The organism is Streptomyces sp. NPDC001634 (assembly GCF_040298185.1).
Lineage (GTDB): Bacteria > Actinomycetota > Actinomycetes > Streptomycetales > Streptomycetaceae > Streptomyces.
This window is the reverse complement of record NZ_JBEOZU010000031.1, coordinates 1-107,536: the sequence shown is the minus strand read 5'-3', so window position 1 is coordinate 107,536 and position 107,536 is coordinate 1. Positions and strand designations below refer to the sequence as shown.

The 107,536-nt window shown below is 70.9% G+C and carries 96 protein-coding genes and 1 pseudogene; 48 read left to right on the top strand and 49 right to left on the bottom strand.

Going from position 1 to position 107,536, the window contains the following annotated elements:
* Both ABT186_RS22190 and ABT186_RS22185 read right to left on the bottom strand, forming a co-directional pair.
* A partial coding sequence (locus ABT186_RS22190) for a phosphatase PAP2 family protein (protein WP_351926382.1) occupies positions 1–842 on the bottom strand: 842 nt, incomplete at its 3' end.
* Between the two features lie 239 nt (positions 843–1,081).
* Positions 1,082–2,257 (bottom strand): glycosyltransferase family 39 protein, encoded by a 1,176-nt coding sequence (locus ABT186_RS22185; protein WP_351237279.1) that lies wholly within the window; start codon positions 2,255–2,257, stop codon positions 1,082–1,084.
* A 260-nt stretch (positions 2,258–2,517) separates the two neighbouring features.
* Here ABT186_RS22185 and ABT186_RS22180 point away from each other — a divergent pair, with 260 nt between their 5' ends.
* The gene (locus ABT186_RS22180; RefSeq protein WP_351237277.1) at positions 2,518–4,143 is read left to right on the top strand and encodes an MFS transporter; all 1,626 of its coding nucleotides are present in this window, start codon (positions 2,518–2,520) and stop codon (positions 4,141–4,143) included.
* 137 nt (positions 4,144–4,280) lie between these two features.
* Positions 4,281–5,471, top strand: a complete 1,191-nt coding sequence (locus tag ABT186_RS22175; RefSeq protein WP_351926380.1) for an acyl-CoA dehydrogenase family protein — start codon at positions 4,281–4,283, stop codon at positions 5,469–5,471.
* Positions 5,472–5,513: 42 nt separating this feature from the next.
* On the opposite strand, the gene ABT186_RS22170 is transcribed toward ABT186_RS22175, so the two are convergent.
* Positions 5,514–5,951: a cell division protein SepF gene (locus ABT186_RS22170; protein ID WP_351237273.1), complete on the bottom strand. Its 438-nt coding sequence runs from the start codon at positions 5,949–5,951 to the stop codon at positions 5,514–5,516.
* Positions 5,952–6,239: 288 nt separating this feature from the next.
* Between ABT186_RS22170 and ABT186_RS22165 the strand changes: the two genes are divergently transcribed.
* The 7 genes from ABT186_RS22165 to ABT186_RS22135 all read left to right on the top strand — a co-directional run bounded on the left by ABT186_RS22165 (position 6,240) and on the right by ABT186_RS22135 (position 16,293).
* On the top strand, positions 6,240–7,403 hold the full coding sequence (locus ABT186_RS22165) for a DUF5685 family protein (protein ID WP_351926378.1): 1,164 nt from the start codon (positions 6,240–6,242) through the stop codon (positions 7,401–7,403).
* A gap of 202 nt (positions 7,404–7,605) precedes the next feature.
* Positions 7,606–9,480 carry a sensor histidine kinase gene (locus ABT186_RS22160; RefSeq protein ID WP_351230198.1) on the top strand — a complete coding sequence of 625 codons (1,875 nt, stop codon included), beginning with the start codon at positions 7,606–7,608 and terminating at the stop codon, positions 9,478–9,480.
* A 384-nt stretch (positions 9,481–9,864) separates the two neighbouring features.
* Entirely contained in the window at positions 9,865–11,703 is a 1,839-nt protein-coding gene (locus tag ABT186_RS22155; protein WP_351230196.1) for an FAD/NAD(P)-binding protein, read from the top strand.
* 113 nt (positions 11,704–11,816) lie between these two features.
* Positions 11,817–12,599: a DUF1684 domain-containing protein gene (locus tag ABT186_RS22150; protein ID WP_351230194.1), complete on the top strand. Its 783-nt coding sequence runs from the start codon at positions 11,817–11,819 to the stop codon at positions 12,597–12,599.
* Positions 12,600–12,809: 210 nt separating this feature from the next.
* Entirely contained in the window at positions 12,810–13,709 is a 900-nt protein-coding gene (locus ABT186_RS22145; RefSeq protein ID WP_351230192.1) for a S1 family peptidase, read from the top strand.
* 312 nt (positions 13,710–14,021) lie between these two features.
* Positions 14,022–14,936 (top strand): slipin family protein, encoded by a 915-nt coding sequence (locus ABT186_RS22140; protein ID WP_351926376.1) that lies wholly within the window; start codon positions 14,022–14,024, stop codon positions 14,934–14,936.
* Positions 14,937–15,213: 277 nt separating this feature from the next.
* Entirely contained in the window at positions 15,214–16,293 is a 1,080-nt protein-coding gene (locus tag ABT186_RS22135) for a S1 family peptidase (protein WP_502973285.1), read from the top strand.
* 114 nt (positions 16,294–16,407) lie between these two features.
* Here the strand turns inward: ABT186_RS22135 and ABT186_RS22130 are convergent, their stop codons facing one another.
* Positions 16,408–18,798 (bottom strand): ATP-binding cassette domain-containing protein, encoded by a 2,391-nt coding sequence (locus ABT186_RS22130; protein WP_351926374.1) that lies wholly within the window; start codon positions 18,796–18,798, stop codon positions 16,408–16,410.
* Between the two features lie 439 nt (positions 18,799–19,237).
* On the opposite strand from ABT186_RS22130, the gene ABT186_RS22125 reads away from it, so the two are divergent.
* The 4 genes and pseudogenes from ABT186_RS22125 (at position 19,238) to ABT186_RS22110 (ending at position 24,959) form a co-directional block, all read left to right on the top strand.
* Positions 19,238–22,690, top strand: coding sequence for a DNA polymerase III subunit alpha (locus tag ABT186_RS22125; protein ID WP_351230186.1), 3,453 nt, complete (start codon positions 19,238–19,240; stop codon positions 22,688–22,690).
* Entirely contained in the window at positions 22,687–23,685 is a 999-nt protein-coding gene (locus ABT186_RS22120; RefSeq protein ID WP_351230184.1) for a DNA polymerase Y family protein, read from the top strand. Before ABT186_RS22125 ends, ABT186_RS22120 begins: the two co-directional genes overlap by 4 nt.
* A 22-nt stretch (positions 23,686–23,707) precedes the next feature.
* A pseudogene (locus tag ABT186_RS22115) lies at positions 23,708–23,845 on the top strand (lactate 2-monooxygenase); the annotation flags it as partial.
* 352 nt (positions 23,846–24,197) lie between these two features.
* Positions 24,198–24,959, top strand: coding sequence for an SDR family oxidoreductase (locus tag ABT186_RS22110; protein ID WP_351230182.1), 762 nt, complete (start codon positions 24,198–24,200; stop codon positions 24,957–24,959).
* Between the two features lie 41 nt (positions 24,960–25,000).
* Here the strand turns inward: ABT186_RS22110 and ABT186_RS22105 are convergent, their stop codons facing one another.
* A complete protein-coding gene (locus ABT186_RS22105) occupies positions 25,001–25,552 on the bottom strand; it encodes a hypothetical protein (protein WP_351926372.1) in 552 nt (183 codons plus the stop codon).
* Positions 25,540–25,914 (bottom strand): cupin domain-containing protein, encoded by a 375-nt coding sequence (locus ABT186_RS22100; RefSeq protein WP_351230178.1) that lies wholly within the window; start codon positions 25,912–25,914, stop codon positions 25,540–25,542. Before ABT186_RS22100 ends, ABT186_RS22105 begins: the two co-directional genes overlap by 13 nt.
* A gap of 97 nt (positions 25,915–26,011) precedes the next feature.
* Here ABT186_RS22100 and ABT186_RS22095 point away from each other — a divergent pair, with 97 nt between their 5' ends.
* On the top strand, positions 26,012–26,458 hold the full coding sequence (locus tag ABT186_RS22095; RefSeq protein WP_351230176.1) for a MarR family winged helix-turn-helix transcriptional regulator: 447 nt from the start codon (positions 26,012–26,014) through the stop codon (positions 26,456–26,458).
* Between the two features lie 194 nt (positions 26,459–26,652).
* On the top strand, positions 26,653–27,510 hold the full coding sequence (locus ABT186_RS22090) for an esterase/lipase family protein (protein ID WP_351230174.1): 858 nt from the start codon (positions 26,653–26,655) through the stop codon (positions 27,508–27,510).
* 61 nt (positions 27,511–27,571) lie between these two features.
* Here the strand turns inward: ABT186_RS22090 and ABT186_RS22085 are convergent, their stop codons facing one another.
* A complete protein-coding gene (locus tag ABT186_RS22085) occupies positions 27,572–28,561 on the bottom strand; it encodes a lytic polysaccharide monooxygenase auxiliary activity family 9 protein (RefSeq protein WP_351230173.1) in 990 nt (329 codons plus the stop codon).
* Between the two features lie 176 nt (positions 28,562–28,737).
* On the opposite strand from ABT186_RS22085, the gene ABT186_RS22080 reads away from it, so the two are divergent.
* Positions 28,738–29,190, top strand: a complete 453-nt coding sequence (locus ABT186_RS22080) for a GNAT family N-acetyltransferase (RefSeq protein WP_351230203.1) — start codon at positions 28,738–28,740, stop codon at positions 29,188–29,190.
* A gap of 41 nt (positions 29,191–29,231) precedes the next feature.
* Here ABT186_RS22080 and ABT186_RS22075 read toward each other — a convergent pair whose 3' ends face one another.
* Entirely contained in the window at positions 29,232–29,366 is a 135-nt protein-coding gene (locus ABT186_RS22075) for a hypothetical protein (protein ID WP_351230172.1), read from the bottom strand.
* A gap of 160 nt (positions 29,367–29,526) precedes the next feature.
* On the opposite strand from ABT186_RS22075, the gene ABT186_RS22070 reads away from it, so the two are divergent.
* Positions 29,527–30,153, top strand: coding sequence for a class I SAM-dependent methyltransferase (locus ABT186_RS22070; RefSeq protein ID WP_351926386.1), 627 nt, complete (start codon positions 29,527–29,529; stop codon positions 30,151–30,153).
* 9 nt (positions 30,154–30,162) lie between these two features.
* On the opposite strand, the gene ABT186_RS22065 is transcribed toward ABT186_RS22070, so the two are convergent.
* Both ABT186_RS22065 and ABT186_RS22060 read right to left on the bottom strand, forming a co-directional pair.
* Positions 30,163–30,663: a ribonuclease FAU-1 family protein gene (locus tag ABT186_RS22065; RefSeq protein ID WP_351230171.1), complete on the bottom strand. Its 501-nt coding sequence runs from the start codon at positions 30,661–30,663 to the stop codon at positions 30,163–30,165.
* Positions 30,644–31,573, bottom strand: a complete 930-nt coding sequence (locus tag ABT186_RS22060; RefSeq protein ID WP_351230170.1) for a GNAT family N-acetyltransferase — start codon at positions 31,571–31,573, stop codon at positions 30,644–30,646. The genes ABT186_RS22065 and ABT186_RS22060 overlap by 20 nt, the downstream gene beginning before the upstream one ends.
* A 71-nt stretch (positions 31,574–31,644) precedes the next feature.
* Between ABT186_RS22060 and ABT186_RS22055 the strand changes: the two genes are divergently transcribed.
* Positions 31,645–32,013, top strand: coding sequence for a GntR family transcriptional regulator (locus ABT186_RS22055; protein WP_351230168.1), 369 nt, complete (start codon positions 31,645–31,647; stop codon positions 32,011–32,013).
* 27 nt (positions 32,014–32,040) lie between these two features.
* Here the strand turns inward: ABT186_RS22055 and ABT186_RS22050 are convergent, their stop codons facing one another.
* Positions 32,041–32,829, bottom strand: coding sequence for a DUF72 domain-containing protein (locus ABT186_RS22050; RefSeq protein WP_351230166.1), 789 nt, complete (start codon positions 32,827–32,829; stop codon positions 32,041–32,043).
* Between the two features lie 29 nt (positions 32,830–32,858).
* Positions 32,859–33,953: a DUF5925 domain-containing protein gene (locus ABT186_RS22045; RefSeq protein WP_351230164.1), complete on the bottom strand. Its 1,095-nt coding sequence runs from the start codon at positions 33,951–33,953 to the stop codon at positions 32,859–32,861.
* A gap of 166 nt (positions 33,954–34,119) precedes the next feature.
* Between ABT186_RS22045 and ABT186_RS22040 the strand changes: the two genes are divergently transcribed.
* Positions 34,120–35,541 carry a GH39 family glycosyl hydrolase gene (locus ABT186_RS22040; RefSeq protein ID WP_351230200.1) on the top strand — a complete coding sequence of 474 codons (1,422 nt, stop codon included), beginning with the start codon at positions 34,120–34,122 and terminating at the stop codon, positions 35,539–35,541.
* Between the two features lie 64 nt (positions 35,542–35,605).
* Here ABT186_RS22040 and ABT186_RS22035 read toward each other — a convergent pair whose 3' ends face one another.
* From ABT186_RS22035 to ABT186_RS22010, 6 genes are all read right to left on the bottom strand, one after another.
* On the bottom strand, positions 35,606–39,373 hold the full coding sequence (locus ABT186_RS22035) for a lipopolysaccharide biosynthesis protein (RefSeq protein ID WP_351926370.1): 3,768 nt from the start codon (positions 39,371–39,373) through the stop codon (positions 35,606–35,608).
* Positions 39,366–40,166, bottom strand: a complete 801-nt coding sequence (locus tag ABT186_RS22030) for a polysaccharide deacetylase family protein (RefSeq protein WP_351926368.1) — start codon at positions 40,164–40,166, stop codon at positions 39,366–39,368. Before ABT186_RS22030 ends, ABT186_RS22035 begins: the two co-directional genes overlap by 8 nt.
* Positions 40,163–41,167, bottom strand: a complete 1,005-nt coding sequence (locus ABT186_RS22025; RefSeq protein WP_351926366.1) for a glycosyltransferase family 2 protein — start codon at positions 41,165–41,167, stop codon at positions 40,163–40,165. Before ABT186_RS22025 ends, ABT186_RS22030 begins: the two co-directional genes overlap by 4 nt.
* Positions 41,164–41,982: a glycosyltransferase family 2 protein gene (locus tag ABT186_RS22020; protein WP_351926364.1), complete on the bottom strand. Its 819-nt coding sequence runs from the start codon at positions 41,980–41,982 to the stop codon at positions 41,164–41,166. Before ABT186_RS22020 ends, ABT186_RS22025 begins: the two co-directional genes overlap by 4 nt.
* 368 nt (positions 41,983–42,350) lie before the next feature.
* Complete coding sequence (locus ABT186_RS22015; RefSeq protein WP_351231748.1) at positions 42,351–43,445, bottom strand: GNAT family N-acetyltransferase; 1,095 nt, start codon at positions 43,443–43,445, stop codon at positions 42,351–42,353.
* 4 nt (positions 43,446–43,449) lie between these two features.
* Positions 43,450–43,872 (bottom strand): hypothetical protein, encoded by a 423-nt coding sequence (locus ABT186_RS22010; RefSeq protein WP_351231750.1) that lies wholly within the window; start codon positions 43,870–43,872, stop codon positions 43,450–43,452.
* 284 nt (positions 43,873–44,156) lie between these two features.
* Here ABT186_RS22010 and ABT186_RS22005 point away from each other — a divergent pair, with 284 nt between their 5' ends.
* On the top strand, positions 44,157–44,963 hold the full coding sequence (locus ABT186_RS22005) for an SGNH/GDSL hydrolase family protein (RefSeq protein ID WP_351231752.1): 807 nt from the start codon (positions 44,157–44,159) through the stop codon (positions 44,961–44,963).
* Between the two features lie 3 nt (positions 44,964–44,966).
* Here ABT186_RS22005 and ABT186_RS22000 read toward each other — a convergent pair whose 3' ends face one another.
* From ABT186_RS22000 to ABT186_RS21985, 4 genes are all read right to left on the bottom strand, one after another.
* Positions 44,967–46,592, bottom strand: a complete 1,626-nt coding sequence (locus tag ABT186_RS22000) for a serine/threonine-protein kinase (protein ID WP_351926362.1) — start codon at positions 46,590–46,592, stop codon at positions 44,967–44,969.
* Positions 46,593–46,762: 170 nt separating this feature from the next.
* Entirely contained in the window at positions 46,763–48,403 is a 1,641-nt protein-coding gene (locus ABT186_RS21995; protein ID WP_351231756.1) for a HoxN/HupN/NixA family nickel/cobalt transporter, read from the bottom strand.
* On the bottom strand, positions 48,400–50,361 hold the full coding sequence (locus ABT186_RS21990) for a tetratricopeptide repeat protein (RefSeq protein ID WP_351926360.1): 1,962 nt from the start codon (positions 50,359–50,361) through the stop codon (positions 48,400–48,402). Before ABT186_RS21990 ends, ABT186_RS21995 begins: the two co-directional genes overlap by 4 nt.
* Positions 50,362–50,493: 132 nt before the next feature.
* Positions 50,494–52,023 (bottom strand): DUF4331 domain-containing protein, encoded by a 1,530-nt coding sequence (locus ABT186_RS21985; protein WP_351926358.1) that lies wholly within the window; start codon positions 52,021–52,023, stop codon positions 50,494–50,496.
* Between the two features lie 181 nt (positions 52,024–52,204).
* Here ABT186_RS21985 and ABT186_RS21980 point away from each other — a divergent pair, with 181 nt between their 5' ends.
* The 3 genes from ABT186_RS21980 to ABT186_RS21970 all read left to right on the top strand — a co-directional run bounded on the left by ABT186_RS21980 (position 52,205) and on the right by ABT186_RS21970 (position 53,974).
* Positions 52,205–52,768, top strand: coding sequence for a sigma-70 family RNA polymerase sigma factor (locus ABT186_RS21980; protein ID WP_351231762.1), 564 nt, complete (start codon positions 52,205–52,207; stop codon positions 52,766–52,768).
* Positions 52,765–53,589: an anti-sigma factor gene (locus tag ABT186_RS21975; protein WP_351926356.1), complete on the top strand. Its 825-nt coding sequence runs from the start codon at positions 52,765–52,767 to the stop codon at positions 53,587–53,589. The genes ABT186_RS21980 and ABT186_RS21975 overlap by 4 nt, the downstream gene beginning before the upstream one ends.
* A gap of 115 nt (positions 53,590–53,704) precedes the next feature.
* Positions 53,705–53,974, top strand: a complete 270-nt coding sequence (locus ABT186_RS21970) for a hypothetical protein (protein WP_351231766.1) — start codon at positions 53,705–53,707, stop codon at positions 53,972–53,974.
* Between the two features lie 57 nt (positions 53,975–54,031).
* Here ABT186_RS21970 and ABT186_RS21965 read toward each other — a convergent pair whose 3' ends face one another.
* Genes ABT186_RS21965 through ABT186_RS21955 form a run of 3 tightly spaced genes read right to left on the bottom strand, consistent with a single transcriptional unit; the run spans position 54,032 to position 57,013 of the window.
* Positions 54,032–55,249 carry a CaiB/BaiF CoA transferase family protein gene (locus tag ABT186_RS21965; RefSeq protein ID WP_351926354.1) on the bottom strand — a complete coding sequence of 406 codons (1,218 nt, stop codon included), beginning with the start codon at positions 55,247–55,249 and terminating at the stop codon, positions 54,032–54,034.
* Positions 55,250–55,292: 43 nt separating this feature from the next.
* The gene (locus ABT186_RS21960; protein ID WP_351926352.1) at positions 55,293–56,072 is read right to left on the bottom strand and encodes an ABC transporter permease; all 780 of its coding nucleotides are present in this window, start codon (positions 56,070–56,072) and stop codon (positions 55,293–55,295) included.
* Positions 56,069–57,013 carry an ATP-binding cassette domain-containing protein gene (locus ABT186_RS21955; protein ID WP_351231772.1) on the bottom strand — a complete coding sequence of 315 codons (945 nt, stop codon included), beginning with the start codon at positions 57,011–57,013 and terminating at the stop codon, positions 56,069–56,071. Before ABT186_RS21955 ends, ABT186_RS21960 begins: the two co-directional genes overlap by 4 nt.
* Positions 57,014–57,076: 63 nt before the next feature.
* On the opposite strand from ABT186_RS21955, the gene ABT186_RS21950 reads away from it, so the two are divergent.
* Positions 57,077–57,790 (top strand): TetR/AcrR family transcriptional regulator C-terminal domain-containing protein, encoded by a 714-nt coding sequence (locus tag ABT186_RS21950; protein WP_351926350.1) that lies wholly within the window; start codon positions 57,077–57,079, stop codon positions 57,788–57,790.
* On the opposite strand, the gene ABT186_RS21945 is transcribed toward ABT186_RS21950, so the two are convergent.
* The 3 genes from ABT186_RS21945 to hmgA form a co-directional block, all read right to left on the bottom strand.
* Positions 57,787–58,962 (bottom strand): type ISP restriction/modification enzyme, encoded by a 1,176-nt coding sequence (locus tag ABT186_RS21945; RefSeq protein ID WP_351231776.1) that lies wholly within the window; start codon positions 58,960–58,962, stop codon positions 57,787–57,789. The two genes, ABT186_RS21950 and ABT186_RS21945, sit on opposite strands and share 4 nt — an antisense overlap.
* Positions 58,963–58,974: 12 nt before the next feature.
* Positions 58,975–59,724, bottom strand: coding sequence for a GntR family transcriptional regulator (locus ABT186_RS21940; RefSeq protein ID WP_351231778.1), 750 nt, complete (start codon positions 59,722–59,724; stop codon positions 58,975–58,977).
* An 82-nt stretch (positions 59,725–59,806) separates the two neighbouring features.
* Complete coding sequence (gene hmgA / locus ABT186_RS21935) at positions 59,807–61,129, bottom strand: homogentisate 1,2-dioxygenase (RefSeq protein ID WP_351926348.1); 1,323 nt, start codon at positions 61,127–61,129, stop codon at positions 59,807–59,809.
* Positions 61,130–61,318: 189 nt separating this feature from the next.
* On the opposite strand from hmgA, the gene ABT186_RS21930 reads away from it, so the two are divergent.
* From ABT186_RS21930 to ABT186_RS21895, 8 genes are all read left to right on the top strand, one after another.
* Positions 61,319–61,846 carry a hypothetical protein gene (locus ABT186_RS21930; protein WP_351231782.1) on the top strand — a complete coding sequence of 176 codons (528 nt, stop codon included), beginning with the start codon at positions 61,319–61,321 and terminating at the stop codon, positions 61,844–61,846.
* Between the two features lie 83 nt (positions 61,847–61,929).
* Positions 61,930–62,550 carry a TetR/AcrR family transcriptional regulator gene (locus ABT186_RS21925; RefSeq protein WP_351231784.1) on the top strand — a complete coding sequence of 207 codons (621 nt, stop codon included), beginning with the start codon at positions 61,930–61,932 and terminating at the stop codon, positions 62,548–62,550.
* A gap of 185 nt (positions 62,551–62,735) precedes the next feature.
* Positions 62,736–64,979, top strand: coding sequence for a molybdopterin oxidoreductase family protein (locus ABT186_RS21920; RefSeq protein WP_351231786.1), 2,244 nt, complete (start codon positions 62,736–62,738; stop codon positions 64,977–64,979).
* Positions 64,980–64,988: 9 nt separating this feature from the next.
* On the top strand, positions 64,989–65,117 hold the full coding sequence (locus ABT186_RS21915; protein ID WP_351231792.1) for a hypothetical protein: 129 nt from the start codon (positions 64,989–64,991) through the stop codon (positions 65,115–65,117).
* Between the two features lie 22 nt (positions 65,118–65,139).
* Positions 65,140–66,384: an MFS transporter gene (locus ABT186_RS21910; protein WP_351926384.1), complete on the top strand. Its 1,245-nt coding sequence runs from the start codon at positions 65,140–65,142 to the stop codon at positions 66,382–66,384.
* A 169-nt stretch (positions 66,385–66,553) separates the two neighbouring features.
* The gene (locus ABT186_RS21905; protein WP_351926346.1) at positions 66,554–67,897 is read left to right on the top strand and encodes an ABC transporter ATP-binding protein; all 1,344 of its coding nucleotides are present in this window, start codon (positions 66,554–66,556) and stop codon (positions 67,895–67,897) included.
* 109 nt (positions 67,898–68,006) lie between these two features.
* Positions 68,007–69,404: an aldehyde dehydrogenase family protein gene (locus tag ABT186_RS21900; RefSeq protein WP_351926344.1), complete on the top strand. Its 1,398-nt coding sequence runs from the start codon at positions 68,007–68,009 to the stop codon at positions 69,402–69,404.
* Between the two features lie 5 nt (positions 69,405–69,409).
* Positions 69,410–70,492 (top strand): Zn-dependent alcohol dehydrogenase, encoded by a 1,083-nt coding sequence (locus ABT186_RS21895; protein ID WP_351227904.1) that lies wholly within the window; start codon positions 69,410–69,412, stop codon positions 70,490–70,492.
* Here the strand turns inward: ABT186_RS21895 and ABT186_RS21890 are convergent.
* The 3 genes from ABT186_RS21890 to ABT186_RS21880 all read right to left on the bottom strand — a co-directional run bounded on the left by ABT186_RS21890 (position 70,489) and on the right by ABT186_RS21880 (position 72,961).
* Positions 70,489–71,439, bottom strand: coding sequence for a DMT family transporter (locus tag ABT186_RS21890; protein ID WP_502973286.1), 951 nt, complete (start codon positions 71,437–71,439; stop codon positions 70,489–70,491). The genes ABT186_RS21895 and ABT186_RS21890 overlap by 4 nt on opposite strands.
* A gap of 85 nt (positions 71,440–71,524) precedes the next feature.
* Entirely contained in the window at positions 71,525–72,274 is a 750-nt protein-coding gene (locus ABT186_RS21885; RefSeq protein ID WP_351926340.1) for an ArsR/SmtB family transcription factor, read from the bottom strand.
* A 45-nt stretch (positions 72,275–72,319) separates the two neighbouring features.
* Positions 72,320–72,961 carry a TetR/AcrR family transcriptional regulator gene (locus ABT186_RS21880; protein WP_351227896.1) on the bottom strand — a complete coding sequence of 214 codons (642 nt, stop codon included), beginning with the start codon at positions 72,959–72,961 and terminating at the stop codon, positions 72,320–72,322.
* A 107-nt stretch (positions 72,962–73,068) separates the two neighbouring features.
* Here ABT186_RS21880 and ABT186_RS21875 point away from each other — a divergent pair, with 107 nt between their 5' ends.
* From ABT186_RS21875 to ABT186_RS21865, 3 genes are all read left to right on the top strand, one after another.
* Positions 73,069–74,220, top strand: coding sequence for an acyl-CoA dehydrogenase family protein (locus ABT186_RS21875; protein ID WP_351227894.1), 1,152 nt, complete (start codon positions 73,069–73,071; stop codon positions 74,218–74,220).
* A 60-nt stretch (positions 74,221–74,280) separates the two neighbouring features.
* Positions 74,281–74,523 carry a YiaA/YiaB family inner membrane protein gene (locus tag ABT186_RS21870; protein ID WP_351227892.1) on the top strand — a complete coding sequence of 81 codons (243 nt, stop codon included), beginning with the start codon at positions 74,281–74,283 and terminating at the stop codon, positions 74,521–74,523.
* A 90-nt stretch (positions 74,524–74,613) separates the two neighbouring features.
* Positions 74,614–75,237 carry a TetR/AcrR family transcriptional regulator gene (locus tag ABT186_RS21865; protein ID WP_351227890.1) on the top strand — a complete coding sequence of 208 codons (624 nt, stop codon included), beginning with the start codon at positions 74,614–74,616 and terminating at the stop codon, positions 75,235–75,237.
* Between the two features lie 84 nt (positions 75,238–75,321).
* Here ABT186_RS21865 and ABT186_RS21860 read toward each other — a convergent pair whose 3' ends face one another.
* Positions 75,322–75,783, bottom strand: coding sequence for a MaoC family dehydratase (locus ABT186_RS21860; protein WP_351227888.1), 462 nt, complete (start codon positions 75,781–75,783; stop codon positions 75,322–75,324).
* A gap of 115 nt (positions 75,784–75,898) precedes the next feature.
* On the opposite strand from ABT186_RS21860, the gene soxR reads away from it, so the two are divergent.
* A complete protein-coding gene (gene soxR, locus ABT186_RS21855) occupies positions 75,899–76,366 on the top strand; it encodes a redox-sensitive transcriptional activator SoxR (RefSeq protein ID WP_351227886.1) in 468 nt (155 codons plus the stop codon).
* Positions 76,367–76,459: 93 nt separating this feature from the next.
* On the opposite strand, the gene ABT186_RS21850 is transcribed toward soxR, so the two are convergent.
* The 3 genes from ABT186_RS21850 to ABT186_RS21840 form a co-directional block, all read right to left on the bottom strand.
* Complete coding sequence (locus ABT186_RS21850; protein ID WP_351926338.1) at positions 76,460–77,527, bottom strand: RNA ligase (ATP); 1,068 nt, start codon at positions 77,525–77,527, stop codon at positions 76,460–76,462.
* Between the two features lie 120 nt (positions 77,528–77,647).
* Positions 77,648–78,373: a 3-keto-5-aminohexanoate cleavage protein gene (locus ABT186_RS21845; protein ID WP_351227882.1), complete on the bottom strand. Its 726-nt coding sequence runs from the start codon at positions 78,371–78,373 to the stop codon at positions 77,648–77,650.
* A 78-nt stretch (positions 78,374–78,451) separates the two neighbouring features.
* Entirely contained in the window at positions 78,452–79,054 is a 603-nt protein-coding gene (locus ABT186_RS21840) for a hypothetical protein (RefSeq protein WP_351227880.1), read from the bottom strand.
* Positions 79,055–79,339: 285 nt separating this feature from the next.
* Between ABT186_RS21840 and ABT186_RS21835 the strand changes: the two genes are divergently transcribed.
* The gene (locus ABT186_RS21835) at positions 79,340–82,120 is read left to right on the top strand and encodes a penicillin acylase family protein (protein WP_351227878.1); all 2,781 of its coding nucleotides are present in this window, start codon (positions 79,340–79,342) and stop codon (positions 82,118–82,120) included.
* 18 nt (positions 82,121–82,138) lie between these two features.
* On the opposite strand, the gene ABT186_RS21830 is transcribed toward ABT186_RS21835, so the two are convergent.
* Both ABT186_RS21830 and ABT186_RS21825 read right to left on the bottom strand, forming a co-directional pair.
* Positions 82,139–83,524, bottom strand: coding sequence for a serine-threonine protein kinase (locus tag ABT186_RS21830; RefSeq protein WP_351926336.1), 1,386 nt, complete (start codon positions 83,522–83,524; stop codon positions 82,139–82,141).
* Between the two features lie 82 nt (positions 83,525–83,606).
* The gene (locus ABT186_RS21825) at positions 83,607–84,842 is read right to left on the bottom strand and encodes an exo-beta-N-acetylmuramidase NamZ family protein (RefSeq protein ID WP_351227874.1); all 1,236 of its coding nucleotides are present in this window, start codon (positions 84,840–84,842) and stop codon (positions 83,607–83,609) included.
* Positions 84,843–84,990: 148 nt separating this feature from the next.
* Here ABT186_RS21825 and ABT186_RS21820 point away from each other — a divergent pair, with 148 nt between their 5' ends.
* Genes ABT186_RS21820 through ABT186_RS21810 form a run of 3 tightly spaced genes read left to right on the top strand, consistent with a single transcriptional unit; the run spans position 84,991 to position 88,031 of the window.
* Positions 84,991–85,755 carry an SDR family oxidoreductase gene (locus ABT186_RS21820; protein WP_351227872.1) on the top strand — a complete coding sequence of 255 codons (765 nt, stop codon included), beginning with the start codon at positions 84,991–84,993 and terminating at the stop codon, positions 85,753–85,755.
* On the top strand, positions 85,752–87,410 hold the full coding sequence (locus tag ABT186_RS21815) for a class I adenylate-forming enzyme family protein (protein WP_351227870.1): 1,659 nt from the start codon (positions 85,752–85,754) through the stop codon (positions 87,408–87,410). Before ABT186_RS21820 ends, ABT186_RS21815 begins: the two co-directional genes overlap by 4 nt.
* A gap of 27 nt (positions 87,411–87,437) precedes the next feature.
* Positions 87,438–88,031 carry a TetR/AcrR family transcriptional regulator gene (locus ABT186_RS21810; RefSeq protein ID WP_351227868.1) on the top strand — a complete coding sequence of 198 codons (594 nt, stop codon included), beginning with the start codon at positions 87,438–87,440 and terminating at the stop codon, positions 88,029–88,031.
* 62 nt (positions 88,032–88,093) lie between these two features.
* Here the strand turns inward: ABT186_RS21810 and ABT186_RS21805 are convergent, their stop codons facing one another.
* The 7 genes from ABT186_RS21805 to ABT186_RS21775 form a co-directional block, all read right to left on the bottom strand.
* Positions 88,094–89,308, bottom strand: coding sequence for an acyl-CoA dehydrogenase (locus ABT186_RS21805; RefSeq protein WP_351227866.1), 1,215 nt, complete (start codon positions 89,306–89,308; stop codon positions 88,094–88,096).
* A gap of 6 nt (positions 89,309–89,314) precedes the next feature.
* Positions 89,315–90,337, bottom strand: coding sequence for a phosphotransferase family protein (locus tag ABT186_RS21800; protein ID WP_351227864.1), 1,023 nt, complete (start codon positions 90,335–90,337; stop codon positions 89,315–89,317).
* A gap of 162 nt (positions 90,338–90,499) precedes the next feature.
* Positions 90,500–91,411, bottom strand: a complete 912-nt coding sequence (locus tag ABT186_RS21795; protein ID WP_351926334.1) for an MBL fold metallo-hydrolase — start codon at positions 91,409–91,411, stop codon at positions 90,500–90,502.
* A 137-nt stretch (positions 91,412–91,548) separates the two neighbouring features.
* The gene (locus tag ABT186_RS21790; RefSeq protein WP_351227860.1) at positions 91,549–91,872 is read right to left on the bottom strand and encodes a DUF202 domain-containing protein; all 324 of its coding nucleotides are present in this window, start codon (positions 91,870–91,872) and stop codon (positions 91,549–91,551) included.
* The gene (locus tag ABT186_RS21785) at positions 91,869–92,261 is read right to left on the bottom strand and encodes a YidH family protein (protein ID WP_351227858.1); all 393 of its coding nucleotides are present in this window, start codon (positions 92,259–92,261) and stop codon (positions 91,869–91,871) included. The genes ABT186_RS21790 and ABT186_RS21785 overlap by 4 nt, the downstream gene beginning before the upstream one ends.
* 66 nt (positions 92,262–92,327) lie before the next feature.
* A complete protein-coding gene (locus ABT186_RS21780) occupies positions 92,328–92,846 on the bottom strand; it encodes an NUDIX hydrolase (RefSeq protein WP_351926332.1) in 519 nt (172 codons plus the stop codon).
* Positions 92,847–93,146: 300 nt separating this feature from the next.
* Positions 93,147–94,040 carry a DMT family transporter gene (locus tag ABT186_RS21775; RefSeq protein ID WP_351227854.1) on the bottom strand — a complete coding sequence of 298 codons (894 nt, stop codon included), beginning with the start codon at positions 94,038–94,040 and terminating at the stop codon, positions 93,147–93,149.
* Positions 94,041–94,285: 245 nt separating this feature from the next.
* Between ABT186_RS21775 and ABT186_RS21770 the strand changes: the two genes are divergently transcribed.
* From ABT186_RS21770 to ABT186_RS21750, 5 genes are all read left to right on the top strand, one after another.
* On the top strand, positions 94,286–95,941 hold the full coding sequence (locus tag ABT186_RS21770; RefSeq protein WP_351926330.1) for an FAD-binding dehydrogenase: 1,656 nt from the start codon (positions 94,286–94,288) through the stop codon (positions 95,939–95,941).
* A gap of 429 nt (positions 95,942–96,370) precedes the next feature.
* Entirely contained in the window at positions 96,371–97,330 is a 960-nt protein-coding gene (locus ABT186_RS21765) for a tetratricopeptide repeat protein (RefSeq protein WP_351227850.1), read from the top strand.
* A 61-nt stretch (positions 97,331–97,391) separates the two neighbouring features.
* Entirely contained in the window at positions 97,392–98,939 is a 1,548-nt protein-coding gene (locus ABT186_RS21760; RefSeq protein ID WP_351227848.1) for an APC family permease, read from the top strand.
* A gap of 114 nt (positions 98,940–99,053) precedes the next feature.
* Positions 99,054–99,827: a molybdopterin-dependent oxidoreductase gene (locus tag ABT186_RS21755; RefSeq protein ID WP_351227846.1), complete on the top strand. Its 774-nt coding sequence runs from the start codon at positions 99,054–99,056 to the stop codon at positions 99,825–99,827.
* Entirely contained in the window at positions 99,811–100,443 is a 633-nt protein-coding gene (locus ABT186_RS21750; RefSeq protein WP_351227844.1) for a cytochrome b/b6 domain-containing protein, read from the top strand. The genes ABT186_RS21755 and ABT186_RS21750 overlap by 17 nt, the downstream gene beginning before the upstream one ends.
* Positions 100,444–100,784: 341 nt before the next feature.
* On the opposite strand, the gene ABT186_RS21745 is transcribed toward ABT186_RS21750, so the two are convergent.
* The 4 genes from ABT186_RS21745 to ABT186_RS21730 form a co-directional block, all read right to left on the bottom strand.
* Positions 100,785–101,846, bottom strand: coding sequence for an L-idonate 5-dehydrogenase (locus ABT186_RS21745; RefSeq protein ID WP_351926328.1), 1,062 nt, complete (start codon positions 101,844–101,846; stop codon positions 100,785–100,787).
* Between the two features lie 24 nt (positions 101,847–101,870).
* Positions 101,871–102,647: an SDR family oxidoreductase gene (locus ABT186_RS21740; protein WP_351227840.1), complete on the bottom strand. Its 777-nt coding sequence runs from the start codon at positions 102,645–102,647 to the stop codon at positions 101,871–101,873.
* Between the two features lie 10 nt (positions 102,648–102,657).
* Complete coding sequence (locus ABT186_RS21735) at positions 102,658–104,055, bottom strand: GntT/GntP/DsdX family permease (RefSeq protein ID WP_351227838.1); 1,398 nt, start codon at positions 104,053–104,055, stop codon at positions 102,658–102,660.
* 149 nt (positions 104,056–104,204) lie between these two features.
* The gene (locus tag ABT186_RS21730; protein WP_351227836.1) at positions 104,205–104,744 is read right to left on the bottom strand and encodes a gluconokinase; all 540 of its coding nucleotides are present in this window, start codon (positions 104,742–104,744) and stop codon (positions 104,205–104,207) included.
* A 130-nt stretch (positions 104,745–104,874) separates the two neighbouring features.
* On the opposite strand from ABT186_RS21730, the gene ABT186_RS21725 reads away from it, so the two are divergent.
* The gene (locus ABT186_RS21725) at positions 104,875–105,576 is read left to right on the top strand and encodes a FadR/GntR family transcriptional regulator (RefSeq protein ID WP_351227834.1); all 702 of its coding nucleotides are present in this window, start codon (positions 104,875–104,877) and stop codon (positions 105,574–105,576) included.
* Between the two features lie 51 nt (positions 105,577–105,627).
* On the opposite strand, the gene ABT186_RS21720 is transcribed toward ABT186_RS21725, so the two are convergent.
* Positions 105,628–106,047 carry a YchJ family protein gene (locus ABT186_RS21720; RefSeq protein WP_502973280.1) on the bottom strand — a complete coding sequence of 140 codons (420 nt, stop codon included), beginning with the start codon at positions 106,045–106,047 and terminating at the stop codon, positions 105,628–105,630.
* A 103-nt stretch (positions 106,048–106,150) separates the two neighbouring features.
* On the opposite strand from ABT186_RS21720, the gene ABT186_RS21715 reads away from it, so the two are divergent.
* Together ABT186_RS21715 and ABT186_RS21710 are read left to right on the top strand one after the other, a co-directional pair.
* Positions 106,151–106,462: a dsRBD fold-containing protein gene (locus tag ABT186_RS21715; RefSeq protein ID WP_351227830.1), complete on the top strand. Its 312-nt coding sequence runs from the start codon at positions 106,151–106,153 to the stop codon at positions 106,460–106,462.
* A 12-nt stretch (positions 106,463–106,474) separates the two neighbouring features.
* Positions 106,475–107,536, top strand: a 1,062-nt coding sequence (locus tag ABT186_RS21710; protein WP_351926324.1) for a phosphoribosyltransferase family protein, incomplete at its 3' end; no start/stop codon positions are given.

Sequence of the window (107,536 nt, the reverse complement as noted above, 5' to 3'; positions counted from 1 at the left end):
GGCGCCTGCCCGTCCACGACCGCGCGCGCCGCCGCGACGGCCGTGGACACGCCCACGGGGGCCGGAACGGGCACCGGGACGGCACGGCGGCTGCGCCGACGGTCCCGCACCGCGAGGATGGCCGTCTCGGCACGGGCGATCAGCGGCTCGAACCAGGGCAGCGCCAGCAGGATCAGCAGACCCGCGGCCCAGCCGAGGAGCACGTCGCTCAGCCAGTGCGTACCGAGGTAGACCGTGGTCAGGCCGACGCCCAGGGAGGTGACCGCGGAGAGCGCGGACAACCAGCGTCTGGCTCGCGGCGTCGAGGCCAGATAGGCCAGGATGCCCCAGGTCACCACGGCGTTCGCGGTGTGGCCCGAAGGGAATATATCGCCGCCGCGCCACATCTCGTTCGAGCCGATGACGGTCGCGTAGTGCGGTCCCAGACGCCCCATGCCGTACTTGGCGGCACCGACCGTGATGTTCAGCAGGAGCAGTGCCGCGCCCAGCGTGAGCAGCGGGCGCAGGGTGTGCTGTCGCCAGGAGCGCCAGCCGAGCCAGGCCGCGACCATCACCGCGGTGGGGCCGCGCTGACCCAGCACCACGTAGTAGTCGAGGAACGCATGGATCTGCGGCCACTGCTGGTAGGGCCGGAAGAACATGACCTGCCAGTCGAGCCGGACCAGCCAGGAGGAGACGACGACGGCCCAGATGATCGCCACGTAGAAGGCCAGGGTTCCCGAGAAGAGAACCACTCGGTGTCGACTCATCCTGGGCACGTCAATATAAGCCGGTCGTCCCGGCTCACGGTCCAACCGGGCGAAGACCCGGTCCAGACGGCTCAGCTTCCGTTCGGTACGCACTCAATCGACGTTACAGCGAGTGAGCTCCGGTCCCACCCGAATCACTGGGTTTGTGATGACGATGTGATGTGGGATTCCTCTCAACAGGACGTTTATTTCTGCGGATTCCGCAATCGCATCGCCGCTCGGCCGTCAATTCCATTGATCATCGGGCGTCTTGGTTTTATGGCCATTGTCTATTCGTTCACCGAATGCTGGGGCGGAATTCCCCGGTCGCTCACCGCCCGTGGCGGAGTGGATCATGGCGGACCGGAGCCGTTCAGCCAGAACGCTCCGTAGAGGGCCGATGCCGCTGCGACACCACCGAGGACCGCGGCCGACCTGGACGGACGAGCCCCCGCCAGCGCCCGGGCGAGGGGCAGCAGCAGGGGAAAGGCGGGCAGCAGAAGGCGCGGCTTCGAGCCGAAGTAGCTCGACGCGCACAGGGCGAGCGCGGTGACGACACCCGCGTACACGAGCAACGGCAGCGGCTGGCCCTGCCGTACGCACGCCACATACAGCCGGACGATCAGCGCGACCCCGACGATCAGAGCCGCACCGGCCAGGGCCGAGGGGAAGGACGTGAACTTGTCGGCGATGAATCGGGCGAAGGCGTAACCCCCGTCGAAGCCGTTGCGCCAGCCGGCCTGGACGTCGAGATAGCCGAGGGGCCCCTTGCCGGTGTGATGTCCGACCCACAGGACGTAACCGGCCGCGCCGACGGGGGCGAGGAGCATGCCGAGGGCCGGGCGGACGGGTGGCGCGCCGTCCGGCCCGGCTGTGCGCCGGTCCCGTACGTACGAGACGTACGAGGCGATGGCCGCCGCCCACACGGCCGCGACCACGGCCGCCCCCACCGGCCGGGTCAGACCCGCCAGTGAGGCGAGCATGCCCGCCGTCACCCAACGTCCCGTCAGGACCGCGTACAGCGACCAGGCGGCGAGCGCAGTGAACAGTGACTCGCTGTACGCCATCGACTGCACGATGCCGACCGGCAGCACCGCCCACAGCAGCACCGTGCGGACCCCGATCCGGTGCCCGTACACATGGTCCGCGACCGCGAAGATCCCCCAGGCCGCGGCGAGCGAGGCGAGCGTCGAGACGAGGAGACCCGCGTCGGCGTACGACAACGGGGTCAGCGCCGCTCCGAGCCGCTCCAGCCAGGGCAGCAGCGGGAAGAACGCGAGGTTCGAGTGCACGTCGCCGTTCGGGAGGCGGACCTCGTAGCCGTAGCCGAGCGCGGCGACGCGGGTGTACCAGAGCGAGTCCCAGCGGGCCGTCAGCAGGGTGTGCGGGCTCGTGCCGCGTGCCGAGCTCCACAGCCCGAGCGCCACGAGGCCCAGGGCACGGACGGCCGCGTAGCCCACCAGCGCGGGGGCGGCCCGGCGCACGGCGCCGGTGCGGGGTGGCGCCGGGCGCATTTCAAGATCGGTCACGCGCTCGATTATCGACGTCGTACGGAACCGGACGCCCTCTTCCGCCGTGGTGGACCGGGTGAGGAGTGGCGTATACCACACCCTCTCCCGTGAAAACGTGAGAGGTCCGCCACGTGATGGCCCCGGGAACTCGCGTACGCTGGCGGCTCGCTCGTTTCGTTGCGTGGGCCCCGGGAGTACCGCTCCTCCCGGCCGCCGTCGCGGGGAAGTCCCCACCCCGTGGATCCGCCGAAGCGAGGGAGCATCTGGGAGGTACGTACATGTCCGGGACGACCACGGCCGCCGTCGCGCTGCGCCGCCGGGCGGCCGGGGCCGGTGCCAACCGCTGGGTCGTCCTCGTCGTCCTCTGTGTGAGCCTGCTGCTGGTCGCGGTCGACGCCACCGTGCTGCACGTCGCGATGCCCGCGGTCAGCAAGGACCTCAAGCCCGGCGCGATAGAACTGCTCTGGATCGTCGACACCTATCCGCTCGTCTGCGCCTCGCTGTTGATCCTCTTCGGCACGCTGGGCGACCGGATCGGCCGCAGACGTGTCCTGCTGCTCGGATACGGGCTCTTCGGCGTCGCTTCCGGTGTCGCGGCCCTCGCCCAGGACGCGCAGGTGCTGATCGGGGCGCGAGCGCTGCTCGGCGTGGGCGGCGCGATGATCATGCCCGCGACGCTGTCCATCCTGCGTCAGGTCTTCCCCGACCGGCGCGAGCGGGCGCTGGCGATCGGCATCTGGAGTGCCGTGGCTGCGGTGGGCGCGGCCGTCGGGCCGCTGCTGGGCGGCTTCCTGCTGGAGCGCTTCTGGTGGGGTTCGGTCTTCCTGGTCAACATCCCGCTGATGCTGGTCAGCCTGCCGGTCGGACGGCTGCTGCTGCCGGAGTCGAAGGGCGAGCGCGACGGCCCCTGGGACGTGGTCGGGGCGCTCATGGCGGCGGTCGGCCTCTTCGGGGCGGTCCTGGGGGTGAAGCGGCTCGGCGGCGGGGAGCCGCCACTGAGCCCGTACACCGTGCTGCCGCTGCTCGTGGGCGCGGGCCTGCTCGTCGCCTTCGTACGCCGTCAGCGCCGCCGTGTGCACCCGCTGGTGGATCTGCGGATGTTCGCGCGCCCGGCGTTCAGCACGTCCGTCGGATGCATCGTGCTGGCGATGCTGGCGCTGGTCGGGCTCGAACTGATCGCGGCGCAGTACCTGCAGCTGGTGCTGCACCTCTCGCCACTGCAGACGGGGCTGCGGCTGCTGCCGCTGACGATCGCGGCGATGGCGGCGGGCCTGGTCGGCTCGAACATGCTGCACCGCTTCGGCCCGCGCCGGATGGTGGTGGCCGGCTTCTGCCTCACGGCCGTGTCGGTGCTCACGCTGACGGCGATGGGCGCTCACGACAACCCGGGGCTGCTGATGGCCGGTTTCGTCCTGCTGGGCTTCGGTCTGGAGACGACGCTCTTCGGGGCGTACGAGTCGATGCTGAGCGAGGCGCCGCAGGAGCAGGCCGGCGGGGCGGCGGCGATCGGCGAGACGTCCTACCAGCTGGGCGCGGGCATCGGGATCGCACTGCTGGGCAGCGTGATGAATGCGGCGTACGGGCCCCGCCTGTCGTCGGTGCCGGGGATTCCGGGGCCGGCGTCCAAGGCCGCCGGCCATTCGCTGGGAGAGGCGTACGAGGTGGCGGACCGCCTGGGTGGCGCGCGGGGCGAGGCCCTGCGGCGCGCGGCGCGCGACTCCTTCGTGCATGGACTGCATGTGACGCTGCTGGTCAGCGCGGGGCTGTTGCTGCTGGGCGCGGTGATGGCGGTGCGGTTGCCGCGTGTGATGCAGTGCGAGGCGCCTGCGGCGGGTCCGGCAGAGGCGGGTCCGGCACAGGTGCCTGCGCCCCGGGAGGTCGCGGAGTCCCGCGTCTCGGCGTGACCCGCGGCCGCCGACGGGTGAGCGGCCCTCGCGAGGCGAACCCGCACCTACTGGACGCACAGCGCAGCGCATCGTAGCGTCGGCCCCGTCCAGTCATGACTAGCACTGTTAGTTTTCAGTGTCACGGAGGCTGCCCCATGTCCGCGTCCCCGACCTTGCCGCCCTTCGATCCCGCCGACCCGCTCGGGATCGACGACCTGCTGGACGCCGAGGATCTCGCCGTCCGCGACACCGTGCGGACCTGGGCGGCGGACCGCGTGCTGCCGTACGTCGCCGAGTGGTACGAGAAGGGGGAGCTGCCCACGATCCGGGAGCTCGCCCGGGAGCTCGGCGGCATCGGCGCGCTCGGCATGTCGCTCAGCGGGTACGGGTGCGCCGGGGCCAGTGCCGTGCAGTACGGGCTCGCCTGCCTGGAGCTGGAGGCCGGCGACTCCGGAATCCGGTCCCTCGTCTCGGTACAGGGGTCCCTCGCCATGTACGCCATCCACCGCTTCGGAAGCGAGGAGCAGAAGCAGGAGTGGCTGCCCCGTATGGCCGCTGGTGAGGTCATCGGGTGCTTCGGGCTCACCGAGCCCGACCATGGCTCCGACCCCGCCTCGATGCGCACCTACGCCAAGCGTGACGGCGAGGACTGGGTTCTCAACGGCCGCAAGATGTGGATCACCAACGGGTCCGTCGCCGGTGTCGCCGTGGTGTGGGCGCGGACCGACGAGGGGATCCGAGGGTTCGTCGTTCCCGCCGGCAGCCCCGGCTTCTCCGCCCCCGAGATCAGGCACAAGTGGTCCCTGCGGGCCTCCGTCACCAGTGAACTCGTCCTCGACGACGTGCGGTTGCCCTCCGACGCCGTACTCCCGGGTGTCATCGGGCTCAAGGGGCCGCTCAGCTGTCTCTCCCACGCCCGGTACGGGATCGTGTGGGGAGCCATGGGTGCCGCCCGGTCGTGTTTCGAGGCCGCCGTCGAGTACGCGAAGACGCGGGAACAGTTCGGCAGGCCCATCGGCGGGTTCCAGCTCACCCAGGCCAAGCTCGCCGACATGGCGGTCGAACTGCACAAGGGGATTCTGCTCGCCCACCATCTGGGGCGGCGCATGGACGCGGGACGTCTGCGTCCCGAGCAGGTGAGCTTCGGCAAGCTCAACAACGTACGCGAGGCCATCGAGATCTGCCGCACCGCGCGCACGATCCTCGGCGCCAACGGGATCTCGCTCGAGTATCCCGTGATGCGGCACGCCACCAACCTGGAGTCGGTGCTCACCTACGAAGGCACCGTCGAGATGCACCAACTCGTACTGGGCAAGGCGTTCACCGGGCTCGACGCGTTCCGGTGACCCCGGTGCCCGAAGCGGGCAGGGCCGGTGAACGGCCCTGCCTCAGCTCTGGTTGAAGAAACCGTCCTGGTGCCGGCTCGCGGCGTCGCCGCTGACGATCTCCGTGTGCGCCGGGGTCAGCAGGAAGACCCGGTTGGAGACCCGGTCGATCGAGCCGCGCAGGCCGAAGATCAGACCGGCCGCGAAGTCCACCACGCGCTTGGCGTCGCCGGCCTCCATGTTCGTGAGGTTGATGATGACCGGGACGCCGTCCCGGAAGAGCTCGCCGATGACCCGGGCGTCCCGGAAGCTGTCCGGGGTGACCGTGCCGATCCGGCGGCCGGTCTCCTCCGCCGTGTCGGATGCGACCTGCACCCGCGGGTCGGTCACCCAGGCATCACCCTGCTCCTGACCCTCGGCGTAGTCGTCGTCGTAGTAGCGCTCGTCATCGTTGTCGTCGACGAGGCCCAACCAGGCACTCGCCTTGCGCACCGATCCCATGGACGCCTCCTCTCACAGCGGCCTTTCAAGTTTCCGCAACCCATGGTCGTCCATGATGCGGATGTAGCGCCAAGTGGATAGACGCCGCACGGGGGTTTCGTGACGGTACTGGTGCACAGCTAATACGTCGAGAGCCCGCGTCTCCCAAGGGTCTTACCGCACAGGGCTGCTGATTGAGAGTGAAATATGATTTGCGGCGGCGTACGGGTGACGGACGGTGCGTACGGGTGAACGGGGTGGCAGATACGATGCCGCAGCTCAACGACATACGAGGCACGGGGGAGTGTCGTGTTCGGAATAGTCCGGCCCTGCCGTCACCGGCTGAGCGAGGGCCTCAGAACCCAGTGGATGGCGCACCTGTGCGGGTTGTGTCTCGCACTGCGCGGAGACCACGGGCAGTTCGCCCGGATCGTCACGAACTATGACGGGCTGCTGATCTCCGTCCTGACGGAGGCTCAGGCGGAGCGGACCACCGGATGGCGGCGCACCGCCGGACCCTGTCCGCTGCGCGGTATGCGCACCGCCTCCGTCGCGCAGGGCGAGGGCTCGCGGCTCGCGGCCGCCGTCTCGCTGGTGCTGGCCTCCGCCAAGGTGCGCGACCACGTGGCCGACGGAGACGGGCTGTTGGCGCGCAGGCCGGTGGCGCTCGCGGCGCGCCGCGTCGCCGCGAGCTGGGGCCGGGCAGGTGCCCGTACCGGCTCCGTCGTCGGGTTCGACACCGCCGTGCTCGTGGACGCCGTGGACCGGCAGGTCGGCATCGAGGCACTCGCCGGACCGGGCACCCCGATCCTGACCGTCACCGAACCGACCGAGACCGCCACCGCCGCCGCGTTCGCGCACACGGCGGTCCTGGCCGGGCGCCCCGGCAACGCCGAGCCGCTCGCCGAGGCCGGCCGGCTCTACGGACGGCTCGCGCATCTGCTGGACGCCGTGGAGGACAGGGAGACCGACACCGCGTCGGGCGCCTGGAACCCGATCACGGCCACCGGGACCTCCCTGGAGGAGGCCCGCCGCCTCGCCGACGACGCGCTGCACGGGATACGGCTCGCGCTGCGCGAGGTCGAGTTCGAGGACGGCCGGCTCGCGCATGTCCTGCTCGCACACGAGCTGCGGCGCTCGGTGGACCGGGCCTTCGGCACGGAGTCCTGCGGGCATGCTCCCGAGGGCGCCTTCGGCCCACCGCCGCAGCTCGATGAGCCGCCGACCCCGCACAAGCGCGGCTTCCTGACGGGCTGCGCGGTCGCCGTCGGACTGTGCTGCACCTGCCAGGTGTGCTGCGCCGACGAGTTCGAAGGGCCCTGGTCGCGGAAGAAGCGCGAGGGGTGGTGCAACGACTGCGACTGCGATTGCGGCGACTGTGGCGACTGCGGCGATTGCTGTGACTGCTGCAACTGCTGCGGGAACTGTTGCTCCGGCTGCGACGGATGCGATTGCGACTGCGGCTGCAACTGAGGCACCGCGGACCGGCACCTGCACCTCGGTGAAAACCCGGTTTCCGCAACGTAAAACAAGAACATGATCTGGTGACCGGTGTGCCGTGGGGGTCGTTGGTCGAGGGCAGATGCATTTTCCGCCTCCTACCGACAACTCGTCCCCTTCATAAGGCACTTCAGTGGACGTCATTCCGACAACGCGACCCGGGCACAAGCCCGGTATGCGCGGCGGGACCGGACGCACGGCTCCCCGCACCATCCGCACCAGGCTGCTGAGGATCCTCGTCCTCGTCCTTGCGGTGCTGCTCGCCCTGCTCGGTGCGGTCGCCTCCGAGCAGATCTCGGCCTGCCGCAACGCGGCCGTCACCGCAGACCACGCCCGGCTCGAGATCACGCTCCAGAGGCTCGTCCACGAGCTGCAGAAGGAGCGCGGGCTGACCACCGGATACGTAGGCGGCGTACGGCAGTTCGGCGCCGGACTGCCCGCTCAGCGCAGGGCGACCGACACCGCCCGCGCGCGGCTCGACAGGGCGCTCAAGGGCTGCCACGACGTGGCCGCCGACTCGGTGCGCGAGTCCCTGGGACGGCTCGCCGGACTCACCGGGGTCCGCAGGCACGCCGACGACGGCACCGGCGTGGTCAAGGACACCTTCGACTACTTCACCACCACCATCACCACTCTCGGCCGGCTCGGTCTCGGCCTCGACGATGCGCACGACGGCCGCCTCCGCGCCGCATTCCAGGCGTTCCAGGTCCTCGGCAACGCCAAGGAGTTCACGGGCGAGGAGCGGGCCATCGTCCTCGGCTCGGTGCGCGCCGGACGGTTCCGCGGCGACGACTACAGCCGCTTCCTGCAGATCCGCGCGGGCCGTCTCGCCGCCCTGGAGAGCTTCCCGCGCGCGGCCACCGAAGCCCAGCAGCTGCGTCTGGACGCGGCGCTCACCACCCCCGACGCCGCACGCGCGCTCGCCTACGAGAGTGTCGTCGTGCACGGCGCAGGGCGGCTCACCTCGCGCGACGTCCCGCCCATGTCCTGGTGGGAGTCCATGACCTCCACCATCGACGGCCTGCGCGACGTACAGCTCTCGCTCGGCAAGGACGTCGAGACCCGTGCCACCGGGCTGGAGGGAGCCGCCCGGCGCGACCTGCTGCTGTTCATGCTGTTCGCGCTCGGCACCGTCGCCGCCCTCGGCCGCCTCGCCCTCGACTGCGTCCGTTCCGTCTACACGCCGCTCGCCGCGCTCGCCCAGCAGGCCCGGGAGGTGGCCGACAGGCGGCTGCCGCGGGCGGTCGCCGCGGTGCAGAGCGGCATTCCGGGCGAGCACCCGGGCCCGCCCGCATCGCTCTCCGTGCCCGACCGGGCCGGAGCGGAAGTCCTCGATGTCGCCGAGGCGTTCGACCGGGTTCAGCGTGCCGCCTTCGACCTCGCCACCGAACAGGCCGTGCTGCGCCGCAACCAGAACCTGGTCCGCCGGCAGATCGGCTTCACCGCCGAAAGGGAGCACGAGGACGCCGACCCGGCCACGCTCGCCGACGTCCTGCGCACCGCCCTCTCCGAGGTCCAGGAGTACCGGCGGGTCACCCTGCGGCGCATCGAGACGGCCCACATCACGGGCTCCGTCGTCGCCGAAGTCGCCCATCTGCTCGGCGAGCTGATCGAGAACGGGCTGAGCTTCTCGTCACCGGACTCGGAGGTGGAGATCGAGGGGCGGCACACCGGCGCCGGGTATCTGATGGCGATCGTCACCCACGGGCTCGGCATGGACGCCGAGGCGCTGGCAGAGGCGAACTTACGGCTGTCGGGGACCGCAGGCTTCATGGCCGGGCCCACCCGGTTCCTGGGTCACTTCGTGGTCGGCGTGCTCGCCCGCAGGTGCGGGATCGAGGTACGGCTCGGGGAGGCGCCCGGTGCCGCTGTGGTGGCGCGCGTGCTGATCCCGACGTCACTGCTCACGCAGACGCCCGCAGAGCGCAGGGTCCCGGAGCCCCCGGCGGAACCGGCTGCACCGAAGCCCGTGCTTCCGGCCCCGCGGACCGCCGTCGAGGACTGCGGTCTTCCAGGAGCAGAAGCGAATGAGCGCGAGATGACGAGATGAGGGGAGCGCGACGAGGGGAGACGAGCGCGTGTGAAGGCGTGGAACGCGTGTGAAGGCGTGGGAAACGTGAAAAGGGCCCCGCTGGATCAGGGCACGCAGGGGGTCGGCTCAACAGGAACAGGACCACACGCGACCGAAGTCGATGTGGGAGCGGGTGACCAGCCGCTGCTGTGGATGCATGCGCCAAGTGGAACAGGCATCCGCTTCCGCGTCAACCGACTTGAGACGCACGGCTCACAGTATGGACGGCCTTGACAGTGAGCGGAAACGGCCCCGTATCCTCGGGGGACGGCCCTGCTGAGGGGCTCGGCCGTACGGCGTTTTCGCGGCACCCCGTGTGAAGGCATCCATCGTGTTCGACTCGATGCATCACGGAGCCTTCGCATGTCCTCCGACACCCTCCCCCAACCGGCCGTGGCGGCCGAAGAAGCCGTAACCCCGCGCATCGTCCCCGGGCCGAGCACTTCACCACGCCCTTCGCTCGTGATCGTGGGGGCCGGGCCGAGGGGGACCGGGCTCCTGGAGCGGATCGCCGCCAACGCGCCCGAGTTGTATGCCGGTTCGGAGCTGGACGTCCACCTGGTGGACCCGTATCCCCCCGGCGGCGGACGCATCTGGCGCGAGGCGCAGTCACCGCTGCTGTGGATGAACTCGCACGCCGAGGACGTCACCATGTTCACCGACGAGACGGTGGTCATGGAGGGCCCGGTGCGTGAGGGCCCGACCCTGCACGAGTGGGCGGACATCGACGGCCGCGTCTTCGCCGGCCGGCAGCGGCAGGGCGCCTACATGCGCTGGGTGTACGAGCAGACGGTCGCGGCCCTGCCACCGGGCATCCGCGTCCACCACCATCCCCGCCTCGCCGTCCGGGTCGACGGCCCGCGCGACGGACGGCAGCGAGTCTGGCTGGAGGGACGGGCGGAGCCGCTCCTCGCCGATCTCGTCGTCCTCACGCTCGGCCACCTCGACGCCGAACTCGACGACGAACAGCGCGCGTTGGCGTCGTACGCACGCACCCACGGCCTGGTCCACCTGCCGCCCGACTTCACGGCCGACAGCGACCTGTCCACGCTGAAGCCGGGCGAGCCGGTTCTCGTCCGCGGTTTCGGACTCGCCTTCGTCGACCTCATGGTGCTGCTGACCGAGGGCCGCGGCGGGCGCTACGAGGGCGACACATACGTCCCTTCCGGACGCGAGCCCGTCCTGTACGTCGGCTCCCGGCGCGGGGTCCCGTACCACTCCAAGATCGGCTACGACTGGACGGGCGACCGGCCGCCGCTGCCCCGGTTCTTCGGACCGGCCGAGGTCGACGCCCTGCTCGCCCGCGAGAAAGGCTTCGACTTCCGGCGGGACGCCTGGCCGTTGATCGAGAAGGAGCTGGGCTTCGCCCACTACCACCGGTTGTTCACCGCCCATCCCGAGCGCACCGCCATGACCTGGACGGACTTCGAGGAGAAGTACGCCCTGGGCGACGCGGCGTCGCTGTCGGGGCTGGTGGCCGCCGCCGTCCCCGACCCCGCCGACCGGCTCGACCTCACCACGCTCGACCATCCGCTGGACGGGGTGCGCCATCCGTCGTTCGACCAACTCCAGGACGGCCTGCGCGCGTACATCGAGGCCGATCTGACACGACGCCATGATCCCGCCCACAGCACGGACCTGGCCGTCTTCCTCGGGCTGCTGTCCGTCTACGGGCAGCTGGTGCGACTCGGGGACATCGGGTCCTGGTGGCACGGCTTCTTCAGCTATCTGGCGTCCGGGCCGCCCGGACCGCGGCTGCGGCAGATGCTCGCGCTCTCGCGTGCGGGCGTCCTCAAGTTCCTCGGCGCCGACCTGACCGTCACCGCCGCGGACGGGGTCTTCCGGGCGGGGAGTGCCACCGTGCCCGGCGCGAGCGTCGAGGCCCGCGCGCTCGTCGAGGCGCGGCTGCCGCACCCCACGGTCGAGCGCACCCGCGACCGGCTGCTGCGCGCGCTGTACGCCGACGGCGCCGCCGCCACCGCCGAAGGACTGCTCGCCGTGGACCCCGCCGACGGGCGCGTCCTGGACCGCTCCGGCTCCCCCCACCCACGGCGCTTCGCGCTCGGCCCGCACACCGATGCCCGGGGCTCCGGCGCATTCACCCGGCCCCGCACCGGCGGGCCCGCCTTCCGGCAGAACGACGCGGCGGCGCGGGCCGCGCTCACCCTCCTGCGCGATCCGATCTGTCGCGCCGCGGCCTGAGCACGACACCGTGCCGCCGCTGCAGGAGCGCGGCACCTTCCGCACGGAATACACGGGAACCACGCTGCGCTCGCACCTCGGGTTGCCCGACCTCGTATGGAAAGGTTGATCACATGACGACGGACGCATCCGACGAGTGGAAGCAGTGGCACGAGCGCCGCACCGAGCAGGTGTCGGAGCCCTACGGGCCGCTGGCACTGACCGGAACCCACTGGCTCGAGGACTATCCGGAGGGGCTACTTCCGGACATCCCCGGGCGCTGGACGGCCGATGATGACGGCGTGGTGCTGACGGCCACGGAGACAGACGGCCTGACCGTCGATGCGAAGCCCTTCACGGGTGAGATCCGGCTCGACGCCGACCCCGGACCCGTGATCGCGGCCCGTGTGGCGGTCGGTGAACGCCGCTTGGTCGTCCTGGTCCGCGAGGGCGTCTGGGGCGTGCGCGACTACGACCCCGCCGCCCCCGCACGCCGGGCTTTCCGGGGCATCGACGCCACGCCCCACGATCCCCGCTGGTCGGTCGAGGGACACTTCACCCCGTACGGCGAGGACCGCACCGTACGCGTCGAGAACGCCGACGGACGTCACCGCGGCCTCGGCCTCGGCGGCGTGCTCGCCTTCACCCTGGACGGGCAGGACCTCACGCTCCAGGTGTCGGTCGAGAGCGACGGCTCGCTGTGGGCCGTCTTCGCCGACGCCACCAGCGGGGACACCAGTTACCGGTTCCGGTTCCTGCGGCCGCCGGCGCCCGACGCCGAGGGACGCACCACGGTGGACTTCAATCGCGCGCTGCTGCCGCCGTGCGCTTTCGCGAGCCACTTCATCTGCCCGTTCCCGCCGCCGGGCAACACCCTGCACACCGCGATCGAGGCGGGGGAGCGCACCCTCCTTTAGAAGTTCCGCCAACTCCAGTAAGAAGTCGGCAAGTTGAACGCTGTACGGCCGAAAGGCACCCTTGCGCCCGTCGGTCGCGCCGCCGAATACTCCCCCACAGCGCTTGTCAGGGCCACGGCTTGTCCGGAATCCGGACAAGCCGCCCCTGGCTGCGCCTCACGGGCCCCAATCCCCACGTGGGCCCCCGACTTCCCTTGGAGGGAACGAAAAGTGAGGATCAAGCGCACCACCCCCACAAGCGGTATCGCGAGACGGACCCGGCTGATCGCCGTGGCCACCGGATTCGTGGCCGCCGCCGCGTTCGCCGTCCCCAACGCGAGCGCGAGCGACGCGCAGACCTTCAGCGCGAACCAGCTCACCAAGGCGAGCGACTCGGTGCTCAAGTCCGATGTCGCGGGCACCGCCTGGGCCGTCGACCCCAAGACGAACCGCGTCGTCGTCACCGTCGACAGCACGGTCTCCAAGGCCGGGATCTCGAAGATCAAGAAGGAGGCCGGAAGCAACGCCGGCGCCCTCACCATCAAGCACACCCCAGGCAGGTTCAACAAGCTGATCACCGGCGGCGACGCCATCTACGGCGGCCAGTACCGCTGCTCGCTCGGCTTCAACGTGCACAGCGGGAGCACCTACTACTTCCTGACCGCCGGTCACTGCGGCCAGGTCGCCTCCACCTGGTACTCCAACTCCAGCCACTCCACCGTGCTGGGCACGAACGTCAGCTACAGCTTCCCGGGCAACGACTACGCCCTGGTGCGCTACACCAACTCCTCCATCGCACACCCGAGCAAGGTCGGCAGCCAGACCATCAGCAGCGCGGCCACTCCGAGCGTGGGCACGACCGTCTACCGGCGCGGCTCCACCACCGGCACGCACAGCGGCCGGGTCACCGCCCTGAACGCCACCGTCAACTACGGCAGCGGCGACATCGTCTACGGCCTCATCCAGACCACGGTCTGCGCCGAGGGCGGCGACAGCGGCGGTCCGCTCTACGCGGGCAGCGTGGCCTACGGTCTGACCTCCGGCGGCAGCGGCGACTGCACCTCCGGCGGTACGACCTTCTTCCAGCCGGTCACCGAGGCGCTGAGCGCCTATGGCGTCAGCGTCGGCTGACGCTCCGGCCCCCGCACTGCAGCCGGCAGCAACGGCGAGTGAACCGAAGGGGTGTGCCTGTGTTGAGAGCGCTGGGGTCCCCCTGCTCGAAGAGCTCGGGGCAGCGCGGAGGCCCGAAGGGCTGAGCATGGCCTGCTCTCAACACAGGCTGTAGCGCCCGGAGGCGAACCGAGCCATGAAAACGAGCCCCCGTACGCATGTGGCGTGCGGGGGCTCGCCCTTGTTCGCCCGACCGAGTTACCGTCGGAGTACACGCGGTAAGTACGCGCGTACTCCCCTGAACACGCCCACTTCGGACCCTGGGGGGCCGACATGGTCGAGGAGCTGGTGGCGGCGGGAGTGACCCTCGCGTCCGCCGGGGCCGTCTATGCGATGGCGGCGGCCCGGGTCGTCAAACAGTACGAGCGGGGGGTGGTGTTCCGCCTGGGGCGGCTCAGGCCCGAGGTGCGCGGACCCGGGCTCACGATGGTCGTGCCCTTCGTCGACCGGCTCCGCAAGGTCAATATGCAGATCGTGACGATGCCGGTGCCCGCGCAGGAGGGCATCACCCGGGACAACGTCACGGTGCGCGTGGACGCCGTCGTCTACTTCAAGGTGACCTCGCCGGCCGAGGCGATCGTCCGGGTCGAGGACTACCGGTTCGCCGTCTCGCAGATGGCGCAGACCTCGCTGCGGTCCATCATCGGCAAGAGCGAGCTGGACGATCTGCTCTCCAACCGCGAAAAGCTCAACCAGGGGCTGGAGTTGATGATCGACAGCCCGGCCGTGGAGTGGGGCGTCACCATCGACCGCGTCGAGATCAAGGACGTGTCGCTGCCGGAGACCATGAAGCGGTCCATGGCCCGGCAGGCCGAGGCCGACCGGGAGCGGCGGGCCCGCGTCATCAACGCCGACGCGGAACTCCAGGCCTCCAAGAAGCTGGCGGAGGCGGCGCAGCAGATGTCCGAGACGCCCGCCGCGCTGCAACTGCGGTTGCTGCAGACCGTGGTGGCGGTCGCCGCCGAGAAGAACTCCACGCTCGTCCTGCCCTTCCCGGTGGAACTGCTGCGGTTCCTGGAGCGGGCGCAGCAGCCGGTGGCCGGGGTGCCCCAGCAGGCTCCGGCGGCGCCCCTGCAGCAGGCTCCGGTGGCGCCCCAAATGGCCGAGCAATCGGTGCAGGAGCAACTCCCGTCCGCCCCACCCGTCCTGGATCCTGATCCCGCTGAGGCGAAATCCGGACAGGACTAGACCTCGTGGGCCGCACAGGGATAACCCTCACGCGGCATTTGCAGCGGGAATCGAGTAGCGGATATCAGGGGCAGCCACGGCGCGGAGGGCGCACGCCTGTTGGCGTACGCGCGTCCTGAAGTCGACCTTGTGTGCTCCCTGCGGGCCTCGGAATAGTGGGCGCCGCACGGTGGGTACGAGCGTGGCTTCTGTGGTGCGCCGCCTCCGTGCCCCTACGCCTTCCGGCCGCGGCGGTCCCCACAACCCCTGCGGCCGACCCCCCACAGGAGGACGTGAGTTGAAGCACCGACGCATACCCAAGCGGCGGGCCGCCATGGCCGGCGCGGGCATCGCCGCGCTGATCGCCGCCGGCGTCACCTTCCAGAATGCGAACGCGAGCGAGGCCCCGAAGACCGAGGCCCCTCAGACCCTCTCGGTCACCGCGGCCGGAAAGCTCGCCTCGACGCTCGGCAAGGACCTGGGCGCCGACGCGGCCGGAACGTATTACGACGCGAAGACGAAGCAGCTCGTCGTCAACGTGCTCGACGAGGCGGCCGCGAAGACGGTCCGGACGGCCGGGGCGAGGGCCAGAGTCGTCCAGAACTCCCTGGCCGAGCTGGACGGCGCCCGCACCCTGCTCAAGAAGGACGCGACCATTCCCGGCACTTCCTGGGCGACCGACCCCAGGACCAACAAGGTCCTGGTCACGGCCGACAGGACCGTTTCGAAGGCCGAGTGGGCCAAGCTCTCCAAGGTGGTCGACGGGCTCGGCGGCAAGGCCGAACTCAAGCGCTCGAAGGGCGAGTTCAAGCCCTTCATCGCGGGCGGCGACGCCATCACCGGCTCCGGCGGGCGCTGCTCGCTCGGCTTCAACGTGGTCAAGGACGGCCGGCCGTACTTCATCACCGCCGGACACTGCACCCAGGCGATCTCCAGCTGGTCGGACTCCAGCGGCAACGTCATCGGCCAGAACGAGGAGTCCCACTTCCCGGGCACCGACTACGGCCTGGTCAAGTACACCGCCGATGTCGACCACCCGAGCGCCGTCGACCTCTACAACGGCTCCTCGCAGCAGATCACCAAGGCGGGCGACGCGACCGTCGGCGAGAAGGTGACCCGCAGCGGCTCGACGACCCAGGTGCACTCCGGCACGGTCACCGGTCTGAACGCCACGGTGAACTACTCGGAGGGCACGGTCAGCGGCCTCATCCAGACCGACGTCTGCGCCGAGCCGGGTGACAGCGGCGGCGCTCTCTTCGACGGCGACACCGCGATCGGCCTCACCTCGGGCGGCAGCGGCGACTGCACCTCGGGCGGCGAGACCTTCTTCCAGCCGGTCACCGCGGCGCTCTCGGCCTTCGGCGCCCAGATCGGCTGACCCTCCCGCCGACCCGACGGAGTCCCGCTCCCGCACCTTGGGAGCGGGACTTTCGTATGCGCCCGTGACGTCGTAGCCCTCTGTGCGCACGGACGATGTCCGTGCGGGTCTCGGTCAGGCGCCGATGTAGGCCCCGAGGTGTTCGCCGGTGAGGGTGGAACGGGCGGCGACGAGGTCGGCGGGGGTGCCCTCGAAGACGATCCTGCCGCCGTCGTGGCCCGCGCCGGGGCCGAGGTCGATGATCCAGTCGGCGTGTGCCATGACCGCCTGGTGGTGTTCGACGACGATGACCGACTTGCCGGAGTCGACGAGCCGGTCGAGCAGGCCGAGCAGATGCTCGACATCGGCGAGGTGCAGGCCGGCGGTCGGCTCGTCGAGGACGTAGACGCCGCCCTTGGCGGCCATGTGGGTGGCCAGCTTGAGCCGCTGCCGCTCACCGCCGGACAGTGTGGTGAGCGGCTGGCCGATGCTGAGGTAGCCGAGCCCGACGTCGGCCAGACGCTGCAGTATCCGATGGGCCGCGGGCGTGTGCGCCTCGCCCGCGCCGAAGAACTCCTCCGCCTCGGTCACCGACATCGCCAGCACCTCGCTGATGTCGCGGCCGCCGAGGTGGTACTCCAGCACCGACGCCTGGTACCGCTTGCCCTCGCAGTCCTCGCAGGTGGTGGCGACCCCGGCCATCATCGCCAGATCGGTGTAGACGACGCCGGCGCCGTTGCAGGTGGGGCAGGCGCCCTCGGAGTTGGCACTGAACAGCGCCGGCTTCACACCGCACGCCTTCGCGAACGCCTTGCGGATCGGGTCGAGCAGTCCGGTGTAGGTGGCCGGGTTGCTCCGCCGGGAGCCGCGGATCGCGCCCTGGTCCACCGACACCACGCCCGCGCCGGCGGGGATCGAGCCGTGCACCAGCGAGCTCTTGCCGGAGCCGGCGACGCCGGTGATGACGGTCAGCACCCCGAGCGGGATGTCGACGTCCACACCCTGCAGGTTGTGCATCGTCGCGGCGCGGATCTCGAGTGCTCCGGTGGGCGTGCGCACCGTCTCCTTGAGACAGGCCCGGTCGTCGAGGTGGCGGCCCGTGAGGGTGCCGGCGCTCCGCAGGCCCTCGATGGTGCCCTCGAAGCAGATGGTGCCGCCCGCCGTGCCTGCGCCGGGGCCGAGGTCGACGACGTGGTCGGCGATCGCGATCACCTCCGGCTTGTGCTCCACCACGAGGACCGTGTTGCCCTTGTCCCGCAGCCGCAGCAGCAGGCCGTTCATCCGCTGGATGTCATGGGGGTGCAGGCCGGTGGTGGGCTCGTCGAAGACGTAGGTGACGTCGGTGAGCGAGGAGCCGAGGTGACGGATCATCTTGACGCGCTGCGCCTCGCCGCCCGACAGCGTGCCCGCCGGCCGCTCCAGCGCGAGGTAGCCCAGGCCGATCTCCACGAACGAGTCGAGGGTGTGCTGCAGCTTGGCCAGCAGCGGCGCCACCGACGGCTCCCGAAGCCCCCGGACCCACGCGGCGAGGTCGCTGATCTGCATCGCGCAGGCGTCGGCGATGCTGACCCCCTCGATCTTCGACGACCGGGCCGCCTCGGTGAGCCGGGTGCCCTCGCAGTCGGGGCAGGTGGTGAAGGTGACCGCCCGGTCCACGAACTCCCGGATGTGCGGCTGCATCGCCCCCTTGTCCTTGGAGAGCATCGACTTCTCGATCCGCGGGATCAGACCCTCGTAGGTCATGTTGATGCCCGCGATCTTCATCCTGGTCGGCTCGCGGTGCAGGAAGTCGTGCAGCTCTCTCTTGGTGTAGTCGCGGATCGGCTTGTCCGGGTCGTAGAAGCCCGACTCGGTGTAGAGCCGGTAGTTCCAGCCGCCCGACTTGTAGCCGGGGACGGTGATCGCGCCCTCGTTGAGCGACTTGCTCTCGTCGAAGAGCTGGGCCAGGTCGAGATCGGTGACCGTGCCCCGGCCCTCGCAGCGCGGACACATGCCGCCGGTGATGCTGAAGCTGCGACGCTCCTTCACGGTCTGCCCGGCGCGCTCCAGGGTGACCGCACCCGCTCCACTGACCGAGGCGACGTTGAAGGAGAACGCCTTGGGCGAGCCGATGTGCGGCGTGCCGAGCCGGCTGAAGAGGATGCGCAGCATCGCATTGGCGTCCGTGGCGGTGCCGACCGTGGAGCGGGGGTCGCCCCCCATCCGCTGCTGATCGACGGTGATCACGGTCGTCAGCCCGTCCAGGACGTCGACCTCCGGCCGCGCCGGCGTGGGCATGAAACCCTGCACGAAGGCGCTGTAGGTCTCATTGATCAGCCGCTGCGACTCCGCGGCGATCGTGTCGAACACCAGCGAGCTCTTGCCCGATCCCGAGACACCGGTGAACACCGTCAGCCGACGCTTGGGGATCTCGATGCTCACGTCCTTGAGGTTGTTCTCACGTGCACCGTGCACACGGATCAGACCGTGGCTGTCGGCAACGTGCGGCACGGACGACTGCGTGCCCGTCCTCGTGGCCATGCTCATCGTGTCCCCATCTCTCGGTCCCCTGGCTCGATCCGATCAGTTTCAAACAGTACGTGTGGTTCTCGTTCGATCGGTGCGGCCGAAGCCTAGCCTCCGGACCGGCTTCCAGTTGTGTGTTTGCGCAGGTGGGGTGGACCACAACAGATGTCGCACTCTAGTTCGAAAGGTGGCTATGGTGGGGGCGGGAGAGATGGGAACGGGTGTTCGAGAGTTAGTGGCGCGATGCACGCCACGGGGGCGATTTCCCCCAACTGTTCCACCCGGCTGGGGAGGTGACGGGGCGGTGCCCGTCTCGGCCGCTGCTCACCTCGCCAAAGAATCGCCGACACATTCGAATCTGGTCGCTGACCGGGACTGATGGGGTTAGAGTAATCGAACGAGCGTACGATGAACGTATCGGGCATATGGCTGAAAAGGGGTGGAGTGATGGAGGTGCGGCATGGCGGGCTTCGCCCATCTGCACGTCGCGTCCGGTTACTCCGCTCGCTATGGCGCCGCCCATCCGGAGCACCTTGTTCGAAGGGCGGCCGAGCGGGGCATGGCGGCGCTCGCGCTGACCGACCGGGACACGGTCACTGGTGCCGTTCGCTTTGCCGAGGCCTGCGCCGGAGCGGGGATCCGGCCGGTCTTCGGCATCGACCTGGCGGTGGAGGCCATCGCGCCCCCTCCTCCCGGGCAGCGGCGTCGTACTCCGGCGCGCGGTGGTGCGCACGTGATCGAGCCGCCGCTGCGGTTCGTGCTGCTCGCGCAGAATCGGGCGGGATGGGCCCGGCTGTGCCGCATCACCTCGGCTGCCCATGCAGGTGCGGTGGCCGGCAGGGCGCCGGTGGTGCCGTGGGAGGCGTTGCGTGAGCACGGCGGTCCCGGCCTGGTGGTCCTGCTCGGCCCGCTCTCGGAGCCGGTGAGGGCGCTGGCGGTGGGCCGGGAGGACGTCGCGGTGAAGCTGCTGGCGCCGTGGCGGGAGATCTTCGGGAGTGGGGTCCGGTTGGAGGTCGTTGCGCAGAAACGTTTTGGCGCCGGACCGGGATCGCTTCGCCTGGCCGCCCGCACCCTGGCGCTGGCCGACCGCACCGGTACGACCGCCGTGCTCGCCAACGCCGTCCGCTACGCCGACCCGGACCAGCACCGTCTCGCCGACGTGCTGGACGCCGCGCGGCTGCTGCGGCCCATCGACTGGCGTCGTCTGGACAGCGGGCAGCGCTGGCTCAAGGACGAGGGAAGGATGGCGGGCATCGCGCAGATGATCGCCGAATGCGCCGGAGCCGACGCCCGACGGGCGCGTCGCCTGCTGGCGGACACCGCCGCCACGGCGGCCGCGTGCACCGTCGATCCTGTGTCCGACCTAGGCCTTGGCACACCGCACCTCCCGGAACCGGAAGTGCTCGGCGCCGATCCCGGAGCGGACGGTGCGGCCCGGCTGCTGCGCCTGCGGTGCGAAGAAGGCCTGGCCCGGCGCGGTCTGGACCGTGACCGCGCCGCGCTGGAACGACTGGACGAAGAGCTCGCCGTGATCTCCAAGTTGGCCTACGACTCGTACTTCCTCGCTGTGGGCCAGGTCGTGGCCGACATCCGGGCGAAGGGCATCCGGGTCGCGGCCCGCGGCTCGGGCGCGGGCTCGATGGTCTGCCACGCGCTGGACATCGCCACGGCCAACCCGCTCGACCACCACCTGCTGTTCGAACGCTTCCTGAGCGTGCGCCGCGGCTCGCTGCCCGACATCGACATCGACGTGGAGTCCGCCCGACGGCTGGAGTGCTACGACACGATCTTCGACCGGTTCGGCAAGGAACGGGTGGCGGTCACCGCGATGCCCGAGACCTACCGCGCCCGCCGGGCCCTGCGGGACACCGGCCTCGCCCTCGGAATCGCGCCCGCGGACGTCGACCGGATCGCCAAGAGCTTCCCGCACCTGCGGGCCTGCGACATCACAGGCGCACTCGCCGAACTGCCCGAACTGCGGCAGCTGGCCGGCGAGGCGCACAGGTACGGGCCCCTGTGGGAGCTCGCCGAGGGCCTCGACTCCCTGGTCCACGGCATGGCCATGCACCCCTGCGGCGTGGTCATCAGCGACGCGACCCTTCTGGACCGGCTGCCGGTGCAGCCGACTCCGCAGGGCGACTATCCGATGGCGATGGCGGCGAAGGAGGAGATCGAGGCGCTGGGCAACATCAAACTCGACGTTCTGGGAGTCCGGATGCAGTCCGCGATGGCTCATGCCGTCGCGGAGATCGAACGGACGACCGGCAACCACATCGACCTGGACGACCCACGACAGGTGCCGCTCGACGACGTCTTCGCGTTCAAGCTCATCCAGGAGAGCCAGACCCTCGGACTGTTCCAGCTGGAGTCGCCCGGCCAGCAGGATCTTCTGTCCCGGCTGCAGCCGCGCAATCCGCAGGACGTCATCGCCGACATCAGCCTCTTCCGTCCCGGGCCGGTCGCGGGCGGCATGCCCGAGCGGTACATCGCCGCACGCCACGGCGGCGCGCCGTCCTACGCACACCCGGACCTGGAGCCGGTGCTCGCCGACACCTACGGCGTGACCATCTGGCACGAGCAGATCATCGAGACGCTGTCGGTGATGACCGGCTGCGACCGCGCGCTGGCCGAGATCGCCCGGCGGGCCCTCGGCGACAAGAACCGGCTGCCCCAGCTCAAGGACTGGTTCCACCGTCAGGCAGGGGCCCGCGGCTACAGCGCGGCCGTCCGGGACGAGGTGTGGAAGACCGTCGAGGCCTTCGGAGCCTACGGCTTCTGCCGGGCCCACGCGGTCGCCTTCGCCGTCCCCGCCCTGCAGAGCGCCTGGCTCAAGGCGCACTATCCGGCGTTCCTGCTGGCCGGCCTCCTCGAACACGACCCCGGTATGTGGCCCAAGCGGGTCCTCGTCTCCGACGCCCGCCGCCGCGGCGTGCCGGTCCTGCCCGTCGACATCAACCACTCCAAGGTGAAGCACACCGTGGAGAAGGCCGACGGGGAGCAGTGGGGTGTACGGCTCGCACTGTCCGCGGTGCACGGCATCAGCGAGGACGAGTGCGCGCGGATCGAGGAGGGACAGCCGTACGGATCGCTGTCGGACTTCTGGCAGCGGGCCCATCCCAGCAGGCCCATCGCCGAACGCCTCGCGGAAATCGGCGCCCTGAACTCTCTCCACGACGGACGCCTCACGCGCCGCGACCTACTGCTGCAGATCGCCGAACTCCACCGGGCCTCCCGCAACCGGTCCGCGGGCAAGGGACAACTGCCCCTCGATGCGGGTGCCATCGGCGGAGCGGAGCCGAGCGGCCTTCCGGAGATGACCGGACGCGAAGCCCTGAGCGCCGAGCTGAGCACCCTCGGCATCGACGTCTCCAAGCACCTGATGGAGCACCATCACCGGCTGCTGCGGGAGATCGGCGCGACCGACGCGGCGCATCTGGCCGGGATGCGGGCCGGTCAGCAGGTGCTCGTCGCCGGCGTGCGGGCCTCGACCCAGACCCCGCCGATCGCCAGCGGCAAGCGGATCATCTTCGTCACCCTGGAGGACGGCTCCGGCCTGGTCGACCTGGCGTTCTTCGAGGACTCCCACCCGGCCTGCGCGCACACCGTCTTCCACAGCGGGCTGCTGCTGGTCCGCGGCACGGTCCAGGTACGCGGCACCCGCCGCACCGTCGTCGGCACCATGGCCTGGGACCTGGACGAGATCGCCACGGCCCGCCGCGACAACGGCCCCGAGGCCGCGCTCGCTCTCCTCGGCGAGAGCCACCCGCACCCGACCCCCGCCCAGCCGCAGCGCACCCTGGCCAACGGCACCACCGGTGCCCGCCTGCACCCGTACGCCGACCTGCAGCCCGCCGGCAGCCGTTCGGCCGACCTGAAGAAGTTCGGCTACACCAGCCCAGGGAGTGCAGGATGACCACGCGCCGGCGGCACATCGCCCACCTCTATCTGCACGCCGCCCTGACCGAGGACCAGTACGCCGACGTAATCGAACTGATGTCTGGTATCACGCCCCACGTCCAGGCCGTCCCGCCCAACGCCGTGCAGCTGGACCTGAGTTCGGCGCTCCGCTACTTCGACCTGTCCCCCTACGACGTGGTCCAGCTGGCGAAGATCAGGCTGAAGGCCCTCTACGGCATCGACAGCAGCGCCGGGCTCGCGGGCAACCGCATGCTGGCGGCCATGGCGGCCGACGCGTCCGCGCCGGGAGACACCACCTGGGTTCCCGTCGAGCGGGCCGCCGAATGGCTGTACCCCCGACCGGTCACCGCGCTGCCCGGTATCGGCCGCACCACGGCGTCAACGCTCGGTAGATACGGCCTGCACACCATCGGCCAGGTCGTCGACACACCTTCGGCGACCCTGCAGCGCCTCCTCGGCGTCGGCCAGGCACGGCTGCTGGCCGAGCGCGCCCGTGGTCACGACCCCCGCCCGGTCACCCCCATGGAACCAGCGGCGTACCTGACCGCCGACCTCGTGTTCGACCGGGACTGCCTCGATCCGGCACAGCATCACCGAGCCGTCCTGGGGCTCGCCGACCAAATCGGTCAGCGCCTGCGCGGTGAACGCCAAGTCGCCGGCCGAATCACCCTCACGGTGCGGTACGCCGACCGCAGTTCCACCACGCGCATGCGCAAGCTGTCGGAACCCACCAACCACTCACCGGCCCTCGCCGCAACTGCTCTGGGTCTGCTGACCGCCTTCGGGCTGCAGCGAGCACGGGTCCGTGCCTTCGCAATCCGCGCCGACGGCCTGCTGCCGGCCGGCGGCGCTTACCGCCAGCTCTCCCTGGACCCGGGCGACGCCCGAGCCCGCGCCGCCGAAGCCGCCGCAGACCGGGCCCGCCGACGTTTCGGGGCAGAGGCCGTACGTCCCGCCACCCTGGCTACGGCAACCACACTCAGAACCTGAACCCGGCGAAAGGCCGATCTCCGGCCTCGCCTACGGCGGTGAAGACGGCATCGTCCACGTCCTGCGGGCCCTGCTCGCCGAAGCCGACGTGCTCATGGCCGCCGACGGTTACCCCACCCTCGCCGACCTCACCCCCGACACCCTCCGTCGCCTCACCTGACACCCGCCGACCAGCCGGGGCCGGATCCACACGTCCGCGCCGTTTCGCTCCGGGACTCCTCGCTCCCGCTGGCCGTGGCAGCCGTCAAACGTGCCGTCACCGAACGGACCGCATTTCGCGACGAGGACGCGTTTGTCGAACAGGATCGGATTGGCGCACCGGTGGCCCGCGCCTTCGGATGCCGAGGGGTCGACGTGGAGACCGCTCAGGACCTGGAGCGGGAGTTCAAGGCGGCTCTGACCGCCGGCACCACCACGGTCATCGTGGTGCCGACGCAACCCCAGAAGGCGATGTTGTAGGCCGTGCGGCCCGCGCAACCGGACGGGAGACAAACAGATGGGAGACAGCAGTCATGGACTTTGGACTGAAGGACCGGGTGTACATCGTCACCGGTGGCACCCGCGGGCTGGGCAGGGCCACCGCGCGCGAACTGGTGGCGGAGGGCGCGAGGGTGGTCGTCAGCGGCCGCAGCGAGAAGTCGGTGGCCGCCGCTGAGGAGGAACTCGGCGGCCCGGGACGGGCAGTCGGTGTCGTGGCCGACAACGCCGACACCGGGACTCCGGACCGACTGATCGCCGCGGCTCGCGATGCCTTCAAGCGGCTGGACGGGGTGCTCATCAGCGTCGGCGGGCCGCCGCCAGGTACGTCGGACATGATCGACGACGACCAGTGGCGCGCCGCCTTCGAGTCGGTCTTCCTCGGTGCAGTGCGGCTCTCCCGCGCCGTCGCGGCGGAGCTGGGCGAGGGAGGTGTCATCGGCTTCGTTCTCTCCAGCTCCGTGTACGAGCCGATTCCTGCCCTCGCGATCTCCAATGCCTTGCGGCCGGGCCTGGCCGGTTACGCGAAGAATCTCTCGAACGAGCTCGGTCCCCGGGGCATCCGCGTCGTCGGTCTCGTGCCCGCCCTCATCGAAACCGACCGGGTCCGCGAACTCGACGCAGGGACCGGCGAGGACGCCGTCGCCCGCGCCCGTGCGACCACCGGCGTCCCCCTGCGCCGCTACGGAACCCCGGACGAGTTCGGCCGGAGCGCAGCATTCCTGCTGTCGCCCGCCGCTTCGTACCTGACAGGCGTGATGCTGTCGGTCGACGGGGGTGTGCGCAGAGGCTTCTAGCAGAGGTTCACGTTGAACTGTCGGTCCCGTTCTCGGCCCGGTCACACGGCGACGGTGGCGTGCATCTCCCGTACGAGGATCTCGGCGGGCTCGGTGGCGCCGACCCGGTGCCCGCGCCCGTGGCGGTGAAACGCACGGCGTCGCCCTCGTCGAGTCCGCCGCACCAGGTCCTCGTTGTCGACCAGAAGCAGACCGTGGTGGGTGTTGGTCGGATCCGGCCGGTGAGTGCCGAGGGAGCCGCACGCCGCCGCCGTGCAGGCCAGGAGGAATTTCCCCGGCCGGGCGAGCATCGGGTAGTTGTACCGATCGCACAGGTCCCGTCCTTCGCGGGCTGCCTGTCCCAGGTCCGGCCACTGCCCGGTCAGCCATGCGTGGTTGCCCAGGAGGAAGAGGGCGTCGATGGCCGGTGTGATGCTCTCGCCCCGGCGCCCGCCGGCCACGACTCGACGCAGTCCTTCAGCGCATCCGCCCACACGGTCGACATACGCCCCCGCGATGGCCACCCGGACGATGCGCAGCGGGTCGGACCCGTGAGCCAGATCCGCGATACCGGCAGTCTGCTGCTGCCGCGCCCCACGGGTCAGCGGGCCCACGGGGGAGTGATACGGGTGCCGTCGGCGAGCACCGCCTCCAGGCCGATGGAAGTGGTGACCCAGGAGATGGCGACCTCGCTCGTCGGGTTCTCGACGCCGACGGTCGCGCCGGGGTTGATGATCACCGTGTCGCCCGCCGTGATCCGCTCGGCGTGACCGTCGAGCGTGATCAGCAGCTCGCCGCTGAGCAGATGGAAGATTTCCTCCCGGTTGACGGTGTGGAGGGGGGCGCGGGTTCCGGCGGGGATCTCGCCGCGCCATGCGCACAGCTCCTTGCTGCCGGTCAGGGAGGTGGCGTACGAGACGAAACGGGCGCCGTGCATCTCATGGGTGACGGCTTCGGACGAGCGGACGACAGGCATGGCTACCTCCAGAGAGATGGTCAAGCTGCTTGACTAATCTTCCGGTTCCTATGGTCAAGCTGCTTGACCGTCTCGTCAAGGGTGTTTCAATTCCCTCGTGCAGAACTCCGAGGCCATGGCCCTGTCCACCGCCCTGCTCGCCGTCGCGGGTGAGCTGACGCAACGCATCAATGACGGCGTCGTCGCGCGCGGCTTCGAGGGGATGCGGCCCGCGCACGGCTTCGCGTTCGCCAGGCTCGCCCCGGGCGGCGCGACCGTCACGGAGCTGGCCGCCCACCTCGGGGTGACCAAGCAGGCGGCCAGCCAGCTCGTCGACGAGATCGTGCGCAAGGGCTATGCCGAGCGGCGGCCGCATCCCGAGGATGCGCGGGCCCGGCTGGTCGTTCTGACCGAGCGGGGCTGGGCCTGTACGCGGGCCGCCGAGGAGGCCGCGGTGGATGCCGTACGACCCTGGTTGGAGCTGCTCGGCGAGCCCGAACTTCGTTCCCTGCAGCGTCAGTTGCTGCGTATCGCGCCCTATGGGCCGGTAAAACCCGCATGGTGATGAGCCGTCACATACGTTCAGGCCATTACCAGGGGTCGCAGCCGCCGTCGGCTATCACTGAAATTTTTTACCGACACGTAACTTCACACGTCACCTACTCGTCCGTAACTTGACGGGTGAACAGCATCCTCGTGATCCGGATCACCGGGGCGTAAAGCCGTCGTACTTCCCGTGAGCCGCAAGGAGATCACTCGATGCTGCACTGGAAACGCCTGTTCAGACCGCTTGCCGCGCTCCTCCTGACGACCGCCGTCGCCGTCGTCCCCGCCGCCACCGCCGAGGCCGCCGCGCCGAGCAGCGGCTGGAACGACTACTCCTGCAAGCCGTCCGCCGCCCATCCCCGCCCCGTCGTCCTCGTCCATGGGACCCTCGCGAACTCCGTCGACAACTGGCTGGCCCTGGCGCCCTATCTGGAGGACCGCGGCTACTGCGTCTTCTCGCTCGACTACGGCCAGCTGCCGGGCGTCCCCCTCTTCTACGGACTCGGCGCCATCGACAAATCCGCAGAGCAACTCCAGGCCTTCGTCGACAAGGTGCTCGCCGCGACCGGCACCGCCAAGGTCGACATCGTCGGCCACTCCGAAGGCGGCATGATGCCCCGCTACTACCTCAAGTTCCTCGGCGGCGCCGCCAAGGTGAACGCTCTCGTCGGCATCGCTCCCAACAACCACGGCACCACCCTGGACGGGCTCACCAACCTGCTGCCGTACTTCCCCGGCGCCGAGGACCTGCTCTCCACGGCCACACCCGGGCTCGCCGACCAGGTCGTCGGCTCGGCGTTCCTGACCAAGCTCAACGCGGGCGGCGACACCGTGCCCGGCGTCCACTACACGGTCATCGCCACCAAGTACGACGAGGTGGTCACGCCGTACCGCAGCCAGTACCTGAGCGGCTCCGACGTCAACAACGTCCTGCTCCAGGACCTGTGCCCGCTCGACCTGTCGGAGCACGCCCTGATCGGGCTGACCGACCGGATCGCCTTCCACGAGGTGGCCAACTCGCTCGACCCTGCGCACGCCACCGCCACCACCTGTGCGTCAGTGCTCGGTTGACGCATGATCCGGGGCCTGTCCGGCCTGAGCCGCCGGACAGGCCCCGCGTTCCACGGCCGCCTCAGCGGCTGTGCCGGCCGCCGCTCGTCGGGCGCCGGCGGACCGAGGCGAACAGGGCCGCCGCGCCGAGGGCCAGGGTGGCCGCACCGCCGATCGCGAGATACGGGGTGCTGCCGTCGCCACCGGTCTCGGCGAGATGCCCGGAGACACCGGCCGCCTCCGGCTCGTTGGCCGGGGTGGATTCCACGCCGGCGCCCGCCGCCGACGTGTGCGCCGCCCCCGGCGTACCGGCACCGTCGTCACCGTGACCGTGGTGTCCGACGGTCGACCTGCCGGCACCGTCCTCGATCTGCCGCTCGGAAGGCGCGGAGGCGGACGGCGCCGGGGCCGGACCGCTCGTCGTACCGCCGCCGGCACCGCCGAAGGTGACGTCCGAGCAGGAGTAGAACGCCTCCGGGCTGTCCGAGCGCTGCCAGATCGCGTACAGCACCTGCTTGCCGGAGCGCTGCGGGAGGGTGCCGGAGAACGTGTAGAAGCCACCCGAGGCGACCGGGTCGGTTGCCGTGGCGACCGGGTGCGCGAGGTCCAGGTCCGCCCAGGCGAGCGGTTTCGACGGGTCGTAGCCGGGCTTGGTGAGGTAGACCGTGAAGGTGCCCTTGTGCGGGGCGGTCACCCGGTACTTGAAGGTGTACGAGCCGCTGTGCACGGCGGTTGCGGGCCAGTCGGCGCGGGGCAGGTCCAGCCCCTTGAACTCGTCGTTGTTCGCGCTGCACAGCTTGCCGTCCGGGATCAGCGCCCGATGCCGGCCGCCCGCGTCACCGATCCGTATGCCGTTCCAGTCGTACAGCGCCTGCGTGCCACCGGCTGCGACCGCCGCCCTGCACGCGGCCGACGTGGGGTGCTCGGGACCCTCCGCATAGCACTGTGACACCCGGCTGACCGGGTCGCCCATCGATCCGTGCGCGGCCGCGGACACGGCGCCCGGCCCGACGAGAGCCAGCGGGGCGGCGCCGACGGTGACGAGGACGGCGACTGCGCGGCGTACGGACATGGGGGAACTCCTCGGAACGGTCCCGTGGGGGGGCGATCAGCAAGCTAGCCCCAAGAAACCGTGAAATCGCCTGCTGGAGCCGGGTGGAGGAGATCCTTATGCTCGCGTTAAGGAAGTGCTGAGACTGCGATCAGGTAAGTACCGTGCGGCCCATGACAGATGCCATCACAGACGCCATGAGGGCCGAGGAGGTCAGGCCGGCCGTCGCTGCCGACGTACCGGCCGTGCGGGCCGTGACCGATGCGGCGTACCACCACTACATCGAGCGCATCGGAGTGGTGCCGCAGCCCATGGAGGCGGACCACGCGGCGAACGTGGCCGAGGGGCGGGTGTTCGTGACGGGGGAGCCGGTGAGCGGCCTCGTGGTGGTGGAGGCCCGCGAGGATCATCTCTTCCTCGACAGCATCGCCGTACACCCCGATGCCCAGGGACGGGGCGTGGGGCGGCGGCTGCTCGCCTTCGTGGACGCTCGCGCGCGTGCGCTCGGGCTGCCCGAGGTCAGGCTCTATACGAACGCGATGATGTGGGAGAACCAGGAGATCTACCCGAGTTACGGGTACGAGGTCGTGGAGCGCCGCGTCGACGGACCGTACGACCGTGTCCACTACCGCAAGCGGCTGGACCGGTAGTTCTCGTGAAGTCCCAGGGGTGACCGGGCGGAACGGGCGGCTCAGCCGTCCGGCCACCACAGGCGTGCGATGTCCTTCCGGACCTCCGGGCGCTCGACGGGGCGCTCGTCGGATTCCTCCCGCGCCCTGCGGGAGTCGGTCTTCTTCAGGGGCTTGTGCACGGTCACTCGGCGCATGGCTGCCTCCTTGTGCCTACCGGGGTCCGCCTTTGTACAGAGGTGGACCCTTTTGGCGAGGGTTCCTCATCGCTGTCGGTCTGTCTGTGGTGGCTGTCACGATTCGACTGTCAGTGGTGGCTGTCACCCTGGCCGCATGACCAGGAATGTGACCAGGAGCATGGCCAGTAACAAGGGCACCGAAACCTCGGCGGCCCCAGGAGCGGACGTGGACTGGGACGCCGCGTCCGCCACCTTCGACGACGAACCGGACCACGGGCTGCGCGACCCCAGGGTGCGCGGGGCATGGGCGGACCGGCTGGCGGCGTGGCTGCCCGGCCGGGCGTCCGAGGTCCTGGACCTCGGCTGTGGCACGGGCAGTCTGTCGCTCCTCGCTGCCGAGCGGGGACACCGGGTGACAGGCGTGGACCGGTCGCCTGCCATGATCGCTCTCGCTCGCGCCAAACTGGCCGGGCGTGACGCGGTTTTCCTGGTCGGTGACGGCGCGGCCCCGCCGGTCGGCGAGCAACTCTTCGACGTCGTTCTCGTCCGCCATGTGCTGTGGGCCCTGCCCGACCCCGGGCGGGCCCTGCGGCGCTGGCGGGGACTGCTGCGCCCCGGAGGGCGCATGGTGATCGTCGAGGGCGTGTGGGGGACGACGAGCCCCGTCGGGATACCCGCCGACCACCTCACCGCCCTCCTCGCGCCCCTGGCCGGGGACGTACGCGTGGAGCGGCTGTCGGGCGACGCCCGGCTGTGGGGGAGGGAGGTGGACGACGAGCGGTATGCGGTGGTGGCCGTGCCCTGACCGCCCGGCTCAGACCAGCAGCGCCTCGAAGTCGCCCTCACGGGCGAGGAGTTCGAGGGCGTCGAGCGCCTGTACGGCGGCCGCGGCGGCCCGCGGGTCCGTAGCCGCCAGGCCGCTCGCCGCGAACTCGTCCTCGTCGAGGCGGAGTACGGACCGGCCGTCCGCCGAGCGCCACAGATCCAGGTCGAGGTCCTCCACGACCAGTTCGGTGCCGGAGACCGTGGCCGGCCGGGTGATGTCGCAGTACCAGCCCTTCAGGGTGCCCTGCCCGTCGCGGACCTCCTTCACGGCGTACCAGCGGTCCCGCCAGTAGTGCTCGGTGAAGACATCCCCCGGCTCGAACCGTACGAAGCCGAAGTCACGGACACCGTCGCCCGCCCAGGGGGCGCGTACGGAGATCCGGGTGCCGTCGTCGTGCAGCAGTTCGGCCGGGTAACGGATCTTCGTACGGCCCGCCTTGACCAGGACGACCTCCATGTGGGTCGTCGCCTCAGCCGAGTTCGCGGACATACCGCACCTCCGTCGCGCAGATCTCGTAGCCGAACCACTTGTTGATCGCGATCATCGGGCCGTTGCCCGCGTCGTTGCCCGTGAACGCCTCGGTGAAGCCGGCCGCGCGTGCGCGGTGCAGGGAGTCGTTCTTGGCGAGCTTGGCGAGGCCACGGCCGCGGAAGGCGCGGGCGGTGCCGGTCATCGCGGTGCCGTAGCGGGTGCCGCCGTCGGTGCGGGCCGCGCTGAAAGCGGCGAGGCGGCCGTCGACGAGCGCGACCGTGGTCAGTTCGTGGCTGAGGAGGGGGTGGTGCCAGCTCTCCTCCAGCCAGGCCTCGTAGTCGGTGAACTCGTAGCCGATGTCGCTCGGTTCGTCCGACATCGCCTCCGCGTCCAGGTCGAACAGGAGGCGCGGGTCGTCGGCGAAGTCGGCGCCCGTACGCAGCTCGACGCCCGGCGGGAGGTCCTGAAGCGGTGGCAGGGTGCCGTGGGCCAGGTCCAGCCGGAGGAAGTGCGCGGAGCGGCTCGCGCGGTAGCCGTGCCGCTCGGCGAAGGCGCGGTTGCCGGGCTCGTCCAGGACCCAGGCGAACAGCCTGGTCGCGCCCACGGCGGCCAGATGCTCCTCGGCGGCACGGACGAGGAGCGAACCGGCGCCACGGCGCGTCCACTCCGGGTGCACGTACACGTTGACGTTCGCCTGGCCGGGCTCCCGGCTGTCGTGGGCGAGGTGGACCTGGGCCGTGCCGATGATCTCACCGTCCTCCTCGGCGACGAGCGGCCGGTAGTGGGCGTCGGGATGCATGTGGGCGGCGTCGTAGGCGATGGACTCCGGGGTGTACAGGATGAACGGAAGGGCGAGCTGCCGGACCCGGGCGAAGCCCTCGGTGTCGGCTCGGACATCGGGGCGGAGGTCGCGCACGATCACAGTCATGAGGGCGCACGCTACGCGGGGGAGGAGCGGGGTTTCCTCTCATTTTCCGGTGGGTGCGGGACAATCGCTCTGTGACCTTGAAGATCCATATCGACGGGAGCGCGCCGCCGTACGAACAGGTGCGGGCGCAGATCTCCGAGCAGGCCCGGGCGGGGGTGCTGCCGGTGGGGTACCGGCTGCCGACCGTGCGTGGGCTGGCCGAGTCCCTCGGCCTCGCGGCCAATACGGTCGCCAAGGCGTACCGGGCGCTGGAGGAGGACGGGGTGATCGAGACGCGGGGGCGCAACGGGACGTTCGTCGCTGCCGCGGGCTCGGCCGCCGAGCGGGAGGCGGCGACGGCCGCTGCCGCTTATGCCGAGCGGGTTCGGAGGCTGGGCCTCAGCGAGGCCGAGGCGCTGGCGGCGGCTCGGGAGGCACTACGGGCGGCTTACGGGGAGTAGATCTTCCTTCCGGCGTGAACCAATCGATCATCGTGCCGTCCCCGCGCGAGCCGTCGGCAGACGGTGCGGCGTACGTGTCACCCGTAGCCCTGCCGTCGTCGCCACTCGGGCGAATGCCGTTGCGTCCAGGACCGCCGCCGCGTGCAGGTCGTTGTTGAAGTAGGCGAAGACGTCCCGGTCGTCGGGCCATGCCTCCGCGATGCGGTGGACCCAGGAGGTCAGGGACCGGCGGCCGTAGTGCGGCCACGGATCGGCGCGGCCCGCGTGGAAGCGGACGTAGCCCCAGTCGGTGGTCCGCCACAGCGGGGTGACCGGACGGGACAGTACGTCCGCCCAGCACAGCGCCGCGCCCCGGGTCTGCAGCACCTCGCGCACCTCCGGCGTCCACCAGGAGTCGTGGCGCGGTTCGACCGCGACCCGGGTGCCGGAGGGGAAGCGGGCGAGGCAGTCGTCGAGGAGGGCCGGGTCGGCACGCAGGGTGGGCGGGAGCTGCAGCAGGACCGGTCCGAGGCGGTCGCCGAGGCCCGCCGCGTGGCTCATCAGGCGGTGTACCGGCTCCTCGGGGTCCCGCAGGCGTTTGATGTGCGTCAGGTAGCGGCTCGCCTTCACCGCCACCACGAAGTCCTGCGGCACCCGATCCCGCCAGCTCTCGAAGGTCTCCCGCGACGGCAGCCGGTAGAAGGCGTTGTTGATCTCCACCGTGGCGAACCGCGTCGCGTACTCCTCCAGCCACAGCCGCATGGGCACGTCGGCCGGGTACAGGACATCCCGCCAGTCCCGGTACTGCCACCCCGACGTGCCGACGAACAGGGTCATACCTCCATCAAAGCACCGGCCGGGGCCTCCTACAGGTACAGACCCGAGTCCGCCCCCGCCCGCTGGTCCGGCACCGACGTCGGTGACGTACCCCTGCGCAGTGCGTACAGCTCCGCCAGGGTCGCCCCGTCGCGGCCCACGCCGTCCTCCCGGCCCAGCCAGCCCACCGCCTCCGGGCGGGTCAGCGGGCCGACCTCGATGCGGGCCAGACAGCGGCCGGGGCGGACGACGGCCGGGTGCAGACGCTCCAGGTCCTCGTTGGTCGTGACGCCCACCAGGACGTTCCTGCCCTGTCCCAGCAGCCCGTCGGTCAGGTTCAGCAGACGGGACAGTGCCTGGCCCGCCGTGTGCTTGGCCTCGCCGCGGATCAGTTCGTCGCAGTCCTCCAGCAGGAGCAGGCGCCAGCGGCCCTTGCCCGCCGCGTCCTCCTCGCCGATCGCGATGTCCATCAGATAGCCGACGTCGGAGAACAACCGCTCGGGGTCCAGGACGCAGTCCACCTGGCACCAGTCCCGCCAGGAGCGGGCCAAGGTGCGCAGCGCCGAGGTCTTGCCCGTGCCCGGCGGGCCGTGGAGCAGCAGCAGCCGGCCCGCGATGTCCTGCGGGGTCGTCTTCATCAGCTGGTCCATGGCGTCCGCCACCGGCGCCGTGTAGTTCGGACGGACCTCCTCCCATGTGCCCGCCGAGATCTGCCGTGTCGTACGGTGCGGGCCGCGCCTCGGCGACACGTACCAGAACCCCATCGTCACGTTCTCCGGCTGCGGCTCCGGCTCGTCCGCCGCGCCGTCCGTGGCCTGGTTCAGCACCCGTTCGGCCAGGTCGGCGCTGGTCGCGGTCACCGTGACGTCCGCGCCGCGGTTCCAGCGGGAGATCAGCAGGGTCCAGCCGTCGCCCTCCGCGAGCGTCGCGCTGCGGTCGTCGTCACGGGCGACGCGCAGCACCCGGGCGCCCGGCGGCAGGAGCGTGGCCCCGGACCGTACGCGATCGATGTTCGCCGCGTGGGAGTACGGCTGCTCGCCCGTCGCGAAGCGGCCGAGGAACAGCGCGTCGACGACGTCGGACGGCGAGTCGCTGTCGTCGACGTTGAGCCGGATCGGCAGAGCGTCGTATGGGTTCGCAGACATGCCGCCATGATCCGTCACGCGGCGGTCCCGTGCACCCGGTTTCCGAGGTGCGCCGGGTGTGTCGGGTGTGTCCCGTGCGCCCGGTCCATCCGGTACGTCCTGTTACAGGGCTGTCGCACGACGAAACCTGTCCGCGGGCCGATCCCGGCCGTTACTGTTGCCCATGATGGGACGTCATGGGTGGGATTCGGGGGCACGGCGGTGGCGGCTCACCGCACTGCTCGGCGTGGGAGTGGCCGCTCTGGCCCTGGTGGTGACCCTGATCAGCACGCTGCCCGGCAACGGTGCCGACACCAGAGGTACCACACGCGACGGCGACAAGGTGCACGGCACGCCCGCCACCCCGCCCGAGGAGACGAAACCGGACGTCGGCTGGGGGTTCACGCACACGCAGTACAGCGCCGACGAGGGTAGCGGCACCGCCACCGCGCGCGTCGAGGATCTGCTCTCCGGGACCGGGCTGCCGCAGAACCAGCACATCATGGGGTGGGGCGCGGGCAACCCCGAGCCGGTCGAAGGCCGTTACGACTTCCAGGAGATGGACCGCCGCATCGACTTCATGCGCAAGTCCGGCGGCACCCCGGTCATCACCCTGTGCTGCGCCCCGGACTGGATGAAGGGCGGCAGGGCGGGCGCGAACAACACCAACTGGAGCCAGTCGGCTCTGGAGACCGCCCCGACGCCCGACCACTACAAGGACTTCGCCGCCCTTGCCGCGACCGTCGCCAAGCGCTACCCGGACGTGCGTCACTTCGTCGTCTGGAACGAGTTCAAGGGCTTCTGGAACAACTCCAAGGGCCGCTGGGACTACGAGGGCTACACCGAGCTGTACAACCTGGTCTACAAGGCGCTCAAGCAGGTCAACCCCAAGATCATGGTGGGTGGACCGTACCTCGTCATGGACAGCGTCGACCCGCGGCAGAAGGAGGACGCCTCCACGACCCTGCGTGGTGCCTGGGGCGCGATGGACCAGCGGATCATCGACGCCTTCGACTACTGGAACGAGCACAAGACGGGCGCCGACTTCGTGGTCGTTGACGGCTCCAGCTACACCAAGGACGACGACCTGCTGCCCAACGAGTTCGCCGCCACCGACAAGCTCACCGCCGTCAGCGCGTGGGTGCGGCAGCAGACCCACGACCTGCCGCTGTGGTGGACCGAGTACTACGTCGAGCCCGCCGACGGCAACGACGACCGCAAGGGCTGGACCGAGGACCACCGTGTCGCCGTGCAGGCCACCGGAATGATCGCCATGGTCAAGGGCGGTGCCTCCTCCGGCTTCTACTGGAACCCGGAGGAGCAGAAGGGCACCGACTGCCCGGGCTGCCTGTGGACCCCGACCGACAGCGCCGACGGTGGCAAGCCGCTGCCCATGTACGACCTGGTCTCCCGCTTCGGCAAGGAGTTCCCGCCCGGCACGCAGTACAGGACGGTCCCGGTCGCCCAGGACGACGTCCCCAACGTGCGTGTCCTTGCGACCGACAAGGTCGTCCTCGTGGTCAACACCCTCAATCGGACGATCAGCGCCCAGGTCGACGGCAAGCGGTTCGACATGAAGGCGTACGAGGTGAAGTGGCTCCAGCGCTGAGCCCCTTCAGGCTCCGGCCCTGAGGCGCTTCACCTCGTACGCAGGGGGACCCGCCGTGTGAGACTCAGCCCTTCCCCATGGTCAGGAACCGCTGCACCAGCGAGGCCAGCAACACCGCCAGCAGTGGCAGTGAGAACCAGAAGCTGGACTGCAGCCAGCGCAACTGCCGCACGCTCGGCCGCATCGCGACCCGTACGACCTCGCGCGCCGTCAGCATCAGCACGAGTGCCACGGCCGCGAGCCCGCCCACGACCGACCAGGGCGTCCAGGTCACCCGCGGTCCGATCGGACCCGGATGCGGCTTCGCGACCTCGCCCGCAGGCTGTTTGCGCAGCGCGTACATGGTCACGTCGTCGTTGACCAGGACCTTCTTCAGCTCCTGGCGGTCGTCCAGGCTCCTGATGAGCCGGGACTCCCAGGTCGCCGAGTAGCCCACGTCCATCTGGAGGTAGGTCACCTGACTGATGTTGATCATGAGGTACGAGTTCGGGCCCGCGTCCTTGAGCGACTTGACCAGGCCCGACACCAGGACCGGATCGGCGGGCGCCAGAGTCGGCACGTACTGCACCTTCTCCATGTCCTTCGCGCCCCACGGCATCGCCGGCGTGACGTTGGTGACCGTGTCGTTGCTCAGCCACAGCAGCCGTACGGTCGGGTTGTCGTGCGCGTACACGTAGTCCATGGCCGCGACCTCGCCCGGGCGGATCCGCTCGAACGTCTCGTTGCCCCAGCGGGCCACCAGGAAGCCGCCCATCAGCAGCAGGCCCGCCATGAGGGCAGCGAGCGGGGCGAGGCTCACCCGGTCCTTGTCCCGCTCCTCGGCCGTCGCGCCGGTGCGCGGGAAGAGGGCGAGCCCGGCGAGCAGGGCCGCTCCCGGCACGGCGAACATGAAGACGCGCAGGGCCATTTCGCCGCCGTACGACTGCATGCCGAAGCCCAGGAAGGGCACGAAGGTGAGCACGAGCAGCGACCGCTCGCGGTACTTGTGCTCGCGTCGCCGCCACCAGCCCCAGCACGCAAAGAGCATCACGGCGCCGGCGAGCAGCACACGCGTGTAGAGCACCAGCTTGTGCGTCGAGTTGCCGCCCTGGATGCGCCCGGAGACGGATGTCGAGACGTTGCTGCCGACGCCGCCCACCCCGCCGAAGAGCTCGTTGAAGTGCCCTGACCAGTAGGGCTCGGCCATGAAGCCGACCCAGAACGCCACCAGCACCGCGAACAGGATGGGCAGGCCGCGCAGTTCGGACCGGCCGATCAGGACGAGCGCCGCGAGCACGCCCAGCATCACGAACGGGGTGAGCTGGTGGGCCGGAACGCTCGCCGCGTACAGGCCGATCAGCACCATGAGCAGCACGGCCCGCTGCCCGTGGCTTGACGGCTCCACCTCCGCCTCGCCGGGGCGCGCCTTGGTCCAGATCACGTGCGGCGCCCTGAACCACACCAGCAGGATCGCCACGAACACCAGATAGAGCAGATAGGTGAACCCCTGCGGGGAGAAGTAGTCCTGGCCGACCCAGCCGCTGAGCACGAAGATCCAGATGCCCGTCCACTTGGCGCGCCAGCTCGCCCGCAGCGAGCGCACCAGCAGGAACATCGGCGCCAGGTACAGGAGCTGGATGGTCAGCGGCCACCAGCGGATCAGCTCGGTGAGGTCCGTGACTCCGCAGGCCTTGGCGACGAACGCCGCCGCCGCGAAGAAGCCCGGCCAGCTCCAGCGCGCGTCCAGATCCGGTACGGCCGTCCCGGTCCGGTCGATGTAGTCGAGGAACCCGAGGTGCTGCCAGGCCGTCGCGAACCGCGGCTCGGTCTCGATCACCGCGGGAAGCGCGTGCAGCGACACGACCGTGGCGAGCAGCGTGACCAGCAGCAGGCCCTTGGACTCACGGCGGCGCCACAGCAGCGCGGCGAAGACCACGACCAGCAGGGCGGCCCCGACCAGGGTCGCCGGCGGGAGGACCGAGATCAGTCCCAGGCCGCCCATGCGTTCGAGGGAGCCGTCGTCGAGCCCCAGGGCGGGAACCCAGTAAAGCAGCAGGGCCGAGGCGAGAAGACAACCGAGGAGTGCTCCGCCGGGAAAGCCGGAGAAGCGCGGGTTGGCTGTGACCTGCGGGTTGTCCGTGGCTGGTCGCGCCCCCGCGGCGGAGCCGCTTGGTGTCACGCCCCGCGCCTCTGTCGGGGTGCTGCCCACCGGATGGTCCGGCTCCGGCAGCCGCAGTTCCCACGTCGTCCGGTCGACCTCCGCACTCACCGAGGCTGTCCCGGTGGGCGGGGTCCCCGGGCCGGGGCGTACGTCAGGCCGGCGCTCCACATGGTCGAAGTCGACGTGGATGCCGAGCGCGAGCGTGTCGGCGTCGAGCTTCTTCGCCCACGACGGGCCGCTCCTCGGCGACGGGCCGCTCCTCGGCGACGGGCCGCTCCTCGGCGCGGGGACCTCGCGCGCCCCCAGGTCGGCGAGGTCCCCGTCCGGTGCCGCGTTCTCGGGCACGGCGTCCGCCGGAGCGGTGCGCATGATCTTGAACAGCTTCGGCGCGGCGATCGACACGATCACCGCAAGGCTGGAGATCTCCGCGACACCTGCACCGGTCAGTCCCATGCGGGGGAGCAGCAGCAGGGTCAGTCCGAGCACCAGGACGCACAGCAGGCCCTGGAGATAGGCGAGTCCGGAGGTACGGCTCTGGGCGCGCAGCACCGCGAAGTACGTCTCCATGACGACCCGCAGCAGCGCGCCGACCGCGAACCAGCGCAGCAGCGGGGTCGCCGCATGGGCGTAGCCGTCGCCGAAGACGTGCAGGATGACGGGCGCGCCGATGAACAGCAGCCCGCACACAGGCAGCATGATCCGCGCCATGCGCTTGAGCGCGGCACGGGTGTTGGCCGCGAGCCGCGCGGGATCGTGCGAGCCCTCGACGGTGAGTGAGGCGCCCATGTTGATGGCGAGCAGATTGGTCGTGCCGCCTATGGTGGTGGTGATGTAGAAGTACGCGTTGTCCGCGGCGCTGACCTGCGAGGCCACGATCACGGGGACGAGGTAGACCACCGCGAGGGAGAACAGCGAGCCGGTGTAGTCGCCGGCCAGGAACCGCCCGATCTCCTTCAGCGACGGCGGGCTGGCGTGGTCCTCGGTCGCCTTGATGTGCCGGGGCACCAGGCGCCGGAACACCAGCCAGCCCAGCGGCAGCACCGATGTGGCGATGGCCGCGACCCAGGAGACGAAGACGCCCATCATGGGGATGGCGGCTGCGAACCCGACGAGCAGCACCAGCTTCACCGCGGAGAACACGGTGTTGCCCACCGGGACCCACAGCGCGCTGCGCAACCCGGTCAGCACACCGTCCTGGAGGGTGAGCAGGTTCCAGGCGATGACCGCCACCACGAAGACGAGCGCCGGTCCTGGCCCGTGCAGGAAGCGGTACGAGTGTCCCCACACGTTCAGCGTCAGCAGAAAGGCGCCCGCGGCGAGCGCCACCACGATCGAACTGCCCGCGTACGTACGGAAGATGAGGCGCCCGGTGCTCCGCCCGGCGACCGGGATGAAGCGGGCCAGGGCACCCGTGAGCGTCACGGCGGTCAGCCCGGCGAGGAGCTTCATCGCGGCGATCGCGGCCGAGCCCTGGCCGACCGCGGCGTCGGAGTAGTAGCGGGCTGCGACCAGCCAGTAGCCGAGGCCGAGCACCGCGGAGATACCGGTGTTGAGCATCAGCGCATAGGCGTTGCGGAACAACTGGTTGCCGCCGCCCCCGCCGCGTCCGGGCAGGCGCAGGCGGCGTCCGGACTGTTCGGGCGCCGCGGTCGTGGCCTGTGAGGTCTGCTCTGTGGTCGTCGTGTCAGACACGGGAACGGATGGCCTTCCGGCGAACCTGTCGTGCTCTTCGGACCACGACGTACCCCTTGGTGAGGGCGCGGTCCCTGGCGAAGTTGCGGGCGATCGAGCGGCCCTGGACGAGCTGCTCGAACTCCTCGGCGCCCGTGCTGCGGCGCACGGTGACCCGTTGCAGCGCGTAGGGGCCCTGGCGGCGGCGCGCGAGACCGTTGCCGACGGCGAGCGACTGGCTGAAGCCCGCCTCGCGCACCGTGCGGCGCACCCGACGGCTGGAATAGCCGTACGGGTAGGCGAACGACACCGGGCGGGCGCCCAGTTCGTCGGCGATGATCTCCTTGCAGCGCAGCAGCTCGAACCAGAGCGCGTCGTCGGCGAGCTGGTCGAGCTGCGGATGCGTGTGACTGTGCCCGCCGATCTCGACCCCCGAGCCCGCGAGGTCGCGGACCTGGTTCCAGTCGAGCATGGTGTCCAGGCCGCCGCCGGTGTCGTACGCGCCCCGGATCCAGCCGGTCGAGACGAACAGCGTGGACGCGAAGCCGTGTTTGGCGAGCACGGGCAGGGCGTGCCGGTGCACGCCCTCGTAGCCGTCGTCGAAGGTGATCAGGACGGGCCGCCCGGGCAGCGGACCGCCCTCCCGCCAACTTCTTGCCAGGTCGGCGGTGGTGACCGGGGTGAACCCCAGGTCCCCGATCTGGGCCATCTGCTCCGCGAAGGCCTCCGGAGCCACGGACAGGTCGCGCGTCGCCTCGTTGGGCGCCGTCGCGACCGAGTGGTACATGAGAATCGGCACGGCCTGTTCGCTCATGCGGTGTCCCCCCTGCCGTCCGGGATCTCCACGACAGAGAAGGTCGCGCCGCCCCTGCGCGCCCGGACGCTCCCGAGTACGTACCCGCCCGCAGCCGACAGAACCCCGGCGACGATCGCGCCCGCCCGGCCGGCGCCACCCGGCCGGGCCAGCAGGGCGTCGCGCAGCCCGCGGGCCACCCCGGCGGGCAGCACCCGTGTGGTGTAACGGCGTTCCGACTCCAGGCCCTTGTCGGAGCCGACGCTCCGGGCCACCAGAGCCTTGGAGAGGCCCTCGGCGTAGGTACGGGTGCGGAAGTACGCGAAGTGCTCGCGCGGCTCCGGTACCCGGTGGTGGATCACCGCCCGGTCGTCGATCAGCAGGATCGCGTCGGGCCTGGCCCGGGTGAGGCGGATGCACAGCTCCGTCTCCTCGCAGCCCAGCGGACGTTTGTCGCCGTCGCGCCCGATGCCCGTGGCGAAACCGCCCGCCGCGTCGAAGGCGCTGCGACGGAAGGAGGCGTTGCCGCCGAGGACGTTGCGCACCCGGACCCGGCCGGGAGGCAGCCCCTTGTACGTACAACCCACCACCCAGTCGAACTCCTCCGGGAACCAGGCCGGGCGGCGGCCCGACGCCCAGATCGGCATCGTACGGCCGCCGACGGCCATCACATGCGGATCCTCGTACCCCTCGGCGAAGTGCTTCAGCCAGTCGCGCTCGGCCACCGCGTCGTCGTCGAGGAACGCGATGATCTCGCCGTGCGAGGCGGCGATCCCGGTGTTGCGGCCCGCGGACAGGCCGCGGGGGCCCGCGTTGGCGAGCACCCGGACCGACCCGTCCTCCTCGGCCTCCTTGTACTCCCTGGTCAACCGTTCAAGCAGGGTCTCGTTGTGGTCCACGACCAGCAACGTCTCGCGCGCCGGCCGGGACTGCGCCCGCACCGAGGCGACCGCCGCGAGGATGTCCTCCCAGCGGTCCTCGGTGTAGACGCAGATCACCACGGAGATGTCCGGACTGCTCAAGACACCTCTCCCCGGCCCGAGTCGAGCGCCACCGCGTGCGGGCGGCGGCGCAGCGCGCGCCGGTTGGAGCGCTCCTTGAGGATCACCTTCAGCACCCGGAACCCGTCGCGCACCGCGCGCAGGTTGCTTGCGCCGTAAATGCGGAGGTACTCGTGACTGGGTATCTCCTGCACCTTGAGCCCGGCCTTGACCACCCGGATGTTCATCAGGGTCTCGACCTCGAAGCCGGTGCAGTCGAGGTCGATCTTGTCCAGGCAGTGCCGCCAGAACGCGTTGTATCCGTAGCAGAGGTCGGTGTAGCGGGCGCCGAACTTGGCGTTGACGATCGCGCACAGCACGCGGTTGCCCAGTTTGCGGATCGGTGTCATGTCGGAGGTGCCGCCACCGTTCGCGAACCGCGAGCCCTTCGCGAAGTCGGCGCCGGAGACCAGTGCGGAGACATAACTGACGATCTCCTGGCCGTCCGCCGAGCCGTCCGCGTCGACCATCACGATGATGTCGCCGGTGCAGGCCTCGAATCCGGTGATCAGGGCATCACCCTTGCCCTTGCCCCGCTGCTCGACGACCCTCACCCCCGGCCACAGGTCCCGCGCGACCTCGACGGTGTTGTCGGTGGAATTGCCGTCGACAAGGACCACTTCATGAATCCAGTTCGGAAGGGTCTTGAAGACGTAGGGGAGATTCTCCGCCTCATTCATGGCGGGGATCACCACGCTCACCGGCGGTGTGATCGCCAGGTGATTGGAGATGGGCCGGTACTTCCCCTGCATTAACGGACCTTGATCCGAAACTGTAGGGCGCAGAACAGAACTCATGAGTCTTGTCCCTCTCGTCCGGTGGACCGCCCGCCCCTGGGCGGTCCGGCTCTGTGTCCGGGTCGAAAGGGGGGTTCTCACTTACGGCATGCCGAAATGGATCTCCGTGCATGCCGGGTGAGCTGGCAAAGCTGGCCGTCTGCCGGGAAAACGGCAGCCGGTCGCGCGGCACGACTCGGCACGACTGAAGTCACCGAGCACGGCACCCCCCTACCGCGCCCCGCGCCGGAACCATCGCGGTACCTGAGCCCTCCCCTGGAGCCGCTTGGTGATGGACCGATGCGGGTTGATGTATGACGGTATTGACGATTGCGACATTATGGCAAGACCCGTGACGGGGTCCGCGTTTTTGTTGAATTGACCGTAACTTAACCCCTCGAACGGATTTTCCCCATCCGCTTGAGGATTCTGTCGGCCGGCTCGAAGAGTTCCGGCCGGGACAGCACCGCATTGCGCAGTGCCCGGACCGGGGCGCGGCGCGCCCTGTGTCCGAACGCGACGGGGTGACGGCGGGTCACCCACCCTTCCGACACCAAAAGCTCTCGTGTCTTCAGGGAGTCCTTGTACTCCTTCTGGCCCCGCCCCAGATCCAGATAGGCGATGCCGTCGGCGGCGGCCGCCTCGGCCATCCGCAGATGCAGGATCAGACCGGGGGAGTATTTCGCGAACGCCGGGTCGTACGCCGGGAACCAGCAGGCCAGCACCCGCTCGGTGCGCAACCCGAAGTGCGCGGCGATCGGTTGTCCGTCCACGTAGAGCACCGACAGGATCCCCGCGAACGGCTCGGAGCGGGTGTGGAAGAGATGCTGGACCAGCTGGTTGATCCAGGCATGTGCGAAACGGTCGCTGCGGCCGGTCCTGCGGTACTGCGCGGACTTCCAGGTCATCAGCGTACGCAGAACGGCGGGATCGCGCTCGTCGTGGACGTAGTGCACCTCTCCGGCGTCCCGGCCGAGCTTGCGCTCCTTGGCCAGCGTCGTGCGGGTGAACTTCGGTGACTGGGCGCGCAGCTGACGCAGATACGTTTCGTACCCCTGGTCGACGTCCATGACCGGGGACGGGAAGGTGCCGGAGGCCCCCGCCTCGAACGGCGCCTGGCCTTCCACCAGGTGGTCGAACTCCCAAACGGAGAGCCCGCAGGCCCGCAGTAACTCCTGGGCGTCCCAGGTGAAGCCGGGCCCGTGCACCAGACCCTGGCTGTCCGAGACGCCGAGCCCGACGGCACGGCCGACGCCGGTCGTGGATCTCTGGAACGGGAAGAACGCGGCCGGTTCACCGTCCTCGCGGGCGACCGCGATCCGCACGCCACGCCTCGTCCGGCCCACCGCGAGTGTGAACTCGGGGGACAGGAAGGGGTTCGCCAGTTCGGGCGAGCCGTGCAGATGGGCCTTCGACTGCAAAGCCGTCCACGCCGCCCGGTCGGCTTCGCTCAGTTCGCCGGGGCGGTACACCCTGATGTCCACGTCTTCAGGCCCGTCTTCTCGCCGTACGGCGGCGCTGCCGTCGTACCAGTACCAGCAGGAGAACGAGGAAGCTGATCACGGTCACCGCGACGATCCCGCCGCGGACCGACCACCGGTGCACCGCCAGCATGCCTTGGGCAACCAGCAGATCGATCGCGATCGCTCCCGCGACGGACACCACCGTGCGGGCGAACGGTTCCAGCCCCCGCAAGGTGGCGCCGACGGCCGTTGCCGGCGCGGCGAGCAGGAAGAACAGCGTGAACGGGCCGCGCAGCGGCGAGTCGGCGTCGCTGAGCGCGAGGATCGCACCGACCCCCGCGACGGCGACCGCCGCGCCTGCGAGCAGGGGAAACAGGTCCCTCCCCGGATCCTGCCCCGACCACCCGTCCCTACCTGATGAAGGTGGCTTGATGCGTAAGGTCTGCATTGGCGACTTTGCCCCCCGAAGCGCCGGATGCCGGGCTTCAATGTCGCGCAGCGGGTGGGGGGCCGTCAAGATGCGGAAGCGGCGCGCACAGGTTCTTGGCCTGCTTTAAACACGTGTTCCCCAGCGGAGGTACGGCCTCCGGGGAACCGGTGTTCGGTGCGGATGTGTGCTCTTGCTGGATTGATCCCGATGAATGCCGAAAACGGTCTTGGCATGGACACTTCCTGTCAACACGCGTAGCTGCTACGACGGTTGTGGCAGAGATCCTGCTAAAGGGAGGTTCCGTGAGACGTTCCCGATTTGCGGCATCCGTTACTTCACTCCTCCTCGCCGTCGGCTTCGCCCTCACCGGGGCCACCGCGGCGCAGGCGTCCCCTCTCGCGGCGGCCACCGGCTATGTGGCCCTCGGTGACTCCTACTCCGCCGGAGTCGGCTCCGGCAGCTACATCAGCTCCAGCGGCAACTGCAGCCGCAGCACGAAGGCCTACCCGTACCTGTGGCAGGCCGCCCATGCCCCTGCCTCGTTCAGCTTCCTGGCCTGTTCGGGCGCCCGTACGACCGATGTGCTCAACAACCAGCTCGGCAGCCTCAGCACGTCCACCGGCCTCGTATCCATCACCATCGGCGGCAATGACGCGGGCTTCTCCGACGTCATGACGACATGCGTGATCCAGTCCGACAGCGCCTGTCTGTCACGGATCGCGACGGCCAAGGCGTACGTCGACACGACGCTGCCCGGCCAACTGGACAACGTCTACTCGGCGATCAGTGCCAAGGCGCCGTCGGCCCAGGTGGTCGTGCTGGGCTACCCGCGCTTCTACAAGCTCGGCACCACCTGTCTCGGCCTGTCCGAGACCAAACGGTCCGCGATCAACGGCGCCGCCGACTACATCGACGCCGCGATCGCCAAGCGCGCCGCCGACCACGGCTTCACCTTCGGCGACGTCCGCACCACCTTCAGCGGCCACGAGATCTGCTCCGGCGACTCCTGGCTGCACAGCGTCAACTGGCTGAACCTCAGCGAGTCGTACCACCCGACCGCGGCCGGCCAGTCCGGCGGCTATCTGCCGGTGCTCACCAGCGCGGCCTGACGGTCAGGAACCCGAGGGGGAGGCCCCGCCCGTCGGGGTCTCCGTCTCACAGGTCACGGAGAACGGCACGGAGTTGGACGTGGCCTGCACCGGGCCGCGCACCTCCACACCGATCTCGTTCTGCACCGAACCGCCCGCGTTGTAGGTGGTGACGACGACCTGCCGCTGCTTGGTCCTCCCGTCCCCCGCGGAGAACGACAGCGTCTTCCAGCCCGGGTCCGACACCTGCCCCGTTCTGGTGACCCAGCGATAGGACACGTCGACCGGGACACGGCCCACGGTGAACGTCGCCGTGAACGTGGGCGCCTGTGCGTCCGGCGGTGGGCACGTGCCCGTGTAATCGGTGTGTGCGCCCGTGACCGTCACAGCCACGGACTGGGCGGGCGGGCTCGTCGTGCGGCCTCCTCCGCTTCCGCTGCTCGACGTGGACCCACCCGTCGGGGAGGCGCCCGCTCCGGTGCTCTTCTCGGCTCGGGTCGGACCTCCGCCGGCGGCGCTGCTGCCGTGCGTGGACCCGCTGCTCGTACTGCTGCTGCCGCGGCTTCCGTTGTCACCCTTCATCAGCGCGTACGTCATCCCCGCCACCGCCAGCGCGAGAGCGGCCAGCCCCGCGACCAGGACGACCGCGGCACGGCGGTTGCGCGGCGCGGACTCGGGCTCGGGCACGTACGCGGGCGGCCGGGTGGCGTAGGCCGGAGCAGGCGTGGGCGTGGGCAGCGGGGGAGTCGGCGGACCACTGGGGAACGCCGCGACCGTCGGGGCGTACGCGGACGATCCCGTGCGCGGGGTGCCGCCCGCGCCGACGATCCGCAGCTCCTGCTCGGCCTGTCCGGCCGGGATGCGCTCCGCCGGATCCTTGCGCAGCAGCCCCTCGATCACCGGGGCCAGCGGCCCGGCCCGGCGCGGCGCCGGCAGCTCCTCGTCGACGACCGCGCGCAGGGTGTTCAACGGTGTGTTCTGCCGGAACGGCGAGTTGCCCTCGACCGCCGCGTACAGCAGCACGCCCAACGACCACAGGTCGGACTCCGGGCCCGGGGTGCGCCCGAGCGCCCGCTCGGGAGCCAGGAATTCGGGCGAGCCGATGACCTCGCCCGTCATGGTCAGCGCGGAGCTGCCCTCGACCGTGGCGATGCCGAAGTCGGTGAGGACCACCCGGCCGTCGTTCGCCAGCAGGACGTTGCCCGGCTTGACGTCACGGTGCAGGACACCGGCCGAATGCGCGGCGCGCAGGGCCGTGAGCACCTCGGCACCGATGTGCGCGGCGCGCTGCGGGGAGATCGGTCCCTCCGCGTCCAGCAGGTCCGACAGGGCGATCCCACGGATCAGTTCCATCACGATCCAGGGGCGACCGTCCTCGTGCGCCACGTCGTAGACCGTGACGACGTTCCGGTTCGCCACCCGGGCCGCCGCCCAGGCCTCGCGCTCCAGCCGCGTGTACATGCGCTCGACCTCGTTCGAAGGGAGCCCGGCCGGGGCGCGCACCTCCTTGACGGCCACCTCGCGGTGCAGGACCTCGTCGCGGGCCCGCCACACCGTTCCCATCCCGCCCTCGCCGAGGGGGGACAGAAGACGGTAGCGACCCGCGATCACACGTTCATGGCCCGGTTCTTCGGACACGGGCGCCCCCATTCGCTTCTGTGGCGATTCTTCCGCTTTCCCGCGTTGCTGCTATGTTCAGCCCGTCGCGGCAGGACATGCCGGAGGGACAACACCGCACCAGCGGTCGAGTGTCCGTGAACCTCAACCCACCAGGTTGGAATCCTCCTCTTTCGAGAGGGGGAGGATGTCAAAAAAGTAGCTCAGCCGAGCGCGGATGCCGCCCCCCTGAGTACCAATCCGGCCCCAAGGGCCATGACGACGAACGCGGATCCCAGGGGGGCGGTCCTGCGCACCAGCGCCGCCATCGGGCCGGCCGTCCAGCGCGGGCGCCGGTCCAGTACGCGGTTCATCCCGCTGCCCAGCTTCACCACGGCGAACCCGGCCGCGGTCAGGGTAATGGCGAGCCCGATGCCGTAGGCGACGACGAGCAGGAGACCGAACCAGGCCTGGCCGAGCGCGGCGGCCCCGACGAGGACCACCACGGCGGAGGGACTGGGCACGAGCCCGCCGGCGAAGCCGAGGAGGATCGTGCCGCGGATGGTGGGGGCGGTGGGGTGGGTGTGGGTGACGCCGCCGTGGGTGTGGGGGATGCCGTGTTCGTGGTCGTGCGAGTGGTCGTGCGAGTGGTCGTGGTCGTGTTCGTGGTCGTTCGTGTAGTGCGAGTGGCCGTGATCGGGCGCGTGGTCGTGGTTGTGGCCGTGCTCGTGGTTGTGGCCGTGCTCGTGCGTGTGGTCCGAATGGCTGTGCGTGTGTCCGGGGCCGTGGTCGTGACCGTGCGCATGGGTGTGCCCGTGTCCGTGCGTATGACTCCGGTTGCGCCACGCCCGTCGTACGAGCGAGGCGCCCGCCAGGGTGACCAGGACCCCGCTCGCCAGGCCCAGCCATGCGATCACCGAAGGCGCCGCCGCCGAACCGGCCGTGACCAGGAGGCCCAGGGCGACCACGCCCAGGGTGTGGGTGACCGTCACCGACGCTGCCAGGGGCAGGACGTCCCGCATGCGCGCCCGGCCGCCGCGGGCCGCCGCCGTCGCGGCCATGATGGTCTTGCCGTGGCCGGGCGCGAGGGCGTGCATCGCGCCGAGGACGATCGCGATGAGCAGGGCGAGCGTGGCGAAGCCGAACGTGAGGTGGTGCCGGGCGACCAGATTGTCCAGCGCCCGGGTCCAGCGGTCGGCGCCGCGCGGAAGGATGGAGGCGGCCGGTGCGTCCTTCTGCTCGTCGGCGAGGGCGGGGCCGCCGGGGCGCACCCGCAGGGAGGCCTTGACGGTGTCCGCGGGCGAGGAGAGCAAATCCTTCGGATAGCTGGTCAGTTCGTGGGAGACGGACGTCTTCGGAACGTCCGACGCGGTGAGCGTCATGCGGTCGCCGCGCGCGGTGATCTCGCGCCAGCCGGGTCCGGTGGTCGCGCCCGCGCTGTGGAAGCCGAGAGTGACGTTGTCGCCCTTGGGCAGCGGTGCCGTCAGCCTGCACTCCACGCGCAGGGTGTTCAGCCCCGCCTGACCGGGCCGCAGCTGCGCGCGGCTCGTGCCCACGGTCAGCGTGGCGGTCCGTCCGGCGACGGTGAGGCTGCTGCCCTCAGCGGCCTTCGAGCACCGCTGCCGGGCCCATGCGGTCAGGCCGAGCCTCTCGATGTCGGGCTTGGCCTGGGTGGCCGGGATCTCCGCGAGATCCTCGTCATGGTCGATCCGCAGCTGTCCCGGGGCGGCGACGAGGCCGTCGTACCGGTTGACCGTGAAGTTGCCCAGCGGGTGGGCGCTCGCAAGGCCGGAGGGGACCAGCACCAACGCGCAGGCGGCCGTGAGGACGGCCGCGCCGGTGGCGACGACGCGACGGAGGTTCACTGCATCGCCTCCAGTGCCTTACGGGCCGCACGCGCGCCCAGGGGTGAGAAGCCGGCGTTGAGCTTCAGCGCGGAGGTGAGCGAGGCGCGGGCCTCCTCGGTGTGTCCGGTGGCGCGCTCGATCATGCCGCGGTGGTACAGGAAGCTCGCGTTGCGGTAGCCGGTGGCCGTGGCCTGCCGGGCATACGGGAGGGCTTCCTGGTCGCGACCGTTGACGTGCAGCGCCCAGGCGAGGGCGTCCGCGGTGTGCACGGTGTGGCGGCGCGCCCACTCGGCGCGTGCGGCCTTCAGCGCGGCCGTGCGGTCGCCGTGGTCGGCGGCTGCCAGGGCGGTGTCGAGGTCGGCGTTGACGCCGTTGGCGCGGGCCACCGAGACCCAGGCGTCGACCAGGGCGTACTGGTCGCGGGCCTTGTCCAGGTCGCCCGCCTTGCCGCGGACCTCGTACAGTTCGCCGAGCTCCACGAGTGGTTGGGGCAGCGGATAGCGCTCGACGACCTGCTCCATGCCGCGGATCGCGTCCGCGGTGTCGCCCTGGGCCGCCTGGGCGCGGGCTCGGCCCTCCAGCGCGGGGAGGTAGTTCTCGTCGGCGGCGAGGGCGCGCGCGTAGTGGTCAAGGGCCGTCTTGTAGTCGCCCTGGTTCCAGGCGAGTTGGCCGAGGGCCGCCGCCACGTACGCGATGTCGCCGCGGGAGGTGGCCGTGGAGAGGGCCTGCTCCAGGACTCGGCGGGCGGTCTGCACGTCGCCGCGCAGTTCGTGGACGTAGGCGTAGCGCGTGAAGACGGGGACGCCGGGGTGGCGCGAGTCGGCCAGGTCGGCGGCCTTCGACGCGTCCTCGTAGCGGCCGAGTTCGACGAGCGCGTCGATACGGGAGGACAGGGCGCGCTCGCTGTACGGGTTCTGCTTCAGGGTCAGGTCCGCGTACTTCAGGGCACCGGAGAAGTCGTGGCGGGCCGCGGCGAGGGCGGCGCGTCCGGCGAGTGCGGCGTCGTTGTCGGGGCGGAGCTTCAGCGACTGATCGAGCGCGCGCTGCGCCTGCGGGTAGCGGGAGGGGTCGCCCTTGGTGCGGGCCTGCTCGACGTAGGCGAGGCCGAGGGTCGCCCAGCTGCCGTAGTCCCGTGGCTGGGCGCGGAGATGGGCCTGCAGGGCCCGGATGCTCGAGTCGAGGTCACCACTCGCGAGCAGTTCGGGCGAGACACCGCTGGGCGCGGACGCGACGGGCGCCGTCCCGCCACTGTCCCGCAGGGCACCGATGACCGCGGCCCCCGCGGTGAGCGCGACGGCCAGCGAGGCGGCACAGAGCCCGAGTTGCACGGCGCGCCAGCGCCGCCCGGAAGCGGAGAACCGCCGCAGCGCGACGACTCGCTCGTCGGAGTCGGTCCCTTCGCGGGATGTCGCCTCAGTGGCGGCCGATGCGTCGACCGCCGCGGGGCTGCCTGTCGGTTCGGGGGACGGTGTCGTGACGGCGACGCGTGCGGCGGCCGCGTCGGCGTCGGAGGCCGCGTCGGCGTCGGCGTCGCCGGCCGCCCCGCGGGACGTTGCGCACGAGGCCGGCGTGTCGGCCCCCTTCGGGGCGCCGCCCGGTTCACGTGGTGATTCCTCGCCGGACACCGGCCCGCGTACCGCGTCGGCGTCGCCCGCCGGTCGGGGAGACGGATCGGTGCCGGCGTCCCGTTCATCGACCGTCTGCGCGCGGTCCGCCCGTTCTTGGGCCTGTCGGCCATCCGCCTCGGTGCCTGCCGTGGGGCCAGTGGCCGACGGCCCGTCGCCGTGCGGCGCGTCCGGAGTTTCGCTCACGGTGTTCTCGCCGGACTCGGCGACGCTCGTGCCCCCCTCCACGGCACTCGCGGCACCCTCCTCGGGCGTGGTCTCCGCCGCGCGGAGCGTCGGCCTCGGCGGTTCGGCCTCCGGCCGGTCGCCGCGCCCGCTCTCCGGCGCGCTGTCGTTCGTACGCGGGGACATGCCCTCTCCTCAATCTCCTGGGCGGAAACGGTCGTTGTCAGGGGTGGAGCGGCGCGGCCCGCGCCGTGGGGGATGGGAGGTACGGACCGCGCCGGTCGAGGGGACGGGGCCGGTTTCGGCCCCGTCGGGGGGTCAGTACCCCCGGTAGCCGGTGTTGCGGCGGCGCCACCACATCACCGCGGTGCCGATCAGCAGGACCCCGGCGACGCCCGCCGCCGCGGAGGACGCGATCAGCGTGGTGTCGGAGCCGCTCGAACCGGTGGGCATCAGGCCGTCGGCCAGCTGGCTGCGCACGTCGTTCCCGGTGCCCTTCGCCAGCGCACCGTGCGATCCCGAGTTCGGCTCGGCCAGGTACGGGAACGAGTTCCCGAACTTTCCGTCGGCCGCGTCGACCTTGTCGCTCAGACCCGTCTTCTGACCGACCAGGAAGCCCTCCATCACCTGGAGCGCCTCGTCGATCACGTCGTCGGTGAGCCGGCGCCCGTTCGGGAAGCCCGCGTTGTCACCGTCCAGCACGCCCAGCCGCTTCGGGTGCATGCTGGGCTTGATCGAGGTGTTGAGGCGCAGCTCCTCCGCCGGCTTCACGTACGGCGGCTGGTTGAGGCCCTTCACACCCTTCAGGAACACGTCCACCAGGTCGTTGCGCGGCTCGGACGGCGCCTTGATCTTGTAGATCTGCTCGATGAGCTTCGGCAGCTCCGGGTTGGTCACGTTCTTCAGGAACTGCGCGTCGTACCAGGGCTGGGACGCGTTGAACTTGTCCTTGTCCTTCTGCGGGTTGACGACCTCGTTGACCAGCGGGTTGCCGAGGCGCGAGATCTGCTCGTAGTAGCCCCGCGCGTTCTTGCGCTGGACCGTCGACCAGATGCCGACGACCGGCTGCTTGGACGACTCGCGGATGTAGCTGTTCGGCACCTGGATCGCGAGGGAGTTGACGTTGTAGCCCTTGAGCGTGTTGTTGCCGACCTCCGAGAGGTTCCCGCCGTACAGCAGGTCGAAGACGCGCAGGTCCGCGAAGAACGGGTCGGCCGCCTGCCCGGCGAACGTCGTCGCGCCGCCCGCGAGCTTGTAGACGGCCTGGTCGCGCAGCTTGCCGTAGTCCGGCATCGACGCCTTGCCGACGTTCGACGGCGCGACAGGCACGTCGTCGGCGATCTTCGTGCGCGAGACGAGCTTCTCCTTGTGCAGCTTGAGCAGCTCGATGTCGTACGTCTGAGTGACGTTCAGGTTGGGGTCGTTGAGGCTTTTGACCGCACCCGTGTTGTACAGGAAGGTGTTCTTGTTCTTGACGTGCGTCTTGAACGTGTAGCGGAATACCAGTTCGCCCTGGGCGTCACCGTTGTTGTCGATGTGGATGTCGTACTGGGCATCGTCCGCGAACGTGTAGAAGTTCGGCCCGCCCGACGGCTCCTCGAACGGGATGAAGTTCGCGATGATCGTGGTCGTGTCCGGCTTGTCGGGGCTCACGAACGCGTACAGGTCGGTGTTGTCGTACTGCGGCTGCCCCGAGATCAGCGGCGCCTCCCGGTGGGAGGAGGCGGAGGCCGCCCCCGGTTCCAGCGCGGTCACGCCGGCGGCTGCGAGCCCGCCGGCGGCCAGCGCGCCACAGATGAGGGTCGCGATGCTCCTGCGACCCGTGCCGCTCCTGGAGATAGGTGTCATGCCGTCCGTCCTCAGTGCCAACTTGTCCTTCGCACAGGGATACGGAGCAGTCGCGCAGGCGTCTTGGTCGAATCTGAAAAAAGTTTTTGTGTCTGCTCGACCCGCGTTTTCGCCTCGCTGATCCGTACTCATCCGAAGGCGTGAGCGCAGCGAATGCCACAGTGGAGCGAGCAAGCCGTACGTGGCGGAGAGGGGGGTACGAGTGGAGGCGGACGAACTTCTGGTGCTCGTGGCCGGAGGTGACCAGAAGGCCTTCGAGGATCTGTACGGACTGGTGTCGGGGCCGGTGTTCGGTCTGGTGCGCCGGGTCGTACGGGACCCGGCCCAGTCGGAGGAGGTGGCCCAGGAGGTGCTGCTCGAACTGTGGCGTTCCGCACCGCGGTTCGACCCCGGCCGCGGCAGCGCCCTGTCGTGGATCCTCACCCTCGCCCACCGCCGTGCCGTCGACCGGGTGCGCAGCGTCCGCGCGGCCGGTGAACGCGAGCAGCGCGAGGCCCGGCGCGCCCACCACCCCGCCTTCGACCAGGTCGCCGAGGAGGTCGAGGCCGGTCTGGAGCGCGAGTGGGTGCGCCGCTGCCTGGACCGGCTCACCGCCCTGCAACGCCAGTCGGTGACGCTCGCGTACTACGACGGTTACACGTACCGTGAGGTGGCCGAGCGGCTCTCGCTTCCGCTCGGCACGGTCAAGACGCGGATGCGCGACGGACTCACCCGGCTGCGCGAGTGCCTGGGAGGAGTCGCATGAGCGTCCTGGACCGGCTGCTGCGCCGTGAAGACCTGCATTCCCTGGCGGCCCCCTACGCCCTTGACGCCCTGGAACCCGCGGAGCGGTTCCGCTTCGAGAAGCATCTCAAGGGCTGCGACCGCTGCGCCGCCGAGGTGCGGGCCCTGTCCGAGGACGCCGTGCGCCTCGCCTGGTCCACGACGGCCCTGGCCCCGCCCGGTCTGCGCGACCGGGTCCTCACCGCCGTACGGAACATCCCCCAGGACCCCGCGCTCGCACAGGACACGCCCCGGGCCCATGAACCGCACCTGCCCCCGCATGTCTGGGGCACCGCACCGCCGCCCCCGCGCACCCGTGCGCCCCGGCTGCGCCCCCTCTTCGCCCCGCTCGCCACCGCCACGGCAGCGGCGGCTCTCGTCGTCGCATCGCTCTTCGCCGTCCAGGCCACGCAGACGCAGGACAAACTCGACGCGGAGCGTGCGCAGGCGCGTGAGATCGCCCACGTTCTCTCCGCTCCGGACGCCCGTGCGACAAGCGACCGGGACGCCAGGGGGCGAGGAATCGGAGTAATCGCCTCCGCCTCCGAGGGGCGCGCCGTGGTCACCCTCAGCGGACTCGGCGCACCGCCCGACGGGCGCGTGCATCAACTCTGGCTCATGCGCCCCAACGTGCAACCGCGCTCCCTCGGACTCTTCCACGGCGACACGCCCCTGGTCGCGAGCGGTCTGAGCAAGAGAGCGACGTCACTCGCCGTAACCGTCGAACCCGACGGTGGCTCAGCGCAGCCGACCAGCCAGCCAGTTGTCCAACTCGCCCTGCAGTCCGTCGGATTCGGAGAGTAGCCGTCAACCCCCTTACAGGAAAGGTGAATCCTGTGCCTGCGATACACGAGTGCCACGAGGGAGCGATAGGGTTACTCTGCCCGGGCCGGGTGGACTCGTACGGGTGGGGAGTGACATGGAACAGATAACAGTGCGCAGCAGGGCCAGGGTCCCTGCGATCACCTGCGGGAGCAGTGCGACCAGTTCGCGCCTCGACCGCCATCTCTCGGTGCTGGGCGGCCCCGCCGTCCCGCAGCGTGAGGCGGCCGAGGCGACCTCGTTGATGCGCGAGCTGACCGCACGTGACCGTGCGCACGACCGCAGCGGCAGGGGCGCGCGGGTGAGCAAGGTCTCGCTCTTCGCACCACTGCGCCGGCTGCGCCGTTCGCTGTTCGGCGGGCGCTGAGCGACACCGGCGTTCACAACAAGCCCGCGACGCGGGCGTCCCGCAAGGGGCCCGCGCTCAGGCCGCCACACCGTCCCGGCGCAGCGCTGCGATCTCGTCGTCCGTCATCCCCACGGCATGCAGCAGCGCCTCGGTGTGCTCCCCGAGCGCGGGCACATCCCCCATCCTGGCCTCGTTCCCACCCGGCAGTGTGATCGGAGGCAGGAGCGCCCTCAGCGGCCCCACCGGCGTCCCCACCTCCCGCCACCGCTCCCGGGCCGCCAGCTGCGGATGCCCGGCCACGTCCCATAGGTCCCTGAGGCGTGCGCACGCGATGCCGGCCGCCTCCAGCCGGGCCACCGCCTCGTCGGCCCCGAGGCCGGCCAGCGCCTTGCCGACCAGGGCGTCCGTACGTTCGCGGTGGGCGACCCGCGCGGCGTTCGTCGCGTACTCCGGATCGGTGCCCAGCTCCGGCTGCCCGAGCACCTGTTCGGCAAGTCGCCGCCACTCCCGGTCGTTCTGCACGGACAGCAGCACCCGCCCGCCGTCAGCCGTCGGATAGGCGTCGTACGGGGCGATGACGGCGTGCGCCAGACCGGTGCGCGCCGGGGGAGTGCCGTCGTGCATCGTGTGGTGCAGCGGATGTCCCATCCACTCGGCGAGCGCCTCCAGCATGGAGACCTCGACGGGCCCGCCACGCCCGTTGGTGCCCCGCCGGACGAGCGCTGCGAGAACCCCCGAGAACGCGTACATGGCCGCCGCGATGTCGGCCGCCGGGATGCCCGCCTTGACCGGCTGCTCCGGCGTCCCGGTCACCGACACCAGCCCCGCCTCGCACTGCACGAGCATGTCGTACGCCCGCTTGTCCGCGTACGGGCCCGACGCGCCGTAGCCCGAGATGTCCACGGCGACCAGCCGGGGGTGCGCCGCGCACAGGGTGGCGGCGTCCAGGCCGAGCCGGGCCGCGGCCCCCTGGGCCAGGTTTTGCACGAACACGTCCGCGTCCGCGATCAGCCGCCGTACGACGTCCAGGCCCCGCGGATCCTTCAGATCCAGGGCGATCGACTCCTTGCCGCGGTTGCACCACACGAAGTGCGAGGCCAGACCGCGGGCGGCGGTGTCATAGCCACGGGCGAAATCGCCGCCGTCGACCCGCTCGACCTTGATCACGCGGGCGCCCAGATCGGCGAGCTGCCGGGTCGCGAAGGGCGCGGCGACGGCCTGTTCGACGGCGACGACGGTGATGCCCTCCAGGGGCAGGGGCAGGCCCTCCGGGGGCGGGGACAGACGATCCATGGCTGGATCATGACCTGCGGCAGAGGGCCTTGTCAGCAGGTCGTCACCGGGGACGCGCGTACCGGCGGACGGCCGACGGTGCGAACACCACGATCAGCACCAGGCACCAGGCCAGCGACCCGGCGACCGGGTGGGCCACCGGCCAGGCGGCATCCCGCGGGACGGGGGCGTTGCCGAAGAGGTCCCGCAGGGCCGTGGTCACCGCGCTGATCGGGTTCCACTCGACGAGGGTGCGCAGCCAGCCGGGCATGCCGTCGGCGGGGATGTACGCGCTGGACAGCAGCGGCAGCACGAAGGTCGTGCCGGCCAGCTGTCCGGCCGCCTCCTCATTGCGGGGCAGCATCCCGAGGAGGATCCCGGCCCAGGTACAGGCGAACCGGAACAGCAGCAACAGGGCGAGCGCGCCCGCCGCCTGTGCCGCGGACCCCTCGATGCGCCAGCCCACCGCCAGTCCGACCAGCAGCAGCGGCACCGTCCCGGCGGCCGAGACGACGAGGTCGGCCATCGCCTGCCCGAGCGGTACGGCCGCCCGGCTCACCGGCAGCGTCCGCAGGCGGTCCATCACGCCCCGGTGCGCGTCCTGGGAGGCCTGGAGCATCCCGGTGGTCAGCCCGCCCGCGGCCGTGGCCGCCAGCAGCCCGGGGACGAGGAAGGAGCGGTACTGCTCGCCGGGCATCGCGACCGCGCTGCCGAAGACGTACCCGAAGAACAGCAGCATGGTGATCGGCATGGTCTGGGTCAGGACCACCAGACCGGGGTTGTTGCGGATCCGTTTGAGCTGCCGCCCCAGCATCGCCGTGCCGTCGTACGCCAACGTGCTCATGCCACCAGCTCCTTGCTGCCCGTGAGGCGGAGGAAGACGTCGTCCAGGGTCGGCGGGCTGATGCTCGCGTCGAGCAACGGCACGCCCGCCGCGTCGAGTTCGCGCACCAGGCGCGGCAGGGTGAGGGTCGGGTCGCGGGTGACGGCGCCCACGGCGTTGCGGTCGCGGTCGAGCGACGGTTCGGCGCCGGTGAGCCGGTCGAGGACGCCCGCCGCCTTCACCATGACGTCCGCATCCGTGACGACGACCTCCGCGTACGCCCCGATGAGCGCCTTGAGCTCGGGCGGCGAGCCCGTGTGCGCCACCCGACCGCGGTCCACCAGGGCGATCGTGTCAGCGAGCTGGTCGGCCTCCTCCAGGTACTGCGTGGTGAGCACGACCGTGGTGCCCTCTTCGGTGAGGCCGCGCACCGTGTCCCAGATCCCGTTCCGGCTGGCCGGGTCGAGGCCCGTGGTGGGCTCGTCCAGGAAGAGCACGTCGGGCCGGCGCACAAGGCTCGCCGCCAGGTCCAGCCGCCGGCGCATCCCGCCCGAGTAGGCGGACGCGGGCCGGTCGGCCGCCTCCGCCAGTCCGAACCGCTCCAGCAGTTCGTCGGCGCGCGCAGCGGCATCCCGGACCCGGTGCAGCCGGGCGAACAGCCGGAGGTTCTGCCGCCCGGTGAGGTCCCCGTCGACCGATGTGTCCTGTCCGGTCACCCCGATCCTGCGGCGTACCGCAGCGGGCTCCCGCACGAGGTCATGCCCCGCCACCCGCGCCGAACCCGCGTCCGGGCGCAGCAGCGTGGTCAGCAGGCGCACCGCCGTGGTCTTGCCCGCCCCGTTCGGACCGAGGAGCCCGCAGACCGTGCCCTGCGCGACCGCGAGGTCCAGCCCGCGCAGGGCGTGCACACCACCGAACCGCTTCTCGAGCCCCTCACTAAGTACAGCGTACGTAGTAGTCATGGATCGACCATAGCGCACTACGTACGCCGTACGTAACTACGATGGTGGGCGAGGTGATGACGGATGGCGGGCCGAGCGGCCGAACCCCATGTGATCTGGGCGCGCCCCGAGCGCACGGGCCGAGGGCCGAGGCCGGCGTACACCCGCGCCGACATCGCGGCCGCCGCGGTGCGCATCGCGGACGCCGAGGGACTGGACGCGGTGTCGATGCGGCGCGTGGCGGCCGAACTGGGCTGCGGCACGATGTCGCTGTACAACTACGTCCCCCGCAAGGAGGACCTGTACGAGCTGATGATGGACACCGTCGGCGGCGAGCACGAGCTGTGGGAGCCGTCGGGGGACTGGCGCGCGGACATGCTGCGGGTGGCTCACCAGACCCGCGACCTCATGCACCGCCACCCCTGGCTGCCGCGCATGATCTCCAGTCACTACGGCTTCAGCCCCAACGCGCTGCGCTATCTCGAGCACTGCATGGCCTGCCTGGACCCGCTGAAGGCGCCCGCCGGCACCAAGCTGGAACTCATCTCGATGGTGAACGGCGTGGTGACGACGGCCGTCTCCAATGAGCTGATCACCGCCGAGCGGGCCCGCGCCCTGCCGTGGTCGGCCGAGCAGGAGCAGGGGGTCCGCATGGCCTACCTCAGCGGACAGCTCGCGACCGGTTCCTACCCGCGCCTGGCTGCCGCCCTGACGCAGGCGTCCGGACCGATCGACCTGCTCGCGGTGTTCCAGCAGATCGTGGAACGTGTGCTGGACGCCTTCGAGCCCAAGGGCTAGATCAGCGCGAACTGGCCTTCCGGTCCCTCTTCATGATGGTCGAGGACGGATGCGGGCCTGCGGGCCGCCGCAGGCACCGGCAGGACGCCCGCCTTGCGCAGCCCGGCCGTCGTGATCCGGTCCGTCACCTCCCATTCGTCCTGCTGCGGCCGCAGTTCCGCGAGCAGCGCGAGGATCGTGATGAGTTCCAGGAGCTCGGAGGTCCAGGCCTGCGGCCAGGTGCCCGGCCGGATGGCCGCCAGGGTGCCCGGCTCCGTCCCCTCCGTTCGCACCGCGAACCACTGCTCCAGGACCCGTGCCCCGGCCACCTCGAAGTCCCAGGCCTGTGGTGGTACGGGAGAGATGCGGCCCTCGTCGAGGTGCAGGGTCTCCTCGTCGCGGTCGTAGTGCAGGGTCCCCGGCCTGGACGGCAGCGGGGCCCGGACGTAGGGGCGGCGACCGCCGGGGAGTTTGGGGCGTTCGCCGTCGCGGCGCATCAGCCAGAGCATGCGGTGGCCCAACTCGACGCCGCGCGACCAGAGTCCGGAGTCGGCGGTGAGCGGCACCAGGAGCCCGTCGGGGCCGGGGCGCGCCGTCGCCACACTCCAGGCGAGGATGTCCACGGGCGCGAGCGACAGGCCCAGACGGGAGCCGAGGTACTCCAACAGGCCGGGTGCCAGATTGGGTTCCTTGCCGCCGGGCCGGCGGTACAGCGGGCGGATGCGGCCCGGGCGCAGCATGGGCAGCAGGGACGTCGCGAGCAGGAGGGGGCCGGGGGAGTCGGGCGCGGCGGCCGACTCCACGGCGAAGATCTGGTGCTCGTCCGCGACCCGCCACAACTCCGGGCGAGCCACGTCGATCAGGCGGTGGTCGGGGATCAGCCACTGCTCGTCGAACGGCCCCTGCAGCACGCGTACGGGCTCCGGGCAGGGGCCCGCGGCGCGGATCAGCTTCTCCGTGCCGCTCGACCGGCCCGGCAGCTGCCCCACCGCGGAGTGCAGCGTGCGCGAGCGTGTCGGCTCGAACAGCGCCTCCCGGTCCGGGCCTTCGGCCTTCATGAGGGCGTCCCAGCGTGCCTTCAGCGAGGCCGCGTCGGGTGCGGACGGCCAGGTGCGGCCCGGCCGCAGGGGTGCGACGGACCACGGCATGAGGTCCGCGAGCAGCGGAGTGTCGTCGTGCGTCACGCTGGGCATGGTACGACGTGGTCAGGTGGCCTCGAGCGTGACCGTGAACGAGAAGCGGTCCCCGCGGTAGTGGATCACCGCCACGTCCAGGGGCCGTCCATGGGTGTCGTATGTGACGCCGGTGTAGTGCAGGATCGGACTGAGCAGCGGGACGTGCAGTAGCCGTGCCGTCTCCGGGTCCGCGAGCCGGGCCTCCACGGTGTCCGTGATGCGGCTGATGTCCGCGCACACGACGTCCCTCAGCACCTTGGTCATCGGCCAGCGGACCAGGTCGTCCGGGTCGATGCGCTCGGCCAGCTCGGGGCGGACGTAGTTGCGGGCGTGGTTGGTCGGCTCGCCCGTCTTCTCGTCGCTGCGCAGCCGGTGGTACGTCGCGACCTCGGCGAGATCCGGGAAGTGCTCGGCGAGTTCGGCGGGCACCGGCGCCCTGCCGTGGTCCAGCAGTTCGGTCCTCATTCCGGACTGCTGGGCCACGATCGCGTCCACCGAGCCCAGCAGCCGCACCGGGGCGCCCCTTTGCGCACTGGGCTCGATGAACGTGCCGCGCCGGCGGTGGCGTGTGATCAGCCCCTCGTCCTCCAGCTCTTTCAGCGCCTGCCGCATGGTCAGCACGCTCACCCCGTAGTGCCCCGCCAGCTGCTCCTCGGTGGGCAGGCGCAGCGGGTCCTGGGGCGAGCGGCCCAGTATCGAGGCGCGCAATGACTGTGACACCTGGTACCAGAGCGGCAGTTTGCGGTTCAGGACGATGGAGTCGGGGGCGAAGGAGTTCACCGGGCTATCCGTACCGGTCGGGGGCGCTCAGTGCAATGAGTGAGCCGTAGGGGCTGGAGCGCCCCGGAGGCGAACGGCCCCGTCAAAGCGAGCGGAAGTGGCGTTCGAGGCCCTGCCACACACCGTCGTATGCGTGTTGCAGATGGTCGGCCCGTGCCGCGTGCGGAGTGAGGGTCACCGGCCACCGGGTCTCGAACATGAACGCCAGTCCGTCGTCGATCTTCTGGGGCTTGAGCTCGGCGGCGCTGGCCCTCTCGAACGTCTCCCGGTCCGGACCGTGCGCCGACATCATGTTGTGCAGCGAGCCGCCGCCCGGCACGAAGCCCCCTGGACCGGCGGTCTTGGCGTCGTACGCGCCCTCGATGAGGCCCATGTACTCGCTCATCACATTCCGGTGGAAGTACGGCGGCCGGAACGTGTCCTCGCCCACCAGCCAGCGCGGCGCGAAGACGACGAAGTCGACGCCCGCCAGTCCGGGGGTGTCGCTCGGCGAGGTCAGCACCGTGAAGATCGACGGATCCGGGTGGTCGTAGCTGATGGTGCCGATCACATTGAACCGGCGCAGGTCATAGATGTACGGCACATGGTTGCCGTGCCAGGCGACGACGTCGAGCGGCGAGTGGTCGTACATGGCCGTCCAGAGGTTGCCACAGAACTTGTTCACCACCTCGACCGGGCCCTCGATGTCCTCGTACGCGGCGACGGGCGCCCGGAAGTCGCGGGCGTTGGCGAGCCCGTTGGCGCCGATCGGGCCGAGGTCGGGGAGGCGGAAGGGGGCACCGTAGTTCTCGCACACATAGCCGCGCGCAGAGTCATCCAGGAGGTCCACACGGAAGCGGACCCCACGAGGAATCAACGCCACAAAACCCGGCTCCAGATGCAGCAGCCCGAACTCGGTGTGCAGGAGCAGTCCGCCGCTCTCCGGGACGATCAGCAGCTCGCCGTCGGCGTCGCTGAAGACGCGGTCCATGGAGGCGTTGGCGTGGTAGAGGTGCACGGCCATGCCGGTGCGCTGGGTGGTGTCGCCGTTGCCGCCGAGGGTCCACAGGCCCGCGAGGAAGTCCGTCCCCGGTGTCGGCTCGGGCAGCGGGTTCCAGCGCAGCCGGTTGGGGTCGGGCACCGACTCCGTGAACGGCGCCGAGCGGATCGCCCCGTTGTCCGAGCGCGTGAACGCCGGGTGGGCGGCCGACGGACGGATGCGGTACAGCCACGACCTGCGGTTGTGCGCCCTCGGCTCGGTGAACGCCGCGCCGCTCAGCTGCTCCGCGTACAGCCCGAGCGGTGCTCGCTGCGGCGAGTTGCGGCCCTCGGGGAGCGCGCCCGGGACCGCCTCCGAGACGTGCTCATTGCCGAAACCGGAGAGATAGGACAGCCCCTCCGCGGTCTTCCTCGCGTCCCCGCTCATCACCGCTCCCTAGTAACTGATTCCTATGTATCACCGTAGGATTCAGGGGTCGGGTGCGCAAGGGGGAGAGGTGGCGCGCAAGGGGAGTGGGTAGCGCGCAAGGGGGAGAGCGGCCGCGACCTCGGGAGGACGCGAGAACCAGCCTTCAGGGGGATTCGGCCGCACGAAGGGTGCAATACGCTCGCCGGCATGTCGTGGAAGCGCGGACTGCTCGCCGCGCTCGCGGTGGGTGCCCTGCTCGGCGGCTCGGCGGGCTGCGGCTCAGGCGACGCGCACGAGCGGAAGGGTGAGGTGTCGGCCTCGCCGGTGGGCAAGGTGCTGGACGGCACGGACGAGGAAGGGCGGCACTACCGTGAAGTCGACAAGAAGGGCGCGCCCCAGGTGGCGGTCGAGGTCCAGCCGGACTCCGGCGACAGCTGGGACGTGCGGCTGACCGTCCGCCACTTCCGCTTCTCGCCCGCCGGTGTGCGTCCGGTCGCCGTGGCCGGCCGCGGTGTCGCCCGGCTTTTCCTGGACGGCCGCTCCCTCACCCGGCTGCGCACCACCGACTACCACCTGCCGGGCAGCCTGGTGCCCCGCGGCACGCACCATGTCACGGCCCGGCTGTACGCGGACGACCAGACCGTGTGGGCGGTGCACGGCAAGCCGGTCGAGAGCACCGCGGACATCACGGCGTCGGGGGCGGAAGCGACGGTGAGCCCCGGGGCGACAGGCTGACCTCCGTCGGGGCGATGAGTGCCCGGGCCACCGATTTTCGTACAGACGGGCGAGGTTCACCGGCCCCCCGGCGGAGAGGCATTATGAAGCCCGTGCCCCAAGCGACATCGCTGCGCCGCGCCCCCGTCCAACGCCGTAGCGCGGAACGACTGACCAGGATCCTCGACGCATGCGCCGACCTTCTCGACGAGGTCGGCTACGACGCCCTGAGCACCCGGGCCGTGGCCCTGCGCGCGGGTGTGCCCATCGGTTCCGTCTACCGTTTCTTCGGCAACAAGCGGGCGATGGCCGACGCCCTGGCCGAACGCAACCTGGAGCGCTACACCGAGCGCGTCACCCGCCGCCTCGCGGGCGCGGGCGGTGAGGGCGGCTGGCGTGCGGCCATGGACGTGGTACTCGACGAGTACCTGGACATGAAGCGCACGGCACCCGGCTTCTCCCTCGTCGACTTCGGCAACCAGATACCGGTCGGCGCCCGCTATGCCGAACCCAACCACCGGGTCGCCGACCGCCTGACGGACCTGCTGTCGGCGTACCTCGACCGCGAACCGGACGACGATCTGCGCCGTACGTTCCTGATAGCGGTGGAAACGGCGGACACCCTGGTCCATCTGGCGTTCCGGGTGGCCCCGGAGGGCGACGAGAAGATCATCGGGGAGATGCGGGAGCTTCTTCGGGCCTATCTGGGGCGGGTGTTGGACTAGGCCGGACCGGGCGGGCGGTGGCGGAGGTGCGACCGGGCGGGCGGTGGTGGAGGAGCGACCGGGCGGTCCGGGCCTTTCGCGGATTTGCGACGCATACCGGGCCACCCCTCCCCTCCGTCCATACCGGTCGGTATGCTCGGCCCCGTTCGTGCGTCACCGCTTCCGCCATCCCTCCGGGAGGACCCGTGTCCCGCACCGCCCTGCGTATCTGCCCCCTCTGTGAGGCCACCTGCGGGCTGACGCTCACCGTTGAGGGCTCTCGTGTCACCGGCGCCCGAGGGGACCGGGACGATGTGTTCAGCAAGGGGTTCATCTGCCCCAAGGGCGCCTCCTTCGGGGCCGCCGACTCCGATCCCGACCGGCTGCGCACGCCCCTCGTGCGCCGGGACGGGGAACTGCGCGAGGCCACCTGGGAGGAGGCGTTCGACGCCGTCGCCGCGGGGCTGCGGCCGGTCGTCGAGCGGCACGGGCCGCATGCCGTCGGCGTCGTCCTCGGCAACCCCAACGTGCACACCATGGCCGGCGCCCTCTACCCGCCCGTCCTGCTCGCCGGTCTGCGCACCCACAGCGTCTTCACGGCCTCCACGCTGGACCAGATGCCCAAGCACGTCTCCAGCGGGCTCCTTTTCGGGGACGCCAATGCCATCCCGGTCCCCGATCTCGACCGCACGGACCATCTGCTGCTCATCGGCGCCAACCCCCTGGAGTCCAACGGGAGTCTGTGCACCGCCCCCGACTTCCCCGGCAAGCTCAAGGCCCTCAAGGCCCGCGGCGGCACCCTCACCGTGATCGATCCGCGCCGCACCCGCACCGCCCGCCTCGCCGACCGGCACGTCGCCGTACGCCCCGGCACCGACGCGCTGCTGCTCGCGGCGATGGCGTACGTCCTCTTCCAGGAAGACCTCGTGGACCTGGGCGACCTCGCCCCGCATGTGCAAGGGGTCGAGGAAGTGGCCGCCGCCGTACGGGACTTCACGCCCGAGGCCGCTGCCGGGGCGTGCGACGTCGACGCCGGCACCATCCGGGCCCTCGCCCGCGAGCTGGCGGCCGCGCCCACCGCCGCCGTCTACGGACGCATCGGCAGCTGCACCGTGCCGCACGGCACCCTGGCCAGCTGGCTCGTGGACGTGCTCAACGTCCTCACCGGCAATCTCGACCGGCCCGGTGGCGCCCTCTTCCCGCAGTCGGCCACCGACAAGACGCCCCGGCCCGCCGGCCCCGGCCGCGGCTTCGCACTCGGGCGCTGGCAGTCGCGGGTGCGCCGGCACCCCGAGGCCAAGGGCGAGCTGCCGATCTCCGCCCTCGCGGAGGAGATCGACACCGCCACCGACGAGGGCAGCCCCATCCGCGCCGTCATCGCCGTCGCCGCCAACCCCGTGCTCTCCGCGCCCGACGGCGACCGTCTCGACAAGGCGCTCGGCTCGCTCGACTTCATGGTCAGCGTCGACCCGTACCTCAACGAGACCTCGCGCCACGCGCACGTTGTGCTGCCGCCGCCCCCGCCCTCGCAGGCGCCGCACTTCGACTTCGCCTTCAACACCCTCGCCGTACGCAACCAGGTCCGCTACACCCGCGCCGCCGTCCCCCTGGAGCCGGGCCGAATGGCGGAGACCGAGATCCTGGCGAGGCTGGTCCTTGCCGCGACCGGTATGCACGGGGCCGACCCGGCCGCCGTCGACGCCCTCGTCATCGACCAGACCCTCGGCAAGGCGGTCACCGAGGCACACTCGCCGGTCCACGGACGGGATCCGCGAGAACTGGCCGGGCAACTCACCGGCGAGAGCGGCCCCGAGCGACGGCTCGACATGATGCTGCGCCTCGGCCCGTACGGCGACGGGTTCGGCGCCCGGCCCGACGGGCTCACCCTGGAGAAGCTGCTCGCCCATCCGCACGGTATCGACCTCGGGCCGCTCGAGCCCCGCCTGCCTCGGCCGCTGAAGACCCGCAGCGGCAAGGTCGAAATGCTGCCGGGCCCGATCGCGGACGATCTGCCGCGCCTGCGGCAGGCCCTGAGCGAGCGCGCCGAGGGGCTCGTGCTCGTCGGACGGCGCCATCTGCGGTCCAACAACAGCTGGCTGCACAACGTGCCCGCCCTCACCGGCGGCTCCAACCGCTGCACTCTGCACATCCACCCGGACGACGCCGAACGGCTCGGCCTCGCCGACGGCGAGGCGGTGCGCGTCAAGGGCGCCGGGGGAGCGGTCACCGCACCCGTCGAGGTCACCGACGGCATCCGGCGCGGGGTCGTCAGCCTGCCGCACGGCTGGGGCCACGACCGGCCCGGCACCCGGATGAGCCATGCCGCGCTGGACCCCGGCGTCAACGTCAACCAGCTCCTCGACGGCAGCCTGCTCGACCCCCTGTCGGGCAACGCGGTACTCAACGGCATACCCGTCGATCTCGCGCCGTTGCCCTCCACACCGCGTTGACCTGGAATATTGCTTCTGTACGTCCTCGTCGGCATGGTCAAGGTCGAGTTCGGCGACCACACTCGGTTCGTACTGAAGTGGGCCGCGCTGACATCCTTGGTGGTACTCGGGGCAGGAATCCTGTTCGGCATCGTCTGATCACTCGATGGGGGACGTTCTCATGGGGCCCGGTGGGAACCGCGGCTGGCTGCTCCGCCTCGTCATCGCCTTCGGCTTCGCGCAGGGGGCGGTGTCGATGGCCCGGCCCGCCGTCTCGTACCGGGCCCTTGCCCTTGGCGCGGACGAACGCGCGGTCGGTGTGATCGCGGGTGTGTACGCGCTGCTTCCCCTGTTCGCCGCAGTGCCCCTGGGACGCCGCACGGACCACGGCCGGTGCATGCCCCTGCTGCTGACCGGTGTGGTCCTCATTTCCGGCGGCTGCGCGCTCAGCGGCGTCGCGGGCTCCCTTGCGGCGATGGCGGCATGGAGCGGGGTGATGGGCCTCGGTCATCTGTGCTTCGTCATCGGCGCCCAGTCGATCGTCGCCCGCCAGTCCGAGCCCCATGAGCAGGACCGCAACTTCGGGCACTTCACCATCGGCGCCTCGCTCGGCCAGCTGGTCGGCCCGATCGCCGCGGGCCTTCTGATCCACGGCCCCGACCGGGCGGGCACCAGCGCGCTCGCCCTCGGGGTGGCGGGCGCGGGCGCCGCGGTCGCGTGCACATCGCTGTGGCGCATCGAACGCGGTACGGGAGCCATGTCCCGTACGGTGCGGGGCGACCGCCTGCCCGTGCACCGCATCCTGCGCAGCCGGGGCGTACCGGCCGGCATCTTCATCAGCCTCGCCGTGCTGTCCGCGACGGACATCCTCACCGCGTATCTGCCCGTCGTCGGCGACCACCGAGGCATCGCCCCGTCGGTCGTCGGAGTGCTGCTGAGCCTGCGTGCCGCGGCCACCATCGCCTGCCGCCTCGTCCTGACCCCGCTGCTCAGGCTGCTCGGCCGGGCCACGCTGCTCACCCTGACGTGTCTGACGGCGGCGGTGCTGTGCGCCGGGATCGCGCTGCCGGTGCCGGTGTGGGCGCTCGGCGCGATGCTCACCGTGCTCGGGTTCTGCCTGGGCGTCGGGCAGCCGCTGTCCATGACGACCGTCGTACAGGCCGCGCCCGACGACGCCCGCTCGACCGCCCTCGCCCTGCGGCTGACCGGCAACCGCCTCGGGCAGGTCGCCGCGCCGGCCGCTGCGGGTATGGTGGCCGGAGTCGCGGGCGTGGCCGCGCCGTTCGTCATGCTCGGCGCGCTGCTGTTGCTCTCGTCAGGGGCGGCACTGCCCCGCCCGCGCCTCCGGCCGGGGCAGGGGTGCCCTCCGCGACGGCATCCCGTGGTCACATACGGCAGCGAAGTGCGGCACCGAAGCAATAAGTGAAAGAGCCTCTGCTTTCTCACCGGGCGAGACCGGAATTCGCATCGTGTCGCGCGTCTTCCCTCAAGCGCGTGCTGTCCGTTAACTTCCGTGACCCACCGTCCCGTACGACCCGTACGGGACACCCGATCGCGGAGCACCTGCGGTTCCTGTGAGCCCCCGGGGGGCAGCCATGACGCGCGCCATCTCCCTGCACCAGGTCAGCAAGTCGTACACGCGTGGCGTTCGCGTGGTGGAGCGACTGTCGCTGGACATCCGCCCCGGCGAGTTCCTCGTCCTGCTCGGCCCCTCCGGCTGCGGCAAGTCCACCGTCCTCAGGATGATCGCCGGGCTGGAGGAGGTGACCGAGGGCGAGATCCGGCTCGACGGCGAGTACGCCAACGATCTGGTGCCCTCCGCAAGGAACATCGCGATGGTGTTCCAGAACTTCGCCCTCTACCCGAACATGACCAGCCGCGACAACATCGGCTTCCCGCTGCGTATCGAGAACCCCGGTGCGGACCCGCGGCCCCGCGTGGACGCGACAGCCCGCATGCTCGGCATCGAGGACCTGCTGGGCCGCTTTCCGGGCCAGCTCTCCGGCGGGGAACGACAGCGCGTCGCCATGGGCCGCGCGATCGCCCGGCACCCCTCCGCATTCCTGATGGACGAGCCGCTCTCGAACCTCGACGCCAAACTCCGCAACCACCTGCGCGCCGAGATCTCCGCCCTCACCAGAGAGCTGGGCGTCACCACGGTGTATGTCACCCATGACCAGGCCGAGGCGATGTCGCTCGGCGACCGTGTCGCCGTGCTCCGCGGTGGGGTCCTGCAGCAGCTCGGCAGCCCGCGCGCGGTGTACGGACTGCCGGAGAACGTCTTCGTCGCCGCCTTCATCGGCACACCCCGCATCAATCTGCTGCGCGGACTCGTCCGCGCCCCGCTCGACGGGGCGATGTCGATCAGCCTGGGCCGCCAGTGTCTGCGGCTGCCCGAACCCCTGAGCACGGACCACCAGTTGCTGCGGGTGCAGCAGGGCCGCGAGGTGATCGTCGGGCTGCGCTCGGAGGCGGTGCGCATCGCCCCGCCCTCCGCGGCGCGGTCCCGGGAGGTGCCGATCACCGGGCTCGTCGAGCATGTCGAGTTCCAGGGGCACGAGGTCCTGGTTCACTTCAACACGGGTTCACGACCCGCGGTCGTACCGCAGCTGGAGGCGTCCCGCCCGTCCCGTCCCGTCCGGCGCCGCCGCCGCGAGGGCACTTTGCTGGACCGGCTGCGGGAACGCACGGGCCCCCTGCGGGCCGGGCCCGTCGTGGTGCTCGACCACCTGGCGGACGCGGACCCCGACCCCGTCGACCCGGCGCCGGAGACGGGCCGCCTCCCCGGCGACCTCGTCGTTCGTACCACTCCCGACATCCAGCTGCGTCATGGCATGCAGGTCCCGCTTCTGGTCGACCTCGCCCACCTCTTCGTCTTCGACCAGCACGGCCAGCGCGTCTGCCCGGCGCCGGCGCACCAGCCCGATCTGGAGGAGTGAAGGAAGCGCCGGGCCGTGGAGTCCCCTGGCGCGGGAAAACTAACGTCGCTAGTTTGGTGCCGATCGCCAGTTCGGAGCGAATGACGCTGCCCGGCCCCGGAGGATGACGATGAAGGCACATGACGGCATGTATATCGACGGCGCCTGGCGCCCCGCCGTCGGCGCGGACACCATCGAGGTCGTGAACCCGGTCGACGAGCAGGTCATCGGCCGGGTCCCGGCGGGTACCGCCGAGGACGTCGACGCCGCCGTACGGGCCGCCCGCGCCGCCCTCCCGGCCTGGGCCGCCACCCTCCCTGCCGAACGCGCCGCCCGGCTCACCGCCCTGCGGGACGCACTCGTCGCCCGCAAGGACGAGATCGCCGAGACCGTCACCGCCGAGCTGGGCTCGCCGCTGCCGTTCTCACAGAGCGTCCAGGTGGGCCTGCCGATCCTGGTCGCGGGCTCGTACGCCGAACTGGCCGCCACGCACGCCTTCGAGGAGAAGGTCGGCAACTCCATCGTCCACCAGGAGCCGGTGGGGGTCGTGGGCGCCATCACCCCCTGGAACTACCCCCTCCACCAGATCGTCGCCAAGGTCGCCCCGGCCCTGGCGGCGGGCTGCACCGTCGTCCTCAAGCCCGCCGAGGACACCCCGCTGACCGCGCAGCTCTTCGCGGAGGCGGTGAACTCGGCCGGCGTGCCGGCCGGGGTGTTCAACCTCGTCACCGGCCTCGGCCCGGTCGCGGGCCAGGCGCTCGCCGAGCACGAGGGCATCGACCTGGTCTCCTTCACCGGATCCACGGCAGTGGGCAGGCAGATCGGCGCCACGGCGGGAGCGGCCGTCAAGAAGGTCGCCCTGGAACTGGGCGGCAAGTCCGCGAACGTCATCCTGCCGAGCGCGGACCTCGCCAAGGCGGTCAACGTCGGCGTCGCCAACGTGATGTCCAACTCCGGCCAGACATGCAGTGCGTGGACACGCATGCTGGTGCACCGGGACCAGTACGACGAGGCGGTGGAGCTCGCCGCGGCGGCCGCGGCGAAGTACGGCGACCGTATCGGCCCGTTGGTGAGCGCCAAGCAGCAGGCGCGGGTGCGGAGTTATATCGACAAGGGCGTCGCCGAGGGAGCACGGCTCGTCGCGGGCGGTCCGGAATCCCCCTACGAGCGCGGCTACTTCGTACAGCCCACCGTCTTCGCCGACGTGACCCCACAGATGACGATCGCCCAGGAGGAGATCTTCGGTCCGGTGCTCTCGATCCTCCCCTACGAGGACGAGGAGGACGCCCTGCGGATCGCGAACGGCACGGTGTACGGGCTCGCCGGCGCCGTCTGGGCGGGCGACGACACGGAGGCGGTCGCGTTCGCGCGCAGGCTGGAGACCGGGCAGGTCGACATCAACGGCGGACGCTTCAATCCGCTGGCACCCTTCGGCGGCTACAAACAGTCGGGCGTGGGCCGCGAGCTGGGCGCGCACGGGCTCGCCGAGTACCTCCAGACCAAGTCCCTGCAGTTCCAGGAGCGTTGAGCGAAATGGTCCGTGCCGCCGTACTGCCTGCCGTCGGTGCCCCGCTGGAGATCACCGGCATCGAGCTTCCGGAGCCGGGTCCCGGCCAGGTCCGCATCCGGCTGGCCGCCGCCGGGGTCTGCCACTCCGATCTGTCCCTGTCCAACGGCACCATGCGGGTGCCGGTGCCCGCGGTCCTCGGCCACGAGGGAGCGGGGACGGTGGTGTCCGTGGGGGAGGGCGTCACCCATGTCGGGCCGGGTGCCTCCGTCGTCCTGAACTGGGCCCCCTCATGCGGGAGTTGCCACGCCTGCGCGCTGGGGGAGGTGTGGCTGTGCGCGAACGCGCTGACCGGCGCCGGTGACGTCTACGCCCGCCGCGCCGAGGACGGCACGGATCTCCATCCCGGTCTGAACGTGGCAGCGTTCGCCGAGGAGACGGTGGTGGCGGCGTCCTGTGTGCTGCCGCTGCCGGACGGCGTGCCACTGACCGACGCCGCCCTGCTGGGGTGTGCCGTCCTCACCGGGTACGGGGCCGTTCACCACTCGGCGAAGGTGCGGCCGGGGGAGACCGTCGCGGTCTTCGGTGTCGGCGGAGTGGGCCTCGCGACGCTCCAGTCGGCACGGATCGCGGGCGCGGAACGGATCATCGCGGTGGACGTGTCCCCCGAGAAGGAGGAACTGGCCCGTCGGGCGGGTGCCACGGACTTCGTCCTCGCCTCCGACACCACGCCGCGCGAGATCCGCGGCCTGACGGACAAACAGGGTGTCGATGTGGCGGTGGAGTGTGTGGGCCGGGCGGTCACCATCCGCGCGGCCTGGGACTCCACGCGCCGTGGCGGCCGTACGACCGTCGTCGGCATCGGAGGCAAGGACCAGGAGGTCACCTTCAACGCCCTGGAGATCTTCCACTGGGGCCGCACGCTGTCGGGCTGCGTCTACGGCAACTCGAACCCGGCCGAGGACCTTCCGGTCCTGGCCGAGCATGTCCGGACCGGCCGCCTTGACCTGGGCGCCCTGGTGACGGAACGCATCGCGCTGGAGGGGATCCCGGGGGCGTTCGAGAACATGCTGGCGGGGAAGGGCGGCCGGGCGCTGGTGGTGTTCTAGGGCTCCGTCGCCGACACCTGCTCGGGTGTGGTGTGCGGTTGCTGAGCAGGGGTCCGGCGGGCACGCGACCGTGACACCGCCACCCCCGCCAGGCAGAGCACGCCGCCCCCGAGCGTCAGCAGACCCGGCACCTCGCCGAGGAACAGCCAGGACATCAGGACGACCAGCGCGGGCACGGCGTACGTCGTCGCGCCCATGCGGCTCGCGGTCGTACGGGCCAGGGCGTACGCCCAGGTCGTGAAGGCCATCGCCAGCGGAAAGACGCCCAGGTACACCATGTTGAGCGTCGCCGAGACCGGAGCACGGGACGCCTCGTGGACCAGTTGCCCCGCGAACGGCAGACACAGGGCGGCCCCGACGAGACACCCGAATGTCGTCACCTGGAGCGCGCTCGCCGTGTTCAGCGCGGGCTTCTGTGCGACGACCCCGGCCGCGTACGCGACCGCGGCGAGCAGGCACAGCACCACCCCGAGCACCGAGGAACCGCCCTCACCGGACATCGACAGCCCGACGGTCACCGCACCGGCGAACGAGACGGCCATGCCCGCCAGCAGCCGTGGCGGCATCGGATCGCCGAGCAGCCGCGCACCGAGCAGGGCGATCAGGAGGGGCCCGATGTTCACGACCAGGGCCGCCGTGCCGGCGTCCACCTGCTGCTCGCCCCAGTTCAGGACCACGCTGTAGAAGCCGAACCAGAACACACCCGATATCGCGATCCCGCGCCAGGCCGCGCGCGGCGGCCACCCCTCCCGCCTTATGAGACAGACGATCCCGAGCACCAGGGCCCCGGAGAGCAGCCGGCCCAGCGCCAGAGCGCCCGGCGAGTACACGGCTCCCGCGCTGCGGATCGAGACGAAGGCGGAGGCCCACAGCACCACGGTGACCGCGGCGGCAGCCGCGGCCGACCACTCGGCGTGACGGGCCGGACGGGACGGGGAGGCGTTCATCATGCTCCAGACAGTAGGAGGGGAGAGGTGCGCAGGCTCGCGTATTTCGGACGTCGAGACGGCAACCGGGCGGGGGGCGGCCGGGTCAGCGCAGCGCCCCCGCCTCGATCCCCAGCAGCTCGGACAGCGCGCGCTCGCCCGCCGGCGTGACCTTCACGGCCCGCTCGGAGCCGATGCGCACACACCAGCCCGCGTCCAGGGCATGCCGGCACAGAGCCGCGCCCGCGACACCCGCGAGATGGGGGCGGCGCTCGGTCCAGTCGAGGCAGGCGCGGGCGAGCGGACGGCGCCCCCTGCGGTCCAGGCCGATGCCTGCGGAGTCGAACCACTTCAGACCCGCGTCGGTGAGCGCGAACCCGACATCCTGACGCAGCAGCCCCCACGCCGTGAGCGCGTCGGTGACGGCGATGCCGAGCCGCCCGGCGAGGTGGTCGTAACAGGTGCGGCCACGGGCCATCGCGGAACCGGCGTTCGCCTCCCGCAGTGTGCGCGGACGCCCGGCCCCGGCAGCCGGCGCGACCTGCGCGGCCAGGTCCTCGACCAGCTGGGCGACCTGCGCGTCGGCCAGCCGCACATACCGGTGCCGCCCCTGCCGCTCCTCGGCCAGCAGCCCGCCCGCGACGAGCTTGCCCAGGTGCTCGCTCAGCGTCGACGCCGCGACCCCCGCGTGCCGGGCCAGCTCACCGGCGGTCCATGCCCGTCCGTCGAGCAGCGCCAGCAGACAGGCGGCGCGCGTCTCGTCCGCGATCAGCCCGGCGAGTGCCGCGAGTCCCGGCGCCTGGCCGTCCCGCGGCCGCGCCCGGCCCGGATCCCTGGTGGTCATGCACTCCAGCATGGGGTACGGACACTTCGGCGCCCGCCGAAGAATGCCGGGCCTGTCCTACGCGGAGCGCTTCACTTCCTCGTACTGCTGCTCCAGCCCGTCCAGCAGCGCCGTCAGCCCGGTCTCGAAGGCCCGCTCGTCGATCTTCTCCTGCTGGTCGGCGAGGAGGTGGGCCTGGCCGAGGTGGGGGTAGTCGGCCGGGTCGTACGCCGTCTCGTCGTCGACGAAGCCGCCCGCGAACGAGCCCAGCGCGGAACCCATGACGAAGTAGCGCATCAGCGCGCCGATGGAGGTGGCCTGCGCGGGCGGCCAGCCGGCGTCGACCATCGCGCCGTACACGGCGTCCGCGAGGCGCAGCGCGGCCGGGCGGCGGCCGGGTCCGCGCGCCAGGACCGGCACGATGTTCGGGTGGTCGCGCAGGGCGGCCCGGTAGGAGACCGCCCAGTCGTGCAGTGCGGTCCGCCAGTTGCGGCCGTCCTCGAACATCGACAGGTCGACCTGGGCGCTGACCGAGTCCGCCACCGCCTCAAGGATCTGGTCCTTCGTGCGGAAGTGGTTGTAGAGGGAGGGGCCGCTGACCCCGAGTTCCGCGGCGAGCCGGCGCGTGGAGACGGCGGCGAGGCCCTCCGCGTCCACCAGCGCCCGTGCCGTGGCGACGATGCGGTCGGTGCTGAGCAGGGGCTTGCGCGGTCGGGCCATGGCGCACATAGTAGGGCTGCGATGAGAAACTAGCAGTGCTAATTTAAATGTGCGGTTTTCAAAGACCTTTCCGGGCCTTCCCGGACCTTCCCTTGGGGTGACGTGTCGTGAACCTGGAGCTCGGTGAGGAGCAAGTCGCCGTCCGGCAGCTGGCCGAGGACTTCGTGGGCCGGGAGATCGCCCCGCACGTCGTGGCCTGGGACCGGGCCGAGGAGGTCGACCGGTCGGTCGTGAAGAAGCTGGGCGAGGTCGGGTTCCTCGGGCTCACCATCGACGAGGAGTACGGCGGCTCGGGCGGCGACCATCTCGCGTACTGCCTGGTGACCGAGGAGCTGGGCCGCGGCGACTCGTCCGTGCGCGGGATCGTGTCCGTCTCGCTGGGTCTCGTCGCCAAGAGCATCGCAGCCTGGGGAAGCGAGGAGCAGAAGCGGCGGTGGCTGCCGGGGCTCACCTCCGGCGAGTACGTCGGCTGCTTCGGTCTCACCGAACCCGGCACCGGATCGGACGCCGGCAACCTCTCCACCCGGGCGGTCCGCGACGGCGGCGACTACGTCATCAGCGGCACCAAGATGTTCATCACGAACGGCACCTGGGCCGATGTGGTGCTGCTGTTCGCCCGCTCCACCGACGCCCCCGGCCACAAGGGCGTCTCCGCCTTCCTCGTGCCGACCGACACCCCAGGTCTGACCCGCCGCACGATCCACGGCAAGCTCGGCCTGCGCGGCCAGGCCACCGCCGAGCTGGTCCTCGAGGACGTCCGCGTGCCCGCCTCCGCGATGCTGGCGCCCGAGGGCAAGGGTTTCTCCGTCGCCATGTCCGCGCTCGCCAAGGGGCGGATGTCGGTCGCAGCGGGCTGCGTCGGCATAGCCAGGGCGGCGCTGGACGCGGCCGTGCGGTACGCCACCGAGCGCGAGCAGTTCGGCAGGACCATCGCCCACCACCAGCTCGTCCAGGAACTCATCAGCGACATCGCCGTCGACGTCGACGCGGCGCGGCTGCTGACCTGGCGGGTCGCCGACCTGATCGACCGCGGCAGGCCCTTTGCCGTCGAGTCCTCCAAGGCCAAGCTCTTCGCCTCCGAGGCCGCCGTCCGTGCCGCGAACAACGCCCTCCAGGTCTTCGGCGGCTACGGCTACATCGACGAGTACCCGGCGGGCAAACTCCTGCGCGACGCCCGTGTGATGACCCTCTACGAGGGCACGAGCCAGATCCAGAAGCTGCTGATCGGGCGCGCGCTGACGGGGGTTTCGGCGTTCTGAGTACGTGCCTGAGTACTTCGGCGGATGTGACGGCCGCCACCTCGCCCGATCCTTGTCCGCATGAGTGACACACCGGTCAAGCAGGGCACGGCCGCCTTCTACGGCCAGGCAGTCGCGTCCTTCTCCGTGGCCATGGCTGCGACCGCCATCGGCATCTTCAAGCTGAACGCCGACGCCTGGGTACGGGCATTCCTGGGCATCGCCGTCCTGTACCTGGTCACCTCCGCCTTCACCCTCGCCAAGGTGATCCGGGACCGGCAGGAGGCGGCGGGCAGGGTGTACCACCCCTTCGAGAAGCTCTGAACGCCTGACTCACTCCTCTGAGCGGGCACTCTAAGCGCTCGCTCACCTTCGGAGGTATGGTGTTCGTCCTGACATGGGAAGGGGCGAGCGATGAGTACGGCGGAGGAGACGGCCGGCGGCGAGTTGGATCCGTGGGGCGAGGTGACTCCGGACGCGGCCCGGCGGCTGCTGGTCGCCGCCGTCGAGGCCTTCGCCGAGCGCGGCTACCACGCCACGACGACCCGCGACATCGCGGGCCGTGCGGGTATGAGCCCGGCCGCGCTCTACATCCACTTCAAGACCAAGGAAGAACTGCTTCACCGGATCAGCCGGATCGGCCACGACAAGGCGCTCGACATCCTGCGCACGGCGGGACGGCGTGAGGGCACCGCGAAGGAACGGCTCGCCGACGCCGTGAGCTCGTTCGTCCGCTGGCACGCCGGGCGGCGCACCACGGCGCGCGTCGTGCAGTACGAACTCGATGCGCTCGGCCCGGACGCCCGCGCCGAGATCCTCGCGCTGCGCCGCCAGGTCGACGCCGAGGTACGGGCGATCGTCGAGGACGGTGTGGCAGCCGGCGAGTTCGACGTGCTCGACGTGCACGGCACCACCCTCGCCGTGCTCTCGCTCTGCATCGACGTCGCCCGGTGGTTCAACGTCGACGGTCCCCGGACGCCCGACGAGGTCGGCGCGCTCTACGCCGACCTCGTGCTGCGGATGGTCGGGGCCAAGTAGCCCCGGCCCGCCCGGAGCCGTTACCGGCTCGGAGGTCGTACCTCGTCCAGAGAGGCGTACCTCGTTCAGAGAGGCGTACCTCGTTCAGAGGTAGTACCGGGACACCGACTCCGCGACGCACACCGGCTTGTCGCCGCCCTCGCGCTCCACGGTGAAGGCGACGGTCACCTGCACCCCGCCCTTCACATCCTCGACGCCGGTGATCGTCGCGGTGGCGCGCAGCCGGGAACCGACCGGGACCGTGGCGGGGAAGCGGACCTTGTTCGTCCCGTAGTTGACGCCCATCTTGGCGCCCTCGACCTTGATCAGCTGCGGTCCGAAGAGCGGCAGCAGGGACAGCGTGAGGTAGCCGTGCGCGATGGTCGTGCCGAAGGGGCCCGTGGCGGCCTTCTCCGGATCCACATGGATCCACTGGTGGTCGCCCGTGGCCTCCGCGAACAGATCGATCCGCTTCTGGTCGATCTCCAGCCAGTCGCTGTACCCCAGCTGCTCGCCCACCGCCGCCTTCAGCTCGTCGGCGGACATGAAGGTCCTCGGCTCTGCCATGTTCCCGGCCTCTCGCATCACGAAGTCACCATGTCTAAGCAACTGCTTAGCATGGTCGGCTCCGGGACCCGTGTCAACGGACCGGGCGTATGACGCGATGGGTAGGCTCTGAGGGGTGCCCAAGATCCCCGAGAAGATCCACGAGCTGACCGTCGGCCAGTTGTCCGCCCGCAGCGGTGCTGCCGTCTCCGCCCTGCACTTCTACGAGTCCAAGGGCCTGATCAGCAGCCGCCGCACATCGGGCAACCAGCGCCGCTACCAGCGCGACGCGCTGCGCCGGGTCGCCTTCGTACGCGCCGCGCAGCGCGTCGGCATCCCACTGGCCACCATCCGTGAGGCGCTCGCCGAACTCCCCGAGGAGCGGACCCCGACCCGCGAGGACTGGGCCCGGCTCTCCGAGGCCTGGCGCTCCGAACTCGACGAGCGCATCCGCCAGCTGAGCCGGCTCCGCGACCACCTCACGGACTGCATCGGCTGTGGCTGCCTGTCCTTGGAGACCTGCGTCCTGTCCAACCCGGACGACATCTTCGGGGAGCGGCAGTCGGGGTCGCGGCTGATGGCGGAACGGGGCGGCGACCGCTGAGCGCAGCCTGCGGGCAGTCGTGCCGCTGGGGGGACGCCGGGCTGCGCGACCTCCCTCGGCCGGCCCCAGCCCCGGGCACCCATCGGCCGACGCTCACTCGTACTCCGTCCCGCCCTTCCGCGTCAGGTAAGCCGGGCTCACCGCCTTCGCGATCGCCCTCCCCCCGGTCACCGGGCTGTACCGCTCGGCGACGGGTCGGATCACCACGCCCTCCCGCAGATGCAGCTCCCGCCCCGACACGGTCTCGCGCCCGCCGGCGACGTCCAGCACACGCGAGATGTCGTACGGCCCCTCGTACAGCCGCGGAACCAACGGCAGTTCCCCGGCAAGCAGCTCCACCGCGTCCAGCCACCGCACCTCGCCGTCGATGTCGGCGGACACGTCGAACACGGCATACCCCAGCGTCTCGCGCCGCCCGTCGGCCCCGTACGTCAGGTCCTGTACGCCCGCCCCGTACACCTCGCCGAAGATCCCCACCCGGCGCGCGCCGAGCCGTGCGGCCAGCCTGGCCGCAGCCTCCGGGACGCCGTGGCCGTGCACCGCCCGCCAGTAGAGGTTGCGCGGATCCTCCTTCAGCGCGAGCGACTTGGCCCCGAAGCCCTTCGACGAGACAAGCACCCGGTCCTCGTCCGTGACGTACGTCAGCAGGCATGCCGACCCGTGCAGCTTCTCCGTCAGCACGACGGGCTCGCCGGGCGCGAAGATGTCCGGGTAACGCTGGATGTTCTCGATGTCGACCCACGGCAGCAGATCCGGCGCGGACTCGACCTCGCCGTCCATGGTGGGCGGTATCGGCGGCACCCACTTGGTGATGCCGAGCACCTCCGCGAAGTCGGTGCCGTCGGCCGCGGCCCGCGCGAGGTCGACGTCCGCCAGTGCCTTCGGCCGGCAGACGATGCCCTGCGACAGCTCGCCGCGCAGCCGTACCGCCTTGACCCGGTCGGACTTGCTGCCCGCGAGCCGTCCGGTCAGCCCCAGCTCCTCGATCAGTCCGGCCGGGAGAACGGACTGCTCGGGGATGTAGACGGCGGTGTCACCGGTGCGGTACTGGCCCTTGGCGACGACGGCTCGGTACAGACCCACCTGGGCCAGTTCGAGTGCGTCGGCGTTCGGATGCTCGTGGATGGTCAGCACTTCGGCGGTGACGCGCAGCGTCGACATCGGGACTCCTCGGATTCCTCAGGTGTGTTTCATCGCCCCCAACTGTCCGTACGGGAAAGGGGTGGAGCCAGCGGATTTGCGGCTGGTAGTGTCACGCGCTCCGTCGGGGCGGCCACGTTCTCACGAGCAGCGCCGGGACCGCCTGTACTGAGCCAGTCCCTCCGCCACCAACTGGGCGTTCGACCGGGCCGGTTGCCCGTCCGGCAGGACCAGCGTGTCCTCCAGGCCGATACGGGTGGCAAGTCCGAGCCGTCCGGCCAGTCGCAGCACCGGCCAGGTGCCGCTCTCCGCCCCGTGCAGCAGCACAGGGCGGCTCGGGGAGCCGAGTGCGGACAGCAGGGCGCGGGCGGTCTCCTCCGCTGTGTCCGCGGAGGGGTCCGTCACCTCCGCGAGCACCCGCAGCACCCTCGGTCCCAGCGGGGACGCCGCGAATCGTGCCGCGCCGTCCGTGCCGGACCAGATGCCCGCCTCGACCCCGATCCCGCGGTCGATCAGCGCCGCCGCGACCTCCTCCGCGCCCGGCTCGTGCCAGTTGACCGAGGCGTGGTCGGGCAGCACGGTCCACGAGCGGATGCGCTCCACCCGCGCGGCCGGGTCCGGTTCCGCCCAGGCGCCGGTGGTCACACCGACGGGGACGACGATGCGCGCCCGTATCTCCTCGAGGGTCGCCGCGACCACCTTCGCCGACAACGAGTCCCGCCCACAGGGGGTCTTGGGGTGGACATGCACTTCCCACGCCCCGGCCGTGACGGCGGCCGACGCCGCGTCGGCCATCGCGCCCGGCGACATCGGCACGACCGCGCTGTCGGCCGGTCCCCGGGCTCCGTTCAGACACACCTGCATCATGACCCCGATGATGCAGCTCACCACTGACAACGGGGGTGCGGCATCCCCGGCGCACCCCCGCGCCCTCGGGTCCTTCCGTCACGCCGTCACCAGCAGTCGTGCGCGCCTGGCCTCCGCCAGGGCGCCGGGCGTCAGCACAGGCCGTGGCACCACGATGCCGCAGTCCGTGCAGACCGGGCCCGACGACGGCTCATGGGCCAGGTCGTACCTCCAGATGAGGCGCTCACCGGCGCACACCGGGCAGACCGAGCCCGGCTCACGCTCCAGTGCGTCGATGAGCCGGCGCAGCACCTCGGCCAGCGGTTCACGAGGGTGGACCCGCGGGTCGTCGCACCAGGCGACCCCGAAACCACCCCAGGTCAGCCGGTGCCAGTCATCCACACTGCCCGGCCTGCGCAGCCCGTCGTGCTTCTCCCGCTTGCGGCGCTGCGTGAACTCGGCCTCGTAGCCGAGCCAGACGGAGCGAGCCTCCTCCAGTTCGTCCAGTGCGGCCACGAGCCGCGCCGGATCGGGGGAACGGTCCTCGGGACCGAACCCGGCCCGGGAGCACAGATGGTCCCAGGTCGCCCGATGCCCGTAGGGGGCGAACTTCTCAAGGCACTTGCGCAGCGAATAGCGCCGCAGTGCCAGATCGCATCTGGGATCGCGCACCTGTCTCGCCAGACTCCGGAAACCGGCCATCGCCCTGCACCTCCGTCACACCTGCACCTGTACTTCGGTCACTTCGGCGTCGTCGTACGGACGTCGCCGAATAGACGTATCGACAAGCGATTCGGCTCCATCCGTTTTCCGATGGCCTCCATAAGCCACCGTCCGAACGGTTCTCGGCCGCCTTCCCCCATGCCGTCGGTCGCCGTCGAGAGATCGGCATGACCGTGGCTCTCCCAGAAAGTTGACGCATGTTCATGTTCAATCCCGGGGATACCGGCGGTAACATCCCGCCCACCATCGTCGGGAGGAGCTGCCATGCCACGGCGCACCCCACGCACCACCCTCGACAGACTGAGAACTCCCCGGAGACTCACCAAGTTCCTCAAGACCGCGTCGATATGCGTTCTCGTCGCAGGTCTGTTGTCCCCTGCGGCCGCGGGCACCGCGGAAGCGGCGGCGGCCAACGACTACTGCGGCGGCCAGTGTTCGGACATCCTCCCGCCCGGCGAGAACGGCAACGCCACCCTCGTCCAGATCCTCCTCAACCAGGCCTTCGGCGTTCAGCCCGACCACGCCGAGGACCAGCTCGGCACCTACGCCAACCTGGCCACCGGCTACTCCACGCTCACCGACACGAAGATCAACACGTTCTTCAACGACGCGTCGTTCGGTGTCTCTTCCGATCAAGTCGCTTCCACCGAGAAACCCGCGGGCCGCAGCGACGTGACGATCGTCCGCGACAAGAAGGCGGGCGTTCCGCACATCACCGGTACCACTCGATACGGCACCGAGTTCGGCGCCGGTTATGCCGCGGCTGAGGACAGGCTGTGGCTCATGGACGTCTTCCGGCATGTGGGCCGCGGCCAGCTGACCTCCTTCGCGGGCGGAGCCGCCGCCAACCAGGGCCTTGAACAGCAGTTCTGGCGCAACGCGCCCTACACCGAAGCCGATCTGCAGGCCCAGATCGACAACGCGGTGGCCGCCAACGGCGACCGCGGCAAGCAGGCCCTCGCCGACGTCAACGCCTACCTCGACGGCATCAACGCCTATATCGACGCCTCCGACAGCGGCCGCTACTTCCCCGGCGAGTACGTCCTGACCGGCCACAAGGACTCGATCACCAACGCCGGCACCATCGACCACTTCAAGGCCACCGACCTGGTCGCGCTCGCCTCCGTCATCGGCGCGCTCTTCGGCTCCGGCGGTGGCGGCGAGGTCAACAATGCGATCTCCCTCCTCGCCGCTCAGTCCAAGTACGGAGTGGAGGAAGGCACCAAGGTCTGGGAGTCCTTCCGCGAGCGCAACGACCCCGAGGCCGTCGTCACCGTCCACAACGGCGAGAGCTTCCCGTACGCGTCGAAGCCCGACAGCCCGCAGGGCGAGGCGCTGCCCGACGCCGGATCGGTGACCGAGGAGCCGCTCGTCTACGACCGCACCGGCAGCGCGGCGACCTCCAGTGCCACCACCGCCTCCAAGACGGCGGCCACCACCGCCCTGACCTCCGCCAAGCGCGGGATGTCCAACGCCTTGGTGGTGAGCGGCAAGTACACCGCGAGCGGCCACCCGATCGCCGTCTTCGGCCCGCAGACCGGCTACTTCGCGCCCCAGCTGCTCATGCTCCAGGAGATCCAGGGCCCGGGCATCAGCGCCCGCGGCGCCTCCTTCGCGGGTCTTGGCATGTACGTCGAACTGGGCCGCGGCCAGGACTACTCGTGGAGCGCCACGACCTCCGGCCAGGACATCATCGACACCTACGCCGTCGAGCTGTGCCAGGACGACTACCACTACCTGTACCACGGCACCTGCACGGCCATGGACGAGGTCGAGCACACCAACTCCTGGAAGCCGACCACCGCCGACTCGACCGCCGCCGGCTCCTACACGATGAAGGCCTGGCGCACCAAGTACGGGCCCGTGGAGTACCGCGCCACGGTCGGCGGCAAGAAGGTCGCCTACACCACGCTGCGCTCGTCCTACCTGCACGAGGCCGACTCGATCATCGGCTTCCAGATGCTGAACGACCCGGACTACGTCAAGGGCCCGCAGGACTTCCAGAGCGCGGCCTCGCACATCAACTACACATTCAACTGGTTCTACGCCGACTCCCAGCACACCGCCTACTACAACAGCGGCAACAACCCGGTACGCGCGAGCGGCGTCGACGCCGAGTTCCCGGTGTGGGCGCAGGCCGCGTACGAGTGGCGGAACTGGGACCCGACGACGAACACGGCGGACTACACCGCGCCCTCCGCCCACCCCAACTCCATCGACCAGGACTACTACATCTCCTGGAACAACAAGCAGGCCAAGGACTACACGACCGCGCCCTGGGGCGACGGCTCGGTGCACCGCGGCAATCTGCTGGAGGACCGGGTGAAGAAGCTCGTGGCGGCCGGTGGGGTGACCCGCTCGTCGCTGGTGAAGGCGATGGCGGACGCGGCCCTCGCCGACCTGCGGGCTGAGGACGTGCTGCCGAAGCTGCTGAAGGTCGTCAACAGCTCGACGGTGACCGACTCCACGGCCGCTGCGGCGGTGAGCAAATTGTCCGCGTGGGTGTCGGCGGGCGCCAAGCGCACGGAGACCTCGGCAGGTTCGAAGACGTACGCCGACGCCGACGCGATCCGCATTCTGGACGCCTGGTGGCCGCTGCTGGTGAAGGGCGAGTTCCAGCCCGGTCTGGGCAGCGACCTGTACACCGCCTTCACCAACAACCTGCCGGTCGACGAGTCCCCCTCGGCCGCGCACGGCCCCACCGGTTCGCACGCCGGCAGCTCCTTCCAGTACGGCTGGTGGAGCTATGTCGACAAGGACATCCGCGCGGTGCTCGGCGAGTCCGTGCAGGGCGGGCTGGACCAGAAGTACTGCGGCGGCGGCAGTCTCAGCGCGTGCCGGGACATCCTGATCAGCACCCTGAAGCAGGCGGCCGGCATGACGGCGTCCCAGGTCTACCCGGGCGACGACCAGTGCTCGGCGGGTGACCAGTGGTGCGCCGACTCGATCGTCCAGCGCACCCTGGGCGGCATCAAGCACGGCAAGATCAGCTGGCAGAACCGGCCGACGTTCCAGCAGGTCGTGGAGTACACGTCCCACCGGTAGTGCCCGCACGGCGGCGGGTCAGCCCACGCGGCCCGCCGCCAGTACCACCTGTGCCAACTCCCGGTGCACGATGTCGCTGTGGGCACCGGACGGTGGTCCGCCGTTGCAGACGACGGCGGACGCGTCGATGTTGACGCATCCCGACGCGGGCAGCGCCCTGCGCAGCGCGTCGGCGAGGACGAAGCCCTGCGTGCCGTCCACTGCCTGCACCCCGTCGTGCCCCATCGCTCCCCACTTCCGTCCCAGGAGGTCGCCGATGCCGAAGCCCTCCACGGGGCCCGCGGCCTCCCCGGCCGCCGACGGTGCCTCCCCGGCCAGCGACTGATCGTCGTCCGCCATGCGTGAGGCCAGCGGATAGAGCGTGCCGAGCGCCGAGTCGAAACGGGAGTAGCAGCACACCAGGGGACCGTCGATGCGGTTCTGCTGCCCGTGCAGCACACCGCTCGCGTGCGGGTCGTCGGGCAGGCGGGCGGCGAACGCGTAGTGCGAGAAGGCCCCTTGGAGCAGGGTCACGGACTTCACCGTGTGCACGCCGTCCGGCAGCCCGCGCAGGGCGAACGACACCAGCCGCCCGCCGAAGCTGTGCCCGATCAGATGCACACGTACGTTCGGTGCCGCCTGCGCCAACTGTCCGATCACCCGGCCGAGTCCGCGCTCCCCGACCGTCCCCGCGCGCCGCTTCATCGCGTAGTACGTGGCCTGCCTCAGCAGTTCGTGCGCCCCGTCCCACACCCCCTTCGGCGTGAACGAGAACCCTTCCGTCCCCTGTGCCTGCCCGTCCGCCGAATCCACCTGCTCCAGCGCCTGCGCGAAGTCCTGGCACGCCTGCCTCGTGTCGCCGAACAGCATCTCCGGTGCGCTCTCGGGCACCCCCTCCGCCAGCATGTCCGCGTCGAACGCGGCCTGCGGACCCCCCGGCCGAGCCTCCACCAGCAGCCGTACGAGCCGCCCGAACTCCTCCAGCGAGGCATCGTCGTCGGGGTGCTGCTCCAGCAGCCGCGCGATCTGTTCCACCAGGGTCGCGTTGCCGGGGAAGACCTCCAGAAGGGCGTGCCGGGAGTTCTCGTCCAGCAGCGGACGCGTGGGCCGCGGGATCTCGGCCGCGGCCGAGGGCGGGAAGTCGGGGATCGGCTCGTCCGCGAACATCATGGACGGCCAGATCACGCCCACGTACCCCAGGTGCGCCCGCGGCGCCAGCGAGGGCACCGGAGCGAAGAAGTGGTCGTAGAGCCGGGTCGCACCGGAGCGTTCGTTGTTCCAGCCGTGCGCGAAGACCAGCAGGTCCCGTACCCCGCGCCCGTTCACCTCGGCGAGCAGCCGGTCCCTTTCCGGGCCGTCCACGTCCCCGTCCGCGTCGAAGGTCAGCTCCCAGTAGGGACTCACACTGATTGCCGGTACCGCCATGACAGGTCCCCCTTGGCCCGAGGTCGAGTGCGCTGTGGGCGCATCGTCCTGCTGGTGGCGAAGGTTGGCCATACGTCATGACTCATCCGTACACGAGATACTTCCTGCGCAGGCACCGGAAGGAGGCCAGCTCGTCCTGCCAGGCGGCGACCACCTCGTCCGCCGTCGCCCCCGCGTCGATCATCGTGCGCACCCGGGCGGACCCCGTGAGCTTGTCGATCCAGTCGTCGGAGCGCCAGGCGAAGCCGCTCCACACCTTCCTGGCGGTCACGAGCAGCGCGATTCCGGTGCGCACGGGGTCGTAGGCCGTCCGGTCGTGCACATGGATCTGCACCCCGCCCACCGTCCTGCCCTGGAACTTGGAGAAGGTGGGCGCGAAGTACGCCTCCCTGAAGTGCACGCCGGGCAGCCCGAGCCGCTCCGCCTCGGCCGCCCACCGCCCGTCGATCCCCTCCGCGCCCAGGAGTTCGAAGGGGCGGGTGGTGCCGCGTCCCTCCGACAGGTTCGTGCCCTCGAACAGACACGTCCCCGAGTAGACCAGCGCGGTGTCGGGCGTCGGCATGTTCGGGCTCGGCGGCACCCAGGGCAGGCCGGAGGCGTCGTAGAAGTCGGACCGCTTCCAGCCGGTCATCAGGACGGTGTCCAGCGGTACGGGCGTGCTCAGGAACTCCCCGTTGAAGAGCCCCGCCAGTTCCGCCACGGTCATCCCGTGCGCCTGGGCGATCGGCTGCCGTCCCACGAACGTCGCGAACTCCCGGTGCAGAACGGGGCCCTGGGTGGACCGCCCGGTCACGGGGTTCGGCCGGTCCAGGACCACGAACCGCTTGCCCGCGAGCCCTGCCGCCTCCATACAGTCGTACAGCGTCCAGATGTACGTGTAGAAGCGGGCGCCCACGTCCTGGATGTCGAAGACGATCGTGTCCACACCGGACGCCGTGAAGACGTCCGCGAGCGGCTGACCTCTCTTCAGGTATGTGTCGTAGACGGGCAGCCCCGTCGCCGGGTCGTCGTAGCGGCCCTCCGAACCGCCCGCCTGCGCCGTGCCGCGGAAGCCGTGCTCGGGGCCGAAGACCGCGACCAGGTTCACCGGGGACTCCGCGTGCATCACGTCGACGATGTGGCGCGCGACCCTGGTCACACCCGTGGGGTTGGTCACGATGCCCACTCGCCGGCCGTCCAGCAGTGCGTAGCCGTCCTCCGCCAGCCGTTCGAAGCCGGTGCGCAGCCGTCTGCCGCCCCCGGCGGCGGCCGCGCCGGTCGCGGGGAGCGACACGGCCGCCGTGGTCGCGGCCAGCAGTCCTCGTCTGGACAGCCTCATGCGGTGACCTCCGGGATCGACGGAACTGTCATGGCCACGCACGCTAGCGAAGGAGCCTCTTCCCTCGTTACATACCGACTGGTTAGTCTGACGCTCGCAGCAGAGCCGACTGCAGCAGAGCCCATGCGCGTCGCGTCGAAGGAGACCGATGGTGGAAGCCGTGCAGGATGCGGGAGTGGTCGTCACCGGAGCGGGAGGCGGCATCGGAGCCGCGCTGGCCCGCCGCTTCGCCGCCGAGGGGGCCAGGGTCGTCGTCAACGACCTGGACGCCGGCAAGGCGAAGGCCGTGGCCGACGAGATCGGCGGCATCGCGGTCCCTGGCGACGCCTCCGCGATCGTGACCGAGGCGCGCGACGCCCTCGGCGGCACGGTCGACGTCTACGTCGCCAACGCGGGCCTCGGCTCCGGCGGCACCGAGGCCGCCGACGAGGAGGTGTGGGCACAGGCCTGGGACGTGAACGTCATGGCGCACGTCCGCGCCGCCCGCGCGCTCCTGCCCGCCTGGCTGGAGCGCGGCCAGGGCCGGTTCGTCTCCACCGTGTCGGCCGCCGGACTGCTCACCATGATCGGTGCCGCGCCGTACAGCGTCACCAAGCACGGCGCGTACGCCTTCGCCGAGTGGCTCTCGCTGACTTACCGGCACCGCGGCCTGAAGGTCCACGCGATCTGCCCCCAGGGCGTCCGCACCGACATGCTGACCGCCTCCGGCAGCGCCGGTGACCTGGTGCTCGCGCCGACCGCGATCGACCCCGCGGACGTCGCCGACGCGCTCTTCAAGGGCATCGAGGAGGACCGGTTCCTGATCCTGCCGCACCCCGAGGTCGCCGCGTACTACCAGGCGCGCGCCACCGAGCCGGACCGCTGGCTGACGAACATGAACCACATCCAGCAGAAGTGGGAGGGCGCCCGGTGAGCACGTCCCGTTATGCCGCCAAGCCCTGGCTCGCCCTCCTCGACGACGCCCAGCGCGCCCCGATCAGCCCGCCCGACTCCCTGGTGCACGCCCTGCGCCCGGCCCCCGCGGACCGTACCGCGCTCGCCTACTTCGACGGCCGGATCACCTACGCCGAACTGGACGCGCTGACCGACTCCGTCGCCGGGCACCTCGCCGCCCGCGGCCTGGAGCGCGGCGACCGGGTCGCGATCCTGCTGCAGAACTCCCCGCACTTCGTGCTCGCCCTGCTGGGCGCCTGGAAGGCGGGCGCGACCGTCGTGCCCGTCAACCCCATGTACAAGTCGGGCGAGGTCGCGCACGTCCTCAAGGACGCGGAGGTGACGGCCCTGGTGTGCTCCGACCGCGCCTGGGAGTCGTATCTGCGCGAGACGGCCGCGGGCTCGTCCGTACGCATCGTGCTCACCGCCTGCGAGCTGGACCTCCAGACGCGCGACGACGCGCGCGTGCTGAACTTCGAGCGGCTCGGGCAGTCCGCGGACGCGGACGACCTCGTGACCGTCGCCCGGCAGGGCACCAAGGCACCCGAGGGCCGCGAGCCAGGCCCCTCCGACATCGCGCTGATCAGTTACACCTCGGGCACCAGCGGCACCCCCAAGGGCGCCACCAACACGCACGGCAACATCATGTACAACGCCGAGCGGCAGCGCACCGGCATGGGGCTGCCCGAGGTGCCCGTCTACTTCGCGTTGGCACCCCTGTTCCACATCACCGGGATGGTCTGCGAGCTCGTGGCGTGCCTCATCAGCGGGGGCACGCTCGTCCTCGCCTACCGCTTCGAGCCGGGCGTCGTCCTCGACGCGTTCGCCGAGCACCGGCCCCACTACACCGTCGGCCCCTCGACCGCCTTCATGGCGCTGGCCGCCCACCCGGCGGTCACGCCCGACCACTTCTCCTCCTTCAGCAAGATCTCCTCCGGCGGCGCCCCGGTGCCGCCCGCCCTGGTGGAGAAGTTCCGCGCCGGCTTCGGGCCGTACATCCGCAACGGCTACGGCCTCACCGAGTGCACCGCCCCCTGCGCCTCGGTGCCACCCGGCCACGAGGCCCCCGTCGACCCGGTCTCCGGGACGCTGGCCGTCGGCGTCCCCGGGCCCGACACGGTCGTCCGCATAGTCGACGACCGGGGCGAGGAGGTGCCGTTCGGCGAGCAGGGTGAGATCGTCGTACGGGGACCGCAGGTCGTGCCCGGCTACTGGCGGCGCCCCGAGGCCACCGCCGAGACCTTCCCGGACGGCGAGCTGCGCACCGGTGACATCGGGTTCATGGACGAGCAGGGCTGGCTGTATGTCGTGGACCGCAAGAAGGACATGATCAACGCGTCCGGCTTCAAGGTGTGGCCGCGCGAGGTCGAGGACGTGTTGTACACGCATCCGGCGGTGCGCGAGGCGGCCGTCGTCGGGGTGCCGGACGGCTACCGCGGGGAGACCGTCAAGGCGTACATCAGCCTGCGCCCCGGGTGTGATGAAGACCCGGGTGCGCTCGCTGATTACTGCAAGGAGAGACTGGCCGCTTACAAATACCCGCGTCAGGTGGAGATCCTGCCCGACCTGCCGAAGACGGCAAGTGGGAAGATCCTCCGTCGGGAACTGCGTTCCCGGTCGCAGAAGAGCCAGTAGAACTTCACGGAAAGGCAGGTGGCGGCAGTGCCCAGGACGACGGACGGAGACGGTACGCCCGTCCCGCAGCGGCTGCTGGCCGCCGCCACCCGGCTCTTCGCCGAGCAGGGGTACGACCGCACGTCGGTGCAGGAGATCGTCGAGGCGGCGGGCGTCACCAAGGGCGCGCTGTACCACTATTTCGGCTCCAAGGACGATCTGCTGCACGAGGTGTACGCGCGCGTGCTGCGCGTCCAGCAGGAGCGGCTCGACGCGTTCGCGAACGCCGACGAGCCGGTCGAGAAGCGGCTGCGCGCCGCGGCCGCGGACGTGGTGGTCACCACCATCGAGAACCTCGACGACGCGATGATCTTCTTCCGGTCGATGCACCACCTCAGCCCCGAGAAGAACAAGCAGGTGCGAGCCGAGCGGCGCCGCTACCACGAGCAGTTCCGCGCGCTGATCGAGGAGGGGCAGAGGGAGGGTGTGTTCTCCACGGCCACGCCCGCCGATCTGGTCGTCGACTACCACTTCGGCTCGGTGCACCACCTGTCGACCTGGTACCGCCCGGACGGCCCGCTCAGCCCGCAAGAGGTCGCCGACCATCTGGCGGACCTGCTGCTGAGGGCGTTGCGTCCGTAGCGGGTGACGGCACACGGGTGAGGGGCGGACGCAATTACGTCCGCCCCTCACCCGTGCAGGGTTCACAGGTACTTCTTCAGCTCCCGTCGCGCCAGCGACCGCTGGTGCACCTCGTCCGGGCCGTCCGCGATCATCAGCGTCCGGGCGCCCGCGTACAGTTCGGCCAGCGGGAAGTCCTGGCTCACGCCACCCGCGCCGTGCAGCTGGATCGCCTTGTCGATGATGTCGACGACCGTGCGCGGCGTGGCGATCTTGATGGCCTGGATCTCGGTGTGGGCACCCTTGTTGCCGACCGTGTCCATCATCCACGCGGTCTTCAGGACCAGCAGCCGCAGCTGCTCCACGGCCACGCGCGCGTCGGCGATCCAGTTGTGGACCACGCCCTGCTGTGCCAGCGCCTTGCCGAACGCCATGCGCGACACGGCCCGCCGGCACATCAGCTCGATCGCCCGCTCGGCCATGCCGATCAGCCGCATGCAGTGGTGGATACGGCCGGGACCGAGCCGGGCCTGGGCGATGGCGAAGCCGCCGCCCTCCTCGCCGATCAGGTTCGACGCCGGCACGCGCGCGTGGTCGAAGACCACCTCGGCGTGGCCGCCGTGGTAGTGGTCCTCGTAGCCGAACACCTGCATGGCGCGCTTGACGGTGACGCCGGGAGTGTCGCGCGGGACCAGCACCATGGACTGCTGGCGGCGGATGTCGGCCCCGTCCGGGTCCGTCTTGCCCATCACGATGAAGATCTTGCAGTCCGGGTTCATCGCCCCGGAGATGTACCACTTGCGGCCGGTGATGACGTAGTCGTCCCCGTCCCGCTCGATGAGCGTCGTGATGTTGGTGGCGTCCGACGAGGCCACCTCGGGCTCGGTCATCGCGAACGCCGAGCGGATCTCGCCCGCGAGCAGCGGCTGAAGCCACTGCTTCTTCTGCTGCTCGTCGCCGAACTGCGCGAGCACCTCCATGTTGCCCGTGTCGGGCGCCGCACAGTTCAGCGCGGTGGGCGCCAGCTGCGGGGAGCGGCCGGTGATCTCGGCGAGCGGGGCGTACTGGAGGTTGGTGAGCCCGGCGCCGTACTCGGCGTCCGGCAGGAAGAGGTTCCACAGGCCCTGCCGGCGGGCCTCGGCCTTCAGCTCCTCGACGACCGCGGGGGTGTCCCAGGGCGAGGCGAGCTGCGCGCGCTGCTCCTCGGCGACGGCCTCCGCCGGGTAGACGTACTCGTCCATGAAGGCGAGCAGCTTTGCGCGCAGCTCCTCGGTGCGCGCGTCGAATGCGAAGTCCATGGCGGATCAGCCTTCCTGAAGGGTGGTCAGGCCGTGCTCGATGAAGACGGGCACCAGCTCGCCGATGCGGTCGAAGCCCCGGCCGACCGTCTGGCCGAGCGTGTAGCGGTAGTGGATGCCCTCGAGGATCACGGCGAGCTTGAACCAGGCGAACGCCGTGTACCAGGAGACGGCGGTGACGTCACGCCCCGAGCGCGTGGCGTACCGCTCGATCAGCTCGGCCGGGTCCGGGTGCCCCGGGGCCGAAGCGGTCGTGGAAATGGGGGAGTTGGGCAGCTCCAGCGGCACGCTGTACATCACCAGCAGACCCAGGTCGGTCAGCGGATCACCGAGCGTGGACATCTCCCAGTCGAGGATGGCGGTGATCCGGTCGTCCGCCCCGAGCAGCACATTGTCCAGCCGGTAGTCGCCGTGGATCACGGTCGGCGCGGGGGAGGCGGGCAGTGCGCGCCCGAGCGCCGCGTGCAGTTCGTCGATGCCGGGCAGCTCGCGGTTGCGGGACGCGTCCAGCTGCTTGCCCCAGCGGCGCAGCTGCCGGTCCAGGAAGCCCTCCGGTCGGCCGAAGTCGGCCAGCCCCACCTCGTCGGGGTCCACCGCGTGCAGCTCGACCAGCGTGTCCACCAGGCCGAGAACCGCCTCCCGCGTGCGCTGCGGGCCGAGCGGGGTCAGCTGTTCGGCGGTGCGGTAGGGGGTGCCGTCGACGAAGTCCATCACGTAGAAGGGGGCGCCCAGCACCGCCTCGTCCTCGCACAGCAGCACCGGGCGCGGGACGGGAACGGCGGTCGGGTACAGCGCGCTGATCACCCGGTGTTCGCGCTTCATGTCGTGCGCGGTGGCCAGGACGTGCCCGAGCGGGGGACGCCGTACGACCCACCGATTCGTGCCGTCCGAGACGGCGTAGGTGAGGTTCGACCGCCCGCCCTCGATCAGCCGGCCGTCCAGGGGGCCGTTCACCAGGCCGGGCCGCTCGGTGTCGAGCAGGCCGCGCAGCCGGTCGAGATCGAGGCCCGGCGGGTGGTCTGGGCTCATCAGTGCTCCTACGTGCGCGGAAACAGGACCTGCATCATGATGCCGACTGGTCGGTATGCCGTCCAGTGCGCGGAGTAAACGTGATCGGCGCCACGATGACATCGTGGCGCCGACGGCCCGGGGTGTCACGGCGGCATCACGCCACGGCACGCCGAGGTGCTCTCAGGCGTGGCTGGCCATCATCTCCCCGCCGTTCATGACCGCCATGTCCCGGAAGGCGGGAAGCGGATCCAGGGGTGCGCCCTCGGGCAGCCCGTCCAGCTCGGCGTACGCGCGGTGCAGATTCGCCACCAGCCGCTCGCTCTCCCGCAGCGCCGCGAACTCCCCGAGGTCCGTGGCCCGGGCCGCCTCCAGCGGCGTACGGCCCGCCGCATGGTTGTCCTGCGCGACCTCGGCGACGAACCGCAGATAGCGCTTTGTGCGGTCGAACGCGGACGGGTCGGTGACCGGTCCGTGCCCGGGTACGACCGTCTCCGCGCCCAGTGCGCGCAGCCGCTCCAGCGCCCGCAGCGAGCCGCTGAGCGAACCCATCAGGAAGAACGGCGTCCCGCCCTCGAAGACCAGGTCGCCGGTGAACAGCACGCGCCGGTGCGGCAGCCAGACCACCGAGTCGCCGACGGTGTGCCCGACGCCGGGATGGATCACCTCCGCGTCGACCCCGCCCGCGTGCACCGTCGTGTGGTCCTTGTACGTCAGATCGGCGCCGTGTATCCGGATGTCCCCGTAGTCGGTCGTCGGCCAGATCAGCGCCAGATGGTGCCCGCTGGCCAGGGCCTCCCGGCGGCAGTCGGCGTGCGAGACGATCATCGCGGCCGACGCGAACAAGCCGTTTCCGTACGTGTGGTCGCCGTGGTGATGGGTGTTGACGACGAACCGCGGCGCGGGCGCGCCGGTCGCCGCGACCGCCGCGCCCAGGGCACGTGCACGGCGCTCGGTGGCGGCGGTGTCCACGAGCAGGGTGGCCGTGCCGTCGCTGACGAACCCGGCGTTGTTCAGGCACCAGCCGCCGTCCGGCTGCACATAGGCGTGTACGTCGTCGGCGAGTGCGACCGTGTACGGCTCTGCCGCGGTCATGGGACCCCCTGGGTGTCGTCAACTGGTGCTCAGAGCATGCCAGTCGACGACGAGCATCCGGAGCCAGGGGTTCCCTGTGCGGCCGCAGTGCTCGTCGGCGGTCGTCCCAGTGCCCTTCGTGCCGGGCGCGCCGTCGCTCAGAACACCAGTGCCGCCGCGCACACCGCGAGGGCGGCCGTGCAGAGGGTCGCGGCGGCCGCGTGGCGGGCCGCCAGGAGCGGCGGATGGCCGGCGCCTGCCATCGCCAGGGCACGGATGCGCAGGTGGGCGAGGATCAGGAAACCGAGCCAGAGCAGACAGCACAGGGCGACGACGACGAAGCCGGCCGCCGACCTGTCGTGCAGCGCCGTCTTCACGGCCAGCACGGCGGTCGCGGTGCTCGACAGGGTGGTACGCCGCCAGGCGAGCCGGGTGCGCTCCGGCTGGAGCCCCGGGTCGCGCTGCTCGGCCGGGGCGCTCATCCTTCCCAGCCGGCGAGGACCACGACCACCATGGCGATCGCGACCACGGCGACGGCGATGCTCAGCAGCGCCGGGAAGCGGGAGACCGGAAGGTCCTCGCCGCGTCGCATCGCCCGCTCGCAGCGCACCCAGTGGTTGGCGGCGCGCAGCGAGCACAGGACCCCGGAGGCGAGCAGCGCGAGGGCGAGCCCGACGCGCCAGGCCCAGCGCAGGTCCGGCAGGAACTGGTCCACGGCGAAGCCGCCGCCCATCAGCGCCAGCGCGGTGCGCAGCCAGGCCAGAAAGGTGCGCTCATTGGCCAGCGAGAACCGGTAGTCGGGCGTGGCGCCCTCCTCCCGGACCTCCTCGGGCGCAAACCACAGCCGGACGTTCCGTACGAATTCGATCACGCGTAGGACCCTACCGGCCGCCGTCCGGGGCAGGGGCGGCCGGGCGTCAAGGGGCCCCGGGAAGAGTCAGCCCGTGGGCCGGCGGTGCGCCTTGAGCCGCTCGTACGCGGCGAGCCCGTCCGGGACCCACTCCCAGTCGGACAGCCGGAGTTCCACCTCGTCCTCCGTGAGGAAGCCGTGCCAGGCGACCTCCTCCACCTGGGGGCTGACGGGCAGATCGCAGCGGACCTGGTAGACCGAGGACCACCAGCTTTGGCCCGCGCCGTCGTCGTAGAGGAACTTGAACAGCGGCTCGGGCCGCGGCAGCCCGCTGACGCCGAGTTCCTCCTCGGCCTCCCGCAGGGCGGCGTCGTCGTACGTCTCGCCCGCGCCGACGACCCCGCCGACGAACATGTCGTACAGGGAGGGGAAGACCAGCTTGGTGGGGGTGCGGCGGTGTACGAAGACACGGCCCTCGGCGTCCCGCGCCTGGATGAACACGCATCGGTGGCGCAGCCCGCGCGCGTATGCCTCACCGCGCGGCGACTGCCCGATGACCCTGTCGTTCTCGTCCACGATGTCGAGGAGTTCGTCAGCGGCACTCATACGCCCATCCAAGCAGCTCCATGCGTTCGGGCCGGTGCGTGGTCGGCGGGGGGACCACTGGGACGTCGGCGGGTGACCACTGGGACGTCGGTGGGTGCCGGATCGGCGGATGGCGTGTCTTATCCGGCAGCTCCGCGCGTTCGGGCCGGTACCCGGTCGTGAGGGCGCCACTTGGACGTCGATGGGTGCCGGATCGGCGGGTGGCGTGTCTCGCTCGGCAGCTTCCGCCGTCGGGCCGGTGCCCGGCCATGGTGGCACCACTCGGACGACGGTGCGTGCCGGACCGGCAGGCGGCGTGTCTCACCCCGGCTGCAGATCCTTCTGCCGCTCCGGTTCTCCCAGTCCCCGCGGCATGGCCGGGTGCAGCCCGAGCAGCACGATGCCGAGGACGATCGCCGCGAGACCCGTCGCCTCCCAGGCGAGCGCCCCGGTGTCGGTGCGCAGCCGGTCGCCGAGGAAGCCCACCCCGCAGAGGATTCCGGCCAGTGGCTGGGCCGCGGTGAGCGCGGGCAGAGACATCCGCAGGGGCGCCGTCTCGAACGCGCTCTGCACCAGGATCAGCCCCGTCACCCCCAGCACCAGCACGCCGTACGGCTGCCATCCCGTGATGAACTCCGCCCAGCCGCCCTCCGTGAGCCGCTGCCCGCTGACCCGGGTGAGTGCGTCCTGCACCCCGTAGAGCAGCCCCGCCGCGAGCCCCAGCAGCACCGGTCCGATGATCAGCTGCGACTTCTTCGCATACGTCGTCAGCAGGAGCGCGAGGCCGACCATCACACCGATGATCAGCCAGTGCCGCAGGGGATCGGTGACCGCGTTGCCCCCCTTGGGCTGGCCCGCCACGATGAACGCCGTGACGCCGCCCGCGAGCAGCGCGAGCCCGGCCCAGCCCTGGCGGCCCAGGGGCTGCTTGCTCACCCGGCGGGACTCGGCCATCGCGAACAGCAGGTTCGTGGCGACCAGCGGCTCGACCAGGGAGATCTCGCCGTGGGCCAGCGCGATCGCGCTGAGGATCATGCCCGTCACCATCAGCCCGATGCCGCCGAGCCAGCGCGGCATCTTCATCAGGTCCAGCAGCAGCCGGGGAGAAAGGAAGTCGCTCAGCGGTGCCTGCTGGGCGGCGTTCTGCTGCAGCACGAACCCGGTGCCCAGACAGAAGGCCGCGCTGACGGCGAGGGCGAGAACCAGTACCGACACGCTGTACCTCGATGATTCAACGGGGTCACGGGATGCGTATCACGCTGACTGTAGCGCTCCGGACTGTGACCCGCCCGTGCTTGACCTCTTCTCGGCAAGCCCCGGCCCGCCCTTCGGGCGACGTGGGGTTGTCGACAGACGCGAGTACCCGGAAACAGGCGGTTGACGCGATCACTCTTCTGCCGAAGGATCTGACCCGTCAGTAACAACATACCGACCGGTAGTCACCGCGAGAGGACGGGCGCATGGCCTACGACGCTGATGTCATCGTGATCGGGGCAGGCCTCGCCGGGCTCACGGCGACCGCGGAACTGGTGGACGCCGGTCGGAAGGTCATCCTGCTCGACCAGGAGCCGGAGCAGTCGATGGGCGGCCAGGCGTTCTGGTCGTTCGGCGGACTGTTCTTCGTGGACTCGCCGGAGCAGCGCCGGCTGCGGATCAGGGACAGCCATGCGCTCGCCCTCCAGGACTGGATGGGTACGGCCGGATTCGACCGCCCCGAGGACCACTGGCCGCGCAAGTGGGCGGAGGCCTACGTCGACTTCGCGGCCGGCGAGAAGCGGGCCTGGCTGCACGGCCAGGGCGTGCGCTTCTTCCCGGTGGTCGGCTGGGCCGAGCGAGGCGGCTACGACGCCAACGGCCACGGCAACTCCGTCCCGCGCTTCCACATCACCTGGGGCACCGGCCCCGGAGTGATCGAGCCGTTCGTGCGACGGATACAGGCCGGGGTCGCCCGCGGCCTTGTCGAGCTGAGGTTCCGCCACCGCGTCACCGGCCTGTCGCGCAGCGCGGGCGCGGTCGACACCGTCACCGGCGAGATCCTGGAGCCGTCGGAGGTGCAGCGGGGCAGGGCCAGCAGCCGCACGGTCACCGGCGCCTTCGAGCTCAGGGCCCAGGCAGTGATCATCACCACCGGCGGCATCGGCGGCAACCACGACCTGGTCCGCGCCAACTGGCCCGAGCGGCTCGGCAGCCCGCCGGAGCGGATGGTCTCCGGCGTGCCCGCGCACGTGGACGGAAAGATGCTGGGCATCGCCGAGGAGGCGGGCGCCCGTCTGATCAACCGCGACCGCATGTGGCACTACACCGAGGGCCTCCAGAACTGGAACCCCATCTGGGACAACCACGGCATCCGCATCCTGCCGGGCCCCTCCTCCCTCTGGCTCGACGCCCGCGGCCGGCGACTGCCCGTCCCGCTCTTCCCCGGCTTCGACACACTCGGCACGCTCGAGCACATCATGAAGACCGGATACGAGTACACGTGGTTCGTGCTCGACCAGAAGATCATCGGCAAGGAGTTCGCGCTCTCGGGCTCCGAGCAGAACCCCGACCTCACCGGCAAGTCGGTCAAGGACGTGATCGGACGGGCCCGCGCGGAGGTGCCCGGGCCGGTCAAGGCGTTCATGGACCACGGTGTCGACTTCGTCGTCGAGAAGGACCTGGGGGCACTGGTGCGCGGCATGAACGCGCTCACCAAGGAGCCGCTCATCGACGAGGCCGAACTGCGCCGCGAGATCGTCGCGCGCGACCGGGAGATCCTCAACCCCTTCACCAAGGACCTCCAGGTGACGGCCATGCGCGGGGCCCGCAGGTTCCTCGGCGACCGGCTGATCCGCACGGCCGCCCCGCACCGCATCCTCGACCCCAAGGCGGGCCCGCTGATCGCGGTGCGACTGAACATCCTCACCCGCAAGACACTCGGGGGTCTGGAGACCGACCTGTCCTCGCGGGTGCTGACCGAAGGCGGCGACCCGCTCGCGGGCGTGTACGCGGCGGGAGAGGCGGCGGGCTTCGGCGGCGGCGGGGTCCACGGCTACCGCTCCCTGGAGGGCACGTTCCTCGGCGGCTGCCTGTTCTCGGGTCGCACGGCGGGACGGGCGGCGGCGAAGGCGGTCGGCTAGGCGGTCGGACAGCCGGACAGGCCACCGGTGTTCGGACGGGCCACGGGATGGTCGGACTAGCCACCGGCGGTCGGACAGGCCACTGGATGGTCGGACTGGCCAGCGGATGGTCGCATGAGCCACCGGATGGTCGGGTGAGCCACCGGATGGTCGGAGAAGCCACCGGATGGTCGGATGAGCCACCGGATGGTCGGACAGCCACCGGATGGTCGGACAGGCCACCGGTGTTCGGAAAGGCAACCGTCGCGGACGGGGCCGTCGGACCGGCGGCCGGCAGGGGGTCGGTCCGACGGTTGTGGATTCAACACCCTTGTGTCCGCGGTTAGTTGACACGTGCAGCAGTCTCGATCCGGCCTTGACGTAAACCGTTGGCTGGGGGTTTGCTGTGCGTGACCGAACATTGACGAACCGCGTTAAGGAATCCCCGCGGTGCCACCCCCACCCCCACCCCCACCGTCGTTCGGCCGCGGTCGCAAGCGTGCGGCCCAGGTCTTCGACGACGCACTCGACGACGCGGAGCTTGTCGCCGCCCGGGCCTCGCTCGCCCGGGGGCGATGGGCCACCGTCCGCGCCCTGCTCGCCGCCACCCGCGACGACTGGGACCGCCGCGGGCATCGCGTCACCGTCCTCGCGCAGGAGCCCGCCGCCCTGGCCTGGGCGCGCGAATGGCAGCTCGCCGAACCCGAGTCGCCCTGCGCCTCCACCCTCGTCGCCCATGCCACCGTCCACCGCGCCCTCCGGGGCAAGGAACGCCCGGACACGGCCCGCCAGGCCTGCCGGGCCGCGGCGTCGCTCGCCCCCGAGGACCCCACACCCTGGCTCGGCCGGCTGATCCTCGAGCGCACACTTGGCGCCGAGGAGGACATGGTCCGGATCTTCGACGAGGTCCGCGCCCGCTATCCGGATCACCACCACGCGCACCACCTGATGGTCGCCCGGCTCGCCGAGCGCCGGGCCGAGGCCGGTCAGGACCCGCTGCACGAGGTCTACGACTTCGCCAACTGGGCCGCCGAACAGGCCCCCGCGGACTCGCCGCTCGCCATCCTCCCGGTTGTCGCGCACGCTGAGCGCTACCGCGTGCTGGCCGCCGCCGGCACCGAATCCGCCGATCCCGTCGCCTCCGGTCACTGGGTGGGGCGGCGGGCGCGCCAGGTGATGAAGGCCGCGTTCGACTGGTGGCTGGAGTGGGAGCGCGACGACCACCCGCGCAGCCACCTCGACCTCAACTTCCTCGCCCACGCCAAGTGCTGCGAAGGGCGGGGTGCCGAGGCCGCCGCCCTGTTCCACCGCATCGGGCCGTATGCGACCCCGGTGCCGTGGTCGTACCCGGACCGCGACCCGTACAACGCCTTCCGTACCGCGCGTGAGCGCGTGCTGGGGGCGGCGTGACGCCTCTCCGCCGGAGAGATCCGAAAGTCCCCGTCCGAGCGACCGAAAGGACAACCGCGCGATGACGACCGGCAGTTCGAGCACGAGCAGACCGGCCGCCGACGGCGGCACCATCAGCACCTTCAAGGGGCAGGAGCGCGCGCTGCGGGCCGACCGGCTCGGCACGGCGGGCCTGCTGCTGTCCGTGCTGGCCGCGACCGCCCCCCTCATGGTGGTCGCGGGTGTCATGCCCACAGCATTCGGGGTGATGGGGATCGTCGGCCAGCCGCTGCTCTTCGTCGTCCTCGGCGTGGTGCTGGCCCTGTTCTCCTTCGGATACGCGGAGATGAGCCGCCACGTCCACAACGCGGGCGCGTTCTACGCGTACATCTCCCGCGGCCTCGGCGGCACGGCGGGCGCGGCCGCGGCAGCGGTCGCCCTCGTCGCGTACAGCGCCCTGCAGTTCGGCATCTACGGCATCTTCGGCTTCGAGGTCTCCGGTCTGTTCGCCACCTACGCCGACGTCCAGCTCGCCTGGTGGATACCGGCCCTGGCCGCCGTGGCCGTCGTCGGAACGTTCGGCTGGCTGAAGATCGACGTCAACGCGCGCGTGCTCGGCGTCCTGCTGCTGATCGAGGTCGCCCTCGTCGTGATCTTCGACGCGGCGGCGGTCGCCGACCCGGCCAAGGAGGGCCTGTCCCTGCACGCCTTCAACCCGGACACGCTCACCGGCGCGGGCGTGGGCACCGCGCTGTGCTTCTGCATCGCCGCCTTCACCGGCTTCGAACAGGCGCCGGTGTACGCGGAGGAGACCAGCCGTCCGCACGTCCTGGTGCCCCGCGTGATGTTCCTCGCGGTCGGCTTCGTCGCCGCCTTCTTCGCGATCAGCTCCTGGGCGCTCACCATCGCGGCCGGCCCCTCCCAGATCGTCCCGGCCGCACAGAAACAGAGCGCGGGCCTGCTGTTCTGGCTGACGGAGTCCCTCCTCGGCCACACCTTCACCGATGTGCTGCATGTGCTGTTCGTGACCGGTATGTTCGCGGCGCTGCTCAGCTTCCACAACGTCGTCGCACGGTACGCGTTCGCCATGGGCCGCGAAGGCCTGCTGCCGCCCGCCTTCGGCCGTACCACCGGCACGAGCGGAGCTCCCGGTACGGGCTCTCTCCTGCAGAGCGCGGTGTCCGCGGTGATCGTGATCGCCTTCGCGGTGGCCGACGACAAACCGACCGGCGACCCGACCGCGCCCGTGCTGCAGCTGTTCACCTGGTCCGGCACCGTCGGCGCGCTCGGCGTCACCCTGCTGATGGTGGCCGCCTCCGCCTCGGTGATCGTCTTCTTCGCCCGCCGCGGCTCCGCCCGCGCCCAGGCCTGGCGGCTGGCCACCTCCGCCGTGTCCGGTGTCGCGCTGCTCGTGATCGTCGGCTACACGGTCAAGGACTTCGACGTCCTTGTCGGCACCGGCCCGGACTCCGCGCTCGGCCGGCTGCTTCCGGCGATCATCGGCGTGGCCCTGCTGATCGGCCTGGTCCAGGGACTGCTGCTGCGTTCCCGCAGGCCTCAGGCGCACGCCCGGATCGGCCTGGGCAACGAGGCGTTCCGGCTGGACCAGGCGGCGGAGTCGGAGATGTGACCGGCGCCGGGACGTGATCCTCTTCCTGAGAGCCCGGTGAGAAGTGGTTACGGAATCCTGACGGGCACCCGTCACCCCTGGCTTCCAGGGGGTGTCGGGTGCTCGAATCATTCTGTGAACCCTGAACGACCCGAAGAGCGGGACGCACCGGAGCCCGCGGACCGGGAGACGCCGGAGCCACCGGCGAGCGGTACCCCGATCGGCCGCAGGGTGCTGCTGGGCACCCTGGGACTCGGCGCGCTCGGCGTCGTCGCCGCGCCCACGCTCCAGCGCGGCCTTGAGGGCTTCCTGGGCACCGTCGCCGGCAAGGACCCGACAGGCCTGACCGGTCTGCTGCCCAATGGCGGCGGCTTTCGCTACTACTCGGTGGCGGCGTCCGTCCCGCACCTGAACGAGACGGACTACGGCCTGACCGTCAACGGCCTGGTCGATCACCCCAGGAAGTACACGCTCGCGGACCTGCGCGCCCTGCCGCAGACCCGGATCGTGCACGACGTCCAGTGCGTCACGGGCTGGCGGGTGCCGAAGACGCCGTTCGAAGGCGTACGGCTGTCCACGCTGCTGGACACCGCGGGCGTCCGCTCCTCCGCCGGCGCCGTCCGCTTCACCTGCTTCGACGGGGCGTACACCGAGAGCCTCACCCTCGACCAGGCACGCCGCAGCGACGTGCTGGTCGCCCTGAAGATGCAGGACAAGCCGCTCAAGTACGAGCACGGAGGCCCGGTCCGCCTCTACGTCGCCCCCATGTACTTCTACAAGTCCGCGAAATGGCTCTCCGGCATCACCGTCACCCAGGGCGTGCGTCCCGGGTACTGGGAGGAACGCGGATACGACGTGGACGCGTGGGTCGGCCGGTCGAATGGACGGGACGATGCCCCCACAAGTTGACGCCGAGCACCCCGTCTTCGCCCCGGCGCGGGTACGCCGCTTCACGCGCGCGGAACACTGGGTCCACCGCACGACGGCCGTGCTGATGGGCGTGTGCGTGGCCACCGCGGCCTGCCTGTACATCCCCACGTTCGCGGAGCTGGTCGGGCGCCGCGAGCTGGTGGTCCGGATCCACGAGTGGGCGGGACTGATGCTCCCGGTCCCGGTCCTGGTGGGCCTGGGCTCCCGTGCCTTCCGCCGGACCCTCGGGCACCTCAACCGCTGGGGGCCCCACGACCGGGTCTGGCTGCGCGCGGCCCTGCGCCGCGACCACCGCCGCGCGTCGCGGCCCGCGGGCAAGTTCAACGCCGGCCAGAAGACATACGCGGCCTGGATCGCCGGCGCCACCCTGGTGATGCTGGGCACCGGGCTGCTGATGTGGTTCACCCACCTCACCCCGCTGATGTGGCGCACATCGGCGACCTTCGTCCACGACTGGCTCGCCCTGACGATCGGCGTGGTCCTCGCCGGCCACATCGGCATGGCCCTCGGTGACCCGGAGGCCCGACGGGGACTGAGAACGGGCCTGGTCAGCCGCGAGTGGGCGGATCGGGAGCATCCACTGTGGCGGCCGTAGCGGTCACGGCGGCCACGAGCCGGGCGAGCCCGTCCCGACCGTGCCCCTCGGCCACGGCCCGGTCGGCGGCCCGCCTGGCCGCCGCGAGTGCTCCGGTGTTCAGGCCGTGTGCGTGGAGGCCTCGACGAGCCGGGCCGGCGTCGCCGCCGCCGAGGCGACGGAGGAGCGCTCCCCCGGGAAGCGGCCGGTCCGGACCTGCTCGGCCCACCGGGGATCATCTCGGAGAGCAGGCCGCTGATCCCGACGGCGAACGGTGCCAGGTCCCCGAGCGCGATGCTCTCCGCGGCGGCGAGGGCGAAGGCGTCCAGGCTGCTGCCGCCCGTGCGGCGGCCGAGCTGTAGTCAGCCGCCGATGTCCCCGATGTCCCCGATGTCCCCGAAGTCCCCGAAGTCCAGCAGCACCTTGCAGGACCGGCTCCGGTCCGCCGCCAGGGCGAACGCCGACTCCGACTCCCGTACCGGCACCACCGCGCTGACCAGCGCGTCGAACGCCGGCTCCGCCGCGAGCAGGTCGAGCGCCGCGTCGAACTCCGAGTCGAAACGGAACGCCCCGCGCAGCTCGATCTCCCGACTCACCACCAGGTTCCCGGCGAAGGGGCTCTGCCCCGGTGGCAGCATGCCGAGCTGGACCACGACCCCGCCCCGGCGCACCAGCCGCAGACAGGTGTCGAGCCCGGCGGCGACCCCGGACGCCTCGATCGCCACGTCGGCCTCCACGGGCCACCCGGCGTCGTGCGGGTCGTCCGCCCGTACGAGCGTGTCGGCGCCCGCCGCCGCGGCGAACCGCAGCGCCTGAGGCAGGAGGTCGGTGACGGTCACCCGGGCGGCACCCGCCGCCTTGGCCGCCGCGACGACCAGGCACCCGATGGGACCCGCACCGGTGACCAGGACGTGTCTGCCGGCCACGTCCCCCGCCCGCCGCACCGCGTGCACAGCCACCGACAGCGGCTCGGCGAGCGCCGCCCGGCGCAGCCCCAGACCGGCCGGGAGCGGCCTCACCTGCTCGGCGGGGACGGCCACTCGGGCGGCGAACCCGCCCTGGACGTGCGGGACGCGGGCCGCGCTGCCCAGATAGCGTGTGTCCCGGCAGACGTTCGGCCGCCCGTCGACGCACTCCGGGCACACCCGGCACGGTGTGGCGGGGTGCACCGCAACAGCCGTACCGACAGCGGGACCCGACGCTCCGTCGCCGTACGCGACGACCGCCCCCACCACCTCGTGCCCCAGCACCATCGGTTCCTCGAGCCGGAAGTCCCCGACCCCGCCGTGACGCCAGTAGTGCAGGTCCGATCCGCACACCCCGCCGTAGCGGACGGCGACCAGCGCCTGCCCGGGCCCTGGTTCAGGGACCGGCAGTTCGTCGACCCGCAGGTCGCCCCGACCGTGAATCACACAGCCCAGCATCGCGGGCCCCTTTCTGCGGAACGTCTACAGAACGCTCGTCATGCCGCCGTCGACGTACAGCACCTGCCCACCGACGAAGTCCGCCGCGGGGGAGGCGAGGAACAGCACCCCGCCCACCAGGTCCTCCGTACGCCCCCAGCGCCCGGCCGGAGTGCGCCGCCGCACCCACGCGCTGAACTCCTCGTCCTCGACGAGCGGCCGGGTCAGCTCGGTCTCGACATAGCCGGGGCCTAGCCCGTTGACCTGCACGCCGTGCGGCCCCCAGTCCGCGCACATGCCCTTGGTGAGCATCTTCAGCGCACCCTTGGTCGCCGCGTACGGCGCGATGCCGGGGCGGACCACCTCGCTCTGCAGCGAGCAGATGTTGATGATCTTCCCGTGGCCGCGTTCCGTCATCCGCCGGGCCGCCTCACGGCCCACCAGGAAGGCGCTGGTGAGGTTGGTGTCCAGGATCCGGTGCCAGTCGGCGTCGGTGAACTCCAGGAGCGGGGCGCGCAGTTGCATGCCCGCGTTGTTGACCAGGATGTCCAGCGGGCCCACCCGCTCCTCGACATCCGCGATGCCGGCGGCGACCGAGGAACCGTCGGTCACGTCGAAGGCGGCCGTGTGCACGACCCCGATCCCGTTCCCGTGCCCGGACAGTTCCGCTGCCGCCTTCGTGAGCCGGTCGGTGTCGCGTCCGTTGAGGACCACTGTGCAGCCGGCCTCCAGCAGACCACGGGCGAGCGCGAGCCCGATGCCCCGGCTGGAGCCGGTCACGAGCGCCGTACGGCCGCCGATGTCGAAGAGGGGGTGACTCATTCCCGTACTCCTAGATCACGAGGGACAGCAGCAGGACCAGGCCCCCGGCGACCACGGAGATGATGCACTCCATGACCGACCAGGTCTTCAGGTTCTGGCCCACGCTGAGCCCGAAGTACTCCTTGACCAGCCAGAATCCGGCGTCGTTGACATGGCTCAGGAACAGCGATCCGGCGCCGATGGCCAGCACCAGCAGGGCGGTGTGCGTGGTCGACATATCGGCCGCGAGCGGCGCGACCAGACCGGCCGCCGAGACCGTTGCAACGGTCGCGGAACCGGTCGCCAGCCGGATCGCCACCGCGATCAGCCAGGCCAGCAGCAGCGCGGGAATCGACCAGTCCTTGGATATGTCCAGGATCATCCTGCCCACGCCGGAGTCGATCAAGGTCTGCTTGAAGCCGCCGCCGGCACCGACGATGAGCAGGATGCCCGCGATGGGGGCGAGGCCCTTCTCGACGGTCCCCGAGATCCGTTCCTTGCTGAATCCGGCCGGGCGGCCCAGCGTGAAGATGCCGACGATCACGGCCGAGAGCAGGGCGATCAGCGGCGAGCCGATCACGTCGAAGACGCGCTGCACCATGTGCGTCGGGTCGTCGACGATGATGTCGACCAGCGCCTTGGACAGCATCAGGACGACCGGCAGCAGCACGGTGGCCAGAGTGGCGCCGAAGCCGGGGCGCTTCTCCAGCTCTTCGGAGGGGCGCGCGGGGATCATGCGCTCGGGGACCGGCACGTCCACCCAGCGGGCGGCGACCTTCGAGAACAGCGGGCCGGCGATGATCACCGTGGGTATGGCGACCAGCACGCCGAGCGCCAGCGTCACTCCGAGGTTCGCCTTGACGGCGTCGATCGCGACCAACGGGCCTGGGTGCGGCGGGATCAGACCGTGCATCACGGACAGTCCCGCCAGCGCCGGGATGCCGATGCGCATCAGCGAGTAGTTGCCGCGCTTGGCGACCATCAGCACGACCGGGATCAGCAGCACGATGCCGACCTCGAAGAACAGGGGCAGACCGATCACCGAGGCGATCAGCACCATCGCCCACGGCATCGCACGGCCTCCCGCCCTGGCGAGGATCGTGTCGACGATCTGGTCCGCGCCGCCGGAGTCGGCGAGCAGCTTGCCGAGGATCGCGCCCAGCGCGATCAGGACGCCCACACCGGCGACGGTCGTACCGAGCCCGGTGGTGAAGCTGACGATCGCCTTGTCGAGCGGCGCCCCGGCGAACGCGCCGAGCGCGAGCGAGCCGATGGTCAGGGCCAGAAAGGCATGGAGCTTGAACTTGGTGATGAGCAGCACGATGACGGCGATGCCCGCCAGTACCGCGATGCCCAGTTGAGCGTGGCCCGCCGACGTGATCGGCTCGACGGTGTCCGCTGCCAGCATCTCGACGCTGAGTCTGGTCACGCGTGTTCCCTTGGGTGAGGAGAGGAACTCTCGGTTTCGGGTGGGGAGGGCCCTCGGGCCCGCGGCATCCCGAGGCTGTGCCCCGGGGCCGGGGTCCGTGGGGAGAGGGCTTACTGCGAGGGGTGGGGCCTGATACGGGGCGACGGTGCTCACTGCGAGTGCCGGGCGGAGGACCGCTCGAGGTCGCGCAGGGCGTTCACGGCGCGGGAGGTGATCTCCTCGGGGCTGCCCGAGACGTCCACCGGGACCCCTGCCTCGTCCGGCGCCAGCGGCTGGAGCGTGGCGAACTGGGAGTCCAGGAGTGCGGTGGGCATGAAGTGCCCCTGTCGGTGCGCCATCCGGTCCTCGATGAGCCTGCGGTCGCCCGTGAGGTGCACGAAGACGATGCCGGGAGCCGTGGCCCGCAGCCGGTCGCGGTAGGCCCGCTTCAGCGCCGAGCTGCTGACCACCCCGCCCAGACCCTCCCGCCCGAGCGCCCAGGCACCGATGGCGTCCAGCCAGGGCCGGCGGTCCTCGTCGTCGAGCGGGATCCCGGCCGACATCTTGGCGATGTTGGCCGGCGGGTGGAAGTCGTCGCCCTCGGCGTACGGAACGCCGAGCCGGGCCGCAAGCAGGGGACCGATCGTGGTCTTGCCGGTGCCTGCGACGCCCATCACCACGACGACGTGGGGGGTACGCACTTGCTGCATCGTGCTCTCGCTGTCTTCGTCGACATCTGATGTCGACGACACTGAAACCGATTAGGTACGACTAATTCAAGGGTGTGTGACGATTAAGTCTGACTTTTTCTCCGCGTGACCCGCCTCGTACGCTGAGTGCATGACCACACCGGGCCGGGGGCTGCACGGCCATGTACTGGACACCCTCGGCCCCGCGATCACTGCGGGCGAGTACCCGCCGGGCAGCGTCCTGCGCACCGACGAACTCGCCCAGCACTTCGAGGTGTCACGCTCCGTCATGCGTGAGGCGGTGCGCGTGCTGGAATCGATGCATCTGGTCGAGTCCCGCCGCCGCGTGGGCGTGACGGTCCGCCCCAAGTCCGAGTGGAACGTCTACGATCCCCAGGTCATCCGGTGGCGTCTGGCCGGCGCCGACCGCCCGCAGCAACTGCGCTCGCTCACCGTGCTGCGCTCGGCGATCGAACCGGTGGCCGCGGGCCTGTCCGCGCGCAACGCCACGCCCGAGCAGTGCGCCCGGCTCACCGAGTGCGCGCTCGGCATGGTCGCGAACTCACGCGGTCACAAGCTGGAGGCCTATCTGGTCCACGACGTGGCCTTCCACCGGGTGATCCTGGAGGCGTCGGGCAACGAGATGTTCGCCCGCCTCGGCGATGTCGTCGCGGAGGTCCTGTCGGGCCGCACCCACCACGACGTCATGTTCGAGGACCCCGACCCGGCCGCGGTCACCCTGCACGTGCAGGTCGCGGAGGCGGTACGCGAGGGCGACGCGGCTCGCGCCGAGCGGCTGACCCGCGAGATCACGGTCGGCGCGCTGCACGAGCTGGACATCCTGGCGCCCTGAACCGAACCGCCCCGCTGAAGGGGCGTTGCTCCGGAAGTCCCCGAACGGGCGTCACTCCATGATGTCCCCGTCGACGTACATCCACGCCCCGTCGACCCGCTCGAACCGGCTGCGCTCGTGCAGCGAACCGCCACGGTACGAGGCCCGGAAGGTCACCGTCCCCGTGGAGTGGAACGCCGAGCCGTCCGTCGTGTCCAGGACCTCCAGCCCGGTCCACCGCATCCCGGGATCGAAGTCCACCCGGGCGGGCCGCGTGCGCGGATGCCAGGTGCGCAGCAGATAGCCCGCGTCCCGCTGTACGAAGGCGCTGTACCGCGACCGCATGAGCGCCTCGGCGGTCGGTGCCGCGGCGGTGGCGATGGGGTTCCCCCCGGCCGAGCGTGTTCGAGGCTGGAGGAGGAAACGGCCGCAGCACTTCTCGTACGCCTCGGGGAGCCCGCACGGGCAGGAACGCGTGGTCATGACCGCCATTGTGCCCGGCATTATGCGGCCTGCGCCCAACGGAGTCACAGTGGAAGGAAGCCTCGCACTCCTGTGTCCCGTCGTCTCGCACCGGCGGGAGGAGGGACGGACCATGACTCACGCTGCCGGCAGCCGGCCTCCGGCCATCAAGGAGTGGAGGCTCAATCTGTACCTTTCCGAGCACGACCCGGCCACCACGGCCCGGATTGTCCTGGACACCGGTGAGAACGTGCTGGAGAGCCGTGCCGAGGCCCATCGCAACCCGTACGACACGGCGGTGCCCGAGATCGGTGACGAACTCGCCGCCGGACGGGCACTGATCGCGCTGGGCCGGCAATTGCTCCTTGCCGCCGCGGGTGACATCAGGGCGGTGGGGGCGTCGGAGGAGCCCACGCCCGTTCCGCTCTGGACTCCCCGTGAATGAGGAGGCTGCATCGTGGTCTTCACGGATCGTCTCGAAGCCGGACGCAGGCTGGGCGCCCGCCTCCAGTACCTCAGGGGCCAGGACGTCGTCGTGATGGGACTCCCCAGGGGAGGGGTACCGGTGGCCGCACAGGTCGCCGAAGCGCTCGACGCGCCGCTGGACGTCTGTCTGGTCCGCAAGCTGGGCGTGCCCTTCCAGCCGGAGCTGGGGATGGGGGCGCTCGGCGAGGACGGCGTGCGCGTGATCAATGAAGCGGTGGTGCGCGAGGCACGCGTCACCCAGGAGGAAGTGGCGCAGGTCGAGGAACGTGAGCGCGAGGTGCTGGAGCGACGGGGACGGCGCTACCGGCGTGAGCGCGCACCGGTCCCCATCGCGGGACGGACGGTGGTGGTGGTCGACGACGGGGTGGCCACCGGGTCGACCGCACGCGCGGCCTGCCGGATCGCACGGGCCCGCGGAGCGGCGCACATCGTGCTGGCGGTCCCCGTCGCACCGGAGGACTGGACCGATCGGCTGGGCACGGAAGCCGACGAACTGGTCTGCCTGGAGACGCCCCGGAACTTCTTCGCGATCGGCCAGTTCTACGGAGACTTCTCCCAGACCGAGGACGAGGAGGTCGCCGCCTGTCTGGAGCGCGCGGCCGCCCGTGCCGAGGGAGCCGCCGCACGCGCCGGGCGCCCGGACCGTGACGTGGAGTTGAAGGCAGGCGCCGTAAGGCTGCAGGGGGAGTTGACGGTACCCGAGGACGCGGCCGGGATCGTGGTCTTCGCGCACGGCAGCGGCAGCAGCCGGCACAGCCCCCGCAACAAGTTCGTGGCCGCGGGACTGAACCGCGCCGGCCTCGGCACACTGCTGTTCGACCTGCTCACCGAGGACGAGGAACGCGATCGGGCCAACGTCTTCGACACCGGTCTGCTGGCCGGACGCCTGGCCGACGCCACCCGCTGGCTGCGTGGACGGCCGGAGGCCGAAGGGCTCGCCATCGGCTACTTCGGCGCCAGCACCGGCGCGGCCGCCGCCCTGTGGGCCGCCGCGGAGCCGGAGGCACACGTCGCCGCGGTCGTCTCCCGCGGC

What these genes read in the sequence shown, in the direction of transcription:
- ABT186_RS22180 (WP_351237277.1), top strand. Translation starts at nt 2,518, where the DNA reads ATGTCCGGGACGACCACGGCCGCCGTCGCGCTGCGCCGCCGGGCGGCC.
- ABT186_RS22175 (WP_351926380.1), top strand. Translation starts at nt 4,281, where the DNA reads ATGTCCGCGTCCCCGACCTTGCCGCCCTTCGATCCCGCCGACCCGCTC.
- ABT186_RS22170 (WP_351237273.1), bottom strand. Translation starts at nt 5,951, where the DNA reads ATGGGATCGGTGCGCAAGGCGAGTGCCTGGTTGGGCCTCGTCGACGAC.
- ABT186_RS22160 (WP_351230198.1), top strand. Translation starts at nt 7,606, where the DNA reads ATGCGCGGCGGGACCGGACGCACGGCTCCCCGCACCATCCGCACCAGG.
- ABT186_RS22155 (WP_351230196.1), top strand. Translation starts at nt 9,865, where the DNA reads ATGTCCTCCGACACCCTCCCCCAACCGGCCGTGGCGGCCGAAGAAGCC.
- ABT186_RS22150 (WP_351230194.1), top strand. Translation starts at nt 11,817, where the DNA reads ATGACGACGGACGCATCCGACGAGTGGAAGCAGTGGCACGAGCGCCGC.
- ABT186_RS22140 (WP_351926376.1), top strand. Translation starts at nt 14,022, where the DNA reads ATGGTCGAGGAGCTGGTGGCGGCGGGAGTGACCCTCGCGTCCGCCGGG.
- ABT186_RS22130 (WP_351926374.1), bottom strand. Translation starts at nt 18,798, where the DNA reads ATGAGCATGGCCACGAGGACGGGCACGCAGTCGTCCGTGCCGCACGTT.
- ABT186_RS22125 (WP_351230186.1), top strand. Translation starts at nt 19,238, where the DNA reads ATGGCGGGCTTCGCCCATCTGCACGTCGCGTCCGGTTACTCCGCTCGC.
- ABT186_RS22120 (WP_351230184.1), top strand. Translation starts at nt 22,687, where the DNA reads ATGACCACGCGCCGGCGGCACATCGCCCACCTCTATCTGCACGCCGCC.
- ABT186_RS22110 (WP_351230182.1), top strand. Translation starts at nt 24,198, where the DNA reads ATGGACTTTGGACTGAAGGACCGGGTGTACATCGTCACCGGTGGCACC.
- ABT186_RS22100 (WP_351230178.1), bottom strand. Translation starts at nt 25,914, where the DNA reads ATGCCTGTCGTCCGCTCGTCCGAAGCCGTCACCCATGAGATGCACGGC.
- ABT186_RS22090 (WP_351230174.1), top strand. Translation starts at nt 26,653, where the DNA reads ATGCTGCACTGGAAACGCCTGTTCAGACCGCTTGCCGCGCTCCTCCTG.
- ABT186_RS22085 (WP_351230173.1), bottom strand. Translation starts at nt 28,561, where the DNA reads ATGTCCGTACGCCGCGCAGTCGCCGTCCTCGTCACCGTCGGCGCCGCC.
- ABT186_RS22080 (WP_351230203.1), top strand. Translation starts at nt 28,738, where the DNA reads ATGAGGGCCGAGGAGGTCAGGCCGGCCGTCGCTGCCGACGTACCGGCC.
- ABT186_RS22075 (WP_351230172.1), bottom strand. Translation starts at nt 29,366, where the DNA reads ATGCGCCGAGTGACCGTGCACAAGCCCCTGAAGAAGACCGACTCCCGC.
- ABT186_RS22070 (WP_351926386.1), top strand. Translation starts at nt 29,527, where the DNA reads ATGGCCAGTAACAAGGGCACCGAAACCTCGGCGGCCCCAGGAGCGGAC.
- ABT186_RS22065 (WP_351230171.1), bottom strand. Translation starts at nt 30,663, where the DNA reads ATGTCCGCGAACTCGGCTGAGGCGACGACCCACATGGAGGTCGTCCTG.
- ABT186_RS22060 (WP_351230170.1), bottom strand. Translation starts at nt 31,573, where the DNA reads ATGACTGTGATCGTGCGCGACCTCCGCCCCGATGTCCGAGCCGACACC.
- ABT186_RS22050 (WP_351230166.1), bottom strand. Translation starts at nt 32,829, where the DNA reads ATGACCCTGTTCGTCGGCACGTCGGGGTGGCAGTACCGGGACTGGCGG.
- ABT186_RS22045 (WP_351230164.1), bottom strand. Translation starts at nt 33,953, where the DNA reads ATGTCTGCGAACCCATACGACGCTCTGCCGATCCGGCTCAACGTCGAC.
- ABT186_RS22040 (WP_351230200.1), top strand. Translation starts at nt 34,120, where the DNA reads ATGGGACGTCATGGGTGGGATTCGGGGGCACGGCGGTGGCGGCTCACC.
- ABT186_RS22030 (WP_351926368.1), bottom strand. Translation starts at nt 40,166, where the DNA reads ATGAGCGAACAGGCCGTGCCGATTCTCATGTACCACTCGGTCGCGACG.
- ABT186_RS22020 (WP_351926364.1), bottom strand. Translation starts at nt 41,982, where the DNA reads ATGAGTTCTGTTCTGCGCCCTACAGTTTCGGATCAAGGTCCGTTAATG.
- ABT186_RS22010 (WP_351231750.1), bottom strand. Translation starts at nt 43,872, where the DNA reads ATGCAGACCTTACGCATCAAGCCACCTTCATCAGGTAGGGACGGGTGG.
- ABT186_RS22000 (WP_351926362.1), bottom strand. Translation starts at nt 46,592, where the DNA reads ATGGGGGCGCCCGTGTCCGAAGAACCGGGCCATGAACGTGTGATCGCG.
- ABT186_RS21990 (WP_351926360.1), bottom strand. Translation starts at nt 50,361, where the DNA reads ATGTCCCCGCGTACGAACGACAGCGCGCCGGAGAGCGGGCGCGGCGAC.
- ABT186_RS21985 (WP_351926358.1), bottom strand. Translation starts at nt 52,023, where the DNA reads ATGACACCTATCTCCAGGAGCGGCACGGGTCGCAGGAGCATCGCGACC.
- ABT186_RS21975 (WP_351926356.1), top strand. Translation starts at nt 52,765, where the DNA reads ATGAGCGTCCTGGACCGGCTGCTGCGCCGTGAAGACCTGCATTCCCTG.
- ABT186_RS21970 (WP_351231766.1), top strand. Translation starts at nt 53,705, where the DNA reads ATGGAACAGATAACAGTGCGCAGCAGGGCCAGGGTCCCTGCGATCACC.
- ABT186_RS21965 (WP_351926354.1), bottom strand. Translation starts at nt 55,249, where the DNA reads ATGGATCGTCTGTCCCCGCCCCCGGAGGGCCTGCCCCTGCCCCTGGAG.
- ABT186_RS21960 (WP_351926352.1), bottom strand. Translation starts at nt 56,072, where the DNA reads ATGAGCACGTTGGCGTACGACGGCACGGCGATGCTGGGGCGGCAGCTC.
- ABT186_RS21955 (WP_351231772.1), bottom strand. Translation starts at nt 57,013, where the DNA reads ATGACTACTACGTACGCTGTACTTAGTGAGGGGCTCGAGAAGCGGTTC.
- ABT186_RS21950 (WP_351926350.1), top strand. Translation starts at nt 57,077, where the DNA reads ATGGCGGGCCGAGCGGCCGAACCCCATGTGATCTGGGCGCGCCCCGAG.
- ABT186_RS21945 (WP_351231776.1), bottom strand. Translation starts at nt 58,962, where the DNA reads ATGCCCAGCGTGACGCACGACGACACTCCGCTGCTCGCGGACCTCATG.
- hmgA (WP_351926348.1), bottom strand. Translation starts at nt 61,129, where the DNA reads ATGAGCGGGGACGCGAGGAAGACCGCGGAGGGGCTGTCCTATCTCTCC.
- ABT186_RS21930 (WP_351231782.1), top strand. Translation starts at nt 61,319, where the DNA reads ATGTCGTGGAAGCGCGGACTGCTCGCCGCGCTCGCGGTGGGTGCCCTG.
- ABT186_RS21925 (WP_351231784.1), top strand. Translation starts at nt 61,930, where the DNA reads ATGAAGCCCGTGCCCCAAGCGACATCGCTGCGCCGCGCCCCCGTCCAA.
- ABT186_RS21910 (WP_351926384.1), top strand. Translation starts at nt 65,140, where the DNA reads ATGGGGCCCGGTGGGAACCGCGGCTGGCTGCTCCGCCTCGTCATCGCC.
- ABT186_RS21905 (WP_351926346.1), top strand. Translation starts at nt 66,554, where the DNA reads ATGACGCGCGCCATCTCCCTGCACCAGGTCAGCAAGTCGTACACGCGT.
- ABT186_RS21900 (WP_351926344.1), top strand. Translation starts at nt 68,007, where the DNA reads ATGAAGGCACATGACGGCATGTATATCGACGGCGCCTGGCGCCCCGCC.
- ABT186_RS21895 (WP_351227904.1), top strand. Translation starts at nt 69,410, where the DNA reads ATGGTCCGTGCCGCCGTACTGCCTGCCGTCGGTGCCCCGCTGGAGATC.
- ABT186_RS21890 (WP_502973286.1), bottom strand. Translation starts at nt 71,439, where the DNA reads ATGAACGCCTCCCCGTCCCGTCCGGCCCGTCACGCCGAGTGGTCGGCC.
- ABT186_RS21885 (WP_351926340.1), bottom strand. Translation starts at nt 72,274, where the DNA reads ATGCTGGAGTGCATGACCACCAGGGATCCGGGCCGGGCGCGGCCGCGG.
- ABT186_RS21880 (WP_351227896.1), bottom strand. Translation starts at nt 72,961, where the DNA reads ATGGCCCGACCGCGCAAGCCCCTGCTCAGCACCGACCGCATCGTCGCC.
- ABT186_RS21870 (WP_351227892.1), top strand. Translation starts at nt 74,281, where the DNA reads ATGAGTGACACACCGGTCAAGCAGGGCACGGCCGCCTTCTACGGCCAG.
- ABT186_RS21865 (WP_351227890.1), top strand. Translation starts at nt 74,614, where the DNA reads ATGAGTACGGCGGAGGAGACGGCCGGCGGCGAGTTGGATCCGTGGGGC.
- ABT186_RS21860 (WP_351227888.1), bottom strand. Translation starts at nt 75,783, where the DNA reads ATGGCAGAGCCGAGGACCTTCATGTCCGCCGACGAGCTGAAGGCGGCG.
- ABT186_RS21850 (WP_351926338.1), bottom strand. Translation starts at nt 77,527, where the DNA reads ATGTCGACGCTGCGCGTCACCGCCGAAGTGCTGACCATCCACGAGCAT.
- ABT186_RS21845 (WP_351227882.1), bottom strand. Translation starts at nt 78,373, where the DNA reads ATGATGCAGGTGTGTCTGAACGGAGCCCGGGGACCGGCCGACAGCGCG.
- ABT186_RS21840 (WP_351227880.1), bottom strand. Translation starts at nt 79,054, where the DNA reads ATGGCCGGTTTCCGGAGTCTGGCGAGACAGGTGCGCGATCCCAGATGC.
- ABT186_RS21835 (WP_351227878.1), top strand. Translation starts at nt 79,340, where the DNA reads ATGCCACGGCGCACCCCACGCACCACCCTCGACAGACTGAGAACTCCC.
- ABT186_RS21830 (WP_351926336.1), bottom strand. Translation starts at nt 83,524, where the DNA reads ATGGCGGTACCGGCAATCAGTGTGAGTCCCTACTGGGAGCTGACCTTC.
- ABT186_RS21825 (WP_351227874.1), bottom strand. Translation starts at nt 84,842, where the DNA reads ATGAGGCTGTCCAGACGAGGACTGCTGGCCGCGACCACGGCGGCCGTG.
- ABT186_RS21820 (WP_351227872.1), top strand. Translation starts at nt 84,991, where the DNA reads ATGGTGGAAGCCGTGCAGGATGCGGGAGTGGTCGTCACCGGAGCGGGA.
- ABT186_RS21805 (WP_351227866.1), bottom strand. Translation starts at nt 89,308, where the DNA reads ATGGACTTCGCATTCGACGCGCGCACCGAGGAGCTGCGCGCAAAGCTG.
- ABT186_RS21800 (WP_351227864.1), bottom strand. Translation starts at nt 90,337, where the DNA reads ATGAGCCCAGACCACCCGCCGGGCCTCGATCTCGACCGGCTGCGCGGC.
- ABT186_RS21795 (WP_351926334.1), bottom strand. Translation starts at nt 91,411, where the DNA reads ATGACCGCGGCAGAGCCGTACACGGTCGCACTCGCCGACGACGTACAC.
- ABT186_RS21790 (WP_351227860.1), bottom strand. Translation starts at nt 91,872, where the DNA reads ATGAGCGCCCCGGCCGAGCAGCGCGACCCGGGGCTCCAGCCGGAGCGC.
- ABT186_RS21780 (WP_351926332.1), bottom strand. Translation starts at nt 92,846, where the DNA reads ATGAGTGCCGCTGACGAACTCCTCGACATCGTGGACGAGAACGACAGG.
- ABT186_RS21770 (WP_351926330.1), top strand. Translation starts at nt 94,286, where the DNA reads ATGGCCTACGACGCTGATGTCATCGTGATCGGGGCAGGCCTCGCCGGG.
- ABT186_RS21760 (WP_351227848.1), top strand. Translation starts at nt 97,392, where the DNA reads ATGACGACCGGCAGTTCGAGCACGAGCAGACCGGCCGCCGACGGCGGC.
- ABT186_RS21750 (WP_351227844.1), top strand. Translation starts at nt 99,811, where the DNA reads ATGCCCCCACAAGTTGACGCCGAGCACCCCGTCTTCGCCCCGGCGCGG.
- ABT186_RS21745 (WP_351926328.1), bottom strand. Translation starts at nt 101,846, where the DNA reads ATGCTGGGCTGTGTGATTCACGGTCGGGGCGACCTGCGGGTCGACGAA.
- ABT186_RS21740 (WP_351227840.1), bottom strand. Translation starts at nt 102,647, where the DNA reads ATGAGTCACCCCCTCTTCGACATCGGCGGCCGTACGGCGCTCGTGACC.
- ABT186_RS21730 (WP_351227836.1), bottom strand. Translation starts at nt 104,744, where the DNA reads ATGCAGCAAGTGCGTACCCCCCACGTCGTCGTGGTGATGGGCGTCGCA.
- ABT186_RS21725 (WP_351227834.1), top strand. Translation starts at nt 104,875, where the DNA reads ATGACCACACCGGGCCGGGGGCTGCACGGCCATGTACTGGACACCCTC.
- ABT186_RS21720 (WP_502973280.1), bottom strand. Translation starts at nt 106,047, where the DNA reads ATGGCGGTCATGACCACGCGTTCCTGCCCGTGCGGGCTCCCCGAGGCG.
- ABT186_RS21715 (WP_351227830.1), top strand. Translation starts at nt 106,151, where the DNA reads ATGACTCACGCTGCCGGCAGCCGGCCTCCGGCCATCAAGGAGTGGAGG.